At 63.2% G+C, this 113839-nt stretch carries 101 protein-coding genes, 2 tRNA genes and 2 pseudogenes (2 of these 105 running past the window's edge); 37 read left to right on the top strand and 68 right to left on the bottom strand.

The features are described from left to right. Both QTJ18_RS25195 and QTJ18_RS25190 read right to left on the bottom strand, forming a co-directional pair. On the bottom strand, window positions 1-76 hold the beginning of the coding sequence (locus QTJ18_RS25195) for an RlmE family RNA methyltransferase (RefSeq protein ID WP_252753895.1). 710 nt of this gene lie to the left of the window's left edge; 76 of the gene's 786 nt are visible here — the first part of the coding sequence; its start codon is at window positions 74-76; its stop codon lies beyond the left edge, outside the window. Further along, window positions 73-1743, bottom strand: a complete 1671-nt coding sequence (locus tag QTJ18_RS25190; RefSeq protein WP_489667240.1) for a Ppx/GppA phosphatase family protein — start codon at window positions 1741-1743, stop codon at window positions 73-75. Before QTJ18_RS25190 ends, QTJ18_RS25195 begins: the two co-directional genes overlap by 4 nt. Before the next feature lie 923 nt (window positions 1744-2666). Between QTJ18_RS25190 and QTJ18_RS25185 the strand changes: the two genes are divergently transcribed. Together QTJ18_RS25185 and QTJ18_RS25180 are read left to right on the top strand one after the other, a co-directional pair. After that, window positions 2667-2740: transfer RNA gene (locus QTJ18_RS25185), tRNA-Gln, on the top strand. Window positions 2741-2885: 145 nt separating this feature from the next. Beyond that, the gene (locus tag QTJ18_RS25180) at window positions 2886-3119 is read left to right on the top strand and encodes a hypothetical protein (protein ID WP_252753894.1); all 234 of its coding nucleotides are present in this window, start codon (window positions 2886-2888) and stop codon (window positions 3117-3119) included. 116 nt (window positions 3120-3235) lie between these two features. Here the strand turns inward: QTJ18_RS25180 and QTJ18_RS25175 are convergent. Further along, window positions 3236-3634, bottom strand: a pseudogene (locus QTJ18_RS25175) (class II D-tagatose-bisphosphate aldolase non-catalytic subunit); the annotation flags it as partial. A gap of 27 nt (window positions 3635-3661) precedes the next feature. Between QTJ18_RS25175 and QTJ18_RS25170 the strand changes: the two are divergent. Next, window positions 3662-4027, top strand: a pseudogene (locus QTJ18_RS25170) (SDR family oxidoreductase); the annotation flags it as partial. Between the two features lie 124 nt (window positions 4028-4151). Here QTJ18_RS25170 and QTJ18_RS25165 read toward each other — a convergent pair. Beyond that, a complete protein-coding gene (locus QTJ18_RS25165) occupies window positions 4152-4883 on the bottom strand; it encodes an SDR family NAD(P)-dependent oxidoreductase (protein WP_252753893.1) in 732 nt (243 codons plus the stop codon). Between the two features lie 81 nt (window positions 4884-4964). Here QTJ18_RS25165 and QTJ18_RS25160 point away from each other — a divergent pair, with 81 nt between their 5' ends. The 5 genes from QTJ18_RS25160 to dmeF all read left to right on the top strand — a co-directional run bounded on the left by QTJ18_RS25160 (window position 4965) and on the right by dmeF (window position 11448). After that, entirely contained in the window at window positions 4965-5357 is a 393-nt protein-coding gene (locus tag QTJ18_RS25160) for a winged helix-turn-helix transcriptional regulator (RefSeq protein WP_252753892.1), read from the top strand. Window positions 5358-5626: 269 nt separating this feature from the next. Next, on the top strand, window positions 5627-6496 hold the full coding sequence (locus QTJ18_RS25155; RefSeq protein ID WP_252753891.1) for a DMT family transporter: 870 nt from the start codon (window positions 5627-5629) through the stop codon (window positions 6494-6496). Between the two features lie 140 nt (window positions 6497-6636). Continuing rightward, on the top strand, window positions 6637-10023 hold the full coding sequence (locus QTJ18_RS25150; RefSeq protein ID WP_252753890.1) for a DEAD/DEAH box helicase: 3387 nt from the start codon (window positions 6637-6639) through the stop codon (window positions 10021-10023). Between the two features lie 97 nt (window positions 10024-10120). Beyond that, complete coding sequence (locus QTJ18_RS25145) at window positions 10121-10396, top strand: metal/formaldehyde-sensitive transcriptional repressor (RefSeq protein ID WP_252753889.1); 276 nt, start codon at window positions 10121-10123, stop codon at window positions 10394-10396. Next, window positions 10393-11448, top strand: a complete 1056-nt coding sequence (gene dmeF, locus QTJ18_RS25140; RefSeq protein WP_252753888.1) for a CDF family Co(II)/Ni(II) efflux transporter DmeF — start codon at window positions 10393-10395, stop codon at window positions 11446-11448. The genes QTJ18_RS25145 and dmeF overlap by 4 nt, the downstream gene beginning before the upstream one ends. Window positions 11449-11484: 36 nt before the next feature. On the opposite strand, the gene QTJ18_RS25135 is transcribed toward dmeF, so the two are convergent. Further along, window positions 11485-11955: an Rrf2 family transcriptional regulator gene (locus QTJ18_RS25135; RefSeq protein ID WP_252753887.1), complete on the bottom strand. Its 471-nt coding sequence runs from the start codon at window positions 11953-11955 to the stop codon at window positions 11485-11487. A 253-nt stretch (window positions 11956-12208) separates the two neighbouring features. Here QTJ18_RS25135 and QTJ18_RS25130 point away from each other — a divergent pair, with 253 nt between their 5' ends. Continuing rightward, window positions 12209-13141: an NAD(P)/FAD-dependent oxidoreductase gene (locus QTJ18_RS25130; RefSeq protein ID WP_252753886.1), complete on the top strand. Its 933-nt coding sequence runs from the start codon at window positions 12209-12211 to the stop codon at window positions 13139-13141. Between the two features lie 34 nt (window positions 13142-13175). On the opposite strand, the gene QTJ18_RS25125 is transcribed toward QTJ18_RS25130, so the two are convergent. Continuing rightward, complete coding sequence (locus QTJ18_RS25125) at window positions 13176-14069, bottom strand: LysR family transcriptional regulator (protein ID WP_252753885.1); 894 nt, start codon at window positions 14067-14069, stop codon at window positions 13176-13178. A gap of 113 nt (window positions 14070-14182) precedes the next feature. Here QTJ18_RS25125 and QTJ18_RS25120 point away from each other — a divergent pair, with 113 nt between their 5' ends. Next, window positions 14183-15052, top strand: coding sequence for an SDR family oxidoreductase (locus QTJ18_RS25120; protein ID WP_252753884.1), 870 nt, complete (start codon window positions 14183-14185; stop codon window positions 15050-15052). Window positions 15053-15143: 91 nt separating this feature from the next. Here QTJ18_RS25120 and QTJ18_RS25115 read toward each other — a convergent pair whose 3' ends face one another. Further along, window positions 15144-16043, bottom strand: a complete 900-nt coding sequence (locus tag QTJ18_RS25115; protein WP_252753883.1) for a LysR family transcriptional regulator — start codon at window positions 16041-16043, stop codon at window positions 15144-15146. A gap of 110 nt (window positions 16044-16153) precedes the next feature. Here QTJ18_RS25115 and QTJ18_RS25110 point away from each other — a divergent pair, with 110 nt between their 5' ends. Together QTJ18_RS25110 and QTJ18_RS25105 are read left to right on the top strand one after the other, a co-directional pair. Then, complete coding sequence (locus QTJ18_RS25110; RefSeq protein ID WP_252753882.1) at window positions 16154-16876, top strand: SDR family oxidoreductase; 723 nt, start codon at window positions 16154-16156, stop codon at window positions 16874-16876. A 31-nt stretch (window positions 16877-16907) separates the two neighbouring features. Next, window positions 16908-17330, top strand: a complete 423-nt coding sequence (locus QTJ18_RS25105; protein WP_252753881.1) for an Atu4866 domain-containing protein — start codon at window positions 16908-16910, stop codon at window positions 17328-17330. A 39-nt stretch (window positions 17331-17369) separates the two neighbouring features. On the opposite strand, the gene QTJ18_RS25100 is transcribed toward QTJ18_RS25105, so the two are convergent. From QTJ18_RS25100 to QTJ18_RS25025, 16 genes are all read right to left on the bottom strand, one after another. Then, window positions 17370-18191: an iron ABC transporter ATP-binding protein gene (locus QTJ18_RS25100; protein ID WP_252753880.1), complete on the bottom strand. Its 822-nt coding sequence runs from the start codon at window positions 18189-18191 to the stop codon at window positions 17370-17372. Beyond that, window positions 18188-19132 carry an iron chelate uptake ABC transporter family permease subunit gene (locus QTJ18_RS25095; protein ID WP_252753879.1) on the bottom strand — a complete coding sequence of 315 codons (945 nt, stop codon included), beginning with the start codon at window positions 19130-19132 and terminating at the stop codon, window positions 18188-18190. The genes QTJ18_RS25100 and QTJ18_RS25095 overlap by 4 nt, the downstream gene beginning before the upstream one ends. Continuing rightward, window positions 19125-20069, bottom strand: coding sequence for an ABC transporter permease (locus QTJ18_RS25090; protein ID WP_252753878.1), 945 nt, complete (start codon window positions 20067-20069; stop codon window positions 19125-19127). Before QTJ18_RS25090 ends, QTJ18_RS25095 begins: the two co-directional genes overlap by 8 nt. A gap of 32 nt (window positions 20070-20101) precedes the next feature. Next, on the bottom strand, window positions 20102-21013 hold the full coding sequence (locus QTJ18_RS25085) for a siderophore ABC transporter substrate-binding protein (protein ID WP_252753877.1): 912 nt from the start codon (window positions 21011-21013) through the stop codon (window positions 20102-20104). A 153-nt stretch (window positions 21014-21166) separates the two neighbouring features. Further along, complete coding sequence (locus QTJ18_RS25080) at window positions 21167-23458, bottom strand: TonB-dependent receptor (protein WP_252753876.1); 2292 nt, start codon at window positions 23456-23458, stop codon at window positions 21167-21169. 145 nt (window positions 23459-23603) lie between these two features. Beyond that, window positions 23604-24725 carry a FecR family protein gene (locus tag QTJ18_RS25075; protein ID WP_252753875.1) on the bottom strand — a complete coding sequence of 374 codons (1122 nt, stop codon included), beginning with the start codon at window positions 24723-24725 and terminating at the stop codon, window positions 23604-23606. A 176-nt stretch (window positions 24726-24901) separates the two neighbouring features. After that, window positions 24902-25417, bottom strand: a complete 516-nt coding sequence (locus QTJ18_RS25070) for a sigma-70 family RNA polymerase sigma factor (RefSeq protein ID WP_252753874.1) — start codon at window positions 25415-25417, stop codon at window positions 24902-24904. Between the two features lie 136 nt (window positions 25418-25553). After that, the gene (locus QTJ18_RS25065) at window positions 25554-26678 is read right to left on the bottom strand and encodes an FAD-dependent oxidoreductase (RefSeq protein WP_252753873.1); all 1125 of its coding nucleotides are present in this window, start codon (window positions 26676-26678) and stop codon (window positions 25554-25556) included. Further along, window positions 26671-27342, bottom strand: a complete 672-nt coding sequence (locus QTJ18_RS25060) for an ATP-binding cassette domain-containing protein (protein WP_252753872.1) — start codon at window positions 27340-27342, stop codon at window positions 26671-26673. Before QTJ18_RS25060 ends, QTJ18_RS25065 begins: the two co-directional genes overlap by 8 nt. A gap of 2 nt (window positions 27343-27344) precedes the next feature. Next, window positions 27345-29009, bottom strand: coding sequence for an ABC transporter permease (locus tag QTJ18_RS25055; protein ID WP_252753956.1), 1665 nt, complete (start codon window positions 29007-29009; stop codon window positions 27345-27347). 63 nt (window positions 29010-29072) lie between these two features. Next, window positions 29073-30293: an ABC transporter substrate-binding protein gene (locus QTJ18_RS25050; RefSeq protein ID WP_252753955.1), complete on the bottom strand. Its 1221-nt coding sequence runs from the start codon at window positions 30291-30293 to the stop codon at window positions 29073-29075. A gap of 116 nt (window positions 30294-30409) precedes the next feature. After that, on the bottom strand, window positions 30410-31129 hold the full coding sequence (locus tag QTJ18_RS25045) for a TVP38/TMEM64 family protein (protein ID WP_252753871.1): 720 nt from the start codon (window positions 31127-31129) through the stop codon (window positions 30410-30412). Then, window positions 31126-31743 carry a CDP-alcohol phosphatidyltransferase family protein gene (locus tag QTJ18_RS25040; RefSeq protein WP_252753870.1) on the bottom strand — a complete coding sequence of 206 codons (618 nt, stop codon included), beginning with the start codon at window positions 31741-31743 and terminating at the stop codon, window positions 31126-31128. The genes QTJ18_RS25045 and QTJ18_RS25040 overlap by 4 nt, the downstream gene beginning before the upstream one ends. After that, window positions 31740-33251 carry a dihydrolipoyl dehydrogenase family protein gene (locus QTJ18_RS25035; RefSeq protein ID WP_252753869.1) on the bottom strand — a complete coding sequence of 504 codons (1512 nt, stop codon included), beginning with the start codon at window positions 33249-33251 and terminating at the stop codon, window positions 31740-31742. The genes QTJ18_RS25040 and QTJ18_RS25035 overlap by 4 nt, the downstream gene beginning before the upstream one ends. Before the next feature lie 213 nt (window positions 33252-33464). Continuing rightward, window positions 33465-34574, bottom strand: a complete 1110-nt coding sequence (locus QTJ18_RS25030; RefSeq protein WP_252753868.1) for a PAS domain-containing sensor histidine kinase — start codon at window positions 34572-34574, stop codon at window positions 33465-33467. Between the two features lie 112 nt (window positions 34575-34686). Further along, window positions 34687-35490 carry an alpha/beta fold hydrolase gene (locus QTJ18_RS25025; protein ID WP_252753867.1) on the bottom strand — a complete coding sequence of 268 codons (804 nt, stop codon included), beginning with the start codon at window positions 35488-35490 and terminating at the stop codon, window positions 34687-34689. Window positions 35491-35918: 428 nt separating this feature from the next. Between QTJ18_RS25025 and QTJ18_RS25020 the strand changes: the two genes are divergently transcribed. From QTJ18_RS25020 to QTJ18_RS25000, 5 genes are all read left to right on the top strand, one after another. Then, the gene (locus tag QTJ18_RS25020; protein ID WP_252753866.1) at window positions 35919-36128 is read left to right on the top strand and encodes a cold-shock protein; all 210 of its coding nucleotides are present in this window, start codon (window positions 35919-35921) and stop codon (window positions 36126-36128) included. A gap of 210 nt (window positions 36129-36338) precedes the next feature. After that, window positions 36339-36719, top strand: coding sequence for a DUF6481 family protein (locus QTJ18_RS25015; protein WP_252753865.1), 381 nt, complete (start codon window positions 36339-36341; stop codon window positions 36717-36719). Between the two features lie 398 nt (window positions 36720-37117). Further along, window positions 37118-38095 carry a fatty acid desaturase gene (locus QTJ18_RS25010; protein WP_252753954.1) on the top strand — a complete coding sequence of 326 codons (978 nt, stop codon included), beginning with the start codon at window positions 37118-37120 and terminating at the stop codon, window positions 38093-38095. 240 nt (window positions 38096-38335) lie between these two features. Beyond that, entirely contained in the window at window positions 38336-38506 is a 171-nt protein-coding gene (locus QTJ18_RS25005; RefSeq protein WP_252753864.1) for a hypothetical protein, read from the top strand. A gap of 107 nt (window positions 38507-38613) precedes the next feature. Next, entirely contained in the window at window positions 38614-38754 is a 141-nt protein-coding gene (locus QTJ18_RS25000; protein WP_252753863.1) for a hypothetical protein, read from the top strand. A 213-nt stretch (window positions 38755-38967) separates the two neighbouring features. Here the strand turns inward: QTJ18_RS25000 and QTJ18_RS24995 are convergent, their stop codons facing one another. The 5 genes from QTJ18_RS24995 to QTJ18_RS24975 form a co-directional block, all read right to left on the bottom strand. Then, complete coding sequence (locus QTJ18_RS24995) at window positions 38968-39207, bottom strand: hypothetical protein (RefSeq protein WP_252753862.1); 240 nt, start codon at window positions 39205-39207, stop codon at window positions 38968-38970. A gap of 16 nt (window positions 39208-39223) precedes the next feature. Next, complete coding sequence (locus tag QTJ18_RS24990) at window positions 39224-39505, bottom strand: hypothetical protein (RefSeq protein ID WP_252753953.1); 282 nt, start codon at window positions 39503-39505, stop codon at window positions 39224-39226. 201 nt (window positions 39506-39706) lie between these two features. Continuing rightward, on the bottom strand, window positions 39707-39952 hold the full coding sequence (locus tag QTJ18_RS24985) for a hypothetical protein (protein ID WP_252753861.1): 246 nt from the start codon (window positions 39950-39952) through the stop codon (window positions 39707-39709). An 82-nt stretch (window positions 39953-40034) separates the two neighbouring features. Then, complete coding sequence (locus tag QTJ18_RS24980) at window positions 40035-40235, bottom strand: hypothetical protein (protein WP_252753860.1); 201 nt, start codon at window positions 40233-40235, stop codon at window positions 40035-40037. Window positions 40236-40601: 366 nt separating this feature from the next. Next, window positions 40602-40961 carry a response regulator gene (locus QTJ18_RS24975; RefSeq protein WP_252753859.1) on the bottom strand — a complete coding sequence of 120 codons (360 nt, stop codon included), beginning with the start codon at window positions 40959-40961 and terminating at the stop codon, window positions 40602-40604. Window positions 40962-41233: 272 nt separating this feature from the next. Between QTJ18_RS24975 and QTJ18_RS24970 the strand changes: the two genes are divergently transcribed. After that, window positions 41234-42055, top strand: coding sequence for a bifunctional allantoicase/(S)-ureidoglycine aminohydrolase (locus QTJ18_RS24970; protein ID WP_252753858.1), 822 nt, complete (start codon window positions 41234-41236; stop codon window positions 42053-42055). A 101-nt stretch (window positions 42056-42156) separates the two neighbouring features. Here the strand turns inward: QTJ18_RS24970 and QTJ18_RS24965 are convergent, their stop codons facing one another. The 6 genes from QTJ18_RS24965 to QTJ18_RS24940 all read right to left on the bottom strand — a co-directional run bounded on the left by QTJ18_RS24965 (window position 42157) and on the right by QTJ18_RS24940 (window position 50237). Then, complete coding sequence (locus tag QTJ18_RS24965; protein WP_252753857.1) at window positions 42157-43809, bottom strand: 3'-5' exonuclease; 1653 nt, start codon at window positions 43807-43809, stop codon at window positions 42157-42159. A gap of 39 nt (window positions 43810-43848) precedes the next feature. Then, window positions 43849-44379 (bottom strand): hypothetical protein, encoded by a 531-nt coding sequence (locus tag QTJ18_RS24960; protein WP_252753856.1) that lies wholly within the window; start codon window positions 44377-44379, stop codon window positions 43849-43851. Between the two features lie 17 nt (window positions 44380-44396). Further along, a complete protein-coding gene (locus QTJ18_RS24955) occupies window positions 44397-46220 on the bottom strand; it encodes a putative nucleotidyltransferase substrate binding domain-containing protein (protein WP_252753855.1) in 1824 nt (607 codons plus the stop codon). 118 nt (window positions 46221-46338) lie between these two features. Further along, window positions 46339-48105 carry a sodium:solute symporter family protein gene (locus tag QTJ18_RS24950; RefSeq protein WP_252753854.1) on the bottom strand — a complete coding sequence of 589 codons (1767 nt, stop codon included), beginning with the start codon at window positions 48103-48105 and terminating at the stop codon, window positions 46339-46341. 10 nt (window positions 48106-48115) lie between these two features. Beyond that, window positions 48116-48376, bottom strand: a complete 261-nt coding sequence (locus tag QTJ18_RS24945) for a DUF4212 domain-containing protein (protein WP_252753853.1) — start codon at window positions 48374-48376, stop codon at window positions 48116-48118. Between the two features lie 427 nt (window positions 48377-48803). Beyond that, window positions 48804-50237 carry an aldehyde dehydrogenase family protein gene (locus QTJ18_RS24940; RefSeq protein ID WP_252753852.1) on the bottom strand — a complete coding sequence of 478 codons (1434 nt, stop codon included), beginning with the start codon at window positions 50235-50237 and terminating at the stop codon, window positions 48804-48806. Between the two features lie 582 nt (window positions 50238-50819). On the opposite strand from QTJ18_RS24940, the gene QTJ18_RS24935 reads away from it, so the two are divergent. From QTJ18_RS24935 to rpsU, 3 genes are all read left to right on the top strand, one after another. After that, the gene (locus QTJ18_RS24935) at window positions 50820-51029 is read left to right on the top strand and encodes a cold-shock protein (RefSeq protein WP_252753851.1); all 210 of its coding nucleotides are present in this window, start codon (window positions 50820-50822) and stop codon (window positions 51027-51029) included. 116 nt (window positions 51030-51145) lie between these two features. Further along, complete coding sequence (locus tag QTJ18_RS24930; RefSeq protein ID WP_252753850.1) at window positions 51146-51430, top strand: cold-shock protein; 285 nt, start codon at window positions 51146-51148, stop codon at window positions 51428-51430. A 51-nt stretch (window positions 51431-51481) separates the two neighbouring features. Beyond that, a complete protein-coding gene (gene rpsU / locus QTJ18_RS24925; protein WP_252753952.1) occupies window positions 51482-51733 on the top strand; it encodes a 30S ribosomal protein S21 in 252 nt (83 codons plus the stop codon). Window positions 51734-51973: 240 nt separating this feature from the next. Here rpsU and QTJ18_RS24920 read toward each other — a convergent pair whose 3' ends face one another. Continuing rightward, a complete protein-coding gene (locus QTJ18_RS24920; RefSeq protein WP_252753849.1) occupies window positions 51974-52369 on the bottom strand; it encodes a hypothetical protein in 396 nt (131 codons plus the stop codon). Between the two features lie 69 nt (window positions 52370-52438). Then, window positions 52439-53563, bottom strand: a complete 1125-nt coding sequence (locus QTJ18_RS24915; RefSeq protein ID WP_252753848.1) for a LacI family DNA-binding transcriptional regulator — start codon at window positions 53561-53563, stop codon at window positions 52439-52441. Window positions 53564-54185: 622 nt separating this feature from the next. On the opposite strand from QTJ18_RS24915, the gene QTJ18_RS24910 reads away from it, so the two are divergent. Further along, window positions 54186-54677 carry a sigma-70 family RNA polymerase sigma factor gene (locus tag QTJ18_RS24910; protein WP_252753847.1) on the top strand — a complete coding sequence of 164 codons (492 nt, stop codon included), beginning with the start codon at window positions 54186-54188 and terminating at the stop codon, window positions 54675-54677. Between the two features lie 114 nt (window positions 54678-54791). Here QTJ18_RS24910 and QTJ18_RS24905 read toward each other — a convergent pair whose 3' ends face one another. The 4 genes from QTJ18_RS24905 to glf all read right to left on the bottom strand — a co-directional run bounded on the left by QTJ18_RS24905 (window position 54792) and on the right by glf (window position 57769). After that, a complete protein-coding gene (locus tag QTJ18_RS24905; RefSeq protein ID WP_252753846.1) occupies window positions 54792-55208 on the bottom strand; it encodes a hypothetical protein in 417 nt (138 codons plus the stop codon). A gap of 179 nt (window positions 55209-55387) precedes the next feature. Continuing rightward, window positions 55388-55516: a hypothetical protein gene (locus QTJ18_RS24900; protein WP_289852127.1), complete on the bottom strand. Its 129-nt coding sequence runs from the start codon at window positions 55514-55516 to the stop codon at window positions 55388-55390. A 90-nt stretch (window positions 55517-55606) separates the two neighbouring features. After that, window positions 55607-56431, bottom strand: a complete 825-nt coding sequence (locus QTJ18_RS24895; RefSeq protein WP_252753845.1) for a manganese catalase family protein — start codon at window positions 56429-56431, stop codon at window positions 55607-55609. A 189-nt stretch (window positions 56432-56620) separates the two neighbouring features. After that, complete coding sequence (gene glf / locus QTJ18_RS24890) at window positions 56621-57769, bottom strand: UDP-galactopyranose mutase (RefSeq protein ID WP_252753844.1); 1149 nt, start codon at window positions 57767-57769, stop codon at window positions 56621-56623. 212 nt (window positions 57770-57981) lie between these two features. Between glf and QTJ18_RS24885 the strand changes: the two genes are divergently transcribed. Continuing rightward, on the top strand, window positions 57982-59229 hold the full coding sequence (locus QTJ18_RS24885) for an NAD(P)/FAD-dependent oxidoreductase (RefSeq protein WP_252753843.1): 1248 nt from the start codon (window positions 57982-57984) through the stop codon (window positions 59227-59229). A gap of 90 nt (window positions 59230-59319) precedes the next feature. Here QTJ18_RS24885 and QTJ18_RS24880 read toward each other — a convergent pair whose 3' ends face one another. The 3 genes from QTJ18_RS24880 to rirA form a co-directional block, all read right to left on the bottom strand. Then, complete coding sequence (locus tag QTJ18_RS24880; protein ID WP_252753842.1) at window positions 59320-60012, bottom strand: TetR/AcrR family transcriptional regulator; 693 nt, start codon at window positions 60010-60012, stop codon at window positions 59320-59322. Window positions 60013-60486: 474 nt separating this feature from the next. Further along, entirely contained in the window at window positions 60487-61536 is a 1050-nt protein-coding gene (locus QTJ18_RS24875; protein ID WP_301557800.1) for an AbrB family transcriptional regulator, read from the bottom strand. Between the two features lie 178 nt (window positions 61537-61714). Continuing rightward, window positions 61715-62182, bottom strand: coding sequence for an iron-responsive transcriptional regulator RirA (gene rirA, locus QTJ18_RS24870; RefSeq protein WP_252753840.1), 468 nt, complete (start codon window positions 62180-62182; stop codon window positions 61715-61717). A gap of 187 nt (window positions 62183-62369) precedes the next feature. Between rirA and QTJ18_RS24865 the strand changes: the two genes are divergently transcribed. Then, on the top strand, window positions 62370-63398 hold the full coding sequence (locus tag QTJ18_RS24865) for a Fe(3+) ABC transporter substrate-binding protein (RefSeq protein WP_252753839.1): 1029 nt from the start codon (window positions 62370-62372) through the stop codon (window positions 63396-63398). Window positions 63399-63476: 78 nt separating this feature from the next. Here QTJ18_RS24865 and QTJ18_RS24860 read toward each other — a convergent pair whose 3' ends face one another. Next, on the bottom strand, window positions 63477-64973 hold the full coding sequence (locus tag QTJ18_RS24860) for a CoA-acylating methylmalonate-semialdehyde dehydrogenase (protein WP_252753838.1): 1497 nt from the start codon (window positions 64971-64973) through the stop codon (window positions 63477-63479). 162 nt (window positions 64974-65135) lie between these two features. On the opposite strand from QTJ18_RS24860, the gene QTJ18_RS24855 reads away from it, so the two are divergent. Further along, a complete protein-coding gene (locus QTJ18_RS24855) occupies window positions 65136-66017 on the top strand; it encodes a LysR family transcriptional regulator (RefSeq protein ID WP_252753837.1) in 882 nt (293 codons plus the stop codon). A gap of 12 nt (window positions 66018-66029) precedes the next feature. Here QTJ18_RS24855 and QTJ18_RS24850 read toward each other — a convergent pair whose 3' ends face one another. The 3 genes from QTJ18_RS24850 to QTJ18_RS24840 all read right to left on the bottom strand — a co-directional run bounded on the left by QTJ18_RS24850 (window position 66030) and on the right by QTJ18_RS24840 (window position 68442). Then, complete coding sequence (locus tag QTJ18_RS24850) at window positions 66030-67583, bottom strand: bifunctional aminoglycoside phosphotransferase/ATP-binding protein (RefSeq protein ID WP_252753836.1); 1554 nt, start codon at window positions 67581-67583, stop codon at window positions 66030-66032. Between the two features lie 191 nt (window positions 67584-67774). After that, window positions 67775-67851 (bottom strand) — tRNA-His (locus QTJ18_RS24845). 144 nt (window positions 67852-67995) lie between these two features. Further along, complete coding sequence (locus QTJ18_RS24840; RefSeq protein ID WP_252753835.1) at window positions 67996-68442, bottom strand: phasin; 447 nt, start codon at window positions 68440-68442, stop codon at window positions 67996-67998. 287 nt (window positions 68443-68729) lie between these two features. Between QTJ18_RS24840 and QTJ18_RS24835 the strand changes: the two genes are divergently transcribed. The 3 genes from QTJ18_RS24835 to QTJ18_RS24825 all read left to right on the top strand — a co-directional run bounded on the left by QTJ18_RS24835 (window position 68730) and on the right by QTJ18_RS24825 (window position 77123). After that, the gene (locus QTJ18_RS24835) at window positions 68730-72998 is read left to right on the top strand and encodes an ATP-binding protein (RefSeq protein WP_252753834.1); all 4269 of its coding nucleotides are present in this window, start codon (window positions 68730-68732) and stop codon (window positions 72996-72998) included. A gap of 110 nt (window positions 72999-73108) precedes the next feature. Further along, window positions 73109-74713 (top strand): ABC transporter permease, encoded by a 1605-nt coding sequence (locus QTJ18_RS24830; RefSeq protein ID WP_252753833.1) that lies wholly within the window; start codon window positions 73109-73111, stop codon window positions 74711-74713. A 514-nt stretch (window positions 74714-75227) separates the two neighbouring features. Then, on the top strand, window positions 75228-77123 hold the full coding sequence (locus tag QTJ18_RS24825) for an AsmA family protein (protein ID WP_252753832.1): 1896 nt from the start codon (window positions 75228-75230) through the stop codon (window positions 77121-77123). Between the two features lie 122 nt (window positions 77124-77245). On the opposite strand, the gene QTJ18_RS24820 is transcribed toward QTJ18_RS24825, so the two are convergent. From QTJ18_RS24820 to QTJ18_RS24800, 5 genes are all read right to left on the bottom strand, one after another. Beyond that, entirely contained in the window at window positions 77246-78064 is an 819-nt protein-coding gene (locus QTJ18_RS24820; protein WP_252753831.1) for an ABC transporter permease, read from the bottom strand. Between the two features lie 6 nt (window positions 78065-78070). Continuing rightward, entirely contained in the window at window positions 78071-78982 is a 912-nt protein-coding gene (locus QTJ18_RS24815) for an ABC transporter permease subunit (protein WP_252753830.1), read from the bottom strand. Window positions 78983-78994: 12 nt separating this feature from the next. Beyond that, window positions 78995-80221 carry an ABC transporter ATP-binding protein gene (locus QTJ18_RS24810; RefSeq protein WP_252753829.1) on the bottom strand — a complete coding sequence of 409 codons (1227 nt, stop codon included), beginning with the start codon at window positions 80219-80221 and terminating at the stop codon, window positions 78995-78997. A 94-nt stretch (window positions 80222-80315) separates the two neighbouring features. Next, entirely contained in the window at window positions 80316-81410 is a 1095-nt protein-coding gene (locus tag QTJ18_RS24805) for a polyamine ABC transporter substrate-binding protein (RefSeq protein ID WP_252753828.1), read from the bottom strand. Window positions 81411-81640: 230 nt separating this feature from the next. Further along, complete coding sequence (locus QTJ18_RS24800; RefSeq protein WP_252753827.1) at window positions 81641-83059, bottom strand: helix-turn-helix domain-containing protein; 1419 nt, start codon at window positions 83057-83059, stop codon at window positions 81641-81643. 228 nt (window positions 83060-83287) lie between these two features. On the opposite strand from QTJ18_RS24800, the gene aceA reads away from it, so the two are divergent. Continuing rightward, window positions 83288-84577 (top strand): isocitrate lyase, encoded by a 1290-nt coding sequence (gene aceA / locus QTJ18_RS24795; RefSeq protein ID WP_252753826.1) that lies wholly within the window; start codon window positions 83288-83290, stop codon window positions 84575-84577. Window positions 84578-84674: 97 nt separating this feature from the next. After that, the gene (locus tag QTJ18_RS24790) at window positions 84675-84911 is read left to right on the top strand and encodes an SMc00767 family acetate metabolism repressor (protein WP_252753825.1); all 237 of its coding nucleotides are present in this window, start codon (window positions 84675-84677) and stop codon (window positions 84909-84911) included. Window positions 84912-84918: 7 nt separating this feature from the next. On the opposite strand, the gene QTJ18_RS24785 is transcribed toward QTJ18_RS24790, so the two are convergent. The 4 genes from QTJ18_RS24785 to QTJ18_RS24770 all read right to left on the bottom strand — a co-directional run bounded on the left by QTJ18_RS24785 (window position 84919) and on the right by QTJ18_RS24770 (window position 90620). Beyond that, entirely contained in the window at window positions 84919-85827 is a 909-nt protein-coding gene (locus QTJ18_RS24785; RefSeq protein ID WP_252753824.1) for a LysR family transcriptional regulator, read from the bottom strand. 486 nt (window positions 85828-86313) lie between these two features. Further along, on the bottom strand, window positions 86314-86442 hold the full coding sequence (locus QTJ18_RS24780; protein WP_289852126.1) for a hypothetical protein: 129 nt from the start codon (window positions 86440-86442) through the stop codon (window positions 86314-86316). Window positions 86443-86713: 271 nt separating this feature from the next. Further along, the gene (locus QTJ18_RS24775; protein WP_489667236.1) at window positions 86714-89254 is read right to left on the bottom strand and encodes a methyl-accepting chemotaxis protein; all 2541 of its coding nucleotides are present in this window, start codon (window positions 89252-89254) and stop codon (window positions 86714-86716) included. Window positions 89255-89438: 184 nt separating this feature from the next. After that, entirely contained in the window at window positions 89439-90620 is a 1182-nt protein-coding gene (locus QTJ18_RS24770) for a BaiN/RdsA family NAD(P)/FAD-dependent oxidoreductase (RefSeq protein WP_354669082.1), read from the bottom strand. 219 nt (window positions 90621-90839) lie between these two features. Here QTJ18_RS24770 and QTJ18_RS24765 point away from each other — a divergent pair, with 219 nt between their 5' ends. The 6 genes from QTJ18_RS24765 to QTJ18_RS24740 all read left to right on the top strand — a co-directional run bounded on the left by QTJ18_RS24765 (window position 90840) and on the right by QTJ18_RS24740 (window position 99313). After that, window positions 90840-92279: a glutamine synthetase family protein gene (locus QTJ18_RS24765; RefSeq protein WP_252753822.1), complete on the top strand. Its 1440-nt coding sequence runs from the start codon at window positions 90840-90842 to the stop codon at window positions 92277-92279. Between the two features lie 10 nt (window positions 92280-92289). Continuing rightward, entirely contained in the window at window positions 92290-93576 is a 1287-nt protein-coding gene (locus QTJ18_RS24760) for an NAD(P)/FAD-dependent oxidoreductase (RefSeq protein ID WP_252753821.1), read from the top strand. Window positions 93577-93670: 94 nt separating this feature from the next. Next, on the top strand, window positions 93671-95143 hold the full coding sequence (zwf, locus tag QTJ18_RS24755; protein WP_252753820.1) for a glucose-6-phosphate dehydrogenase: 1473 nt from the start codon (window positions 93671-93673) through the stop codon (window positions 95141-95143). A 5-nt stretch (window positions 95144-95148) separates the two neighbouring features. Further along, a complete protein-coding gene (gene pgl, locus QTJ18_RS24750) occupies window positions 95149-95847 on the top strand; it encodes a 6-phosphogluconolactonase (RefSeq protein ID WP_252753819.1) in 699 nt (232 codons plus the stop codon). A gap of 117 nt (window positions 95848-95964) precedes the next feature. Then, on the top strand, window positions 95965-97785 hold the full coding sequence (gene edd / locus QTJ18_RS24745) for a phosphogluconate dehydratase (protein WP_252753818.1): 1821 nt from the start codon (window positions 95965-95967) through the stop codon (window positions 97783-97785). Window positions 97786-97954: 169 nt separating this feature from the next. Continuing rightward, the gene (locus QTJ18_RS24740) at window positions 97955-99313 is read left to right on the top strand and encodes a metallophosphoesterase (protein ID WP_252753817.1); all 1359 of its coding nucleotides are present in this window, start codon (window positions 97955-97957) and stop codon (window positions 99311-99313) included. Window positions 99314-99341: 28 nt separating this feature from the next. Here QTJ18_RS24740 and QTJ18_RS24735 read toward each other — a convergent pair whose 3' ends face one another. The 8 genes from QTJ18_RS24735 to QTJ18_RS24700 all read right to left on the bottom strand — a co-directional run bounded on the left by QTJ18_RS24735 (window position 99342) and on the right by QTJ18_RS24700 (window position 108232). Then, complete coding sequence (locus QTJ18_RS24735) at window positions 99342-100142, bottom strand: LysE family translocator (RefSeq protein ID WP_252753816.1); 801 nt, start codon at window positions 100140-100142, stop codon at window positions 99342-99344. 140 nt (window positions 100143-100282) lie between these two features. Then, complete coding sequence (locus QTJ18_RS24730; protein WP_252753815.1) at window positions 100283-101083, bottom strand: AraC family transcriptional regulator; 801 nt, start codon at window positions 101081-101083, stop codon at window positions 100283-100285. A gap of 65 nt (window positions 101084-101148) precedes the next feature. Then, entirely contained in the window at window positions 101149-101505 is a 357-nt protein-coding gene (locus tag QTJ18_RS24725; RefSeq protein ID WP_252753814.1) for a hypothetical protein, read from the bottom strand. A 123-nt stretch (window positions 101506-101628) separates the two neighbouring features. Continuing rightward, window positions 101629-102717 carry an ABC transporter ATP-binding protein gene (locus tag QTJ18_RS24720; protein ID WP_252753813.1) on the bottom strand — a complete coding sequence of 363 codons (1089 nt, stop codon included), beginning with the start codon at window positions 102715-102717 and terminating at the stop codon, window positions 101629-101631. 97 nt (window positions 102718-102814) lie between these two features. Further along, a complete protein-coding gene (gene bglA, locus QTJ18_RS24715) occupies window positions 102815-104443 on the bottom strand; it encodes a beta-galactosidase BglA (RefSeq protein WP_489667235.1) in 1629 nt (542 codons plus the stop codon). A gap of 55 nt (window positions 104444-104498) precedes the next feature. Then, complete coding sequence (locus QTJ18_RS24710) at window positions 104499-105662, bottom strand: carbohydrate ABC transporter permease (protein WP_252753811.1); 1164 nt, start codon at window positions 105660-105662, stop codon at window positions 104499-104501. A gap of 1 nt (window position 105663) precedes the next feature. Beyond that, window positions 105664-106677, bottom strand: coding sequence for a carbohydrate ABC transporter permease (locus tag QTJ18_RS24705; RefSeq protein WP_252753810.1), 1014 nt, complete (start codon window positions 106675-106677; stop codon window positions 105664-105666). Between the two features lie 193 nt (window positions 106678-106870). Next, complete coding sequence (locus tag QTJ18_RS24700; protein ID WP_252753809.1) at window positions 106871-108232, bottom strand: ABC transporter substrate-binding protein; 1362 nt, start codon at window positions 108230-108232, stop codon at window positions 106871-106873. 283 nt (window positions 108233-108515) lie between these two features. Here QTJ18_RS24700 and QTJ18_RS24695 point away from each other — a divergent pair, with 283 nt between their 5' ends. Continuing rightward, window positions 108516-109541 carry a LacI family DNA-binding transcriptional regulator gene (locus tag QTJ18_RS24695; protein ID WP_252753808.1) on the top strand — a complete coding sequence of 342 codons (1026 nt, stop codon included), beginning with the start codon at window positions 108516-108518 and terminating at the stop codon, window positions 109539-109541. Between the two features lie 49 nt (window positions 109542-109590). On the opposite strand, the gene folD is transcribed toward QTJ18_RS24695, so the two are convergent. From folD to QTJ18_RS24675, 4 genes are all read right to left on the bottom strand, one after another. Continuing rightward, the gene (folD, locus tag QTJ18_RS24690; RefSeq protein WP_252753807.1) at window positions 109591-110490 is read right to left on the bottom strand and encodes a bifunctional methylenetetrahydrofolate dehydrogenase/methenyltetrahydrofolate cyclohydrolase FolD; all 900 of its coding nucleotides are present in this window, start codon (window positions 110488-110490) and stop codon (window positions 109591-109593) included. Between the two features lie 225 nt (window positions 110491-110715). After that, on the bottom strand, window positions 110716-112854 hold the full coding sequence (locus tag QTJ18_RS24685; protein WP_252753806.1) for a GumC domain-containing protein: 2139 nt from the start codon (window positions 112852-112854) through the stop codon (window positions 110716-110718). Window positions 112855-113109: 255 nt separating this feature from the next. Continuing rightward, on the bottom strand, window positions 113110-113649 hold the full coding sequence (locus tag QTJ18_RS24680) for a hypothetical protein (protein WP_252753805.1): 540 nt from the start codon (window positions 113647-113649) through the stop codon (window positions 113110-113112). Next, window positions 113649-113839 carry the 3' portion of a hypothetical protein gene (locus QTJ18_RS24675; RefSeq protein ID WP_252753804.1) on the bottom strand. Its footprint extends 175 nt past the window's final position, so the window shows 191 of its 366 coding nt (coding positions 176-366); the start codon falls outside the window, past its right edge; it ends in the stop codon at window positions 113649-113651. Before QTJ18_RS24675 ends, QTJ18_RS24680 begins: the two co-directional genes overlap by 1 nt.

Raw genomic sequence — 113839 nt, 5'->3', positions numbered from 1 at the left:
AGCGTCTTGAGGAGGCCTTCAGCTTGCCCTTCTTGACCTTCTGGCCGAGCTTGCGGCCGATCGGCGTTTTCGTCATCGGCTTTTCTCCGCGAGATCCTGTTGAAGCCCGGCCGTTTCCCCCGGGGCCGTGCCGGTCTGGCTGGCGCTCTCCATGGAGCGGCGGCGCAGCCTGCGCCAGACGCCGTCATCGGCCATCATATCGGTGAGCAGCCCCTCCCGCAGGCCCCGATCGGCCACCCGCATGCGCCGGCTCGGCCAGCGCCTTCGGATCGCTTCCAGAATGGCGCAGCCGGCAAGGACCAGATCCGCCCGATCCGGGCCGATGCAGGGATTGGCGGCCCGGCCATCGAAATCCCAGGACAGGAGCCTTGCCTGCATGGCGGAGACTTCGTGATCCGACAGCCAGAGACCATCCACCTTGCGCCGGTCATAGCGCTGCAGATCCAGATGCACGCCGGCAAGCGTCGTGACGGTTCCCGACGTGCCGATCAGGTGGAAATCATCCTCCCGCCCGACAAGCGGCGGGCACTGGAAACCCTCCAGCATGGATTCCACTTCCGCCACCATGGCGGCGAAGACATCCGGCGTCACATTGCGGCCGCCATGCCGTTCCGACAGAGTGACCACGCCGACCGGCAGCGATGTCCAATGGGTGATGTGATTGGCCAGGCGGCTGGAGCGGTTGTCCTTGATGCGGATCACCGCGATCTCCGAGGATCCGCCGCCGATATCGAAGAGCACCACCGAGCGCGCCTCCCGGCCGACCAGCGACGAGCAGCCGGAGACGGCCAGCCGTGCCTCGGTCTCGCGATCGATGATTTCCAGGGCAAGTCCCGTCTCCTCGGTGACCCGCTGCAGGAATTCCTCACCGTTTTCGGCGGCGCGGCAGGCTTCCGTTGCGATCAGCCGCATCCGGCGGATCTGCCGGGTTGCCAGCTTGGCGGCGCAGATGCGCAGGGCTTCCACGGCGCGATCCATGGCATCGTCCGAGAGGCGTCCCGTCCTGGCGAGACCTTCGCCGAGCCGCACGATGCGCGAAAAGGCATCCACGACGCGGAACTGGCCGGGCCGCGTCGGCTGAGCGATCAAAAGCCGGCAATTATTCGTGCCGAGATCGAGGGCGGCATAGAGATCCTCCGCGCCGCTGCGACGGCGGGCCGGATCGCCGGCCTCCATCTCGTCGCGCCCGCGTGCCCGATGATCCCTGTGATCCCTATTGTCGCGATGCTCCCTGTGATCCCGCGCCTCATGCGAGGCACGCGGGCCATGCGGGCGATCATGTGGAAGGGCACCGGGATGCGACTTGGTCTGCGCATGCCTTGAATGGGCCTCCCGCGCGCCGGACGCCCGTGCCCCGCCCGCAGCGGCGGAGTGCGAATGGCCGTGGGGATGAGCCTGGCCCTGAGCCGGCGCATGCCCAGGACCGTGGCCGGCATTCTGACCTGAACCGTGGCCGGGATTATGCCCTTGGCGGAAGGCAGGGCCGCGCTCTGCGGCGGATCTCTCTCCCGGCGCCTTTGGCTGCGGCACGAGCGGCCGCCCCTGGGGGCCTCGCGCTTCGCCTTTCTTACGGCCGCGACCGCGACGGCGGCCATTGCGGGCCCGCCCATCGGTGTCTTCCGGCCGGGCAGGACCATGGGCCTTGAGCGCCTGATGATCTGAAACGTGGGGATCTGAAGCCTGCGCATGCGCCGGATGGGCGCGGGCGGGATCGCTTCCCCGCGCAGCGCCGTGGTGCGACACAATGTGAGGCGGATCGGCCTGGGCGGGCTCCCCGTGAGCGGCGGTCTCCCTGTGAGGATGGCCGTGCCGCTGGCCATCGGCACGCTGGCTATCCGCACGCTGGTGATCTGGACGCGGGCGGTCCGAGCGGTGGGAATCCTGGCGCTGGGCCTCCGGGCGCTGCACATCCGGGCGCTGGGCATCCGGGCGAGAGGCGTCGGCCCCGCGTCCGGCCGCGGCGGACGCCTCGGCAGTCTTCGGGCGCTGACGCTCGGCCGCACGCGCCCGGCGACGCTTGCGCTTGCGCGGTGCTTTGTTGTCCTCGGTATCGGGACGTCGGACAGCGCGGCTTTCCGCCGTTTCGCTGCCATGCGCAACAGGAGCCGCCGCAGACGCGGTTGCGTCTCGCCTGCCCTTTCGACGGCGGGATTTCTTGCCCGACCGTCCTGTCGTCGACGCCCCGCCTTCGGGCGGCTTGCCGCCGCTGTCGGGGTTCATCACGGATCTGTCCATCTGGCCGCGCAAGAGCTCTGCAAAGCTCGCTGCGGCACTCATCTGTTTCGTTGCCCTTAAGATAACAGTGTGAAGGAGTTTCGCCAATGGCTTTATCGCGGTGCAGGCAAGGCCCGGCATGGCGGCGGCAAGACAAGGGCCGGCCGAGCCGCCTGCCCAGCCTGTGACGCGGCACGCGATTATGCCTGTTCAAAGCCCCATATTCCTTGGAAATCGCAGGCGCCGGACGCATGGAGACGGGCCAGGACGAAGCCGCCGGACCCGCAAGCGCGGCAGGCGTCAGGCGGCCCTGTCGAAAAAGTGTTGCACGGCACTTGATCGACCGGCAGAATCTGTTAGAAAGCGCCCTCGAAGCGGTCGGGGCCACCAAAAGCGGCCCGTTGCCCGGCAACCGGCACAACCGCTCTGATCGACAGGCAAAGCCTGACGATTGGGGAATAGTTCAATGGTAGAACGACGGACTCTGACTCCGTTAATCTTGGTTCGAATCCAGGTTCCCCAGCCAATTCTCCCTAGAAGCCCTTAGTTCCTTGATTTTCCAGTCGTGCCGGATAGTGTTTTGGCATCATTGGCGACCTGATGCCCAAAACTGATGCCCACGCCGTTCAAGCGCGAGGGACAAAGCTCCGGGCAAAGACAGGGCATTCGTCATGGCAGTCCGCCACGAGGTCGAAAATCTGATCCGCCGGGGAAACATCTTCTATTGGCGGCCACGCGTCCCGGCTGCTTTGACTCGCTGCCAGCCCGGCAACTACCTCCTCAACAATCGTGTTCCGATACCGCACATCGATGCCATCCGGGCGAACTATCGCGTCGAGCTGACGGTGGCGCGCAGCCCCGGTCTTGAAGCAGCTCGAGGGGACGACTTGATCTCGTCGTTCTGAAACCACTGGGCGTCAGCCAGAACTTCAGGCATTCACCTCCATGTTCGAGTGAAGGCGTAAAAATGGCCGTTGTAAAAACCGTGCCCTCTATGCGACCAACTTGTTTTGAAGATAACCGGCACCTCCGTACCGAGGATGTAGACAGGTGGCGCAAAACCGGACCTCAGTGCCGCGGCTTCCGCGGTCCTGCATATGTCGGCCGCCCGATTGGCGATTGTCCTGTCGTCCAGTGCGGCGGGCTCACCTGCGCAGCCCATGGACGTGTCTATGTGGATCTTCGTAAAACCCGCAGCGACATAGGCCTCAACCATGGTATGAGCCTTCCGAAGCGCTTCTTCGGCGGGCTCTTTCTTCCAAGGATTAGGGCCGAGATGGTCACCCCCGAAGATGATCAGATTTTGATCGAGCCCCTCTTCCTTGGCGATCCCCAACACCAAGCCGACGAAATCGGAGGGAGTAAGTCCTGTATAGCCGCCGAGGTGGTTCACCTGATTGCAAGTCGCCTCGATCAACACGTGCCGCCCTGTCGTCTGGTACAGGACATGCCCGTCTTCGCGCGCCAGGGCAGCGGGCATGTCGTCAATGTCGTATCGACGGCCGGCCTGAAGATCGTGCCGACAATGGGTGTCTATGCCGCGACCAAGAATGCATTGCGGACAGCCACCGAGGCCCTGCGGCAGGAATCCGGCCGGAACCTGCGGGTCACGGAGATATCGCCGGGCTTCATCGATACGGGCTTCGCCGATGCCGCTATCGCCGATCCTCAGATCCGGGCGGCGATCCTGAAGCGCAAGGAAGAGCTTGCCATTTCGCCGGACGCGATCGCACGCGCCATAGGCTTTGCGATCGAACAACCCGGCGATGTGGAAATCGGCAGCATCGTGGTCCGGCCGACAGCGCAGGATTGATGCCGCCTTCGCCGGGGCTCTGCCGCCACTCTCATGACCCCTCTCCGGCCCCCTCTCCGGATCTCCCGTCCGGCCAGGCTCCGCCCCCGGCCGCCTTCGCCGGGGGCGGTTTCTTCAAAAGAGGTCAGACCTGTCGCAAACCGCCATCGACGCAGAGTTCGGCACCGGCAATGTAACTGGCGTCCTCGCTCAACAGGAAAAGAGCGGCCGCAGCCACTTCCGAAGGCCGCGCCATCCGCCCCATCGGAATCGGCGCGACCAGTTCGGCGCGCTTGTCGTCCGCAACCGCGGCCATCATTTCGGTATCCGTCGGACCGGGGGCAACGACATTCACGCGGATGCCTTTGGGCGCAAGCTCCGCCGTCCAGGTGCGGGCATAGGAGCGCACCGCTGCTTTGGTGGCGGCATAGGTCCCGTAGGAGGCGTAGCCGGCATTATCGGCAATCGAACCGACCAGAACGACCGATCCGCCTCCCGTCATCGCGGGCAAAGCCGCCTGCAGACCGAACACCATTCCGCGGACATTGACGTCGAAGTGACGGTCGAAGTGCTCGGGCGTTATCTCGGCAATCTCAGCCGGTTCGGAGAGTCCTGCATTCAGCACGAGCGCGTCGATGCGTCCATGTGCCCTGCGCACCGTCTCGACGGCGGTCACCAAATCATCCGGGTCGCCGGCATCGGCGGCAATACCCACTGCGCCATGGCCGATGGCCTGGGCGGCCTTCAACGCATCGTCGGGTCGACGGCTGGTGATAAAGACCCTGGCGCCTTCGGCGGAAAGCCGCTCGGCAATGGCCAGGCCTATGCCCTTGGCACCGCCGACGATCAGGGCAGTCTTGTCATGCATACGAGCCATCACATTTCCTTTCAGTTGATGGTCCGGGCATGATATAGATTCGATATCTGGTATCAATTACGCACCTGAAGTAGCCTAGATATGGATGACTATACCGACCTCGAAGCCCTGTCCCACCGCGCCCTCTGCGACATGCCGCTGGTCCGCCCGGTGCTCGACAAGATCGCCGACAAATGGACGATCATGATCCTGACGGTGATCTGCCCCAAGCCTGCGCGCTTCAACGAAATCAAGCGGAGGCTCGACGGGATCACCCACAAGGCGCTCGCCGACGCGTTGAAGCGGCTCGAGCGGAACGGGCTCGTGACGCGAACCGTCCTGCCGACGCAGCCGATCGGCGTGGAATATGCCATTACGCCGCTTGGCCATTCGCTGCGCCAGCCATTCGAGGCGCTGTGCGCCTGGGCGGCAGACAATGGAGACAAGGTCGAAGCGGCCGCGAAGCGCTATGACGCGACCGCTGATCGCCGGTAGAGGATGAAAAGAAATTCCGGCCTCGACATCGGCATCGGCATCGGCATCGGTGGGGCGCAAAGATCACAGCGCGAGCAATGCGCCAGGGACATAGCTGCACTGCACAAGAACCATTAGGTTTCTGATCAAAAAAAGTGCATACCGCCCATAGCAGATGCACAGCGCGGCTTCCTCCCAGTTCCGCGTATCTGCTGTTCCCCTCTGGAGGTTTATGACCTTCAAACTATATGGGCTCCGGGCAACCGTGAGCCCTTTTTTTTGGCCATTTCATGAGCAACAAGACACTCGGTTACCTGTATGTGCTGATCGCGATCACCATCTTCGCGGGGCAGGATGCATTTTCGAAGCTTCTGGGCGAGAAATATCCGCCGATCATGGTGACCATGATCCGCTTCTGGGCCTTTGCCGTCTTCGTGACGATCCTGGCGGCCAGATCTCCCGGCGGCATCCGTGCCGCCTCGAGGACGCGACGGCCGGTTCTCCAGGCGCTGCGCGGGGTGCTTCTGGTGACCGAAGTGATCGTCGTCGTCATCGCCTTCACCACGGCCGGTCTCGCCATGAGCCAGGCCATCATGCAGGTGACCCCGTTGATGGTGACGATCCTGTCCATTCCGCTTCTGGGCGAGCAGGTCGGCTGGAAGCGCGGGCTTGCCGTGGTTGTCGGCCTCGTCGGCGTCATGGTGATCCTGAACCCGCTGAACGTCGCGTTCGACCTGCGCCTGCTCATCCCGCTGGCTGCAAGCTTCCTCTATGCGCTCTACAATATTGCGACGCGGGCGGTGGGCACGACGGATGCCCCGGTCACCAGCGTCTTCTATGCGGGCATTGCCGGCGCCTTGACCGCCTCCCTCATCGGCCCTTTCTTCTGGACGCCCATCGCCCTGCAGGACTGGCCCGCCATGGCGGCGCTCTGCATCTGCGGCGCGACAAGCCATTACTTCCTGATCAAGGCCTACAGCAAGCTGACCGCGGTGGAGGTGCAGCCGGTCACCTATCTGCAACTTGTCCTCAGCGTGGCCATTGCCACGCTCTTCTTCAACGAGACGCTGACGGCGAACATGATCGTCGGAGCCGTCATCGTCGTCGGCGCCGGATTGTTCACCGTCTGGAGAGAGCACCGCCGGAACCTTGCCCGGTAGGCAGGCTGTCGCTTGCGAGGCCCTGTCCGGCGGATCGGCCTTGCGCTGCGCCGGGACGGCCAGGTTTTGCACGTGCGGGCTGGGGCCCGCGGAACAAGGGGGCGACACGGGTGTTCTTGCAGACCGGCAGAGGGCCGGCGATGAAATGGCAGGTACATGTGAGTGTCGTTGAGTACGAAGCCGAACAGGTGACAAAGCCGCGGGCCGCAGAGGAGCGGCCCACCCCGGAAAAGCCGCCGGCGGGACTGGTCGCCACACGGCTTGCCGCCCTCCTCAAGCTCTCCGGTCGCTCGCAATGCTATGTGGCGCTGAGTGACGGCGCCGCCGATGAGATTGCCGCGGCGCTGCTTGCGCTCTTTCCGCACATTCCCTGTCTCGTGCTGCCGCCCTGGGACTGCCTTCCCTATGACCGCGTCCCGCCTTCGCGCCATTGCATGGGTCGGCGCATGGATGCGCTGCGGATCTGGAACGGTGGCCGCGGCGAACCGAAGCTCCTGATCACCTCGCTGGAAGCGGTGCTGCAGCGTGTTCCGCCGGCCTCGGTCATCCAGCACGCCAAGCTCGATCTGGTGGTCGGGGAAGCCTTTGACAGGGAGGCTTTCGCCGCCTTTGTCCGACAGACAGGCTATATCGAGGAAGGTGTCGCCGACGATCCCGGCGAGGTGGTGGTTCGCGAGGGCGTGATCGATATCTATCCCGCCGGCGCGCCGGGGCCGATGCGGATCGTTCTCTCGAAAGAGGATCGCGTCCAGGAATTGCGCGGTTTCGATCGTGTCTCCCAACGCACCGAAAGCTTTCTGGACCGGGTAACGCTGGGCCCGGCATCGGAGGCCGTTCGCGGCGAGGATCCGGACGAGGCTCTCGATAGCGACAGTGACGGCGACAGTGACAATGTCGGCGACAGCGACCGCATGGCGCGCAAGAGCACGCCCGAGCCGAATGCCTCCTGCACGATGGAGACGGAGCTCTGCCGCCTCTATGACGCGATGCCGGCGGTCTTCGAAGTGCTTGGCGAGGCGCCCGTGCATATTGCGCAAGGCGCGGACGAACGGGTGACGCGATATTTCGACATTATCGAGGATGCGCGCCAGTCCCGGGAAAGCCTGGGCGAGTCCGAGACGTCCGCCGCGCGGTCGCTCTATCTCACCCCTGATGACTTTACCTCCTATGCCAGCCGGTCTCCGGCCGAACCGCTGGATCTCGGAACTGGCGGACGCCTGCCGGTGGAGGCATCACAAATGGGTGGTGCGCGGAAGGCGCTGGCCGCCTTCGTGCAGACCGGCCTGCAACAGAAACGCAAGTTCGTCCTCGCCGGCAGGGGCCGGAGTCTCGAGGCGCTGTGCCGGCGCCTCGCCCAGGCCACGGGACAATCGATTACATCCGCCGACAGCTGGGATGCCGTCCTGGCGGCAGAGGAAGCGAGCCTCGTGAAACTGCCCTGCGATCTCGAGCAGGGCTTCATCGACGCGGAAAACCGGATTGCCGTCCTTGCCGCCGCCGGCGAAGCCAGCGCTCTACCCACCTCCTCCACGCTGCTGGCCGAACCCGAGCTGCGGATCGGCGATGTCGTCGTGCACGAAGATCACGGGGTCGGCGTTCTGAGAGATCTGGAAAGCATCGAGATCGAAGGCGTGGCGCATGATGCGGCGCGCCTGGAATATCGCGATGGCGGATCGATCCTCGTGCCGATGGACGAGTTCGGCCGTCTGTGGCGCTACGGTTCGGAGGCCGAGGCGGTGTCGCTGGATCGGCTTCACACCGAGGCCTGGCAGAAGAAGCGCGAGAAGATCGCGAAGGACATCCAGGCGACGGCGCGCCATCTGGCAGCCATTGCCAGGCAGCGGCAGGCATCGCGCGCAGAGATCTTCGTGCCGCCGCGCGCCGCCTTTTCCGCCTTTGCCCGGCGCTTCCCCTATGCCGAAACGCCCGACCAGGCAGAGGCCATCCGCGCAGTGCTTGCCGATCTGGCCTCCGGTCAGGCGATGAACCGCCTCATCTGCGGCGATGTCGGCTTCGGCAAGACGGAAATTGCCCTGCGCGCGGCCGCCGCGGTGGCGCTTGCCGGGGGCCAGGTGGTGGTCATTGCGCCAACGACCGTGCTGGCGCGGCAGCATCTGGCCACGTTTGAGCATCGCTTCGCGGGAACCGGCATTTCGGTCGGCATGTTGTCGCGGCTGGTCAAGCCGGCCAAGGCGCAGGAGGTCAAGGCGGCGCTGGCCGACGGCGGACTGCGCGTCGTCGTCGCCACCCAGGCCATCCTGGCAAAAAGCATAGAGTTCGAAAGCCTTGGCCTGCTGATCGTGGATGAGGAGCACCGGTTCGGCCTGAAGGAGAAGCAGGCGATGAGCGCCCTGGCGCCGGCGCTGCATATGCTGGCCATGTCGGCGACACCCATTCCGCGCACGATGCAATCGGCGATGATCGGGGTCCAGGAGGTCAGCCTGCTGACGACGCCGCCGACAAAGCGCCGTCCGGTCCGCACCTCGCTTGCGGCCTTCGACAGCGCCTCGCTGCGCACGGGGCTGATGCGCGAATATCGCCGCGGCGGGCAGAGCTTCGTCGTCGTGCCCCGGATCGAGGACATGGACGAGGTGGAGGCGATCCTGCGAAAGGTCGTGCCGGAGCTTTCGGTCAGGCTGGCCCATGGCAAGATGCCGGCCGCGGCCATCGATGAGGCGATCGTCGCCTTTGCGGAGGGTGATGGCGATGTGCTGCTGGCCACCAACATCATCGAAAACGGCCTGGACGTGCCGCGCGCCAATACCATGTTCGTCTGGCGCGCCGAACTGTTTGGCCTGGCGCAGCTTCACCAATTGCGCGGACGCGTGGGGCGCGCCGCAGCGCAAGGCATGGCCGTCTTCCTGACGCCGGAGGGCAACGAGCTTTCCGAAGATACGCGCTTGCGGCTCTCCACCCTGGTCGAGAACGACCGGCTGGGCTCCGGCCTTGCCATCGCCTTGCGCGATCTCGACCTTCGCGGCGGCGGCGACCTGGCGGGCGAGAACCAGGCCGGCCATATCAGGGCGATCGGCATCGGCCTTTACCAGAAGCTCCTGGCGAGTGCCGTCGCGAAACTGCGCCGGCAAGCCGGCCCCACCGCCTCGCGCGCCGTTCTCAACCTCGGCGTGGCCGGCAGCATTCCGGCGGATTACATCTCGGATCCGGCGGTCAGGCTCAATCTCTACGCCCGGCTCCTGCGCGCCGCGGCCCTAAGCGAAATGGATGACCTGGAAGACGAGTTCGAGGATCGTTTCGGCGAGCCGCCGCAAGAGGTGCTGCTGCTTCTGCGGACGACGAGGCTGCAGCTTGCCGCAGCCCGTCTGGGTTTTGCAAAGCTCGAGGCCGGTCCGAAGGCGCTGGCGATCACGCTGTCGAAAGCGGCTCCGGCAAAGATCATTGCCGCGCTGACGAAAACGGAAGGCGCGAACCGCCGCGAGGACCGGCTTGTCTTTGCAACGGAGAGGCTTGCCGGCGAAACGCCGCTCGATTTTTTCGAACGGATCGTAACGCCCTCGAAACCCGGCTGACGCCGCATAACCACCCTGCTCTGCCCGGTTTTGTCAGCTGTGTCGCAAGGGCGGGGGACCTTGCCTGATCCGCCAGGATAGGGTACCCCCCTATGCTATGAGTCATTTGATTGCGAATAAGGCCAAGCTTCTGGCGCGGGTGCGGCGGCTGAAGGGCCAGATGGAAGCGATAGAGCGTTCCCTGGAAGAGGACGCGCCTTGCGCGGAGACCCTCAACCTCGTCGCTTCGGTGCGGGGCGCCGTGACCGGCCTGACGACCGAACTGATCGAAGAGCATATCCGCGAGCATGTCGCGGGTGCCCATCAGGATGCCGCGGCCCGCCGGCAGGGCGCGGAGGAGCTGATCGACGTCATCAGGAGGTACCTGAAGTGAACCTCGCCACCACCCGCTTTCAAAGCCCGCACGATCATGCCTTTCTCGGCGACGGTCATGAGCGCAACGAGCGCCGCACATGGCTGGTGATTGCCATCACCATGACCATGATGGTGGTGGAAATTTCCGCCGGGAGCATTTTCGGCTCGATGGCGCTCGTTGCCGATGGCTGGCATATGTCCACCCATGCTGCCGCCATGCTGATTGCCGCCCTGGCCTATCGCTATGCGCGCAGGAACATCCACAATCCGCGCTTTACATTCGGAACCGGCAAGCTCGGCGATCTTGCCGGCTTTGCGAGCGCTGTCGTGCTTGGGCTGATCGCGCTGCTGATCGGCTGGGAAAGCCTGCTGCGCTTCTACAGGCCCGTGGCGATCGATTTCGGCCAGGCCATTGTCGTGGCCGCTCTCGGACTGGCGGTCAACCTCATCTGCGCCTGGCTGCTGCGCGAAGACGGCGCGCATCATCACCACCATGGACATCACCACGCTGGACATCACCACCAGGGACACCATCATCACGGGCACAAGCACGACCATTCTCATGAACACGCCCATCACCATTCCCACGACCATTCCCATCACCATTCCCATCACCATTCCCATGATCGGGGCGATGGGCCGGCAAAGGCCACCGACAACAATCTGCGCGCGGCCTATCTCCATGTCCTGGCCGATGCCCTGACATCGGTGCTCGCCATCATAGCCCTTTTGTTCGGCAGTCTTTACGGCCTGAACTGGATGGACCCGGCCATGGGCGTCGTCGGCGGCATCGTCATTGCCCGCTGGTCATGGGGACTGATGACCCATGCCGGTGGCGTGCTGCTCGATTACGTGCCCGACGGCGAAGACCTGCCGGATGAAATCCGCGCGGCGCTTGAAACGGAGGGCGACCGGATCACCGACCTGCATGTCTGGCAGCTCGGTCCCGGCCATCATGGCGCCATCGTTTCGCTGTCCTCCGCGGCGCCGCAATCCACGGCCATCTACCGCGCCAAACTGGCCCATATCCACGACCTCTCCCATCTCACCATAGAGGTGGACCAGGCCTGACCGCCCCGTTTTGACGGATGAGGAGCAGGATAAGGATCAGGCCTTCGCCGGAGCAGATCGGGATGCGCAGTGCGCCTGCCCCGACGGGCCGCCCATGGCCGGGAAATCCTTCGCCACATCGGCCAGCGTGACGCCGGCAAATCTTTCCCGTAGAAGCGTCTCCGCCTCGTCGAAGACATCTTTCAAAGTTGCGTTGACCGCCTGTTCGATCACGCAGCCCGGCATGTCGTAAGCGGGGCCGACGGCGAAAATGGAGGGTTCGCCCACGGCACGGTAGATATCGAGAAGCGTCAGCTCCTTCAGGGGACGTGCGAGCGTCCAGCCGCCGCCATGCCCCTTGACGGAGACGACATAGCCCTGGTCGCGGAGCCCGGCCATGGTGCGCCGGATCACCACGGGATTGGCGTCTAGCATCTTGGCGATCATCTCGGACGTCATCGCGCCCTCATGACGGCCCATATGGATCAGAACATGCAGCATGCGCGAGAGCCGGCTGTCGTGCCTCATGGATGATTTCCCTGTTTTGCGATGCTGGAGCATCCCCGGCGCCGACAGTCAGCCGCCCGATGATCTTGCCCTTCCGTCAGGCGCGCCCACCCTGCGGACGACGGGCTGACCAACCCTAGACCACTTCCCTGCCTGGTGCGAGACATAGCAGAAATCCGGTCACGACACAAATGGAGTATCTTGAGTGTTGACGTTACGCACTCATGTCACTTATGCTGTTGCGAGAAATCAAGATTGAAGACAAGGAGCCGGCATGAGCGAGACTATGTTCGACGTCATCATTATCGGAGGCAGCTATGCGGGTCTGTCCGCCGCCCTGCAGCTGGGCCGTGCCCGGCGGCGGGTGCTTGTTATCGACGAAGGGCTGCGGCGCAACCGCTTCGCTGCCCGGTCGCATGGCTTCCTCACGCAGGACGGGATCGATCCGGCCGAAATTGCGGCGAAAGCCCGCGCGCAGGTCCTGCAGTATCCGACCGTCAGCTGGCTTTCAGGCCGGGCGAAGAGCGCAAGGCCAGCCGAGAACGCCGTGTCGCCCCCCGGCGGTTTCGATGTCATTGCCAATGGCGTGACCCATCATGGCCGCCGACTGATCCTGGCTTTCGGCGTTACGGACAGGCTTCCCGAGATCGAAGGGCTGGGCGAGAGATGGGGCAAAAGCGTGTTTCACTGCCCCTATTGCCATGGCTACGAACTTGATCAGGGCAGGATCGGAGTGCTTGCCGGTTCCGAGCTTTCCATGCACCACGCGCTGATGCTGCCGGATTGGGGCGAGACCACGCTCCTTCTCAATCAGGCCTTCGAGCCGGATGCCGATCAGCTTGCAGCGCTTGCCGCGCGCGGCGTCGCCATTGAAAGAGAGCGGGTGGATGCGATTACCGGCCATGCCGATATCCGGCTCGCCGACGGGCGCAGCCTGTCCTTTTCGGGCCTGTTCGCGCTTGCCCGGATCGACATCGCAAACGGCCTTCCGCAGCAGCTCGGCCTTGACATGGAGAGCGGGCCGCTCGGCGCCATCATCAAGACCGATCCGATGAAGGAGACGAGTCGGCAGGGTATCTTCGCCTGCGGCGACGCGGCAAGACCCATGGCCTCGCTGGCGCTTGCGGTGGGGGATGGCAATCTCGCAGGCGCTGCGGCCCACCGTTCCCTGCTGCTGGATGCGCCTCTTGCCGCCTCCGCCCGCTAAGGGCGGCGGGAATGCCGAGGCTCGATGCTCCCGCTTATGGGCCGATAAAGGCGGCAAGCTCGTCGGGCGTCCCGTTTGGAAAGACCTGCTTGAGATACTCCAGAAAGGCCTTGACGCGGGCACTCAGCAGCCGGCGCGAGGGATAGAGCGCCCAGAGGGCAATATCCGATCCCTCGACATCGCCCCAATGCTGCAGACTGCCCTGCGCGAGATCGTGGCTGACCAGCGATATCGGCAGGCGGGCGACGCCGGTTCCGGCGCGCACGGCATCCCGCACCATGATGAGCGAGGACAGCGCAAGCACCGGCTCCACGGTGATCTCGACAGGACCGTCAGTGCCGCGCATCTGCCAGGTTTCGAAAGGGCTTCTCGCCTCCCGGACGACAGCGGCGACCGGGCGATCCGCCACTGGCCGGGCAAGATCCGGACTTGCCACCACAACCAGCCGGTCACGCAGGAAGGGGCGCCCGACAAGCGTGTCGTCCGGATGCGGGTTCACCCGGATGACCAGATCATACCCCTCCTCGATCATGTCGACCGGGCGATCCTCGGTGGTGATCTGGAGCCGGATCTCCGGATAGATGTGCACGAAGCCAGCCGCGATGCGGCCCATGGCAGTCTGCGAGACCAGCAGCGGCGCGCTGATGCGCAGGCGGCCGCGCGGTCTTTCGCCGCCGGAGGCGATGGAGGCGGCCGTTTCATCGAGTTCCGTCAGCAGAGCGGCCGTCCGCTCATGCAAGGCGCGCCCCTCCTGCGTCAGCTTCAGATCCCGCCCACCGCGTTCGAAGAGCCGGAGATTGAGCGCCGCCTCGAGGTCCGCAACCCGACGGGACAGGGTTGCCTTGGGGCGGCCAGAGGCCCGTGCGGCCTTACCGAACCCGCCATGGCGCGCCACCAGGTTGAAGTCCGCCAAAGCGAGGAGATCCATGCTGCTGTTCCACCTGTGAGACGCCACGTCCAGATTTGCGGGCTATTGGATCGAGATTGGACCGGGCATGATCCGGGTGTCAAGCAAGCTCAACCTCACCCGGAGACAATCTCATGACCATTCTCGTTACCGGCGCCACCGGCAATATCGGCAGCCAGGTCGTTCAGCATCTCGTCGCCCATGGGGCCGATGTGCGCGCCCTTGTCCGCGATCCCTCCAAAGCCCGCTTTCCGGCAGGCGTCAGCCTTGCCGAAGGAGACTTTCTCGATATCGAATCGCTCCGTCGCGCCCTGGATGGCGTTTCCACCCTGTTTCTGCTGAACGCCGTGGTGCCTGACGAATTCACCCAGGCTCTCGTTGCCCTGAACCTCGCGCGGGCCGCCGGCATCGAGCGGATCGTCTATCTCTCGGTGATCCACGCCGATGTCTATGTCAACGTTCCCCATTTTGCCGGCAAGTTCGCCGTGGAGCGGATGATCGAGCAGATGGGAATGAAGGCGACCATTCTGCGCCCGGCCTATTTCATTCAGAACGACCTGATGATCAAGGACACCATCACCGCCTATGGCGTCTACCCCATGCCGGTCGGCAATAAGGGACTGGCGATGATCGACGTGCGCGACATTGCCGAGATCGCGGCGCTGGAACTGCTGCGCCGCGAGCAATCGCCGGAGCCGCTGCCCATCGACCGCATCAATCTCGTCGGTCCGGACAGCCTGACGGGCGCGCAGATTGCCGGGATCTGGACGGATGGCCTTGGCCGCCAGATCCAGTATGCCGGCGACGACACGCAGGCTTTCGAGACCAACCTCAAGCAGTTCATGCCGCCATGGATGGCCTATGACATGCGCATGATGGGGGAGCGTTTCCTCACCGACGGCATGCTGCCGGAGGCTGGCGATGCAGACCGCCTGACAAGGCTCCTCGGCCGTCCGCTGCGCAGCTATCGCGGTTTCGTCGAAGAGACTCTCGCTTCGGCCTGAGGGCGGGGCCTGAGGGCGGGGCCGAGAACGGAACCTGGGCGTGGGGCATGCGCATCGACAAGGCCGCAGGTTCGGACGGGTCCCGATCCGTTCACGCCTTCGGCGCATGCCGGCGCACATGCTCGACGAGCGCCTTCAGTTTCGGCGCCATATTGCGTCGGCTCGGATAGTAGAGATAGAAGCCGGGAAAAGGCGGACAGAAGGCTTCCAGGACGGGAACGAGTTCGCCGCGGGCGATTGCCGGCCGGAAACTGTCCTCCATGCCGAAACTGATACCAGCGCCCGCAGCCGCCAGCTTGATCATCAGGGCCATATCGGTCGTGGTGATCGTATCGTCCACCGCCACGGCGAATTCCCGCCCCTCCTCCTCGAATTCCCAGCGATAGGGCGCCACACCGGCCGTTCGCCGCCATCCGATGCAGCGGCGGCCGGCAAGCTCGCTGGGATGGGCGGGCATGCCGAGCCGCTCAAGATAGGCCGGAGACGCCACGGCCAGCTGGCGTTGCGGCCCGGACACCGGCACCGCAATCATATCCTGTGCAATGACCTCTCCCAGCCGCACCCCCGCATCATAGCCTTCCGCGACGATATCGAATTCCTCGTCGGTCACGGTCACATGCAGCTTGACCTCCGGATTGTCGTCGAGGAAGGAGGCCAGCAACGGCCCCGACAGGAAGCTTTCGGCGATCGACGACACGGCCAGGGTGAGCCTGCCCCGCGGACGGTCGCGAAGACTGGCCGCGGCATCCATCGCCGCCTGCATGTCCCGCAGGCACGGCGCCGCTTCCGCATAAAGCCGCTCGCCCGCTTCCGTCAGCGCCACGCTGCGGGTGGTGCGGCTGACAAGGGCGATGCCGAGCGTTTCTTCGAGCCTGCGCATGGTCTGGCTGACGGCGGAGCGGGTCACGCCCAGACGATCGGCGGCGGCGCGGAAACTCTTTTCCTCGGCGACCAAGGCGAAAACGGCAAGCGCATTATAGTCCGGCGACATTGGTTAGATTTCCTAAACATCGAGTGAATCAATGGATGGCTTATCGCAACAATGCCTTTTGCCTATCTTCCGTTCAACCGCAATGAAGCGGGAACAAGAGGAGACGCAAAATGAACAAGGTCATTCTCATCACCGGCGCATCGAGCGGGATCGGCGTCGGCATCGCGCACGAACTGGCCAAGACCGGCGCCACTCTGGTGCTGGGCGCCAGGCGCCTGGACCGGCTGAACGCCGTGGCCGAGGAAATCCGCGCAGCCGGCGGCACCGTCATGGTCCGCAAGCTGGACGTCACCGACCGCGCCGACATGGCACGCTTTGCGGATGCTGCGCGGGAGGCCTATGGCCGGATCGATGTCCTGATCAACAATGCCGGCGTCATGCCGCTGTCGCCGATGGCCTCGCTGAAGGTCGAGGAATGGGACAGGATGGTCGATGTCAACATCAAGGGCGTGCTCTATGGTATTGCGGCCGTATTGCAGGACATGACCGAGCGCGGCTCGGGTCAGATCATCAACATTGCCTCGGTCGGCGCGCTGACTGTCTCTCCGACTGCGGCCGTGTACTGCGCCACCAAATATGCGGTCCGGGCGATTTCTGATGGCCTTCGCCAGGAAAACGACCGCCTGCGCGTCACCTGCATCCATCCAGGTGTCGTGGAGAGCGAGCTTGCGGAGACGATCACCGACAAGACCGCCATCGAAGCGATGAAATCCTACCGCGCCATCGCCTTGACGCCCGATGCCATCGGACGGGCCGTGCGCTTTGCAATCGAGCAGCCGGAGGATGTCGATGTCAACGAGATCGTGGTGCGCCCGACGCGCGCCGCCTTCTGAACCGCCAAATCTTTCAGAAAGGGAGCCAGCCATGACCAGACCGGTGAGCTCGCATATTGCCGCCGTCATCGCCACTGCTGCCGCATCGCTCGGCACGGTGGCCCCCACCAGTGTCAAAGCGGAGGACGCCATGCCGCAGCAGAAAACCACGCAGGTCGACCTGCAGAAGAAGTCCGGTGCGCCACCCCAGGATGGGCGCAGTGATGGCCGTGATATTGGCCGTTATGTGGGAATGTGGGTCACCGGCGATGGCCGGATCCGCCAGGAGCTCCTGCCCAACGGGCGCTATGACGAGGCGCGGGGCACGCGGCAGAGCGCCTATCAGGGCCGATATGAAGTGAGCGGCGAGCATATCGACTACTGGGACGATACAGGCTTTACCGCCGACGGCACCTTTGTCGATGAAGATACGCTGCATCATGGCGGCATGATCTTCTACAGGCAGAAGCCCTGACGGCGCGAACGCGCCTTCAGGATTATCTCCCAAGCCGCGTCAGGTCGGCGGGGCCTCTTCCGGCTGGCTGTCCGGCTGGCCGTCTGGCTGGCCGTCTCTGGCCGGCGCATAGTGCAGAGCAAGCTGCAGGCCGCCCGCCGAGATGACGGGCACGGCAAAACCATAGATCGCCTGCAGGATCTTTGTACGCATGATCTCCCCGGGCGGCCCATCGGCAAGGATGCGGCCGTCCTTCATCGCGACAATCCTGTCGGCGCTGGCAGAGGCATGGTTGATATCGTGCAGGACGATGATGATGGTGCGCCCCGTCTGGTCGGCAAGGCGCCGCAATTCGATCATCAGGCGCCGGGCATGATACATGTCGAGATTGTTCAGGGGCTCGTCGAGCAGGATGTAATCCGTGCCCTGACAATAGGTCATCGCCACCATCACCCGCTGGCGCTGGCCGCCGGAGAGCCGGTCGAGAGACCGCGCCGCCAGGTCCTGCAGTTCGAAACGGGACAGCGCCTCCTCGACAGCCGCGCGGTCCTCCGCCGTCATCCGGCCGCCGCTGTGCGGGAAGCGCCCGAAGCCGACCATTTCGCGTATGCTGACGCGCGGCGGCGGACCGCTCTCCTGCCGCAGAATGGCGATCTTCTTCGCCAGTAGCCGCCCCGGCGTTGCGGCAATATCGAGACCGTCTATGGTGACCGTGCCGGTCTCGAGCGGCAGAAGCCGGGCCATCAGCGCCAGAAGCGTCGATTTGCCGGCGCCGTTCGGCCCCACCAGCGCGGTGATGCCGCCTCTCGGCAGCGTCAGATCGATCTTGTCCAGCACGCGCTGTCCCTGGCGCTCCAGACTTAAGGATTTGACCTCGATCATCGGCGGTGCCTTCCAAACAGAAGCAGGATGAAGACCAGGCCGCCGATGAAATCGACGACGACGGACAGCGTGGAGGCCTGGCCCAGACCATGCTGCAGCAAGGTCTGTCCGCCGACCAGCACGATGACGCCGCACAGGAAGGCAACCAGGAATATCCGCGCATGCCGGCGCGACGGCGTCAGCCGCTCGGCCAGCGCCGCGATCAGCAGGCCGAAGAAGGTGACCGGACCGACGAGTGCTGTGGAGACCGCGACCAGCAGGGACACGCAGAGGAGGTGGATCATCACCACACGGTTCCAGTCGATGCCGAGCGCGATCGCCGAATCCTGGCCCAGCGCCACGACATCGAGCTGGTGGCGCCGGACAAACAGGAAGCCGCCGACGACAAGTGTCACCGCCGCAGCGATGAGGAGGAGATCGGTATGGGGCGCTGCGAAATTGGCCACCATGGCGCGCTGCGCCACGGCAAATTCCTGCGGATCGATGAGCCGGGCGAGCAGGTTGGTGAGGCTGCGGAACAGGCCGCCGATGACGATACCGGCGAGCAGCATCAGGGAGAGATCCATCCGCCTCTTCAGCGCCGGCCAGAGAATGAGGATGGCCAGCAGCATCAGGGCGGCCGCGCCGACGGTAAATTTCAGCTGCGGCGAGAGCGACACATAGCCGAGCCCGCCCAGCGTGAAGACGAGGCCCGTCTGACCGAACTGGTAGAGCGCGTCGAGACCCATGATCGACGGGGTCAGGATGCGGTTGCCGGTGATCGTCTGGAACACGACGGTGGAGAGCCCGATCGCCAGAGCGACCGTCATCAGGGCGGCCAGCCGGACACCTCGCAATTCGAGCGCGAAGGCGAGGTGACCGCGCAGGTTCACCGTCAGGAAAGCGAGGATGGCGGCCGCCGCGAGCGCGATCAGCCCGGCCAGTATCAGCCGGTCACGCATTGCGCCGCTCCTGCAGGATCAGCCAGAGGAAGACGAAAGGACCGACGACCCCGAGCACGGTTCCAACCGGGATCTCGTAGGGAAAGCGGATAAGGCGCCCCACAATATCCGCGCTCAGGACAAGGATCGCGCCACACAGGGCCACCAGAGGCAGCGTGCCGCGCAGATTGTCGCCGAAGATGCGCGAGACCAGGTTCGGCACCACCAGCCCGACAAAGGGCACGAGGCCAACCACCACGACCGAAAGCGCCGACATGACCGATACCAGCACAAGGCCGATCTGCGTCATCCGCCGATAATCGATGCCAAGGCTCGTTGCCTGGCCCTCGCCCAGCGCCATGATGGTCAGCCGGTCGGCGGCAAGCAGGGCGGCTGCGATCAGGAGGACGCAGAAGAACAGCAATTCATAGCGTCCCCGCAGCACGCCGGAGAATTCGCCGTTCATCCAGATGTCCAGATATTGCAGGAGATCGTTCTGCCAGGCGACATAGGTGACCGCTGCGCCGACCACGCCGCCATAGACGAGCCCGAACAGGGGCACCAGATGCGGCTGTTCCGGCGGCAGACGGTGGGCCGTCGATAGGAAGAGCGCCGTGCCGGCCAGAGCGCAGCCGCTGGCGACCAGCGCCTTCAGGCCGATCCCCGCCGAAGGCAGGAAAAGCGTCACGATGAGGATGCCGAGCGCGGCGCTCTGCGCCGTGCCGGCGGTCGAAGGTTCGACGAAGCGGTTGCGCGTCAGCGTCTGCATGATCTGCCCGGCAACCGCGAGGCCGGCGCCTGTCAGCACCGCTGCCAGCGTGCGCGGCATCCGGCTGATCGACAGAAGGTCGAGCAGCGGCAGCCGGTCTCCGGCGCCGGAAAGCGACAGGTCTTCCACACCGATGGCCAGACTGGCGATGACGAGAAGCGCCAGGCATAGCCCGGCGCCTTTCATCATGCGGGACTGTGCGTGCGCGGCGGTTCCGGTCATCACGGATGGGCGGAAAAGGCGGACTCGATGGCGGAAAGCACCCGTTGGGTGGCCTGCAGGCCGCCGGCGGCAATATAGAAATCGGCCGCGGGAAGATAGATGACCCTGCCGCTTTTCCAGGCTTTCGTCTCGGCGACCAGCGCATTATCGAGCGTCGCCCGGGCATTCTGGTCGCTGGCACCGATGGCCGCCGCGCGGTCCAGCACCAGCAGCCAGTCGGGATCGGCCTTGCGGATGAATTCAAACGAGACCGGCTCGCCATGCGTGGCGGCCTGCATCTGCTCGACGGCCGGCGGAAGACCAAGGGCCTTGTGCACCCAGCCGAAGCGCGATTCGCTGCCATAGGCCGAAACCTTGGGGCCGTTGGTCATGACGATCAGCCCCCTGCCCTTGCCCTGAACGGACTTTCGGGCACGATCGAGGGAAGAATCGAACCGTTCCACCGCCTGTCTTGCCGCGTCCTGGCGCCCGAAGAGCTCGCCATAGGTGATGGCACGCCGTCTCGCCTGGTCGATCACATCGACGCCGTCCATCGTCATGTCCAGCGAGGGGGCGATCCGGCTGGTCTGCTTCTCCTTGCCCGAGGAGCGGCCGCCGACGATGATGAGATCGGGCGAAAGCGCGCTCAGCGCCTCCAGATCGGGCTCGAAGATATCGCCGACGATCTCCGCCTTCTCCGCCACGCCGGCGAGTTCCGGAAGATAGAGGGTCTTCGGCACACCGGCCGGCGTCACACCGATGGCAAGCAGCGTGTCGAGCGCGGCAATGTCGAAAACGGCGACCTTCTTCGGCGGCGTGTCGATTTCGACCTTTCCTGCATAGGTCTCGACGTCCATCGCCAGGGCATGGCTTGCGGCAAGAAGAAGACCGGCAACACACAGGGCGCGTCGCGTGATGTGGCGGATGGGCATGGCGTGACTTTCTTGCAAATCGGGCCTCAAAAGCTGGCCTCAAAAGTTGAATTTCAAAAGCGGCATCTCGAAAACTGGACGTCAAAAGCGGCTGAGAGACCAACGGGGGCCGGCCTGCCCAGCCTTTCCAGGCGAAGCAGGCCGGCTCCGCCGTCAGAAAGTTGCCCGAACCGAAAGCAGGAAGGTGCGGCCCTGCTCGTAAAGCGGGGTGACATTGCCGAATTCCTGACCATAGGTCGCGCGGCTGGCATAGGTTTCGTCGAACAGGTTCTGAACCTCGGCCCGGAAGGTCATGTGCTGCAGCGTTTCCGGCTTCCATTCGGTGTAGAGGTTGACGACCTCATAGGCCGAATAGGTGACGGCGCCATCCTCGTATTCGGGGGCGATCTCCATGTCGCCGCCGATGGTGAGGCCCCAATTCGTGAAGGTATGGGCGGCAGAGACCGTGATGATGTCACCGACCGGCGTCGTCAGATAATTGCCCGTATCGGAATCGGCGGGCTTGCCGTCGATTTCGGTATCCACATGGGCGTATTTCACCTTGACGAAGCCATCCACCCAATCATACCCGGCACCCAGTTCGAAGCCCCGCGTTTCCACGTCATATTTCTGATTGGCGAGATTGAAACGATATTTGGCGACGCGGGCGTCGTCGATATCGCTGCGGAAGAGGCTGGCCTCCGCCGTGAAACCGTCCTGATGGAATTCAAGGCCCGCCATGATATTGTTCGCTGTCGTCACGTCCGGCCCGCCGGTGCCGTAATCCCAGGCCGGGTTCATGATGAAGGCTTCGGCCAGCGGAATGCCGGCAAAGACATGCGAGGCCCCGGCCTTGGCCGTCAGAAAGCTCGTCAGATCATATTCCACCGAAAGATTGCCGCTCAGACCGGCATTGTCCCAGGTCTGGCCGGTCGTTCCCTCGAACCACTGGCGGTCGGCACGCCCGCCGAAGGAGAGCCGCATGGCATCGAAGGGTTCCAGGCGCGCCTGCGCATAAATGCCGACATTGCGCGCCTTTTCCCGGGCATCATCGGTATTGATCGCCGTATCGAGGTCGATCTTGTCGCTATAGAAATCGATACCGGCGACAATGCTGCCATTGTCGAGCGCGAAGCGGTTCTCGATCTTGCCGTTCAGGCTGCCGCTTTCTCCCTGCCCGTCATAGGACGCGCCGATGCCGCGGCCGGCATTGTAGAAGATCGGCGTTTCGACTGAACTGTGGCTATAGGCCAGGCGGATGGTCGGATCGAGCCAGCCTTCCGGTGTCGTGTCCGAATAGGTGAAGACGGTATTGTCGCGCTCCAGCCGGTAATTGCGATATTTCGGCTCCCAGGTGCGGCCGGTGTCGATGACGCTTGCATTCGCCCGGTAGGGGCGCTCGGCATCGTCAAGCACCCGCTCATGGCTGATCTCGAAACGGTCGCCCGTCTGCGCCTCATAGGCGAGCTTGCCGAGCCCGCTCAGGAGATCGGTCTCGGTTCCCCGCACCTCCTGGCCATTGCCCGCTTCGTAATTATCGCCCTTGCCGAAATTGAGGAAGCCGAGAAATTCGAAACCGTCCTGCATGCCCCATCCGCCGAGGCCGGTGGTGAAGGTGCGGCTGTTGGAGTTGAAGGTTTCCGAGACCATGCCGCCATAGCCATCCTGGCTCAGCAGGTCCTTCACATCCTTCGTCTCATAGGAGATCGAACCGGCCAGCGCACCCGGACCGGCATCGGCCGGCGCTATCCCCGCATCCACATCGACTGCCTTCAGCAGCGAGGGATCGATCAGATTGGTCGCATTATGATGGAAGACGCGATTGTTCTGGCGGCTGCCGTCGATGCTGACGGCGAGCGTCGTTTCTTCAAGCCCGTTGACATAGACCTTCTGCGAGGTCGGGATCGAGCTGCCGACGCTGACGCCCGCTTCGCTGCGAAACACATCGGCAATGCTCGTCGGATTGCGCGCCGCAAGCTCTTCTTCGCCGATATTGACCGAGCTGACGCTCGTCGCCTGCCGATCGCCGCTCACCTGGACCTTGTCGAGCGTCAGCGAACCATCGGCTGACGGCGCCCCGCCGGCGGCAGAGGATTGCTCGTTGATCACCACGACACCGCCGCTGATGCGGTAGGAGACGCCGGTGCCGGCCAAAAGGCGCGCAAGTCCGGCCTCGGCGGTGAAGCGACCGCTGACAGCCGCCGAGGTGACGCCGCGCACGGCATTCGAGGCCAGCGAGACCTGAAGGCCCGATTGGCGGCCGAAGAGCTTCAGCGCATTGGCCAGCGGCTGCGCCGGAATGTTGAATTCGCGGATCTGGGCCGTCTCGGCCGCGGTCTGCGCCAGCGCCGGCAGGCTCAATGGTCCCGCCAGAAGCGCCAGTCCGCAGGCTGTCGTTGCCAACAGGCGGCGCGACGCAGCCCCGATCAAGGCGTCGCGAGCCGCAAAAACTCTCTGAAATGTCATACTCGTCCCCATACAGAAACCGGCCCCAGCCGTGTCCAGGGGTAAATACGAGTATCGCAGACCAGTTTTTCACGCGGCCGGCCGGGTTTTTCCGCCTTTTGCCGGAGGATCTGGCTAAACGATTGTTAAATCTATTGGTTTTTCTTCATTGATAGGAGGAGATAATCCGCAGATAGGGAGAGACGGCGCGCACTTTCAGGCCGAAGGGAGCCACCAGGGCGTCAAGCGCCTTGTCGGGATCGCGCAGATCGTAAAGGCCCGTCACCCGATGCGACAGAAGCTCATCCTGCGCCACCACTATATAGGCGCCATGCTGGCGCTGGATCTGGCTGACGACATCGCCGAAAGGTTGGTCGGTCACAGACAGCCTGCCTTCGCGCCACAAGGCTATGTCGGCGGGATCGACATGCGAGCGCTGCACCCTGCGGCTGGAGCGCTCGACAGTGACGACATCGCCCGGCAGCAGCGACAGGGCGTCGCTTGCGCCCGGCTCCTCCAGATGAAGGGCAACCTGACCCTGTGCAAGCTCGACCCGGGTGCCGTCCTGCGTATTGCGCACGCTGAAGGCGGTTCCGAGCACCCGCACCGCCGCATCCTGCGTTTCGACCACGAAGGGGCGCGCGGTGTCGTGCTCCACCTCGAAATAGGCCTCGCCGGCCAGCAATCGCACATGCCGCCGGCCATCGTCGAAATCCTTCGCCAGCGCGGTCTGCGGCGCCAGCGTGACACGCGACCCATCCGGCAGCGCAACCACCTCCGTCTCGCCGGCCGCCGTGCGCAGATCGGCATTCCACCTGAGAAGGAGATCAGGGCCGAGGATAACGGCCGAGAGGCCCGCCGCCAGCATGGCAAGGCCGGGAAGGCCCAGCCGGCGCCGCGACAAGCCCGATCCGGATCTTGTCTCTTTGCGCCTTCCCCTTTGACGCGTTCCCCGTTTGCGCATTCCTGCTTGGCGCATTCCCCTTTCGAGCCCCGGCTCGATCGGCTGCCCCTTGAGGGGCAAGGCTCCCGGCAGCCCACGCGGCAGGTTCGCAGCGCCGGCCCTTTCGCTTTCCACCGCCTCCGGCACCGGACGCGGCTCTTCGCCAAGCGCCGACCAGGTCTGACAGATGCGCGCCCAGGCCGCCGCATGAGCCGGCGAAGAGGCAAGCCAAAGCTCCCACTGGCCAAGCAGGTCCGGATCAGCGGGTTCGTCCCGCAGACGCATGAACCACTCCATCGCCTCTTCGAGACGCAGGACCTGCAGCTGTTCATCCGAGAGTGTCACCGGTCGGCCATTCCTTGTTCGCTGCGTCGCCCTGCTGCCGGCTGAGATTGTCTCCGCACATCCGGGAAGGCGGCGAGCGCGTGCCGGTCATTTCCATGACCGAAAGCAGATGCTTTCCCGCCTTTCCGATATACGATCTCTGCCCTGGTTTTTTTCATGACCTGATCGACTTTTTTTCAGGAGTCCGCCGCCTGCAGCGACAGGGCGATCTTTACCATGCCGGTCCGGATCATCCGGTGTGCCGTTGCCACGGAAATCGAAAGCTCCGCGGCGATCGCTTCCAGCGTCCATCCTTCGATGCGATAGAGTTCGACGGCCTTGCGCATGTCGGCCGGCAGCTCTTCCAGCGTCTGCGCGGCCAGCCGGGCCTGGTCGGCAAGCAGGACATAATCCTCCGGGGTCGCGGCATCCTGCGGCAGGATCCAGAAAGGCGGATCGATGTCGCGGCCGCGCCTTTCGACATGACGCCGCTTCAGCTGATCGAAAGCGAGATTGCGCACGATGCTGTAGAGATAGGACAAGACCTGGCGGGGCGCATGCTCGTCGACATCCAGAGGCTTCAGACGCAGAAAAGCATCCTGGACCAGATCCTCGGCCTGATCACGCGAGCCCAGCAACCGGGCAGCATAATCCACCAGGGCAGGCCTGTGTTCTAGGAAAACCGCGACCTGGCGCGAGGTCTGTGCACTCATGCTCGATAGGCATCTGGGTAAAGTTGATTGCTTTGCTCTTCTTTCCTAGCCTGCTCACCCCGCCATGGCAACCAAAGAGCATCGCATCACCTGCTTTCCTCGGTCGTCTCACGCCTGTCCTGTTTCTGGAAATCCCTCACATCGTGCGGTAGCGTTGCAGGAACCGGCTGTCGATCCGCTCTTTCCAGCGGGTGACCCAGCGCCCGAGAAGGGCCAGTTGCCACTTATCGGCGATGGCGCGCCCGTCGGAGAGCGAAATCAGCGCCAGCCAGGCGCGCTGCGGCCGAAAGGCCTTCAGCCGGCCTCTCGTCATGCTGCGGTGAATATTGTCGGCAAGCACAGGCCCTTCGCGCACCGCAAAGACACCGGCCTTGGGACGCGGCTCGACGAGCGCTGCGACATCGCCGGCCGCAAAGACATTGCTGTGCGACAAGGATCGGAGTTTCTCATCCACGCGGATGAAGCCGTCCGGATCGAGCAGCAGTCCGGTCTCCCGCAACCAGGCCGGCGCGCCGCTGGACGTGGTCCAGACAAACTCGTCGGCCTTCAGCCGCCGCCCGTCTTTCGCCAGAACCTCGCCATCCTCGACCGCCACGACATCGAAATCGCGGTGATGGGCGATGCCGGCTTTCGCCAGTTCCCGCTCCACCAGCCGGCCCGCCCGGAGGCTGCGTTCGGGAACCGGCCGCGGCGCCCGCCCTGCAAGGGCGATCTCGATCGGCCGCCCGCGGTAACGGCGCTTCAGCGCGAAGGCCACTTCGACGCCTGCAACGCCTTGGCCGATCACCGTCAAAGCGAGCGGGCGGCCCTGATCGGCCAGGGCGTCGAGCCGCAACAGGCGCTCCGCGAAGCTTGCGATGGGTTTTACCGGAATGCCCGCGGTGACGGCCGGCGGGAGCACCGGCGTCGAGCCGATATCGATCGACAGCAGCCGGTAATCGAGCCGGCTTCCATCCTGCAGGAAGACCCGTCGGCGCTCGGGATCGATGCCGGTCGCGGCGGTCTCCAGAAACCGGATGCCATGGCCCCGGCACAGCGCCAGAAGATCGACATGAAACTCCGCAAACCCGTACGCGCCGGCAATATGGCCCGGCAGCATTCCGGAATAGGGTGCGTGGCGGGAGGGCGAGACAAGCGTGACCCCTCCGGCAAGGTCCCGCCCGAGGCCAAGTTGCCCCAGGTGACGCACGACCTCCAGATGCGCATGGCCGCCGCCGAGCAGCACGATCGGACCGGCTTGCCGAAGGTCGCGCTCATCCATCGGCCACCCCCTTGCCGCCGATGCGATGCACAGGGCCGCCGGCGGCCTCCGCATCGGCCTCGTCATGGGTGACCAGGATGACCGGCAGACCGGCGGCGCGCGCGTGGTTGAAGACCAGGCTGCGCATCTGTGCCCGCAGGTCCAGATCCAGCTTGGAAAAGGGTTCGTCCAGCAGCAGCAGCCTTGGACGGGAGACGAGAACTCGCGCAAGCGCCACGCGCGCCTTCTGGCCGCCCGATAGCGTGTCCGGATCCCGATCGTCGAAACCCTGAAGCTCCATATCCGTCAGCATCTGCCCGGCCAGGCGCCGCCGCTCCCTTCGGCTGCCGACGGAGGCCGGAACGGCGAAGGCGATATTGGCGCCAACCGACATATGCGGAAACAGCAGCGGATCCTGGAAAAGAATGCCGGCGCGGCGCGCCTCCGGGGCAAGCGACAGCAGATCCACACCGTCGACGGCAACGGCACCGCTCGCCTGGAAGGCTGGATCGAGAAAGCCGCCGATGAAGGAGAGAAGCGTCGATTTGCCGGAGCCGGAGGGGCCCATGACCGTCAGCACCTCTCCCGGCGCGATCGCGGCCGACAGATCGATCAGCCGGACAGGGCCGAGCCGGATGACAATGGCGGCAAGCGACAGGCCTTGTCCAACAGTGTCCACCGGCATGATCACACCCTCATGCCTTTGCGGTTGCGGTGCAGGAGGGCCGGCAGCAGGGCCGCCAGCGCAAAGGCCAGGAAAGGCAGCATGGTCTGCAGCAGGGCATAGACTCCGATGACCCGGCGGTTATTGCCGGAGGCGAGCGCCACGGCCTCCGTCGTGATGGTTTGCAGCCGGCCCTCGCCGATGAGGACCGTGGGCAGATATTGCCCCACCGAAACGGCAAAGCCAACGGCCGCCGAGGTCAGGATCGGACGGATCAGCATGGGAAGGCGGATGGCGACGAGAACCGCCAGCCGGCGCTTGCCGAGCGCTGCCGCCATGATCTCGTAGCGCCGGTCGAGCGCTCGCCAGGGATCGGCGAGCGACAGGAAGACATAAGGCAGGACGAAGACCAGATGCACGAGAACGAGGCTTGCCAGCCGATAAGGATTGCCGCTGCCGACAAAGAGGAGCTGCAGGCCGAAGACGAAGGTGATCTGCGGCACGATGAGAGGCAGATAAAGGATCAGCAAGGCCTTCTGCCCGCCGGGTCGACCGGTCTCGATCTCCCGTTCCAGGCAGCCGATCGTCAGCAGCACCGCGAGCGCGGTCGAGGCAAGACCGGCCACGAGGGTGGTCGCGAGCGGGTCCAGAATGGCCGGAAGCGCTCTTTCCCAGCTTCGCAAATCAAGGCTTTGCGGCAGAAGATCCGGAAACTGCCACAGCCCGGCGAAGGACCAGAGGGCAAGCATTGCAAGGCCTGCAAAGACCGCCGCGCCGATCATCGCGACCGTGAGGGCGGAGACGGCGCGTAGCAGCCGGTCGCGGCCAAAGCGGCATCCTTTTTCGCATAAGGCGCGCCGCAGCGAGGCTCCGAGCCGCTCCAGGCCAAGCCAGAGGGCGAGCGCGGCAAGCGTCACCCCGAGCTGCAGCAGGGCGCCGGCGCAGGCGAGGAAGCGGGTGGAGAGATCGGCATCGTTCATCCATCGCACCAGCTGCGTGGCCAGCGGTCCGGGCAGGTCGGGACCAAGGATCAGCGCCACATCCACCACCGAGGACGAATAGGCGATGACGGCATAGACGGCGAAGCGGATCTGCCGGTAAAGCGCCGGCCAGAGCAGATAGACGAAGCCTGCAATGCGTCCATAGCCGAAGGCGGCAGACAGCCTGCGGGCCGAGGCAAGATCGACCTGCGGCAGGGCGGCCAGCATGACCAGGAAGAGGAAGGGCGTTTCCTTCACGACAAGGCCTGCCATCATGGTGACGCCGAGCGGATCCTGCGGGATCAGCCAGTCCGGCGGGCGATCCAGACCGAGGACAGGAGCGATGAGGCGGACGAGAAAGCCGGACGGTGCGATCAGGAAGGCCAGGCCGAAGGCGGCAGCCGCATGGGGCACGGCGAGAAGCGGCGAGATGAGATGCTGAAGGCGCGACAGGACCGGCGTTCCGGCATAGGCCGCGGTAAAGGTCAGGGTGATGGCAAGGGACAGGAAAGTGGTGACGAGACCGCTTGTCAGGCTCAGCAGAACGGCCGCGCCAAGCCCTGGCGTGGCCAGAAGCGCGCGCATCGGTGCAAGCTCGAGACTGTGCCCGCCCAGCGCGGGAAGATAGCCGAAGCCCGGCAGCAGCGTGCCGACAAGTCCGAAGGCGATCGGCAGCAGCAGGAGGCCGATCGTGAGCGCGACGGCGATGGCGGCAAGCCGCGGGCCGTCACGATCGGCAGGAGCGCGTGGCGTCGGTCGGCGCAGCACGGATCAATTGCCGCTGGCGTAGCGACGCCGCCACTCCGTCTCGATGCGCTCCATCCAGCTTGCATGCGGCTCGGCGATCACCGGCCCGAGCTTGTCCGGAGCAAGGGTTGCAGGGCCGAGATCGAGGCCTTCGAAACGCTGGCGATCCGCCTCGGAGAGCTTGGCCATGGCAAGCACCGTCGGATCGCCCCAGAAGGCCGGATCCTGCTTGCGCAACTGCGCCTCCGGCGAGAGAAGGAAATTGGCCGTCAGCAGGGCGCCTTCCTTCGCATTGGCATTGAAGGGAATGGCAACGAAATGGGTATTGCCGAGCGTCCCGCCGAAAAAGGTGAAGGAGCGCACCGTATCCGGCAATTCGCCCGCCGCGATGCCGGCCGAGGCTTCTGCCGGATTGAAGGCGAAGATGATGTCCAGTTCGCCATCGGCGAGCTTCTGCTTCATGTCCGGATAGTTTTGCGGGAAGGCCTTGCCGGCGCGCCAGGCGAACTTGTGCAACTGGTCGAGATAGGCAAAGAGCGGCTCGACGTCCTTGGCGAACCGCTTCTCGTCGACCGGCTGCATCAGCTTTGCCTTGTCGTCGATCACCTCGCTCAAGACCTGCTTCAAGAAGGAGGAGCCGATGAAATCCGGCGGAGCGGGATAGGAGAAGCGGCCGGGATTGGCTTTCGCCCAATCGAGAAGCTCACCGGCGCTTTGCGGCAGCAGGGCGGCGTCGGTGCGGGCGCTGTCATAGAAGAAGACCATTTTGGCGCCGCCCCACGGGCTTTCCAGCCCCTCCGTCGGCTCGGTGAAATCCGTCACTATGGTCGGCTGGTTCTCGACGTCCACATAGGTCCAGTTCGGCAGCGCCGTCGCCCAGCCCGGCGTCATCAGCAGGCCCTGCTCCTTCATGGAGACGAAGTTCTCGCCATTGATCCAGATGAGATCGACGGCACCGCCACTGGCCTTGCCCGCCGCCTTTTCGGCGATCACCTTGGCGACGGCGCTGGCCGTGTCGTCGAGCTTGACCTGCACGAGTTCGACGCCGTAGCGCTTGCGCATTTCCGCGCCCACCCATTCCAGATAGGCATTGATGTTTTCCGACCCGCCCCAGGCATTGAAATAGACGGTCTGACCCGAGGCGGCCTGTTCGATGGCGCTCCAGTTGGACGGGTCGGGGCTGGCCGCACTGGCGTCAAGCCTGCCAGCACCAAAGACCAGGCCGGCGGCAAGAAGATAAGTCATCCATCGCATGCTGTGCCGTTCTCCTCTTGAAGCGGGTGCCGATGCCTGAAACATCGCATTGTCTCTGTCGCTACGCGAACAGGCTCTGCCGGATCTTAATTTTGTGATGAAGAGCTTCATCCTTTGCCACCCCGCTGTCGCAGCTGGCGGATGATGGTGGGGATCAGCGCGACCAGCGCCAGAGCGAAGAAGGCCAGCGTGATGTCCCGCGTCACGAGATCGGAAATCCGCGCCTCCCGGCCGGACTGCTGCGCGGCGAGCAGTACGCTGTCGACGCCCTGGCCCAGATAGGCATAGGCGAAGGTTCCGGGCAGAATACCGATGAAGGTTGCCAGGACGAAGCGCCCGAGGCTGATCTCGAACAGGGCTGCCGCGATATTGACGACGAAGAAGGGAAAGACGGGCGCAAGCCGGATCGCCAGGAGATAGCTGAAGGCATTGTCGCGGAAACCCTCCGCCAGGGACCGCATCACCCCGTCGACCCGGTGGCGCAGAAATCCGCCAAAGGCGGAGCGGGTGGCCAGAAAAAGAAGCGAAGCTCCGATCGTGGCGGCAATCGCGACCAGCGCGCCGCCGAGCAGCCAGCCGAACAGGAAGCCCCCGAATATGGTCAGGACGGAGGCTGCGGGAAAGGAAAAGGCGGTGGCAAGACAGTAGACGACGAGGAAGAGCAGCGCCGAGCCCAGATAATGGCCATCCACGTAAGCGCGCAGGGCCTGCCGCTGCTCGGCCAGAAAGCCGAGGCTGAGATAATCCTGCAGGCCGAAGGCATAGCCGAGCGCCAGGCCGGCAACGACCAGAAGCATGGGCGCAAGGCGAAGCAATCGGCGGCTCATGGCGCAGGTCCCGAAAAGGCCAGCCAGGCCTGTCGCCAGCGGATGACGGTGGTCAGGCCGCAGATTGCCGCAAAGACATAGGCGATCTCGGCGAAATGGTTGGAAAAGAGGCAGAAGGCGATGAAGACGACGATCGTCTCGAAACCCTCCGCCAGCCCGCCGGCATAGTAGATGCCCTTTGTGGGAAATTCGGGCGCCTTGCGTCCCAGCCTGGCGGCCACCGCGGAAAAGGCGAGAAAGGAGGAGCCGGTGCCGACAAAGGAGACGATCAGGACCGCGGCCGGCAGCGCGTGATCGGTCGGAGCCTGAATGGCAAAGCCCAGTGGAATGAGCGCGTAGAAGACCATGTCCAGCGCGATGTCGAGAAAGGCGCCGCGATCCGTCGGTCCCTTTATGCGGGCCACCGCGCCGTCCAGCCCGTCCAGCAGCCGGTTGGCGAGGATCAGCATGAGGCCGGCGGCAAAGGCGCCAAGGCAGAGGGCGAGGAAGGCGGCAAGCCCGGCGAAAAAACCGGTGAGGCTGATGGCATCGGCCCCTATGCCGCGGCTGGCGAGAAAGCGTGCCAGGGGCTGAAGTGCCGCCTTCTGCGCCGGCAGGATGCGCGCGTCGATCATCCGCGCCTCCAGGTCTGGAAGCGTTCCAGCAGGGATAGCAGGAAAGCGCTGATATGGTTGCGTCGCCATTGTCCGGCGGCCATCTTGTTGGCTTCCGCAAGCGTCGGATAGATGTGGATGGTGCCGAGGATCTTTCCAAGCCCCTGGCGGTGCTTCATGGCAAACACGAATTCGGCGAGAAGATCGCCGGCATGTTCGCCGACGATCGTGGCGCCGAGGATCCTGTCCCGGCCCGGCACCGTCAGGACCTTGACGAATCCCTCGGCCGCGCCGTCCGTCACGGCGCGATCGAGCTCGCCAATCGAAAAGCGCGTCACCTCGTGCGGAATGTCCCTCGCTTTCGCCTCGCTCTCCGACAGGCCGACACGCGCCACTTCCGGATCGGTGAAGGTCGCCCAGGGAATGATGCTGTAATCCGCCTTGAAGCGCTTCAGATCGCCAAACAGCGCATTGACCGCGGCAAACCAGGCCTGATGGCTCGCCACATGCGTGAATTGATAGGGTCCCGCCACGTCGCCCGCGGCGAGGATATTGGGATACAGCGTCTGCAGATATTCGTTGGTCGCAACCACCCGGTCAATGGGAATGCCCAGTTCCTCCAGCCCGAAACCCTTAAGGCGCGGCGCTCGCCCGACGGCGACGATGATATCGTCGAAGTCAATGCGGCGACGCACGCCGTCATGGTCCACCTCGATCCAGGTCTCATCCGCCTCGCGCCCACAGGCGACAGCCTTGTGGGCCGTCAGCACATCGACGCCATCCGCCCTCAGAGATGCTTCGACGCAGGCGGCCGCATCCTCGTCCTCGCGCATCATCAGGCGCGGCGCCATCTCGATCTGCGTCACCTTGGAGCCCAGCCGCGCAAAGCTCTGCGCCAGCTCGCAGCCGATCGGCCCGCCGCCCAGCACAACCAGCCGCTGCGGCGCCCGGCTTCGGCCCCGCAGCCTGTCCCACAGCGTGTCGGAGGTGAGATAATCGATTTCGGCAAGACCGGGGATTTCCGGCACGAAGGGCCGGGCGCCGGTCGCGATGATGATGGCGCGCGCCGTCAGCCGCTCCACCCTGCCGGATGCCAAATCGATTTCCACTGTCCAGGGATCAACCAGCCGCGCATAGCCGCGGCGCACATCGACGCCGAGCTTTTCATAGCGTTCGACGCTGTCATTCGGCTCGATCGTTGCAATGACCCTGTGCACGCGCTCGATGACAGCGGCGAAGGGAATCTCGGGCTCGACGGCAGCAAGCCCGTAATGATCCGCATGGCGCATCTGATGGGCAAGCTTGGCGCTCCTGATCAGCGCCTTCGACGGCACGCAGCCGAAGTTCAGACAGTCGCCTCCCATGCGGTTGGCTTCGACCAGCGTGACCTTTGCCTTGGCCGCCGCGGCGATATAGGCCGAGACCAGGCCTGCGGAACCGGCCCCGATGACGATCAGGTTGCGATCGAACCGTCTTGGCCGCGTAAAGCCTGCGGCAGAATTGCGCGTCGCTTCGTCTGCCTCTCTCATGCGAGCCTTTCTCCGGTGGAGGACAAGATCCGACCTGCAGCCGGGCAAAAAACAAGGATCACGGGACCGATTGCTGCACAGGGATCGTCCAGCCGCCTATTTTTGTAAAGTCGTTCGAACAAGCCGCAATGTTACCCCCTGGGTTGGCAGGATTGCGCTTTTTTTCCCGACCCCTCCTCCGCATGGCGGGACCAGGAAAGGCCAAGGCACAATCTAATGGCGCAGCGGCATTTCGAAGGTGAAGCACGTCTCCAGGGGTGTGGAGGAAACGGTGAGCGTGCCGGAATGGGCCCTGGCAATCTCATGGGCAATGAAAAGACCGAGGCCGAGCCCCTCGCGATAGCCTTGCGACTGGCCCCGCACGAACGGATCAAACAGCCTTGCAAGCGCCGCATCGGGAATGGGATCGCCGCCATTGGAGACGGAGAGGCGCAGCATATGGTCGGTCGTCTCGGCAACCAGGCGCACAGGCTGCTGCCTGTCGCCATGGGTAAGGGCATTGCCGAGCAGATTGGAGACGAGCTGGCCGATCTTGGAGGGGTCGCATTGGACGCTTCGGGTGATGGCATAGGTGGTTGCAACCTCCTGATCGGGTCGCGACGCGCGCAGTTCCTGCACCACCTGGTCGATCAGCGGCTCCAGCGTGTCCTCGATGGTCAGATCGAGCCCGATGCCGCCGCCAAGCCGGGCGCGGGCGAAATCCATGACATTGTCGATCAGGCCCGACATTCTAAGCACGCTGCCCTGCATGAGCCCGATGACCTGGCGGCCGCGATCGCTCACCGCTTCCTTCGCCAGGAGCCGCGTCGCGGCAGATATGGATGCAAGCGGATTGCGGAGATCATGCCCGAGCACGGCGATGAACTGCTCGCGCAATTCGCCATCCGCCTGCTGCTCGCGCAGACCCTGCTCGGCGGTCTTTCGCGCATCCAGGAGTTCGCGCTCGTACTGACGCCGCTCCCCGGCCTGCACGAAGACGATCCGGACGACATCCGCCGCCTTCGAGGATCCCGGCACCAGGGAGGCCGCCATGATCACCGGAACGGCCATGCCATCCCGTCGCTTGAGGTCCAGCGTGACTTCGCTCACGGTGTTCTGGATCTGCAAGAGCGGCGCGAGATTGGTCTCGTAGAGGATGCGGCCCGCCATCGTGAAGATCTCGCGCAGGCGCTTGCCGTCAAGCTCTCCGGCTGCATAGCCGAGCAGGCTGGTAATCCAGTCATTGGCGACGAGGACGCGGCCATCGTCACCGACGACGACATAGCCACAGGGCGCCAGGTCGAACAAATTCTTGTAATCCAGTGCGATGGCCTTTCCTACCATGCCCAATCGGTCCGGTTTCGACAGTTGATCATCAAAATCTCCGCAAGCTGGCCTGGAATGTCAATCTCGCTTCCTCAGGATGGCGCCCGGGCACAGCCCGGCCAAGGCGGACTTATACCGGATTCGGGCTTAGAAAATGACGCATGGCCGTCGTCACCTCATGTGGTGCGCTGAGATTGGGGCAGTGACCGGTTGCATCCAGCAGCGTGAGCGTGCTGCCGGGGATATGGGCGCGCACATAGTCGCCGACGATTTCGGCGGCAATGATATCCTCCCGACATTGCAGGATCAGCGTCTGCGCGGTGACCCGCGCCAGATCGTGCCGATTATCCGCGGTGAAGGTGGCGCGTGCAAACTCATGCGCGATCTTCGGATCGGTCCGGCAGAAGCTGCGGGTCAGTTCGTCGCCGAGTTCGGGACGATCGGGATTGCCCATGATGGCCGGCGCCATGGAGGCCGACCAGGCAAGGGGATTGTCGGCGAAGGAGGCCAGAAGTTCCTCGATATCGGAGGCGGAAAACCCGCCGACATAATCACCATCATCGATATAGCGCGGCGACGGGCCGACCAGGATGAGCGTATCGAACATGTCCGGTGCTGCGATGGAGGCAAGGACACCGATCATGGCGCTGACGGAATGGCCGACGAAGATCCCGTTGCGGATCTCGAGCTCGCGGCCGATCTCGACGATATCGCTGGCATAGCCGTCCAGCGTTGCGTATTTGCGGGCATCATAGGCGCTGAGATCGGAGCCGCCGGCGCCGACATGATCCATGGCCACGACCCGGTAGCTGTCCTCGAAATGCGGAGCGACGAAGCGCCACATCGCCTGATCGCAGCCGAAACCATGCGCGAAGAGCATGCAGCGCGTGCCGGAGCCGGTGATCTTGATATTGTTTCTGAAGACGGCTGACACTGCACTTTCCAACGGGAGCGGTCTCGCCATCTGGGGATGGAAAGCGCCCGAACCTAACCCAGGCCACTGCCGCCGTCCACCGCCAATGCTCAGCCCACCGCCAATGCGCAGCCCACCGCCAATGCGCTGACGCCGTGCTGCAGGCGGACCTCCTGCGCAGGCGCGTTGTGACGCGTCATCTATATCCCAAGCAAAGCGACATGCTTAAGACACACTTCAACCTATCACAGGTTGTATTATCGAATATCATGAAAACAAAAGTTGACACGGGCCGGCCCAGGCTGTACACAGGGCCATCGATGCTTGTTGGCCGATATTTTGTTTTTGCTGCGCACGGCGCTTCTTGACGAACTTTCCCTCTCAAAAATCGAAACAGCTGCCGTGCGTCGCGCGGCGGAGAGATCACTATTGCTATGAAAGGGTTAGTCATGACCACTGGCACCGTAAAATGGTTCAACGCCACCAAGGGCTTCGGCTTCATTCAGCCTGACGACGGCAGCGCCGACGTCTTCGTTCACATCTCGGCCGTAGAGCGGGCGGGCATGCGTTCGATCGCTGAAGGCCAGAAGCTCGGCTTCGAGCTGGAACGCGATCACAAGTCGGGCAAGATGTCCGCCGGTCAGCTGCAGGCTGCCTGATACAAACGACAGTCGACTGACGGGAGGTTCCCGCAGGAGGCCTGATGTTTCGCCCTGGTGACCGCGGATGTACCGGCACGATGGCAAAGCTGACGAGAGGCCGGACGTAAAGTCTGGCCTTTTTTATTTGCGCCGCGACCCTCTTGTCGCGCCGCTCACCGGCCTGGACCGCAGGGACAGGCGACGGAACTTTCGATAAGGACACGACACTTGAGACATGCAAGCGATAACGGTTTCGCAGAGCGCCGCAAAAGCTCTGCCGAGGCGAGACAGGCTCTTCTGGCGAAATTCGCCTCCGCCCCCAAGGCCGATGATCCGGCGCTTCAGGAACGTCGCGCCGCCCGCGCCGCCGTTGCCGCCGCCCGGGAAGCCCGCCGCAATGAGCGCGAGGCGATGAAGGCGGCTGAGAACGAGCGCATTCTTGCGGAAGCCGCCGCATTGACCGCTGCCGCCGAGGCGGATGAGAAGGCTGCCGCCGAAGCGCGCCAGCAGGAAATCAACGACCGCGTCTCACGCGTCGTGGCCGATGAAGCAGCGCGCAAGGCCGAACGTGACCGCCGTTATGCGGCCCGCAAGGCACGCCAGGGCTGAGACCCGCCTCCTCGACCAAAGGCCCGCACGACAGCGGACACAGCACAGCGCCCGACATTTGCGCGGGCGTCGATCCTGGCGAAAATCCGCCTGCCGTCAAAGCCATGGGAGGAGCCGGCGACCGGCCTGCTCCGCCCGCCATAGATCGGCTTCGGGCCTTTCTTCGCCTTCTCTTTCTTCGCCCACCCTTCTTCGCCCACCCTTCTTCGCCCACAAGTCATTCTTCGCTCTGAAGTCATTCGCCTTCAGCCGGATCAGATGGAACGCCCTTGAACGCCATAGCTTCGCTCAAAGCCCCGACCCCGCTAGACGCCAATGCTTCACCAGACGCAAAAGCCTCGCTTGACGCTGCAGCCTCGCTCAAGACCAAAGCTCCGGCGGACGATGCCGGAGCCTGGTTGAAGATCCTGGCAGCCTACCGCCAACCGAATCTTCGGCGCAGCCTCTTCGAACTGGCGGTCACCGCCCTTCCCTTCGCGATTTTCTGGATCGGCGCGATCCTTGCGGTCTCGCAGGAATACTGGCTCGGCCTGATCCTCGTCCTGCCGGCCTCGGCCTTTCTCCTGCGTCTTTTCATGATCCAGCACGATTGCGGCCACGGCTCTTTCTTCGCCCGCCGCCGGCTGGACACATGGGCGGGGCGCATTATCGGCGTGCTGACGCTGACCCCTTACGATTACTGGCGTCAGGCGCATGCCACCCATCACGCTTCGACCGGGAACCTGGACGAGCGGGGCATTGGCGACATCACCACCCTGACGATTGCCGAATATCAGGCGCTGTCGCCCGCCCGGCGCCTCGGCTACCGGCTCTACCGGCATCCGCTGGTGATGTTCGGCATCGGCCCGGCCTGGCTCTTTCTCTTCAAGCAGCGCCTGCCCTTCGGCATGATGCGCAGCGGCATGATGCCCTGGATGTCCACCATGGCGACCAATCTGGGGATTGCCGTCCTGACCGCCCTGCTGATCTGGGCCTTCGGCGTCCTGCCCTTCCTGCTGGTCCATCTGCCGGTCATCCTGCTCACCGGCGCCGCCGGCGTCTGGCTGTTCTACGTCCAGCACCAGTTCGAGGAAACGCATTGGTCGACATCGCAGGACTGGCAGTTTCCCAAGGCTGCGCTGCATGGCGCCTCGCATTACGACCTTCCGCCCGTTCTGCGCTGGATCACCGGCAATATCGGGGTCCATCATGTCCATCACCTGGCAAGCCGCATTCCCTATTACAGGCTGCCGGAAGTCTTGGAAGACCATCCCGAACTGGCAGATATCGGCCGCATAACCCTGCGGCAGAGCCTGGCCTGCACGCGGCTTGTGCTGTGGGATGAACGGCGCGGCGCCCTGGTTTCCTTTCGGGACGCCAAGCTCGCAGCGGCGTAATCCTGGGGCGATCGCCCATCACGCAATAATTGCGCGTGCCGAGACAAGCTAACCGGAAATCATGTCCGGTTAGCCCTTGTTATAGTGGCCGTGAATGACTAGATTTCATCATCGACTTTGCCTGTTGAGCTAAGTTTTTTACACTCCGGTGTTCTGACTGATCTTTCTCTCAATCTCGATTTCGAACGCCGCCGGCTTCCGGCCGGCCGCGAAACCATGCGACGAAAAGGAACAGCAGACATGAAAAAGACCGATGTACAACAGCAGACCAAGCGTGCCGAGCGGCAGGTTGCCAATACCAGCGCCGGCGGGCATCTCGGTGGCACCAATTTCGGCCAGGGCTACGATGCCAAGACCTCTTCCGCCAAGGGGAAAATGGACAAGAGCCGCAGGAGCGGCGGCAGGGGCTGACCGGCCTTCCGCAGACTGATCTCGCCGAAGCCCGCCGTCACGGCGGGCTTTTGTCGACAAGGACCAGGGGGCATAACGTCCGCTCGGCCGTGGCGCAAGAGGATGACATGACAGCCAATCGTTACACGCTACGGACCACCGAACGGAGCGCCGTTCTGTGCCTTTACGACATCGTCATGCCGAGGGCCGCGGCCACGTCCAGCGTGGCGCTTGTTCTGTTCATGATGGTGGCGGGCTGGCTCTGGTAATGCGCGCAGGCGCTGGCCGCTAAGGGACCCCCCGCAAGGCGATAATGCGCAAGGCCACATTCCGACCTCGAGGCTTTGGCCTCGGGGCTCTGGAATGAGGGTTCCGGCATGGGGGCTCCGGCATGGGGGCTCCGGCATGGGGCCGAAACCTGGCACCGGGAAAGAGCGGGCAGCAAGGCCGGCATCAGGGCCGATATTCGGCCAATCCGCCCGTCATTGCTGATCCTGGAGAAGCGCCTCATCCAGGACGGCCTCGGTCACCGACAGCGCCTCGACCCGGCTGCCATAGGTCAGCATCAGGGTCAGCCGCCGGTGATAGGCTTCCCACATGACGTCGAGCGGCTCCTCATCGACCTGAAGGTCGAAAATGCCGGGCGCATGGGGTTTTTCCATCCCGGGCAACAGGAAGGCGTTGCGGAAGGTGATCTTCTTGAAGCTCGTCCTGCTGTCCATGAAATCCTCGCCGAGGCTATTTGTTTTTCAGAAGCCACATCTTGCCGGCCATGGTGATGCCATGCGGCGCCTCCGGCGACTGAGTATCGGCATCAAGGCTTTTCAAGAGCCCATGATCACGCAGAGCCTGCAGCGTCGCCGTCGTCACGAATTTGATCTTTTGCGGCCGCTCCTTAAAGCGGTCATTCCTGGCATAGGTGACGGTGGCGTTCTGATGCGTCCATTTATTGCCCTCCTGCGGATACAGGTCGCCATCCTTGGCGAGTTTAAGGCCCCGGATCTGGACGGGGGTCAGCATGATCGTATTCACTTGTTAGTCCTTGCGTCGGTTATCTAAGGTCGTCGTTCATGTGTGCCTTCGGGCAGGGAACGCTGTCCCCTGTCGCGCCGCGCACGCTGCGGCTATCGCGGTCCGATCTTCGGGCCGATCTGCGGTCCGATCTGCGAGCCAATAAGTCTGCCCCAATCGCCCCGCCCCCGATCAGTCCCGGCACGCCCGTCAGGCGGGACGGCGCGCCAACGGATAGGCATCGGCATCGTAAAGCTTGCGGATCTGCAGACCATCGAAGCGCGCTTCATCGATTTCCAGAACTGCGCCGCGCAGCAGCGAGGCCGGCATTTCCTCAATGGCGAAGCGAAGCGCCTCGGCGGCGGAATCAAAGCGCTTGTAGCGCGGTCGGCTCCACCTCTTGCTCGTCTTGCACGGGTAAAGCCCCGCGCCGGCATTGTAATCGAAAGCCGCCATGGACTTTAATCCTTATGCTTCTTGAATGTGTCAGGAGCCGCCGCGAAAACCGTGCTCCGGGCAGGCGCAGCGCCGGTCAGGCTCAGCGGAAAAGGGCCGCCAGTCCGCCGGGATCGCCCTTGCGGCGCTCCAGGCGCTCCTGCATTTCGCTTCGGCTGGCCTCGCGTTTGCGCAGCGCCTGCCGATGGCGGATATCCTGCAGCTTGGCCGCATCCGTGCCCTGCTCGGGTTCAGGCCGCTTGAACAGGCCTTCGGCGGCGTGGCGGTGGGTGGTGATCATCATGGTGTCCTCAATTGGGCCGCAAGACGCGCAATGCGTTCGGTAAAGCCCGCTCGGCCAAAAGGGCCAAGTTCGCAACGTTCGCAAAATCAGGGTTTGCCAAGCAACCGGCGCGGCCGGGAGGATCAGTTAGCCGTAAGGCTGAAAACGTATCCCTTTAGGTAGTACTTTATGGCCAAGGTTTCAAGGCTGACGATTCGATGGGGAACAGCCATGCCCGCAGGGGCGCTGCGCGGATCCCGCCGTGACACGGTACGGGCGCACGCAGACGCTGCGGCAGGAGACCCGCTTCGGGAGGCGCACCTCGGCAAGGCCCGCTTCGGCAAGCGCGGGCAGCCTTCAGCCTTCAGGTGCAGCGGCATGCTGCGCTCAGGCGGCCAGGCTTTGCATCGCCGCCACCACGTCCTGTTCCTGGTAGGGCTTGGGGAAGAAGATCATGCCGCGCGGCAGGCTGCCTTGAGGCGGCGTGGTGTGTCCGGAGGTGACGATCACATGCACCGGCGGCCAGCGATCGCGGATCAGGCTGGCCAGCGCCAGCCCGTCCAGGCCCGGCGGCATGTCGATATCGGTGAAGACGAGGTGGATATCGATCCGGCGCTCGAGGATGTCGAGCGCTTGCGCGGCATTGGCGGCCTCCAGCGTATCAAAGCCGGCCGCCTCCACCATGTCGACCGCGGCCATGCGCAAAATGGGTTCGTCTTCCACGACGAGAATCACAGGAAGGGACATGATGCTTTCTCCGTCGCTCCAGGACATTGCACCTGAGCGAGCGGTGCGCATAACCGAGCCTTTAAAGGTTCAATCGAACCAAACGTCATCCTGCTCAAGCTGTTCCAGCCTGGACCGTCTTTCTTTGACAGGCGGTCTTTGCGGCCGCCACGGGCAAAGGATCGAACGGGTCCGCGCCGGCCTGTTATTTCGGTTCTCAACCCATGCGGTTGGCGATATGAGAAAGCCTGCCGGCAGACGATGACAAAGCGGCATGGACAGGAAAAGAAGCGATGGACAACAGACGATATTACGCAGATATGGGCGGCCTTCCCGGCCAGACGGAGTTGCTTTCCAGCAAGGCAGTCTTCACCACGGCCTATGCGGTCATTCCCCGCACCGTCATGTCCGACATCGTGACCAGCCTCCTGCCGCACTGGTCCAGAACCCGCGCCTGGATCATTGCGCGGCCGATGACCGGATTTTCCGAGACCTTCGCCCAATATATCATGGAAGTCGAGCCGGGCGGTGGCAGCGACAGGCCGGAGCCGGATGCCCGCGTGCAGAGCGCAATCTTCGTCGTGTCCGGCGAGATGACGATCACCTATGATGGTCGGCCGCATCATCTCACTCCCGGTTCCTTTGCCTATCTGCCGGCCGGCACGCGCTGGAGCCTCGGCAATGAGGGTTCGGCGCTGGCGAAATTCCACTGGGTGCGCAAGAAGTTCCAGGCGGTAGAGGGGCTGGAGCCGCCGCCGGCGATCTTCACCCACGAGAACGAGCATCCGATCGCGCCCATGCCCGACACGGACGGCGCCTGGGGCACGACCCGCTTCATCGACCCGAGCGACATGCGCTACGACATGCATCTCACCATCGTGACCTTCGAGCCGGGCGGAACTATTCCCTTCATGGAGACGCATGTCATGGAGCACGGCCTCTATGTGCTGGAAGGCAAGGCCGTCTACCGCCTGAACTCGGACTGGGTGGAGGTGGAAGCCGGCGACTTCATGTGGCTGCGCGCCTTTTGCCCGCAGGCCTGCTATGCCGGCGGCCCGGGCCGATTCCGCTATCTGCTCTACAAGGATGTGAACCGTCACGCCGATCTCTGGTAGAGGCGCCGATGACAGCGCCTGCCGCCCGCTGCGGTAGTTCGCACCGCGGCCGGCAGGCAAAGGTCGTCATTATCTCTCTGCAGGGCTTTTACCTGGATCTTTCAGTTCAGATCCCGGAGCAGCCGTTTGTGCTTGCGCGTCTCGCGCAGCACGGCGCCGAAGCGCTCCACGCCCCTGGCCACCAGCATATCCTTCAGGCGCAGGAAGATTTCCGCCGTGGCAGTGGCATCGCCGATCGCGGTGTGGCGCTCGCCCTGGCTGATCGAAATGCCCAGCCGCTCGGCAAGCGCATCCAGCGTGTGGGTTTCCGCCTGACCGAAAACGGCGGCCGAGAGCAGCACAGTGTCGAGGATCGGATTGTCGAAGCGGCCATGCAGCTCACGCTCGCGCCGGCGCAGGAATTCCATGTCGAAGGGGGCATTATGAGCGACCAGCACAGCCCCTTGGGCGAATTGGCGGAACCGCTCCAGCACGTCGACGACGCCCGGAGCGTGCTCAACCATCGCGTTTGAAATGCCATGGACGGCGGTGGAGGAAGCAGGGATCGAGCGACCCGGATGGACGAGGCTGTCGAAAACCTCGCCGCGCACGCGCTTTCCGTTGACGATTCGCACGGCTGCAATCTGCACGATTTCGTCGCCCTGGTCGGGCAGCAGGCCGGTGGTCTCGGTATCGAAGACGACATAGGTCAAACTGTCGAGCGGCGCATCGCTGATCTTCTCCGTGGACGGACGCGACAGCAGCTCGAAATCATAGACGGCATAGCGGTTGGAAACGCTTTGCAGCACCGGCAGCGGGCTTGACCCCTCCTGCCGCAGCGTCTCGAAGGTGTGAGCCAGTTCGCGCAACCTTTCCTGGCTCTCCTGCTTCCCCGGCCCCTCCTGACCCGCCGATTTGCGATCGCCCTTTGCTGCCGCCAGCTCCGATGAAGCGCCGATTACGGGCTGGAGGAGGTCGAACACCTCCGCCAGCATCAGATCCCGGCGGGCATCGGCCGAAATTTCCGCGGTGACATCGCGAAGCGTCATCACATAGGCCGCCGGATCGGCTGTGTCTTCTCCAACCAGGCGCATCCGGGCGGCCAGGCGGCGCGTATGGGAATGGGTGGTGCAGATCAGTTCCACGGCCGCCGCTTCGGTCCCCGCCTCCAGAAGCCGCTGATGCGCGTGGCGTACCGGCCCATCATTCAGGTAGTCGAACAGGTTCTTGTCCAGACAGAGCGGAAGGACGGGATTATCCAGCAATTGCTGCGCGGCGCCGTTATAGAAGACCAGATGGTGCCGGCCGGTGCAAAGCAGGACGCCCGGCGGCACATCCGAGAGAAGCCGTTCCAGTTGGCTCTTGTCGGTGGAAAGCCGGGCAGTCTCCCGCGCGACGGTTTCGGCCAGGGCGCTGCGCGCCTGGGTCAGCCGGAGGGCCGCATCCGCTACGGCCTCAGCAATGCTTCCGAGATAGGCAAAGCCGCTCGGTTCGATGGCTTGCGCCACGCCGGCATCGACCCTGGCCCGGATGGCGCCGGCCAGCCGCTCGAGCGCCTTGGCAAGATGAAGATCAAAGAGGTAACCAATGCCGGCGGCGAGGCTGACAATGAGGAAGCCGGCCACCACCGCGACCCGGATCGCTGCCGTTGTCGCCTCTTCGTCCGCGCCGCGATGCAGGGCGAACCAGAGGCCGGCAGCAAGCGCGGCAAGGCTGCCGACGCCAAGCGCCAGGAAGAACAAGCAAAGTCGGACTCTCAGTCCCCATCGTGTCACCAAGCTCTCCTCCCGCAACGAGCGCTCAAGGCGCCGGCCTCACGCCTTCGCCGGCCGGCAGGCCGTCCGCAAGACAGGATCATCCGGCCCAAGCGAAATCCAGTCTGCGCCGATGATTTCGCCGTTTGGCGAGATCGAGACATTGCGCCCGACCAGATCCGCACGGCGGTTTGCGGCACAGTCAAACACCACCTTGACCCGGGCGGATTGCTGCCAGCGCGCTGCCAGGATGACGTCGATCATGACTTGATCGGGAAAGGCATCGTTGCGCTGTGTGGTTCTCTGGTCCACGGCGGTAAAACGCGTCGTTACGGGAACGATATAGGACCAGGGACGCCAGAAAGCCGCGTCTTCATTGTGCCAGGCCACCGGAACCTCCGCCGGCAGCGCCGTAGAGACGCGGGAAAACCAGCTATACTCGCTCCACACCGTGTAGGCGATCATGCCAAGGCCTGCGAAGACGGGCACGACCCAGCGCGGCACTGTCTGCCGGCTGACGAAGCGCAGCGTCATGGCAATCCCGGCCATGGCGACGCCCACCACGATGACGGCTATCAACTCGAACAGCATGCAGAAACTTCCTCAACTCAACTGGGCGCACGACTGTGACCGAGCGCCGATTGCATAGTGCGCACCACCACGAAGGCGTCGCGCAGGTGGGAACGCTCGAAATCACCGAATTCATAAGGCCCGAGGAAATTATCCGGCGGCAGGCCCGCCTTGATTTCCTGCGCCTGGTTGCGCAGCCGCATCTCCGCGATGAGATCGTAAGCCGCCAGAAGATCCCTGGCCCCGGCGCCGGAAATCACGCCCGCCTCCTCGGCTGCGATAAGGCGCGCCCTCGTATTGACCGGTGTCAGGCGGGCCTGCAAGGCGTAGACACGGCCGAGATCGACCACCGGCACCACACCATTGTGCTTCATGTCGATCTGGTTGCGGTGTTCGCCGCTGCGGATCGTGGCAAAGCCGCGCAGCAGGCCAAGAGGCGGTGCATGCTTGAGAGAATTCGCAATCATATGGGCGACGAAGATGGAGTTGCGGCTCGCTTGGTGAAGCGTTTCCGCCTGGAGATCCTGAAACAAAGCGGCGTTGCCGCCAATCGGACGCAGATCGAACATGACGCTCGACAGCATCTGCGCCATGGGATCCGGCTGCTCGATCCAGGCCTTGAAATAGCGCCGCCAGACGCTGACCGGCTGGCACCAGCGCGGATTGGTCGCCATCATGTCGCCGGGGCAGAAGATATAGCCGGAGGCATTCAAGCCGTCACTGACGAAGCGCGCAAGCTTTTCGAAATAGGGCATGTCGGGCGGCCTGACGCTGTCATCGAGAAACAGGCAATTATCCTGATCCGAAACACCTGTCTGCTCCTGGCGGCCCTGGCTGCCGCAGGCCAGCCAGAGATAGGGTACCGGAGGCGGTCCGAGATGCCGCTCGGCCAGCAGCAGAAGCCGGCGCGTGATCGTATCGGCAATATCGGTGATCAGCCGCGTCACCACCTCATGCGCATTGTTGCCGCCGACCAGCTGAACGAGCAATTGCGGAATCCGCGCCGTATTCTCCTTCATCTCCTCGACTGTCTCGGCATTGGCGATATCGCGCACCAGCAGCGCTGAGGATACGGCCTGAAACCGGGTGAGATCGGTCTGCGTCACCATGCCGACCAGACGCGCGCCACTGACGATCGGCAGATAGCCGACCTTCTGCTCCAGCATGACCTGCAGCACATCAGAACCGAGCGCCGTTTCCGGCAGCCCCATCGGATCGCGCGTCATGATCGCCTCGACGGAAGTTTGCCGGGGATCGCGGCCTTCCGCGATCAGTCGCGTGGTCAGGTCGCGGGCGGTGACAAGGCCGACAAAACGGTCGTTTTCCACCACGCCCAGGCTGGAGACGGAGCGATCGCGCATGATCCGCGCCGCCGCAAACACGCTGTCTGTGGGCGCGCAGGTCACCGGCGGCTTGGACATGAGGTCGAAGACCTTGGAGAGCGTCATGTCCGCCCGGCGAACCGCGTTGACGCGGCCCCTGGTGAAGAAGCGGGCAAAGACCGGCTGGTCCTGCATCAGGCGGTGAAATTCCAGAGCCGGAAGGATCAGCACCATGGCCGGCGCCCGCGCGGTCGCCGTGGTGACGGCCCGGCCGTCACGCATCAGGCCTCGCTCGCCGAGCGAGTTGCGGGGCGACAGCTGCGATATCAGTTCCCCGGCCGCATCGTGAACATCGATGCGTCCCTCCATGATCAGGAAGAGACCGGGCAGGGCGTCGCCGCGGGCATAGAGGATCTCGTCAGCATCAAGGCGACGCAGACTAAACCGCTCCGCTACACGGGCAATCTCTGCCTGGGGCAGGCTGTCATAGGGATGAACCGTCTCCAGAAAGCGGGCAATATCTGCCGTTCCGATGTCCATGGCACCCCCATCAGGTTGACGATCCCCAGGTCTGGACGTTGCTCCGACCCCTCATTTTGCCGTCAAAAATGGATATGGGCGGATCACGCCGCCCATATCAGTCATCGTCGATGAGCCTTTAGTGGCCCGTCGCAGCGCCGGCACCGCGCGGCACGCGGATCGACTCCACCAGATCCTGGACGGACTGCGGCGGGGCCGCCGTTGCCATGGACACGAAGTAAGCCACCACGAAGTTCAGCAATGCACCGATCGGACCAAAGGCTGTCGGCGGAATGCCGAACAGGAAGTTGGCCGGAACATTCTCCAGCATGTTCGTCCCGGGGATGAAGAACCAGCCGAGATAGGTGAACAGGTAGAGGCAGGTTGCCACCAGGCCGACGATCATGCCGAGCGTCGCCCCAAGCGAATTGATGCGCTTGGAGAAGATGCCCATCATCAACGCAGGGAAGATGGTGGCGGCGGCGAGGCCGAAAGCCAGCGCCACGGTCTGCGCCGCAAAGCCCGGCGGGTTGAGACCCAGCAAGGTTGCGACGAGGATGGCGCCGCCCATGGAAACGCGTGCGGCCATGAGTTCGCCTTTTTCGGAGATGTCGGGCTTCAGCCAATCCTTGATGAGGTCATGGCTGATAGCCGAGGAGATCGCCAGCAGAAGGCCCGCTGCGGTCGACAGGGCTGCCGCAAGACCACCGGCGGCGATCAGCGCGATCACCCAGCCCGGAAGCTGCGCAATTTCCGGATTGGCCAGGACGAGGATATCATTGTTGATATCCAGCTCATTGCCGTTCCATCCGCGGGTCTGTGCTTCGGAAGCAAAGCCCGTGGATTTATCATTATAGTACTGGATGCGGCCATCACCGTTCTTGTCGTCGAACTTCAAGAGACCCGTAACTTCCCAGTTCTTCATCCAGTCGGGACGCTGTTCATACAGTACAGCCTCCGATTTCGGACCATTCGGGAAGATGGTGTCGATGATGTTCAGCCGGGCCATGGCGCCGACGGCGGGAGCCGTCAAGTAAAGCAGCGCGATGAAGACCAGTGCCCAGCCGGCGGACCAGCGCGCATCGGCAACCCGTGGCACCGTGAAGAAACGGATGATGACGTGTGGCAGGCCAGCCGTGCCGATCATCAGGGACAGCGTGAACAGGGTCATGTTCAGCATGGAGCCCTGGCCAGTATAGGCGCTGAAGCCCAGATCGGTGACCACCTGGTCAAGCTTCTGGAGCAGAGGCTGGCCGGAGGCGGTGTGATCGGAAAACAGGCCGAGGCCGGGGATCGGGTTGCCGGTGAGCTGCAGCGAAATGAACACGGCCGGGATCGTGTAGGCGATGATCAGAACCACATACTGGGCGACCTGGGTATAGGTGATGCCCTTCATGCCGCCGAGAACAGCATAGACGAAGACCACCGCCGCCGCGATCCACAGGCCGGTCGAGACCGACACTTCCAGGAATCGCGAGAAGGCAACGCCGGCGCCCGTCATCTGACCGATAACATAGGTCACCGAAATGATGATCAGGCAGATGACCGCGACCAGGCGGGCACTCTGACTATAGAACCGGTCACCGATGAACTGCGGAACAGTGAACTTTCCGAACTTGCGCAGATAAGGTGCCAGCAGGAGAGCCAGCAGAACATAGCCGCCGGTCCAGCCCATCAGATAAGTGGAGTTGACGTAGCCGCCGCCGGCAATGATGCCGGCCATGGAAATGAAGGATGCCGCCGACATCCAGTCAGCGGCCGTGGCCATGCCGTTCATGACCGGGTTCACGCCGCGGTTGGCGGCGTAGAATTCCGCCGTGGTGCCGGCGCGGCTCCAGATGGCGATGCCGATGTAGAGCGCGAAGGACGCGCCCACCACCAGCAGGTTGAGCGTATACTGATCCATTATTCCCCCCTTATTCCTCGTCGACGCCGTGTTCGCGGTCGATCTTGTTCATGTAGTTGGCATAGAAAAAGATCAGCGCGATGAAGACGAGGATCGATCCCTGCTGGGCGAACCAGAAGCCAAGATCCGTGCCGCCCACCGGTATGCCCGACAACATGGGACGCAGGATGATGCCGAAGCCGTAAGACACCACGGCCCAGATCACGAGTGAAATATAGATTATCCGCTTGTTGGCTGCCCAATACGCATTGGACGACGAATTGTCCGACACGAGTACTCCTCCTCTTTTCCTCGACGGGCCGGCAAATGCTCGGCCACCCAACAACCGGATCTGATACAGACTCCCCACAGCCGGTTGCGAGACCAAACACTAGCGCAAAGGTGGCGGCTTGGCACACTCTCCCTTAGTCGTAGGAGGAGGGCCTAAAATGCCACTTTCCACGGATTTTTCGACGAAATGGGCGTGTGCGCAGCGCAATAATCGCGCTGCAGTGCACAGGTTAAGGGCTTATGCGAAGAGTGCGCCCGGCCCGGGGTCAGGTTCTGTGGAACTCTTTTGCGGGGCACGGCGCCCCCAGGGGTCGCGCGGGATCTCATTCCGGCGCTTCGCGTCTTTTCGCAGTATCTCCGACACAAAAAACGCCGGCGGTTGCTTGCCGCCGGCGCGTTTCTTTGTACGGACTGGCAATTTGCGCCGGTCAGGCGAGCGTATAGGCCGTCTTTACCACCGTGAAGAATTCCGCTGCATATTTGCCCTGCTCGCGCGGGCCGAAGGACGATGCCTTGCGACCGCCGAAGGGAACGTGGAAATCCACACCGGCCGTCGGGAGATTGACCATGACCATTCCGGCTTCGGAATTGCGCTTGAAATGCGTCGCATGCTTCAGGCTTGTGGTGGCAATGCCGGCCGACAGGCCGAACGGCGTATCATTGGCGACCGCCAGTGCCTCATCATAATCCTTGACCCGGATCACGGCTGCGACCGGGCCGAAGATCTCCTCGCGGCTGATGCGCATCTGGTTGGTGGCTTCGGTGAACAATGTCGGCTGCAGATAGAAGCCGGGCGTGTCGCGCTCGATGCGTTCGCCGCCGAAGGCCAGTCTGGCCCCCTCCTGCTTGCCGATCTCGATATAATCGCAATCCTGCTTGAGCTGCTTCTCATCGACGACCGGGCCGATATGCGTGCCTTCCTTCAGCGCGTGATCCACCGTCAGCTTGCTGAGGCGCTCGGTCAGCGCGGCAACGAAGCGGTCATGAATGCCTTCCGTCACGATCAGTCGCGAGGAGGCCGTGCAGCGCTGGCCGGTGGAGAAGAAGCCGGAATTGGCGGCCGCCTCGACGGCGACGGACAGATCGGCATCGTCAAGCACCACCATCGGATTCTTGCCGCCCATTTCCAGCTGGAACTTGCGGTTGTGCTCAATGGAGGCCATGGCGACGCGCTTGCCGGTGCCGGTGGAGCCGGTGAAGGTGATACCGGCCAGATGCGGGCTGTCGAGCATGGCCTGGCCGACGACGGAACCGCGGCCCATGACCAGATTGAGCACGCCCTTCGGCAGGCCTGCCCGGTGCAGGATATCGACGATGGCCCAGGAGCAGCCCGGTACCAGGTCCGCCGGCTTGAAGACGACCGTATTGCCATAGGCCAGCGCCGGAGCGATTTTCCAGGCGGGAATGGCGATGGGGAAATTCCAGGGCGTGATGATGCCGATCGGGCCGAGCGGCTCGCGGGTGATCTCGACGCCGATATTGGGCCGCGCGGAGGGAACCACTTCACCCGTCAGGCGCAGGGTTTCGCCGGCAAAGAAATCGAAGATCTGGGCAGCGCGAATGGTTTCGCCGATGCCTTCCGGCAGCGTCTTTCCCTCTTCCTGCGACAGGAGACGGCCAAGCTCTTCCTTGCGCGCCAGGATTTCATCGGCGGCCTTCTTCAGAATGGCGTGGCGCTCGAGAATGCCGGAGCGCGACCAGGCGGGAAAGGCAGCCTTGGCGGCAGCGATGGCGGCTTGCGCATCCTCTGCGGATGCCTGGGCATAAAGGCCGACGACATCCTTCGTATCGGAGGGATTGAAATTCTCCGAGGCCTGGCTGCCGACCCATTCGCCAGCGATCAGGTTTTGATGAATAGACATAAAGCCTCCCTTGGGCGGGATTCCGCCGTTGCGTGGCGGAGCGCGTCTCAGCCTCCGCGTGAATGATAGTTCGGGCGGGCATGATCTCCGCCAGCCCGCATGAATGGACCGGAACACCCGGGTCTGGCAAGCCGAACACGGCCGTCGTGATCTGCAAAACTGCCAAGCCGGGTCGCGCAGACCGTGCCGGCAGAGGCGCCGCGCCACCATACTTATAAGATAGATTTCCGCAAGATATATGACAGGCTAAAGATAAGTTGAACTCCGCCCTCTGGCAGGTGAACGCACGGCTTACGCCGGATTTTTCCCGGCTCTCGCCCGTTATTTTGATGCCAGAAAATTTTCGCCCGCATCGCGGATTTGGCGGGGTCCGGAGCAAAACATCCGCCTGCGCTCACAAAGGCTGGGAAATTTTATTTCACACTGCGGGTTGTAATCCCTGAGAAAGGGCGTACATTCATCGCATCGAACTTGGTCGTGACTTCGTCCGAGAGCTAAGGCGCTCTGTCAGATTTCCTTCAAACATCGATCCAACTGGCACGGTGTGCCAGATCAACCCACGATTTTGAAAAGGAAATCGTTATGAATACAGGTACCGTCAAGTGGTTCAACAGCACCAAGGGTTTTGGTTTCATTCAGCCTGACCAGGGTGGCCAGGACGTATTCGTCCACATCTCCGCCGTTGAGCGCGCTGGCCTTTCCGGCCTCAACGATGGCCAGAAGATCAGCTACGACATCGTCCAGGACAAGCGTTCTGGCAAGAGCTCGGCTGACAACCTTCGGGCTGCCTAATTTACCATTCGTCACAACCGACCACGGATGTACTGGCGGTTGATCGACAGAATGATTGGGAGAGGTCGGGACATCCCGGCCTTTTTTCGTTTCAGGCGAGATCCAAGGGGACGAATATGGCAGTTGCGCGTTACGCCATCGGCGATCGTGTGGTTCTGAAGACAGGATTGGGCATGCGCGGCGGTGCGCCGGCATCATGCCGCATATCGGCTGTCCTGCCCTCGGCCCATGGCCAGGCTCAATACCGAATTCGGTACGAGAACGAAACGTTCGAGCGCCGGATCGTTGCCACGGATATCGACCCGGAGCGGTCGAGGCCGACGGCACAGCTAGAAGAGGCCGTCTCGCCCGAGAAGGGCACGTCGTGGCTGAACCCCGCGGCGGTGAAGATCGGCAAGTGATCAATAGGCAGAATGCACAATGGCCACTTGTGCCGTGCAGAAGGAGAGATTTTGCAGGTTCTAGTCCGAGACAATAACGTTGACCAAGCCCTCCGTGCGCTCAAGAAGAAGATGCAGCGCGAGGGTATTTTCCGTGAAATGAAGGCGCGCAGCTCCTACGAAAAGCCGTCCGAACGCCGCGCCCGTGAAAAGGCGGAAGCGATCCGGCGCCAGCGCAAGCTTGCCCGCAAGAAGATGCAGCGCGAGGGTCTTCTGCCCGCGCCGAAGAAGTCCGCGACCGCCCGCGGCGGTGCCCGTCGCTGATCGGCGCCGACCGGCGAAAACCGACCCGTTCGGAACAGTCTTGTCCCTTGCAGTGAAGCGGCCCATCTGGCCGCTTCTTGCGTTTCATCGTTTCGCTAGATCGTCAGGAGCCGCCCGCGCGCGCCTGCAAGGTGTCCCGCTGAGACGGTGACCGCCCAACTCCATCATCCCGCGATCGGATGTCAAGGCGCCTTGCGTCGCTCCTGCACCGTTCCAGACCCCAATCAGGGCTTGGTCAAATCAGGGCTTGGTATTGCCGGATGAGCTATCCGGCGGCAACTGGCTGGGCTTGATCACCGGCGTCTCGCCCACGGCGGGTGCCGGTGTCACCATTTCCGGATCGCCCACGGCTGGCGGGGTGAGAACGCTGTCGCAATTATCCAGCTTTTGCGTGGTCGACATACCGGAGCCGGGCGTGACGCTTTGGCTATTGCCGGTTTGAGACTCCGGCTGGGCGACGCAGTTCTCAGCCTGCTGCTGCATGCGCGGACCTTTGTCCTGGGCCTGAACCTGGGCTTGAGCCTGGGCGGGGATTGGCGCGGCGAGACCGGCGCCCATCAAGGCAGCCAGTGCGAGGGCAAGCGGCGAGGCCGTGGCACGGCCCTGCGACCTGGTGGTCGAAAAGATCGTTTGCATAATGACACCTCCTGATCGGTCAACCCGCCGGAAGCGCTGGTGTTCCCTTTGCCGGGCCGCTCGTCCGAACTATCCCTTCACGTCTTTGTCAGTGTCCCCTCGGCCCGGCCCCTGACTCCGGCACCTGACTCCGGCACCTGACTGCGGCCCCTGACTTCGGCCCCTGACTTCGGCCCCTGACTTCGGATCGAAACTCTGGCGGATGACGAGGTCCGGAACCACGCGCTCGTGGCCGGGCGAGGCCTCGGGTTCGGCGAGCCTGCGGTCGAGGAAATCCACCGCCTTCTGCGCCATGACCAGAGGATCCTGCCGGAAGGTGGTGAGGCCGTAGTTCAACCAGGCGGCCTCGGGAATATCGTCGAAACCGATCACGGCGACATCGTCGGGCACGCGCAACCCTCCCTCGCGTCGCAGCACATCCATGACCCCGAAGGCAATGAGATCATTGCCGCAGAAGACGGCATCCGGCGGTTCGACCTCGGCCAGCATGGCGCGGCCGGCCGAGAGCCCGCATTGATAATCCGCCTCGCCGCCGAAGAATGGCAAAAGAGGCCGACCGTGATGCTCAAGCTCGGAGAGGAAGGCGATCTGCCGCTCCTGGATGGCCGGCGTCGCGGCCAAGGGTCCGGCAAAGGCAAGCTTTTCCCGGCCGGCGCGGAGGAAAAGCCGCGCCGCTTCGATCGATGCTTCGGAATTGCCGGCATCGAGATGATCCGCATCCGGCTCCGACCGCCCGATCAGGACGACCGGCTGCCCATTGCGCTTGGCGAGATCGAAAAAGCTGGCCGGCGGAGAGCCGGAGAGAATGATGGTCGCCTCGGCGCGGTGACCGATCAGCATTTTCTGCGCCGCAAGCAGCTCATCCTCCCTCTGTCCGGTATTGATGAGAACCGGAACGCTGCCGCGCCGGATCAGCGCCTTGGACAAAGCGGCCGTCAAATGGGCCCGAAAGCCGACCTCCGGCCGGGTCGCCACGATACCGACGAGGCGGCTTTGATTGTTGAGCACGCCCCGGGCAAGATCATTGACGTGGTAGCCGAGCTCTTCCGCCGCACGCAGCACCTTTTCGCGTGTCTCCTGGGAGACGCTGGCACCCGGCGTGAAGGTCCGCGATACTGCCGAGCGCGACACACCGGCACTGAGCGCCACCTGTTCGGCGCTGACGAACCGCATGCGGTATTTGCCGTTTTTCATTCCACCTCACCCTCTATCGCCGACCATCCGCAGCCTTACCGCGCCGACCGTCTGTCACGACCCCTTGTCCCGGTTAGAAATTGACCCCCGCATCCGGCGGCGCCTCGACGGTCCAAGGCTCTTGCGACGGCCGATCCTGTCCTCGCTTCCCCGCCACCATCTTGTCGCGGGCAAGGGAGGATGGAAAGTACAGGAAGGGGCAAAGCAGACGCCTGCCCGGCCTGCCGGCCGCTTTTTTTCCACGCGCGAGCGCCATGTGCTGAGCTTCGAAGGAAACGACCTGAGGTAATCGCGGCTGCGCAAGGGTCCAAGGGTGCCATCTTGCCCAGGCCGCGGCCCCCTTCGTCACGTTTTCGTCCAAGCCCCACCATTCCTTCGGCATGCCCTTTCTCTGCAGCGCCCGTGATCACGACGAGCGGCCTCTTGCTCCTAGGCATGCTTCTTGACAGGCGCGTGACGGCCACCTCGGCGGGCTGCCAAGCGCAACTCAGAATTGCCCTATTTCGCGCGCCGATTGACATAAACAGGATATAGAGTCAGATTCTCGTCGAGGCCCGGGAACCGATCGGAACAATCCGGCATTCTGCCGGTTGGGTACGAGAAGGAAGACGAGGGAGACGTCATGACCGACACATCAGCAAGTGACCGAATTCGCGCCGACATGATCGCGCTCATCCCAGCTTTGAGATCTTTTGCGCGGCGGCTCGACCGCAGCCCAAGCAATGTCGATGACCTGGTTCAGGAAACGCTGCTGCGGGCGCTTGCCAATCTCGACAAGTTCCAGGAAGGCACGAGCCTGAAATCCTGGATGTTCACCATTCTGCGCAATACGTTCTGCACGAAATTCGGTCTGGCCAAGCGCGAAGTCGTGGGTCTCGAAGATTGCGCCTCGGCACGGCCTTCGGTCAACGCACCGCAGGAATGGTCGGTGCGCGCCCAGGAATTCCACCGCGCCATGCTGGATCTTCCCGAGCATTATCGCGACGCCGTCGACATCATCCTTCTGCAAGGTCAGTCCTATGAGGCGGCGGCGGAACGCTGCGGCTGCCCCGTCGGCACCATCAAGAGCCGCGTCAACCGCGCCCGGGCGCAGCTTGCACATCAGCTGAACTGACGCTCCGGCGATTTCCGGGCGCTTCATGCCGGCTCGCGCCACATCCCATGGCGCTGGCCCGCATCGTTTGCTTTCGCTGCGCGGCAGCCTGAGTGACCCGTTTCCTCTCTTTCTTTATCTCAGCCAGTAGCCCAGCGCGAGCGCCAGGATGACGGCCAAGGCGACGAGTGCCGGAACCAGCGCCGGCAGGCTCGGACGTTTGGTGCGCGTCCCCTTGGCCGGCTGCATGGCCGTGTCGAAATTCCGCGATGTCAGCTGTTCGTTTCCGGGCGTTCTCGGCTGGCTGGCGCGGGCCATGGCAATCTCCTCCGGCGTCGGAGGCGCGCCACCCGCTTCGGCATCGGTTTCCATGGGAGCGGCAGCCGGATCGATGCCGGGGCGCTTATCACCCGTCAGACCCTGCTGGATATCGCCCCGCACTTGTGACGCGGTCGGATGCGAAGCAGTCGGGTGTGGGCCGGAAGCCGGTGAAGGTGCCGGAGAAGTGGCCGGCGATGTGGCGGGGATTGCGTTCGGATCCGTGCTGCTCATGATCGCCTTGTCCTCTGATTCTCTTGACAACCGGCGGCCGCAGCAAAGGTTCCCGTGCCTTGGCAGGCCCCTTTCCGCCTTTTTGACATAGGAGAACGTGCGCTCGCCGATCCGCTTCCGCAGAGCCTTTCCGCAGGCTGTGGTGCAACCGTCGGATCCGCCCGTTCGCTGCAAGACCGTCAGTTGGTGATCGCATGTGGCGAAGGCTGTCCGGCCTCCTGATCGGATTGCGTGAAAGGCCGCGATCCGAAGATGACGACTGCCACCACCAGGGCCAGAACGGCCGCCAAAATCCATGTCTTCTTCATTATTGTTACTCCGTTGCGCCGGTCGCAGAAGCAGGCGCCGATCGCGGTGCGGGCGGGAAAGCCGGAAACCGGCCTCCCCGCCCGCAAAGCTCACATCTGTTCGGACTGCGCGCCGCTATTGGGCTTGGCAGGACCGAGATTGGGCTTTTCGCCTAGAGGCTTCATCGGCGCCGAAGAGAACTTGCCCTTGCCGTCGATGGACTGGCCTTCGGACCAGCGACCGGCGATCGGATCGGTGCCATCCTCCTGGAAGCCGAGGAAGGCATAGGAGAAGTCGGTATTTTCCTGCTCCTGCGGGAAGCTGTTGGGAATGGGGAAGACCCCCGTCTGGCCGCCGAGCTCTTCCAGCGCTGCCAGCCACTGGTTCTGGTGCATGGTGTCGCGGGCGATCAGGTACGACAGCATTTCCTTCATGCCCGGATCATTGGTGAGGTTGTAGAGGCGGACGGCAAGCGTACGTCCCGTGGATTCGGCCGCCACATTGGCGGTCATGTCGGCGGCGATATTACCGCTGGCATAGATATGCGACATGTCGAAGGGAACACCATCGCTATCGACCGGCATGGCCGACAGACCGGCGGACAGGATATTCTTCATGTTGATGCCGCCCAGCACCATGCTGGAGACGGGATCCTTGGAAACGGCTTCCTTTTCCGAAAGCGGCGCGCCTTCGAGGTTGAGCGCCACGGCCGTGGCCAGCATCTCGATGTGGCCGAGTTCCTCCGCCGCGGTGTTCATCAGAAGATCGCGGAACTTGGTATTGCCCCGTGCGCCGCAGGCCTGGAAGAAATACTGCATGGCGACACGGATCTCGCCCTCGACACCGCCGATCGCCTGCTGAAGCGCACGCGCAAACAGCGGATCGGGCTTTTCCACCCGGACCGGAAATTGGAGCTTGCCATCGGTGTAAAACATTACTCTCTCCTTCATGTTGGACCGGGCACCCAACAAGAGCATTGGAGAGAAGTTCCGCTACTGTACGCAAGCCGACGCGAAACACGCCGGCGCTCTGGCGCTTTCAACGCAAAGGCCGGATCAATCCGGATCCGGCTATCGTCCGATGCCGGACCGACGGCCGCCGGGCCGCTCACGATGAAGGGTGGATCAATCCTTCAGACGCGGCGACACCTCGGTCTCGAAACTCTTCAAGGCGGCGCCAATCGCCTGGTGCATGTCGAGATAGCGATAGGTGCCGAGGCGCCCGCCGAAGATGATATCCGTCTCCTGTTCCGCCAGCGCGCGATAAGCAAGATAGGTGCGTTTGTCTTCGGCCGTATCGATCGGATAATAGGGCTCGTCGGCACGGGTGGCAAAGCGCGAGAATTCCCGTACGATCACGGTCTTTTCCTTCTGGTAGTCGCGCTCCGGATTGAAATGCCGGAATTCGAGGATGCGCGTATAGGGCACGCTCTCGTCGGCGTAGTTCATCACGGCCGTGCCCTGGAAATCGCCGACATTCACGACCTCCTCCTCGAAATCGATCGTGCGCCATTTCAACTCACCGGCGCGATAATCGAAATAGCGGTCGATCGGGCCGGTATAGACGACCGGCTTGCCGGCCGGGATCTCTCCGCGAACGGTGAAATAATCCGTGTTGAGGCGCACATCGATCAAGGGATTGTCCAGCATACGTTCGAAGATCGCCGTATAGCCATCGACCGGCAGGCCCTCATAGGGGTCGTTGAAATAGCGATTGTCGAAGTTGTAGCGCACAGGCAGGCGGGTAATGATGGATTCCGGCAGCTCGCGCGGATCCGTCTGCCATTGCTTGGCGGTATAACCGCGGATGAAGGCCTCATAGAGCGGCCGGCCGATCAGCGAGATCGCCTTCTCCTCGAGATTTTGCGGCAGGCGATCGCCCAGTTCGCTCGCCTGTTGCGCCACCAGCGCACGCGCTTCGTCCGGGCTCATCCGCTTGCCGAAGAACTGGCAGATCGTGCCGAGATTGATCGGCATCGAATAGACCTGGTCGCGATAGCTGGTGAAGACGCGGTGGCGGTAATCGGTAAAGGCGGTGAAGCGGTTCAGATACTCCCAGACCACCCTGTTGGGCGTATGGAAGAGATGGGCGCCGTATTTATGGACCTCGATGCCGGTTGCCGGGTCGTTTTCGCTATAGGCATTGCCGCCGATATGGCGTCGCCGATCCAGGATGAGCACGCGCTTGCCGCGCTCATTGGCCACGCGCTCGGCAATGGTGGCGCCGAAAAAACCGGCGCCGACGATAATCAGGTCGTAATCTGCAAAGCTCACCGCGCGTATTCCCCCTGGACGGCTGCATCTTCGATGAAAGGGCCGCAGCCCCCTATCATCCATATCTGGTATATGGCCGCTAACTGACGCAAAGCTTGTGATCGCACTCGAGCGCCCAAGATTTTTCGTTTGCAGCAGAACCGCCCCCGGCGCATGGTCCCTGAAAGAGTCGATGTTCAAACGTTCCTGTTCGGAAGGGTCAAAGGCAAGACATGTCAGCGGATGCAATCGTTCTGGGAGCCGGCATTATCGGTGTATCGACGGCCGTTCATCTGGCGCAGAGGGGCAAATCGGTGGTGCTGGTGGACCGCCGCGGGCCGGGCGAGGAGACCTCCTTCGGCAATGCCGGCCTCATCCAGCGCGAAGGCGTCGTTCCTTACGCCTTTCCCCAGCAGATCGGCATGATCCTGCGCTACGCGCTCAACAACCGGATCGATGCGCATTATCACCTGGCCGCCCTGCCCGCCGTGGCGAAATTCCTCAGCCGCTATTGGTGGAATTCCAATATCCGCCGCCATCAGGTCATCGCGCGGTCCTATGCGCCGCTGATCGAACAGTCGATCGCCGAGCATGACAAACTGATCACCGCTGCCGATGCCGGCCATCTGATCCGCAAGGACGGCTGGACGCAGGCCTTCCGCACGCAGGCCAAGCTTGACGCCGAAGTTCGCGAGGCGGAGCGGCTGAAGCGGGAATACAAGCTGGATTTCAACGTGCTGGACCGTAAGGGCCTCGCGCAACAGGAGCCGCATCTCTCCTCCGATTTCGTCGGCGCCCTGACCTGGACGGATCCCTGGTCGGTAACCGATCCGCATGGCTTGACGCTCGCCTATGTGGCGCTTTTCGAGAAGCTTGGCGGCCGCTTCATCCGCGGCGACGCCACGACCCTCAGACAGACGGCAAGCGGCTGGTCCGTCTCGACCGATGAGGGCGTAGTGGAAGGCAAGGACGCAGTGGTGGCCCTCGGTCCCTGGTCCGATACGGTGACAAAGCCGCTCGGCTACCAGTTCCTCGTCGGCGTCAAGCGTGGCTACCACATGCATTATGCCAGCCGCGACAATGCGGTGCTGAACGGCTGGACGATGGATGCCGAACGCGGCTATTTCCTCGCCCCGATGCGCCAGGGCATTCGCCTGACGACGGGCGCCGAATTTGCCCTGCGGGATGCGCCGATGACGCCGGTCCAGCTTGGCCGCGCGGAAGCCGTGGCACGCACCATGTTCCCGCTCGGCGAGCGGCTCGACAGGCAAGCCTGGATGGGTGCGCGCCCCTGCACGCCGGACATGATGCCGGTGATCGGCAAGGCGCCCCGGCACAATGGCCTCTGGTTCGCCTTCGGCCACGCCCATCACGGCCTGACGCTCGGCCCCGTGACGGGACGCGCCATCGCCGAAATGATCGATGGCGAAACGCCCTTCCTCGACATGTCGCCCTACCGGCCGGAGCGGTTCCGGATCTAGGGTCCAGCAAACGCGCGAGGGCAGGTTATCCGAGCCAGATGCCTTGCCTTCGCATCGGCAACGGGCCGGTTGCAAGCGGCTTCAGCGGCCTCAACCCACTTTGCGCCTGCCCGGCTGGTGATCCACGTCCGGGATGTAATAGCTCAGCTGCAAGCCGATGAAGGATTTGAAATCCTTCAGCAGGGCCTTCCCTTCCTCCGGCGAGACCTTGAGAATCAGACGCACCAGGCTGATGGTGAGATGACACATCATGAAGACCGTGCGGCCATATTGCGGCCGAAGGCTTTCCGCGATGAACCCCTCCGTGGCGCTGCTGAATTCTTCGGCCACCTCCCGCGCGGCCGTGACATCCATGTCGGAAAGCATCTTGTCGGCCTGCGCGGCATTGATGAGATCCTGCACCGCCGGATTGTTGCTGACGAAGAACATGTAGAGATCGACCAGCCCCCCGGCGGCCGGCGCAATGTCTTCCGTCGAGCGGATGTTCTGCAGCGCCTGGGACAAAAGCTGCTTCACCTGTTTGACATAGCTGTCGTGAAGTGTCGCAACGATGGCGGACTTATTGGGAAAATACTGGTAGACAGAAGCGATCGGCCCGCCGGACAGGCTGGCGATTTCCTTCATCGTCACCGCATCGATCCCTTTCTTGCCGATGAGATCCATGGCCACCTTCAGGATCTCGTCGATGCGTTCGCGGCTACGGTCCTGCTTCGGAATTCTCCGAAGAGAAAACCGAGACGCCCCCGTCTTGGCTTCCGTCGTCTTGTTGATCAAACCATCCATGCCCATTCCCCTAAACTACCCCATGACATGACGGCGGGAAGACCCGATCGGATCACTCCCATCGTCATCCTGCATCTCATTTTTCAGACAAGACCTCTGCCGACGGCGTGATCGGCCATCGCGATGCGTCCCATCATTCTTCAGCAAGCAGACCCCCGCCTGACATTGGCCGCACGCAAACCGCCACCCTGATGACCATCCACAGGACACCAAACCGCCACTGAAACGTTTCAGTCGACGGCGTCCGCCACAAACATCGCAAGTGGAGAATTCGACACCTGTTTTAGTAAAACCGACATTGAACAAGCAGATCGTCGTATGGAAGCCATTTCATAACTATGGATTCGTTCGATTTATCTCATTCCTGACGGCACTGTGAATCAGACATGGAATTCAATACAATGCCTTCTTTCAATACTTCATGTTCTACGTGCGTTCAACTACTTGTCGTCAAACAGTCCAAAGAATTGAATATTACTTTTTGCTGATGAAAAGTGAGGGAAATCGGTCGGACAGCAGCATAGGCATGACAAATGACAAGAATACCAGGCGCAGGATGTGATGCGTGCCGACATAGGCAGGATCTGCCGGGAGAATCACTGCCATGGCCGACATGGTCTCCAGTCCGCCGGGCGCAAAGGCGATGAAGGCGGCGGCCAGGGGAATATCGAGACCGATCGAGACGATTGCGGCCACCGCGCCCGATATGGCGCAGACCACGGCGGTCGCCGAAAGGCCCGCCAGCGTGGAACGCCGCAGATCCCGGCCCGTGACGCCGGAAAAGCGCGTGCCGATCAGGCATCCGAGGATGACATAGACCGGCACCTGCAGCCAGAAGGGGATCACGCCTTCCACCAGACCGGTGAGATGGGCAAGGCTCGAGACGAGCATGCCGCCCACCAAGAGCGCGGCCGGCACCCGCAGGCGCTGCAGGGCAAGACCGAGCGCCAGGGCGGGCAGCGCCATGGCCAGGAGAGCGAGGGGGCCGGCAGAGAGCGGAGCGGCCAGAGTTGAGGGCGGGGTTAGCCCGTAGAGTTCGACGACGATCGGAACGAGGAGGGTCAGCGCCAGCAGGCGCACGCTCTGAATGACGCTGACGGCGGCCAGATCGCTCCGCGTCCCGGCGGCAAGGCTCAAGACATAGCTCAGATGACCGGGGCAGGCCGCCAGCAGAGCGGTCAACCGGTCATAGCCGAAGACCCGCCGCAGGAAACCTGAGGCGGTGAGAAGCAGGATCGCCGACATGGCGAACAAAGCGACAAAGCTCAGGGGCCATTGCGCGGTCGCCGCAAGCACATCCGGCGTGATGGTCGAGCCCATGGACAGGCCGACGGCGAGGAAGGCGGCATTGCGAAGCGACGGCGGAACCGCGATCCGGATGCCGCACAGGCAGGCCAGTGTGGCGAGCGCTGCCGGCCCGACCAGATAGGGCGCCGGCATTTGCAGGGCTGCGGCGAGCGCCGCGCCGATGGCGCCAAGGACAAGAGTGACGAGAACAGGCAGAACGGGGGACAAGAACGGCATTGCACCAGACGGCAGAAGCGGCGGCGGCCGGATATCCCGCGGGGGATGACGTCAAAAAGCCGGCCTTGCGCGCCGCAATCGCTCGGTCGGGCTTCCTCGGGCCGGAGAGCGCCGCAGCGGCTCCGGGCCGGCTTCCCTGCCCTGCCTTACTGAGGAAGGGCGTACGGGCGCGGTGCCCTCAGGCGGTGGCGGCGATTTTGCGCGGCGGCAGATCGTCGAGACCAAGCAGGAAGTTGATCTGGGGGCGTGCCTTGACCAGGTCGTCGATGGAATATTCCGTCAGCACCTGGAAGAAGGCGTTGAGCGCGCGGCGGAGGGCGGCATTGAGTCCGCAGCTGTCGACCAGAGGACACTCGACCGCGCCATCCTCGAAACATTCCGCCATGGCAAAACTGTCTTCGGTGACCTTCACGACGTCGAAGAGGCTGATCTTCTCGGCGCTGCGTCCCAGGCGCACGCCGCCATTGCGGCCGCGTACGGTTTCCACCAGACCAGCCTTGGTCAGGGGCTGCAGGATCTTGAACAGAAACAGCTCCGACACCCCGTAGGCTCTCGCGATTTCCGGGATCCGGCTCAGATTGCCGTCATTGGCGGCGCAATACATCAACATGCGCACGGCATAGTTGGTCTGTTTCGTTAGACGCATAATGGTCTCCCCGCGATTTCCTACCAACCATATAAGCCGTTCGCCAGTTTTGAACAATTCCAAAATATGAAAATATGCTTGAGACTATCCACTTTTCACGGCGCTGTGAATTGACGTGGTGGGGCTTTGATGACTTTTTCCATCCAGATAAGTTCACGTTTGGGGGGGCCCTTTGATGATTGATCGCATGAAGACGTTTCTGGCAGCCGGTGTGGCGCTTGGTTTGAGCAGTGGCTGGGCCATGGCCGATGGCGAAGTGAACATCTATTCCTACCGGCAGCCGGAGCTCATCCAGCCCCTGCTGGATGCCTTCACCACCAAGACCGGGATCGAAACCAACGTTCTCTTCCTGGACAAGGGTCTGGTGGAGCGCATCAAGGCGGAAGGCGTGAACTCGCCCGCCGATGTCATCCTGACCGTCGATATCCAGCGCCTCACCGAGGCGAAGGACGGCGATGTGGTGCAGGCCGTGACGAATAACGAGACGATCAACAAGGACATTCCTGCCGCCTTCCGCGATCCGGAGGGCGAGTGGTTCGGCCTGACGACGCGCGGACGCGTGGTCTATGCGTCCAAGGATCGCGTGCAGCAGAACGAGATCACCTATGAGGACCTGTCCGACCCGAAGTGGAAGGGAAAGATCTGCATTCGGGACGGCCAGCACTCTTACAATATTGCTCTGTTCGCCTCGATGGTGGCGCATCACGGCGCCGAATACACCGAAAAATGGCTGACGGGCCTGAAGAACAATCTGGCGCGCAAGCCTGACGGCAATGACCGCAGCCAGGCCAAATCGATCATGGCCGGCGAATGCGACATCGCGCTCGGCAATACCTATTATGTCGGCCTGATGATGACCAATGAGAAGGAGCCGGAGCAGAAGGACTGGGCGAAGGCGATCAAGATCCTCTTCCCCAATGCGGCCGACCGCGGCACGCATGTCAATATTTCCGGCATGGCGCTCGCCAAGAACGCGCCGAACAAGGACAATGCCCTGAAGCTGATGGAGTTTCTGGCCTCGGGCGAAGCGCAGAAGATCTATGCCGAGCAGGTGTTCGAATATCCGGTCATGCCGGGCGCCGAACCTTCCGACATCGTCAAGTCCTTCGGGGCGATCAAGCCGGACGCGCTGCCGCTGATCGACATCGCAAAGAACCGCAAGACCGCCTCCGAACTGGTCGACAAGGTCGGCTTCAACGAAGGCCCAACCCAGTAAGCGACCAGTAAGGGACCCGGATCGGGTGAGGAAAAGGGCGCCGCATCGGGCGCCCTTTTTTATGGTCGAAGCTCCGGCTTATTTCATCACCGGCATCACGAATTCCGCACCGTCTTTGATGCCGGACGGCCAGCGGCTGGTGACCGTCTTGGTGCGCGTCCAGAAGCGGATGGAATCGGTCCCGTGCTGGTTGAGATCGCCGAAGGAGGAGGATTTCCAGCCGCCGAACGAGTGGTAGGCCAGCGGCACCGGAATCGGCACATTGACACCAACCATGCCGATATTGATGCGGCTTGCAAAATCGCGCGCCGCATCGCCGTCGCGGGTGAAGATGGCAACGCCATTGCCGTATTCATGCTTCATTGGCAGGTCGAGGGCTTCCTCGTAATTCTTCGCCCGCACGACCGAGAGAACCGGACCGAAGATTTCGGTCTTGTAGATATCCATCTCCGGCGTCACATGATCGAAGAGGCAGCCGCCGATGAAATGGCCGTTCTCATAGCCCTGCAGCTTGAAATCGCGCCCATCCACCACCAGTTCGGCGCCCTGCTCGACACCGCTGTTGATGAGGCCGAGGATCTTCTCGCGGGCTTCCTTGGTGACCACCGGGCCCATATCGGCCTTGTCGTCCGTATAGGGGCCGATGCGCAGGCTTTCGACCATGGGCGTCAGCTTTTCGACCAGGCGATTGGCGGTCTCCTCTCCCACCGGAACGGCTACCGAAATGGCCATGCAGCGCTCGCCGGCGGATCCGTAACCGGCGCCCATCAGGGCATTGGCGGCCTGATCGAGATCGGCATCCGGCATGATGATCATGTGGTTCTTCGCGCCGCCGAAGCACTGGGCGCGCTTGCCGTTCATGGCGGCGGTGCCATAGACATAGCGGGCGATCGGCGTCGAGCCGACGAAAGAGACGGCGGAAATGTCCGGGTGGGTGAGAATGCCGTCGACGGCGGCCTTGTCGCCATTGACAACGTTGAGCACGCCGGCCGGCAGGCCCGCTTCGATCATCAGTTCGGCCAGCCGGATCGGCACCGAGGGGTCACGCTCTGAGGGCTTCAGGATGAAGGCATTGCCACAGGCAATGGCCGGCGCGAACATCCACATCGGGATCATGGCCGGGAAATTGAAGGGCGTGATGCCCGCACCAATGCCCACCGGCTGGCGCATGGAATACATGTCGATATTGGGACCGGCGCCTTCGGTGAATTCGCTCTTCGACAGATGCGGGATGCCAATGACGAATTCGCAGACTTCCAGGCCCCGCACGATATCGCCCTTGGCGTCCTCGATCGTTTTGCCGTGCTCGCGCGACAGGGTTTCGGCCAGGCTGTCCATATTGTCGTTCAGAAGCTGGACGAATTTCATGAAGACCCGGGCGCGGCGCTGCGGATTGGTTCCCGCCCATTTGACCTGCGCTGCCTTGGCGCTTTCCACCGCGGCATTCAGCTCTTCGGCGCTCGCCAGGGCGACCTCTCCCTGCACGTCCCCGGTTGCCGGATTGTAGATGCCCTGCTTGCGGCCGGACGTTCCGGGCACGTGCTTGCCGTCAATATAATGGCCGATTTGATACATGGGTTTCCTCCTGGATGATTGTGGCGGCAGTATGCGCTTTCATTTGCACAAGACAACAGGATGATTTACGCATCCGTTGTGCAAAAATCGACCTACCCCTGGCTGGCCGCGGCTGTTCGCGACCGCCGAACCGCCCCTGCCGCCCTTGCGAGGATTGAACGGATGGACTGGGACAATGTCCGCATTTTTCTCGCCGTCGCCCGCGAGGGGCAGTTGCTTTCGGCCTCGCGGCGGCTCGGATTGAACCATGCGACACTCGGCCGCCGCATCAATGCGCTGGAGGATTCGCTGCGCACGCGGCTGTTGATCCGCAAGCCGAGCGGCTGCGAACTGACCGCCGAGGGCCATGCCTTTCTGGAGACGGCGGAGCGGATGGAGGCGGAAATGCTGCTGGCCCAGGCGCGAACGGGCCAGCTGAACGCGCCGATCGATGGAACCGTGCGCATTGGCGCGCCGGATGGTTTCGGCGTGGCCTTTTTGGCAAGCCGGCTTGGCCAGCTGACGCAACGCCATCCGCATCTGCGCATCCAGCTCGTGCCCGTCCCGCGTTCCTTTTCGCTCTCGCAGCGTGAGGCCGACATGGCGATCACGGTGGAGCGGCCGAGCCAGGGGCGGCTCGTCTCGGCCAAGCTGACCGATTACACGCTGGGGCTCTACGCATCGCAAGCCTATCTCGATCGACACGGGGAACCGGAGACTGTGGAGGAGCTGCGCCAGCATCCGCGCATCGGCTATGTCGATGACCTGATCTTTTCCCCGCAACTGAATTTTACCGGCGAAGTCATGCGTGACTGGGATGCGGGCTTCGAGATTTCCAGCGCCATAGGCCAGACAGAGGCGGTGCGCTCCGCTGCGGGGATCGGCATTCTGCACGATTATATCGCCCGGCAGGTGCCGGAGCTCGTGCGCATCCTGCCCGAGATCAGCATTCGCCGCGCCTATTGGACGAGCTATCACGAAAGCCTTCGAGACCTCGCCCGCATCAGGACCGTGGCGGGCTTTCTGCAGGAAATCGTGGCCGCGGCCAAACCCATCTTCGTGTGAGCGGCTCGTGGCTCAGGCGCGCAATGCGGCCGAGACGAGCGCCTCGAGCGGCTGGTCGGCAGATATCGTTTGCCAGTCAGTGACATCCGGCCGGCGCTCCAGCTGCCTGGCCAGCACATCGAGCGTGGCATCGGAGACCCCCGGCGCTCGCTTGTCGACCCGGCTGCGCAGGAGCGCCGCATCCGCATCCAGCCAGATCCCGGTAAACTGCGCCCCGGCAGTGGTAGTGGCAGTGGCAGTGGCAGTGTCGGCGGCGGCGCGCATGCGGCTGCGATCCTCCGGTCTGTCGAACACCGCATCGGCCACTACCGAGACGCCCTGCGACAGAAGCGTTGCGGCGCGCTCGGCCATGCCCTCATAGACCTTTGCGGAAATCTCGGCGCGATAGGCGGCCTGCGGCAGGCGCGTTTCCGCCGGCACACCGAAAAGAGCCTTGCGCAGCCGGTCGCTTTCCAGAAGCCGGGCACCGGGCGGCAGACCGATTTCCGGCGCCAGATGATCCGCCAGCGTGCTCTTGCCCGAACCGCTGAGACCGCCGATCGCCACCAGCCGCGCGGGCCGTGGCTGGAACAGGCTTTCCGCCAGGCGGAAATAGGAGCGCGCTTCCGCCACCAGATCCGGCGAGCGCTGCGCAGCCTCGCTCACCTGCGTGGCCACGACATGAGCGCGCACCGAGGCACGCAATGCCAGGAAGAAGGGAAGCAGACGGAGTCCACTGTCTTTCAGGTCGCTCTCGCCCCCGGCATCGTCGAAATAGCGGTTCATCACCAGATTGGCGAGGAAGGGAAACCCGCGATGCCAGAGATCCATGAGCAGGAAGGCCAGATCGTACAGCACATCGGTGGTCGCGAGACTGGCATTGAACTCGATGCAATCGAAGAGCCGCGGCTCGCCTCCCAGAAGGCAGATATTGCGCAGATGCAGGTCGCCGTGACATCGCCGGACGCGTCCGAGGGCGGCGCGCCGGTCGAGAAGACTGGCAAGCCGCTCCAGCTCGGTCTCGAAGCCGGCCGTCAGCCGATCCGCCTCGTCGGCGGTGAAGACGTCGCTTGTGGCAAAGCCGGCGCGGTTGATCGCCAGAACCGCCCTCACCCGGTTTGCGCCATCCTGATCGGCGATGACGGGTGCCTGATGATGGGCGCGGGCAATCATTCTGGCCGTCTGCGTCATCAGCGCCGGGGTCAGTTTCCCCGCACCGGCCATGCGGTCGAACAGAAGATCCTGATCGAACCGCACCATTTCCACCAGCGCATCGACAAGCTCTCCCTCGCCATCCAGGCAGAGCTGGCCGTCGGTCGCGCGGACGATCCGGCGCACCCGGAGATAGAGGCCGGGCGCCGTCGCCGAATTCATCAAAAGCTCCGCCTCGCAGGCCGCAAGGCGAAGATCAGGCGTGGAGAAATCGACATAAGGCAGCTTCACCGCCCGCTTCATCTTGAAGGCCCGCGAACCGGCCAGAGCGATGAGCGAGATATGCGTCTCGATAAGGGTGACGGGGCCAGACTGACCGAGATTGGCCGACCGGGCAAGAAAATCGCGTGTGTCTCGTTGATCATCCACGATCATGCCATGCCCTCCGCCTGTCTCTGCTATCCATGCGAAGAGAATCTAGGGACTATCCGACGGACCAGCTTTGATTTTGCGCAAGTCGGGATAAGCGAGCGCCATATCCAGGCCAATGGCGCGGGGGGCAATCTCAAAGAAAGGATTGCGGCTGCCTCGGCTGTCAGAACATGCAAAATGAAGGAAAGGAAAAATGGTACGGTTGGGGGGTCTCGAACCTCCGACCTCAGGTGCCACAAACCTGCGCTCTAACCAACTGAGCTACAACCGCATACCATCGGGTCGACCTGTGCCGACCGCGTCTGGGGCGTGACATAGAAGCATTGCATGCGTTTTGCAAGCCCCGAGTTTGGCGAGAATACAGAAAAGGCCGGGAAAAAATCCCCGGCCTCGACCGTTCATCGCTTGCGCGAAATCAGGCAGGTTTGAAGGTGGTCATTGCCTTTTCGGCAGCTTCGCGGCCCGGCTTGGAGACGTCTTCTGCAACCTTGCGCGCAGCTTCCTGCATAGCCTTGGCCTGCTCGACCGTGGTCTCGGCCTGCTTGCGCACGAAGCCCGTCTGCAGTTCGATCAGTTCCGCCACCGACTTCACGCCGAGCAGGGCTTCCATGTGCGACAGCGACAGATCGGCATTGATGCGCATGGCGTCGATGGCCTTGAGGCCGAGCTCGACGGTGCCGGCCTGGGCCGTCTGCATCGTGGCTTCCATGGTCTTGGAGGCTTCTTCAGCCGCCGTCTTCATCTTGGCGAAAGCATCGCGCGACTGGGCAGCGCCCTTTTCGGCAAATTCACGCAGGCCGTCGGACATCCGCGCCGGATCGAAAGCGGAGAACGAGAATACGTCGTCAGTTCTGTATGCCATTGTCATCACCCTTTATAGGTCGGAGTGGGTTTGCGATCCCGCCCGCTGGGAGGACCGATATGCATGCAGGCCGTGAGCGATCAGCGACCGTATGAGGATCTATATAGCGCATTTTATTGTGCGTTGCAATATCATTGTGCAGTGCAGCATAAAAATTTTGGCGGTTAACCCTGTTGCTCAAAACCAATGGCCGGGCTGTGGACCGGAAGGGGGCTTCGAAGTTACTAACAATGTGTTAATCTGCTGTCAGCGCCCGGTTAGAAGACGGCATCCATGCAAGGCCCGCCATGTCCTCTGTGCAGTATCCATTTATCGACCTCGCCGTTCACGAGCGGATCCGCAGCCATTTCGCTGCGGGCAAGGCGCTCGTGCTGTTTTCGGCCGACATGGCAGAGATTCTCTGGGCCAATGGCCGCGGTGCCCGGCTGTTCGGCCGCGCCTCGATCTATGATCTGATCGAGCATGGCGCCGATCGCGGCAATCTGACATTCCGACAGGCTTTGTCGACGGCGCGCGGCCTTACCGCAGTGGGCGATAGCCGCAGCTTCATCATGCGCATGACCGAGGGTTTTGAGCGCGTTGCCGTAACAGCAGTCTGCGAGCGGATCGGCCTGCCGGATGGCGAGGCGATCCTGCTTGCCGCCCCGGCACAGGCTTCCGAGACGGATATCGCTGCCTGCTCCCGCCAGATGCTGGAAGGGTTCGACGACCCGCAGACCCATATTGCCGTTTTGGATGGCGAGGGCGCGGTCATTTCCGCCTCGCAAGGCTTTGCCGCCCTTCAATTGACGCCGCAGACCTTGCGCATGCTGGTGAACCTTGCCGGCGGCGAGCGCGACCGGCTCGTCAAGCGACCTGTGCCGACGGCATCGGGCTATCTTCCCGGCGCCATCGCCCGATTGTCGGACCAGCCGGCGCTCAACCTCGTCTTTCTCGTGCAGCCGGAGCCGGGAACCGCAGCCGCTCCGCCCTCTGCCAATCAGGGCCCCGAAGTGCCGGCTGTCGCGGCAGGGGCACCCGTCCCGGACGCAGAGGCCGTTTTGCCCGATGCCGGTCCGGATGATGGCTTTACCGAGGCGCTGCAGGCAATCTCCGCCATAGATGAAATGGATGACGGGCTTTTCGAGGAAGCGGCCCTTCCCGAGCCGCCGCTGGACGCCGCGGATGCGGCTCTGCCAAGTCATACCGATGCGGGTGGGTCGACCGGCCCGACCGCGCAAAGCACCGAGATATCGACGCCTGACGCCCCTGTTGCGGCGACCGGCCAGGATCCGGCGACCAAGGACGCGGTCTCCTCTGCCGAACTTGCCCCCATCTTTGCCGAGCCAGAGGTTTCGGGGCCAGAGGATTCCGGGCCAGAGATTTCCGAGCCGGAGCTTTCCGGGCCGGAGCTTTCCGAACGCGAGCATGGCGACCGGGATGGCGAGCAGAATTCCGTCGAACCGGATGTCGCGCAACCGGCTATGGAGGCGCAGCCGCGTGCCGCCGCGCCTTCCTTCCGTCCGGACATGCGGGCGACACGCTTTGTCTGGAAGATCGATGCCGAAGGCCGTTTCCGCGAGATTTCGCCGGAACTTGCGGCCGCTGTCGGGCCACATGCCGCGGAAGTGGTGGGCCTGGCCTTTACCGATGTGGCGGCGCTGTTCAATCTCGATCCGGAAGGCAAGCTGTCCGAGCTTCTCGGCCGGCGCGATACCTGGTCCGGCAAGACGATCCGCTGGCCCATCGAGGGCACATCGCTGGTGGTGCCGATCGATCTGGCCGCCTTGCCAACCTATACGCGCAATCGTGATTTCGACGGCTTTCGCGGTTTCGGCATTATCCGCATGGCGGATCTGCAGGAGGATCCCCACGCCGTCGGGCTGACACTGGTTGCCGGCGAGGTGGTGGAGGATGTCTTCAATGACGAGGATCTGCCAGCCGCAGAGCCTGAGGCGCCGCAGGCAGAACCCGCCGTGCCGGAGACAGAGGATGAGGAGACGGCCGCTGCGTCTTCCGCCCCCGACGAGGCCACGGCTCTTGCCTTCCCAGGGCAGAGCGAAGACAGAGAGCCGAGCGAAACTGGCTTTGCGGCGCAGACGGCCGAAGCCCTGCCGCCTTCTTCGTTGACCGAAGAGGAAGCGCCCGGCCCTGCCGAGGAAGCGCCTGGTTCCGGCGAAATCGACGCCGTCACCGCCGAGGAGGACGTTGCAGCCGAGGAGGACTTTACTGCCGAGGAGGACGTCGAGGCCGAAACGGACGTCGAAGCTCCGGCAGCCTATCCGCCCTTCCATCTGCCGGAAGATGCCGAAGCCGATCTTCCGGATGAGACTGCGCTCTCGGACGTCTCCGATGCCAGCCCTTCCCCGTCGGAGGAAGACGACCTGCCCGACGACCTGACGCAAGGTGCCGTCGAAACCGCAGAGGAAGACGAAGAACAGGACGCGGACGAAGAGACGGATCCGACCGCGCCCGCTGATGCGCCGCGCCATGCAGAGCCTTTGGTGGAAAAGCCTGCCCTGCGCATCGTCACATCGCCGGGGCGTCGCCATTCCGACAAGGTGGTGCGCCTCGAGGAACGCCGCAACCAGCAGATCGATCAGCTTTCGCCGTCGGAACAGGCCAATTTCCGCGAGATCGCCCGCCGGCTCGATGCGTTCCGGCAGGGCCTCGACGCCACGCCCGCCGATAAGGTTGCCGATAAGGCCGCCGCCGAGGCCGCCGCAGACCAGGACACCGGCCGCCCGGCAAATGCCGATCGCGATGATGCCGTGCCCGCTGATGGGACGGCAGAGGAAATGACGAGGGCGGCTGGCGCGGCAGACGAGCCGGACAGCGCCGGCGAAGCCGTGACGCCCGCCGTGGTCGACGAGGCCGATGCAACCCCCGCACACGCCGCGGAGGCAGGCGGCGAGATGGGCGGCGAGACAGGCGAGGAAGCGGCCGGCGAGACCGGCGAGGAAGCGGGCAAGGAGGACACGGGCAAGGAGGACACGGGCGGTGAGGCGGACGAGCCTTTCTCGATCGAGCAAGCCTATGCCGAAGCCATCCCGCTTCGGCCGCGGCCGCAGCTCTCGCCCCATAACATCGACCAGATGCCCGTGGCGCTTCTGGTGCATGCCGGCGATCGGCTGATGCACGCCAATCCGGAATTCCTGCGGCTGACCGGTTATGACACGCTCGACGCCCTGGTGGCGGTCGGCGGGCTCGATGCCCTGCTGCAGCGGCAGGATCTGGAAGACAAAACGGCCAATGCCGGCGGCATGGTGCTGGTGCGAGCCGACGATGCCGTCATTCCCGTGACGGCGCGGCTGCAATCGGTTCGCTGGGACGGCGCGACCGCCCTGATCCTGGCACTGATGCCGGCCGGAGACCCGCCTTCGGAGGACAGCGAGCCGCCCTTCGATGTCGAGGCGGCCGAGAAGCACAAGGCACAGCAGGCCGACGAGGTTTCGCGGCTGATGGTCGAGGTGGATGAGCTGAGGGCCATTCTGGACACGGCGACCGATGGCGTTGTCATTCTCGGTTCGGATGGCGATATCCGCTCGATGAACCGTGCCGCGAGCGCCCTGTTCAACTATGATAGCGACGAGACGACCGGAAAACCCTTCGTCATGCTGTTTGCGCATGAGAGCCAGAAGCTGGTGATGGACTATCTGGCAAGCCTGACCGGCCATGGCGTCGCCAGCCTGTTGAACGATGGGCGCGACGTGATCGGCCGCGAGGCCTCGGGTGGTTTCGTGCCGCTGTTCATGACGATCGGCCATCTCACCTCGTCGAGCGGCTATTGCGCGGTGATCCGCGACATCACCCAGTGGAAGCGGACCGAAGAGGAGCTGCGCAGTGCCAAGCGCGCCGCCGAGACGGCGAGCGCCCACAAGACGGAATTCCTGGCGCATGTGAGCCACGAGATCCGCACCCCGCTCAACGCCATCATCGGCTTTGCCGATATGATGGCGACCGAACGGCTTGGCCCTGTCGGCCATCCCCGTTACGTCGAATATGCCAATGATATCGGCCGCTCGGGGCGGCATGTTCTGGATATCGTCAACGACCTGCTCGATATTTCGAAGATCGAAGCCGGCGAGATGGATCTCGATTTTGCCTCTGTCGGGCTGAACGAAACCGTGGCGGAGGCCGTGTCTCTGGTGCAGCCGCAGGCCAATGGCCAGCGCGTCATCATCCGCACGGCCCTGTCGCAATCCGTGCCCCCGGTCGTGGCCGATCTCCGGTCGATCAAGCAGATCGTCCTCAATATCCTTTCCAATGCCATCCGTTTCACGCCGTCGGGCGGCCAGATCGTCGTCTCCACCGCCTATGAAGCCAATGGCAGCGTGGTACTGCGGGTCCGCGATACGGGCATTGGGATGACGCGGGCGGAGCTGGATATGGCGATGAAGCCCTTCCGGCAGGTGGCGGGCGCCGGGCGCAAACGCGGTGACGGCACCGGCCTCGGCCTGCCGCTGACCAAGGCCATGGTGGATGCCAATCGGGCGACGTTCTCCATCCACTCGGCCCCGAACGAGGGAACGCTGGTGGAGATCACCTTTCCCTCGCCCCGCGTGCTTGCAAACTGAGGCCAGTGCGATAAAGCGGCTGTGATGTCTCGGCAAACGAGAGGATTCCGGCATTGCCGCTTGCCCGTCCGCACCCTGGGCGCCCCGTGCGCCAGGAGATCCGCCCCCTGATGATCGCCTCGGTCATGGTCGCCGCCATTGCCGCAATGCCGGTCTGCGCTGTCTTCGTCATCGCACTGACCGGCGGCACCGGCGATCTGCAGCACATCGTCGCCACTGTCCTGCCGCGCGCCAGCCTCCGAACCCTGCTGCTGGTCATCATGACGGGGCTTTGCACCTGCCTGTTCGGCATCGTCACCGCCTGGCTGGTCACCTCCTTCCGCTTTCCCCTGCGCCGGCTGCTCTCGGTGGCCCTGGTTCTGCCGCTTGCCATTCCCTCCTATATCGGCGCCTATACATTCGTGGAGTTTCTGGATTTCACCGGCCCGGTGCAGAGCCTGTATCGCAGCCTGCTCGGCTTCCAATCCGCGCGCGATTACTGGTTTTTCGATGTCCGCTCGCTCGGCGGAGCGGTGCTGATCATGGCCTCGGTCCTTTACCCATATGTCTATCTCGCCTGCCGCTCGAGCTTTCTGATGCAGGGGCGAACGGCCGGCGACGTGGCCCGCACGCTGGGCTCCGGGCCGCTGCGCACCATGCTGCGCGTGCAATTGCCCATGGCGCGGCCGGCCATTGTCATCGGCCTGACGCTGGTGACGATGGAAACGCTGAATGACATCGGCGCGGTCGAATATCTCGGCGTCAACACGCTGACCTTCTCGATCTACGATACCTGGCTCAATCGCGGCAGCCTGCCGGGTGCCGCACAGCTCGCTCTGGTTCTTCTGGGCTTTGTTGCGGTGCTGATGGCGATCGAGCGTCTGGCCCGAAGGCGGCAACGCTTTTCCGCCAGCCGGACGACAGGCCTGGTGCATGACCAGTTGCGCCCGAGGCTGAAAGGCCCCGCCGCCTGGCTTGCCCTCCTGGCCTGCGCGCTGCCCGTGGCGCTCGGCTTCCTGCTGCCTTTCCTGATGCTGGTCAGCTATGCGCTCCGACGGCTGGACCTGATTTACGATCCACGCCTGATCAAGGCTCTGGTGAACAGCGTGACCGTCTCCGGCGCCGCAGCGCTGGCCACTGTCGTCATCGGCTTCTTGCTTGCCTATGCGGCGCGGACCGAGACTCAGCGGCTGGCGGGAGCCGCGGGACGCCTGGCCTCGCTCGGCTATGGCATGCCGGGCACGGTTCTCGCCATCGGCGTCCTGATCCCGCTGGCGCATTTCGACAATGCCCTGGATGGCGTGATGCGCAGCCATTTCGGCCTCTCGACCGGCCTTCTTTTGTCCGGCACCGGCTTTGCCATTTTCTACGCCTGCACGGTGCGGTTCCTGACCATGGCGGAGGGCACGGTGGAGGCTGGCTTCCAGAAGCTATCGCCGCATCTCGACATGGCGGCCAGAACGCTTGGCCGCAACCGGCTGCAGACCCTGATCGGCGTGCTGCTGCCGAACATGCGCCCGGCCCTCTTGACCGCCGGCCTCTTCGTCTTCGTCGAAAGCATGAAGGAACTCTCCGCAACCATTCTGCTGCGCCCCTTCAACTTCAACACCTTGGCCACGCTGATCTATGAGGATGCCTCGCGGGCGCAAATCGAAAACGCCTCCATAGCCTCGCTGATCGTCGTTCTGGTCGGCCTCGTGCCAGTCATCCTGGTCTCCCGCTCGCTGGAGCGCTGATCCGAACCATTAGGTCTCTGCGCCTTCGACCGGCGCTGACGCGGCCCGCCTTGACGCGATGCGGCGCGCAAAAAAGAAGGCAGCCGAAGCTGCCTTTACAAGTCATGCTGATAGTTGTCCGGATGGGGGTCCGTGAAACTCGGGCAGCGTGTGCCCTTTCGCTTCGGTCCTATCCTCTCGTCCAACATTTAAGAATGCGTTAAAATGTGACACCTACTCACGTGAACTTGCACCTGTCGCGCGAAAAAAGCTGAAAATCTTCAATTCGTTATCGGCAAGGATCGGATGATGTTGCTGATGAAGACCTGCCGGGCGTTCCCGGCAGTCAGGGCGGCGACCTGTCCCATTTCGCGACAGGAGGGGCGTGGCCCGCTTGCGCCATGGTCCGGCTTCAGAATCGGCACGCGGCGTGCGGCCGGCCGCCGGTTATTTGCATGCGCGGAACAATTCCTTTAACGAGATCGCGCAGCAGGTGCCGGCCGGCACATGGCGAGACATCACGGCGCAACCACACATGACGACATTTCGACTTGGCAGAAACGTCATTCGCCCTGCGCTTGTGGGCGCAGCCGTTCTTCTCGTGCTGATCCTGTCCTTCCGCGTGATCGCCCCGGTCCTCATCTCCTCCGCCCTCGTGCGCGATCAGATGGAATCGGCGGTCGAGGCCTGGCTGGGGCATGACGTGGTGATCGACGGAACACCGCAATTGCAGTTCTGGCCGCGGCCGCTCATCACCATGCCGGATCTCACCATCCGCCAGGAAGATCGCGATGGCGCCGAAGTCCTGGGACAGGTGGCGTCGCTCTCCGCCCGGTTCAGCCTTCTCGACGCTTTATGGGGCGCGCCGACCTTCCGCGATTTCACGCTCACCGGCCCGGACATCACCATCAGGCTGAATGCCGAGGGCCGCTTCAACTGGAGCAGCAACGGCCTGCTGGGCCTGGCGGTGCATCGTGCTGCGGCCGACGAACCGCTGACGCCGGACGAAACCGCCACCGTGATCGGCGACGTCACCATCCTCGATGGGCGGCTTCATCTCTACGACCAGAGCGACCACGCGCTTCTCCTGGAAGCGGTGAATGGCAGCCTGATCTGGCCGACGCTCGGATCGGCCGCGCAGGTGAAGATCAGTGCGCAGGTGAAGGGGCAGACGGTCAATCTCGACCTGTCGTCGCCACAGCCGATGCAGCTCCTCGGCGGGCGCACCGCCTCGCTGACCGCCGGGGTAAGCTCCGCCCTGCTCTCCGGCAGCTTCGACGGCACGGCCGATCTCGCCACCTACGCCTTCTTCTCCGGTGCGCTCAGCCTGACAATCCCCAAATTCGATGCCCTGACCCGCTGGACATCTATACCCGTTCATACCGCGGATCGCTTGACCGACCTGTCGCTGACCGCACAGCTGGCGACCATGGGCAATGTCCTGCGGTTCGACACGCTGAAGGTGAAGGCGAACGGCACGCAGGGCCATGGCGTCATGGACCTGGTCATGGCCAGCGGCGATGCCCCGCCCCGGGTGACCGGAACGCTCGCCTTCGACAGGCTCGACCTGTGGACGCTGGTCACGGCGCTCTGCGAGGATCTGCGCGAGCCCGAGGGCCAGGCCAGCGAAGCCATGGCCGCGGCCGCACGGCACGATCGGCAGCTGGGCCTTGATGTCCGCTTTTCCGCCAGCGAGGCGCGGCTCGGCAGTCTTTCGCTCAGCAATGCCGCCGTGAGCGTGCTGTCCGGGCCGGAGCGGACACAGATCGAGATCCTCGACAGCGATCTTCTCACCGGATCGCTGACGGCGCAGTTGCAGATGCAGTCGCCGCCGCAGAAGACCCTATCCTCCCCCGCCGGCCAGCCGAGATCGGATGCGGAGACGGTGCGCGGCTTGTCGAGCAAGGTCCGGCTATCGGTACGCGGCGTCAATCTTGCAAGCCTTGCCGGCCCGCTCGGCCTCACCGGGCCGACGATCGATGCCCCCGCCTCTCTCGACCTTGCTTTGTCCACGCAAGGCCTGATCATCGATCCTTTGGGCCAGGACATCGCCGGCACCGTAAAGCTGACGGCGAGTGGCGGGGAGATCCGCAACCTCGATCTGGCGCAGATTCGATCGCTTTCCGCGAACGGCACCTATTTCTCCCTCGATGAGGCGAGTGGCGACAATACGGTCTTCGATACGCTCACGCTCGAGGCGAAGATCGCGGCCGGCAGCGCCGAATTGCAGACGGCCGATCTGGAAAGCGCGGATCAGAGGCTGAGCCTCTCCGGTGTCATCGCCTATCTCTCGCGCAGCCTGGCTTTGTCCGCCCGGCTATCCGACCCGAGCAATGCGCAACCGCCGCTCGACCTCTTTATCGGCGGCGCCTGGCCCAATCCCGTCATATGGCCGGTGACGCCCGAGAGCCCGTCATCCGGCAGACCGTGATGATGGCGATCATTGGGCGAGACCCGGCACGCCGGGCCGCCGGCGCTTGATCTGCTTGAGGCCGGCTCTGCTTGAGGCCGGCACAGTCTCGCGTCGCAGCGATTGCCGATCCGAAGAGATTTTCAGCCGCCGGCCCGGGCGGCTTCGTGCTCATCCGCAATCCGCCGTATCTCGGCCCGCTTGGTCCCGATCGAGGCAATGATCACGCCAAGGGTGACGACGCCGATCAGGATGGTGCAGATGGCATTGATCTCCGGCGTCACACCGAGCCGCACCTGCGAATAGATCTTGATCGGCAGCGTGGTGGCGCCCGGCCCTGTCGTGAAGCTGGCGATCACCAGATCATCCAGCGACAAAGTGAAGGCCAGCATCCAGCCCGAGACGATCGCCGGCAGGATGAGCGGCAGGGTGATCCTGAAGAAGGTCTTGACGGGCGGGCAGCCGAGATCCAGCGCCGCCTCTTCCAGGCTCCTGTCGAATGTCATCAGCCGGGACTGCACGATGATGGCGACATAGCACATTGTAAAGGTGGTATGGGCAATGGTCACCGTCCAGAAGCCGCGATCGATGTTCATCGCCACGAACAGCAGCAGCAGAGACAGACCAGTGATGACTTCCGGCATCACCAGCGGCGCATAGATCATGCCGGTAAAGGCCAGACGGCCGGGAAACCGCGGATAGCGGGTCAGCGCCAGAGCCGCCAGGGTGCCGAGGATCGTGCCCATCGATGCGCTGAGAAAGCCGACCCGCGCCGTGACCCAGGCGGCATCCATCAGCCCTTCGTTCGACCACATGACGCGATACCATTCCAGCGAGAAGCCGCCCCAGACCGTGACAAGGCGGGAGGCGTTGAAGGAATAGACGATCAGGATCACGATCGGCAGGTAGAGAAAGGCAAAGCAGAGCGTCAGGATTGTGCTGTCGAAGCGGGAGGATTTCATGCTTTGTCACCCCGCCTTCTGCTGCTGGTTCTGGAAGATGACGATGGGGATGACCAGCGCCAGCAGGAGCAGAACGGCAACGGCAGAGGCCAGCGGCCAATCCCGGTTGCCGAAGAATTCGGTCCACAGCGTCTTGCCGATCATCAGGGTCTCGGCGCCGCCCAGAAGATCCGGAATGACGAACTCGCCGGTGATCGGAATGAAGCAGATCATCGAGCCGGCAATCACGCCCGGCAGCGAGAGCGGAAAGGTGATCTTCCAGAAGGCCTTCCAGGGCGGGCAGCCAAGATCGCTCGCCGCTTCGAGGAGCGTATTGTCCATTTTCTCCAGGGCAGCATAGAGCGGCAGAACCATGAAGGGCAGGTAGGAATAGACGATGCCGATGAAGACGGCATAATCGGTCCGGAAGATCTGCACCTGCTGGTCCGGCCCCATCAAGCCGACCGCCTGCAGCAACACCGTCAACAGGCCTTCGGGCTTCAGGATGCCGATCCAGGCATAGACGCGGATCAGGAAGGAGGTCCAGAAGGGCAGGATGACCATCATCAGCAGGGTCGGCCGCAGGGTGCCGGGCGCCCGTGCCATGGCCAGCGCCATGGGATAGCCGATCAGCAAGAGCAGCAGGGTCGAGATGAAGGCAATGCGCAAGGACGACAGATAGGCATTGATGTAGAGCGGATCCTCGGTGAGGAAGCTGTAATTCTCGACATCGAGCTGCGAGAGAAAATCGCCGATCGATCCCACGCCGTCAAAGGTCGGCACATAAGGCGGCATGGCAATGGCCGTGTCCGACAGCGAGATCTTCAGGATGATGAAAAACGGGGCGGCAAAGAAGAGCAGCAGCCACAGATAAGGGATTGCCACCACCAGCCAGCGCCAGGGTCCTGCCTGCGGGATCGTCGCTCCGGTTTCGGCCATGCCCGCCCCTCCTCAGTGCGTCAAGACAAGGCCCGCATCGCGGGCCCAGCTCAACCAGACCATATCGCCGAAGGTGATCGGCCGATCGACCAGCCGGGAAATATTGGCTTGCGCGGCGCGCAGGATGCGGCCATCGGCCAGCTTTACCAGAAACACCGAAAAATCGCCGAGATAGCCGATATCCCAGACCTCGCCATAGGCGCAGTTGACCTTCGTCTCGGCTGGCGCATCGAGCGAGATGCGGACCTTTTCCGGCCGGATGGCAAAGGCGACCCTGTCACCCTTGCCGGCGGCGCAATCCTGCTCGACGGCAATGGCAAGGCCGTCGCTTTCCAGCCGCAGCACCGGTGGCGCACCGGCCCTGGCAGAGGAAACGTCCGTCTGGGCTAATGGGGTATCCGCAGGCGTGGCACGAGAGGGCCCGGCATTTGCGGGGGTGACATCGGTCAGCGCGCATTCCATGATGTTGATGTCGCCGATGAACTCCGCCACATAGCGGCTATTCGGCGCCTCGTAGATTTCGGCCGGCGTTGCCACCTGCTGGACGACGCCCTTGTCCATAACCGCAATCCGGTCCGACACCGTCATCGCCTCCTCCTGGTCGTGAGTCACGATCAGGAAGGTCAGGCCAAGCGTATGCTGGATATCCATCAGCTCGAACTGCGTCTCCTCCCGCAGCTTGCGGTCCAGCGCGCCGAGCGGTTCGTCCAGCAACAGCACTTTCGGGCGCTTGGCCAGGGACCGCGCCAGGGCGACACGCTGCCGCTGGCCGCCGGACAGCTGGGCGGGCTTGCGCCGGGCAAAGCTCTCCAGCTTCACGAGACGCAGCATTTCCTCCACCCGCGTCCGGATCTCCTGCTTTGCGAGCCCGTCCTGCTCCAGACCGAAAGCGATGTTCTTCTCCACCGTCATATGCGGAAACAGGGCATAGCTCTGGAACATCATATTGGTCGGCCGCTTATAGGGCGGCGTGCCGGACAGGTCCTGCCCCTGCAGGAGAATGCGGCCTTCGCTCGGTTGCTCGAAGCCGGCGAGCATGCGCATCAGCGTGGTCTTGCCGCAGCCGGAGGGGCCGAGCAGCGAGAAGAATTCGCGCTCGTAAATATCGAGGTTGAGATTGTTGACGGCAACGAAATCACCATAGCGTTTGGTGATGTTCTCGAAACGGATGAACGGCGTTGCGGAGGGATCCGTCCAGGGTGAAAACCTGCGTTTTACCGGCCCGAGAGATTTTGCCATGCACGCCCCCGCTTGTCGTTGCAGCGATCACTGATAGTCCGGTCCGGTCCCCGCCCCGATCCTGTCGACCGGGGCCCATGTGGCAGAGGCCGGCTCACTGGCCGGTCTTGATCGCCGTCCATTCGCGATTGATGATGCGCTGCGCCCGCGGATCGTAGGGAGAGATGGTGAAGAGCTTCGACAGCGTTGCCTCGCCCGGATAGACCGAGGGGTTTTTCAGCACGGCTTCGTCGACAAATTTCTGGGCCGCAAGATTGCCATTGGCATATTGCACATAATTGGATGCCTTGGCGATCACCTCCGGCTTCATCAGATAGTTGATGAAGGCATGGGCCTCCTCGACATTCTTGGCATCGGCGGGGATGGCTAGGTTGTCGAACCACATATAGGTGCCTTCCTTGGGGATCACGTAATCCACCTTCACACCGTTGCCGGCTTCCTCGGCGCGCGTCCTGGCCTGCAGGACATCGCCCGACCAGCCGATGGAAATGCAGGTATCGCCATTGGCCAGTTCATCGATATAGGCCGAGGAATTGAAGGTCTTCACGCTTGCCCGGATCTTCTTGTAGACCTCGCCGCCAGCCTCCAGATCGGCCGCCACCTTGCTGTCGGGATCCTTGCCAATATAATTCATGGCGATCGCGAAGGTCTCATCGGAGGCATCCAGGATATTGATGCCGCAGGACTTCAGCTTCTCGGCGTTTTCCGGCTTGAACAGCACGTCCCAGCTGTCGACGGGAATATCGCCCAGCGCCGCTTTGACCTTGTCGACATTGTAGCCGATGCCGGTGGTGCCCCACATATAATTGACGGCATAATCATTGCCCGGATCGTATTTCGCCAGACGCTCGGACACGACCGGCCAGAGGTTCGTCAGATTGGGCAATTTGGACTTGTCGAGCTTCTGGAAGACGCCGGCCTTGATCTGGCGCGCCAGGAAGGGTCCGGTCGGCACGACGACATCATAGCCGGAACCGCCGGCGAGAAGCTTGGTCTCCACCAGGTCATTGCTGTCGAAGACGTCATAGACGACCTTGATGCCCGTTTCCTTGGTGAAATCCTCGAGAATGACGGGATCGATATAATCGGACCAGTTGTAGACGTGGACGACGCGATCCTGCGCAAGTGCGGCTGTGGAGACCAGTGCGGTGGCGGCGAGCGCCAGCGTGCGAAGCAAGGTGCGTGTCATGATCTTCTCCTGTTCCCGGTCTCGGCTCGGTCGACATTCTTGTGTTCGGCATTCCAGTGGTCGGCATTTTTCCGTCAGGTATTCAACCGTCAGGCATCGTCCGGCCATCGTCGTAATGGACGTCTCGACGGGAAGAGTAGGAAGGTTTGCCGCGGCCCACAAGCGAAAATGTGCGGTGCCGCACGCCCGCCAGGGCCGATTTTCACCGCGTCCTGCGGACCGCCCGCACCCTACTGGAAATCGAAGGCGCTGAGGCCCGTGACCATTTCGTCCAACCCCAGAGGGCGCGTCAGCGGCGGTTCCGCGCGCGACAGGCATCCCTGCCGTTCGCACAGCTTGCAGGCGGTTCCGGCGGCTACCAAGGATGCCGGCAACTGCGCCGCAGTGAAATACACCGTCTCCTGGGCAGCCGCGTAATCGCAGCCGAGAAGCATGGCTGTGCGGCGCAGGCGTTCGCCAAAGCCTGCCTTGGGGCCTTCCAGCGTACGCGACAGCGTCAGGAAAGCCGCGCCATCGGGCATTTCCACCCGCTCCGCCAGCAATTGCCCCGGCTGGGCAAAGGCGCTGTGGAGGCCGAGCTTGGGACAGTGACCGCCAAAGCGCGCCTGCGGGAAGCCTTGCGCCCCCGCCCGCCGGATGATGTTGCCGGCATGGTCGACCTCCATCAGGAAGAAGGGCGGCGCCGCAGCGCCCGGTCGGCAGAGCGAGACAAGCCGGTGGGACGCCTGTTCGAAGGAGACGTCGAAGCGCGAGACGAGAAGATCGACATCCCACCGGGCGCGCTGGCCAGCCGCGTGGAAGCTGCCATAGGGCATCATTAGCGCATGGGCGGCATAACGGGCGAGTTCGAACCGGCCGATCCGCAGCGCCTCGCCCGTCGAGAGCGACAGGCCCTCCAGTTCGGCGGCGATATCCGCACCCAGCGCCAGCAGCGCTGCCTCCTGGGCGATCTCGCGGACCCGATCGACAAGCGACAGCCGTTCGGACAGAAACAGGCGCATGGAATGGCGGTCATAGCGGCGGCGCAGCGTCGGCATGGCATGCACCGGCAGCATGCGCACGACAATGCCGTGCGTGTTGCGCAGCCAGGCCTTCAGGGCCGCCGGCAGATCGTCGCCCGGTGCCAACGTGGCATGGAAGGCTTCCGCCGCCGCCTCGATCCGCTCGAAATAATAGGGTCGCCGCTCCAGGGTCTCGCGCACTTCGTCCATCGGCAGGCGAGCGCCGGACAGCGAGGTTTCATGCCCCTCCCGCGCCAGAAGATCGGCCAGGTCGGAAAGCCGCTCCGCCTGCTCGCGATAGGCGCGGTAGAGCTTGATGATGCCGACAGCCGCGTTGGGAGCGCCCTCCGCCACCTCGATCAGTTCCTGGTCGCCGGGAATTTCGCCGGACAGCAGCGGATCGGCGAAAACCTCGCGCAATTGCGCGGCCGCACCGCCGCCCTCTCCCTGCAGCTTGTCGAGATCGACCTTGTAGACGGAGGACAGCCGCAGCAGCAGTTGCACCGTCAGCGGCCGCTGGTTGCGCTCGATGAGGTTGAGATAGGAGGGCGAGATGCCGAGACCCTCGGCCATGGCCGTCTGGGTGAGATTGAGGCTGAGGCGCAGGCGGCGGACCCTCGGCCCGGCAAAGATTTTGTTCTCGGCCATGTCACATCCTTTTACAACGCTGCCGACAGAGTCTTCTTTACAATTTTTACAGATTTACAGAAGCCGAAGTCAAAGACAAGACAAGCTAACCTTATTTTGGATGGCAGATCTTCTTATTTTCTAGAGCTTCGCTGCAATGCACTGTAAATCTTGTCGCAGAGATCGAGTGCAGAATGCGGTCCGCAAGTGGCGGATCGGAGGCCTCGGTCGATCTGGGAGAGACAGGCTATGACAGACTTTTACAATCTTGTTCCGAACGCACCGCAAGGCCGTTTCGACGGCATTGAGCGTCCCTATTCGCAAGCGGATGTTCAGCGGCTGCGCGGTTCTGTGGAGATCAAGTATACGCTGGCTGAAATGGGCGCGAACCGCCTCTGGTCGCTGATCAATGAAGAGGGTTTCGTCAATGCGCTCGGCGCTTTGTCCGGCAACCAGGCCATGCAGATGGTGCGCGCCGGCCTGAAGGCCATCTATCTTTCGGGATGGCAGGTGGCTGCGGATGCCAATACGGCATCGGCCATGTATCCGGACCAGTCGCTCTATCCGGCGAATGCCGCTCCCGAACTGGCCAAGCGCATCAACCGCACCCTGCAGCGCGCCGACCAGATCGAAACGCAGGAGGGCAAGGGCCTGTCGGTCGAGACCTGGTTCGCACCGATCGTCGCCGATGCCGAAGCCGGCTTCGGTGGACCGCTGAATGCCTTCGAGATCATGAAGGCCTTCATTGAAGCCGGTGCCGCCGGCGTGCATTTCGAGGACCAGCTGGCTTCGGAAAAGAAATGCGGGCATCTGGGCGGCAAGGTGCTGATCCCGACCGCGGCGCATATCCGCAATCTGAATGCAGCACGTCTGGCTGCCGATGTCATGGGCGTGCCGACGCTGATCATTGCCCGCACGGATGCCGAGGCAGCCAAGCTTCTGACGTCGGATATCGACGAGCGCGACCAGCCTTTCGTCGATTACGACAAGGGGCGGACCGCCGAAGGCTTCTACCAGGTGAAGAACGGAATCGAACCCTGCATCGCGCGGGCCATTGCCTATGCGCCGCATTGCGATCTGATCTGGATGGAGACCGGCAAGCCGGATCTGGAACAGGCCCGCCGCTTTGCCGAGGCCGTGCACAAGGCGCATCCCGGCAAGAAGCTCGCTTACAATTGCTCGCCTTCCTTCAACTGGAAGAAGAACCTGGATGACGCCACCATCGCCAAGTTCCAGCGCGAACTGGGGGCCATGGGCTACAAGTTCCAGTTCATCACGCTGGCTGGCTTCCACCAGTTGAACTTCGGCATGTTCGAACTGGCGCGCGGCTACAAGGACCGTCAGATGGCGGCCTATTCGGAACTGCAGGAGGCGGAATTCGCAGCCGAGGTCAACGGCTACACGGCGACCAAGCACCAGCGCGAAGTCGGCACCGGCTATTTCGATGCCGTCTCTCTCGCCATCACCGGCGGCCAGTCCTCGACGACTGCGATGAAGGAATCCACCGAGCACGAGCAGTTCCGCCCTGCGGCCGAGTAATTACCACCACGTCCTCTCCAACCCCTCCGCTCATGCCGAGGGGTTGGGGACCAGGTTTTCCCATCAACAACCCCGACACAACAAGAGGAGAAATGCCATGAATGTCCAGACCCGCGTCAAGGAACGTGCCGAAGAGCAGTCCACCGCCATGACGGCCGAGCAGCAATCGGCCATCCGCACCCTCGCCAATGAGCTGCACCGGCTGAACCATGCCGTCATGCGTGCCGTCGATGCCGGCGTTTCCGTCGAACTCGTTCGCTCCGCGCGCCATCACGGCGGAGACGGCCACTGGGGCGATCTGCTGATCCCGGTCGTTGTGGCCAATCCACGCTGAGGCGATGTCATAGGGATCCGGCATCCACCGCTTCGCCCATGCCGGAGCCGGGCAGGTGTTCCCGCTGCCCGGCAAAGAGATCCGCGTTCTGTCTGATCAGCGCGCTAACCCGGTCTACAAGATCGCGGATCTCCCTGCGATGCCGGTCCTCGGCATTCATCACGATCCACTGGCGATGCCGCAGCGCCGGAATTTCCCCGCCATCGCGCTGCAAGTCCTCGTCGCAATCCCCGACAAAGCAGGGAAGCACCGCAAGGCCCGCTCCGGCCCTTGCGGCATCCAGAAGGAAGGAAGGTCGGCTGACAATCAGGCCGATCCTGTCTTGATGATGCCGGTGCGGATATTGCAGATAGGCCGAGGGAGCCTCTTCCTCCGTCACGGCAATATAGGGCAGCGGCTTGCCGTCCTTGTCGGACCGCGCACGGTAGGCCGCATAGGCGACCTGTCCCAGCATGGCCGAGGCCAGATTGGCCTCCTGCGGCTCGAAGGCCCTGATGCCGACATCGCTCTGGCGATGGGCGAGATTGGCCCGGCGCTCGCCGATCACCACCTCCAGCCGGCAACGCTCGCGCAGCGATTTCGGCAGATCGCTGCCAAGCAGGAAGCGGGCCATCCATGTGCCGCAGGACAAGCGGACAAGGGGTGGCCGCTGCGTTTCGCTTGCCCAGCCCGACAGGCTGCGCACCACGCCTTCCATCTCCAGGCAATAGGCCATCAGCGTTTCGCCATCCGCCGTCAGACGATAGCCGGTGCGGCTGCGGAGAAAGAGCGGGCGACCGAGAGCGGCCTCCAGGTCCAGCATCTTGCGGCCGAGCGTTGCGGGGCTGAGCCCGGTCGATGCGCCGGCGCCGGACAGGCCGCCATGCCGGGCCACTTCCAGAAATTGCGCGTAGAGATCCCAGCCAATGTTTTTCATGGATGAAAAACCTAGTCGATTTTCGCCTGTTCGGGAATGGAGGTCTTGCGTCTAATAGAGGGGATCACGTCACACCAGGAGTGATCCATGCAAGATCTGATTGTCGCCATGGTGGCCGCCCGATGGGTCCGTCCGCCGGTCTCTGAAGAGGATTTCTATCGCAGTCTCGCAGAACCCGTGCCGCGGCCTCTCGCCCGGCTTCTACCTTGGATCCTGGCTTGGCTCCGGGCTTGGCTCCCGAAACCAGGCCGGCAATGGCCCTCGCCCGAAGCCTGCCCGGCTCGCGCCGCGGAGGATTTGAGGAAGGAGGAGGAACCGGCCGCCTCTGCGTCATGCGCGGGTCACGTGTCGCCTGGCTGCGGACGCTGAGGCGCCGCCGCAAGGCCCGGTCAGCCGCTGTTTGGGGTCTTGCTGTCGCGCATGCCGCTTCGGCAAGTCCGCCGCCCGGCTTCTCGCGACACGCTCCCTAATTTTTCGCGGCAGGCTTCAGAGAAGCAGCAGGCCCGGCACCGCCAGAAGCGCGGCTGTGGCAAACAGCGTTACCAGGAAAAGCTGGCGCTTGCTGTCGGTTTTCGCTTGAGCAATGGCAATGGCACGTGCACGCGACTTCTGCATGACTGTTCCTCAACCTTTGTTAGTCCTGACAGAACGCCAGGATCAGGCGACTGTTCCGCAGGGACAGGCGGACAGCCGCATCCCTTCAGAGTGAGCCAGGTCTGTTAAGAAGTGCTGAAGAAGCACCTCTCACTGCAGATGTGGCGGCGCGCCGGCAATTCAATCGCCAGGCATGGTAAATAGCCAAGAAAAAACCGCCCGGCCTGACGCCGGACGGTTCATAAGCTTGACGCGGAAGACAGCTTCCGGCCGCAAGAGGTTTCGGGCGAGCCTAGGCTGCGCGGAACATTCTGCTTGTCCGGCTGCTGTCCATACCGCCTTGCGCGATGCGGAACTGGCCAAGAAGGGCCACCAGCTGGTCGGCCTCGTCGGCGAGCTGCCGGCTGGCGGCGCTGGTCTCTTCCACCATGGCGGCATTCTGCTGCGTCAGCTGGTCCATCTGGCCGACGGCACCATTGACTTCCTGCAGCGCAGAGGCCTGATCGCGCGCCGAGCTGGCAATGCTTTCCACTTGCGAGGACATGCGGGAGACCTGTTCGCCGATCGTGGCCAGCGCATCGCCGGTCTGCTGAACCAGCCTTGCGCCCCCTGCCACCTCGTCCGTCGAGGCACCGATCAGGCCCTTGATCTCCCGGGCCGCCGCTGCGGAACGCTGCGCCAGCTCCCGCACCTCCTGCGCCACGACGGCAAAGCCCTTGCCCGCCTCACCGGCACGCGCCGCCTCGACACCGGCATTCAGCGCAAGCAGATTGGTCTGGAAGGCGATCCCGTCGATAACTTCGGTGATCTGGCCGATCTTCTGCGAAGCGGCCTCGATCCGGCTCATCGCCGTTACCGCCTGTCCGACGATCACGATCGATCCCTCCGTCTGGTGACGGGTCTCTTCGACGATGCGATTGGCCTCCCGCGCACGTTCGGCGGCGGAGCGCACATTGGCGGTGACCTCGTTGACGGCAGCCGCCGTCTGCTCCAGGGATGCTGCCTGGGTTTCGGTGCGCCGCGACAGGTCGTCGGTGGATTGCGACATCTGGCGGACATTGCCCTGAATGGCCACCACATTCGTCTGGATCTGGCCGATCGTGTCCTGGAGACGGTTCAGCGAGCGGTTGAAGTCGGCTCGCAGCTGTTCCAGCCGGCCGACAAAGGGCGTATCGATGGTGGCGGATACATCGCCCGCCGCAAGCCGCTCCAGACCTCCGGCCAGGGCGGACACCGCAAACTGGATCTGCCGGTCGATCTCCTGCTTTTCCGCCTCGCCGCGCAGGCGCTCGGCCTCGGCGGCCGCACGCTCCTCCTCGCTCTCGGCCTCGAGGCGAACCTTCTCCCGTGCATTTTCCTTGAAGATGCCCAGCGCGCGGGCCATGTCGCCAAGCTCGTCCCGGCGCCCCTCGCCTTCGATCGAGGTATTGAGGTCGCCCGATGCCAGACGCCGCATGGTGGCGGCGATCTGCAGGATGGGCCCCTTGAAGGTGAAGATCAGACCGAGGCCGGCGAAGATGGCGACGAGAATGCCGATGATCATGGCGGTCACGGAGATCTGGTTCGCCTTGTCGCGTTCCAGGCCTGCGGCATCGCGCTGATGCCCGGCAAAGCTCGTCAGATTGCCCCAGATCTGCGAAATCTCCGCCGCGGCGGCATCGAAGGCCTTCTGGCGCTTGCCCGACAGGTCGAGCAGTGCGAGCGTGTTTTCGTCAAGGGTGGTGATGAGCGGAACCATGGCATTGGCTCTCGCTTGCGCCTCCTTGGGAACGCCTGGATCCGTCTGCAGCGCGCCGGCGGCAATGTCGACGGTCATGAGAGCGCCCTGCAGATCGTTCAGGAGCGCCTCGGTGGGGGCAGCGATGTACCGCACCGTCCGCAATTCGAGCGTCTTGACCGCGTCCATCAGCTGGCGGGCAGCACTGGAAAACTTGGTGGCCGTGGCGATCGGCGCATCCAGCCTGCCGAACACTTCGGTGGCCTCCCGCGCCTTCATCGAAGCGGCGCCCTGAAGACGGATGGCCGCCGGGCGCATCAGGTTGATCGTTCTTTCGCTCGCACCGATGGTCGCATCATTGGCGATGCCGAGATCCAGCTGCTGTTTCAGTTGCTGAACGCTTTCCGTCAGCTGATCGGCAAGAACCTTCTGATCGACCGGCAGGGCGGCCGCAATCTCGCCGACGGCTTCCGCCAGCGCGGCGAATTTCCCGCGCAGGATATCCATGCGCTCCTGTGCCGCCGTCTTGCCGTTGAACTCCGCCACGAGGCCGGCAATGACGGCCGATCCGCGCGTCAGCCGCTCGGCATCCCGCAGCAGGTTCTTCGCCTTCGCCTCGTCGGCGGAGAGGTTCTCGCGGCTGACCGTGGCGTAATTGGTGATATCGGCTTCGAGCTTCACAATTGCGCCGAGAGCGGCCTCGATCTGCGCCTGCGCCTGAACCTCATCCTGGTAGCGGGCCCACAACTGATCGATCTGACCGGTGATGGCGCTGGTGCCGGCCATTGCGGCATCGATCTCGGAGGCGCCCTCGCTGCTCGTGGCGGCGGAACGCACGGTATCCAGAACCTTGCTCTGCGCGGCAACCTGCTGCGTCAACGCCGCCCGCGTGTCTTCACTCGGATTTTTCAGAAATTCCGTCATGCCGGCATAGACCGACTTGAATCCACTTAAGGATTGCAGAACCGAATTGGAGATGTCCATCCGCGCCTGAAGCAGGTTCGACGCATAAAGACCGGAAAAACCTACAGCGGATATACTGACGACAAAAGGAATAATGAAGGCAATGACCTTCGTTTGTATTTTGAAACGTGCGAGAAGTCGATCGATGACCATGCTCAATTCCTGAAAAACGACTACCGGATGGCTATCAGTTCTTCCCCATCAGAAACGGGAATGGTCTTTTCTGACATGTACACGTGAATGAATACTAAATGGCGGGGGAGCTTGCCGAGCAGGCCTCACTTTTCCTGGGCGCGATCAGCCACATCGCTGCCTGCACCTCCTGGGCCGGGAGCAGTCAGACGGCTTCGCCGCAGACATGGCCGGACGCCCATGCCCACTGAAAATTATAGCCGCCGAGCCAGCCGGTGACATCGACGCATTCACCGATGAAATAGAGGCCCGGCACCGCCTTGGCCTCCATGCTGCGGGAATCGATGGCATTGACGTCGACGCCTCCGAGCGTGACTTCCGCCGTGCGATACCCTTCCGAGCCCGCCGGTCTCAACTGCCAGTTCTGGATGGCTTCGGCCGCCGCCTGGAGCTTGCGGTCGCTCTGATCGGCCAGGGGACCCGCGAGGTTCAGCACGTCGCCGAAATGCTGCGCCAGCCGCCGCGGCAGCATTTCGGCAAGGACCGTCTGCAGGGCCTGCCGGCCGTTTTCCTTGCGGGCCTGCTTCAGCCGGGCCAGAAGATCGATCTCGGGCAGGAGCGTCAGTGCAACCTCCTCACCCTCCCGCCAGTAGGACGAGATCTGCAGGATGGACGGGCCGCTCAGTCCGCGATGGGTGAAGAGGAGCGCCTCGCGGAACCTTGTCTTGCCGCTGCGGGCCTCGGCATCCACCGCGATCCCCGAAAGTGGCGAGAGCTTTTCCAGCAAGGAGGGTTCGAGCGTGAGAGGCACCAGCCCGGGCCGCGTTTCCGTCACCGCCAGCCCGAACTGCTCGGCCAGGCGATAGGCGAGGCCCGTCGCCCCCATTTTCGGGATCGACTTTCCGCCGGTCGCCACCACCAGGGACTGCGCCTCCACCACGTCCTGACCGAGATCGACCCGGAAACGACCATCGCTCTTCTCGACGGACGAGATCGCCGTCTGCAGACGCAGTTCCACGCCACCCATCTGCATTTCCGCGATGAGCATGCGGATGATGTCCTTGGCGCTGTCGTCGCAAAAGAGCTGTCCCAAGGTCTTTTCGTGCCAGCCGATGCGGTGCTTGCCGACAAGCGCCAGGAAATCCGCAGGCGTATAGCGGGCGAGTGCCGACTTGGCGAAATGACGATTGCCGGAAATGTAATTGGACGGCCCGGCATGCAGATTGGTAAAGTTGCAGCGCCCGCCGCCGGAGATGCGGATCTTTTCCCCCGGAGCCCGCGCATGGTCCACGACCAGCACGCTGCGGCCGCGCTGGCCGGCGCGCAGCGCGCACATCATTCCCGCGGCGCCGGCGCCCAGAACCACCACATCATACTTATGCGTCACGCTGCCGTTTCCCGCTGTGCCAATCCGTTTCCCGTGCCAGAGACTGGACGGTCGATGCCTGCCGCGCTGATCGCTCCGCAGCCCGTCAAGGAGCGTCGAGCATCAAGGCCTTTCTGCGTCTTCCTGTTTTCGATCGGGGCCACAAAGTCAATGCGCCCGTCTGGCCAATCGCCATGTTCCGACTATGATGGCGGCAACGTCAACAGCCTCCGGTGAACTATGCCGCCCAAGAAGAAGCCCATCGCGCCTGCCACTGGCAGCGTCCTGAAAGCCGCAACCGCCCAGCCGACCCTCACCTCGCTTCGCGGCGTCGACAATTGGCGCGAGGCGGCATCCTGGCTGAAGGCGCGGGGCATCGAGGATGTGGAGTGCATCACCCCGGACCTTGCCGGCGTGCCGCGCGGCAAGATGATGCCGACATCCAAATTCACCTCCAATACCTCGCTGGCGCTGCCTTCAGCGCTCTATCGGCATACGATCTCCGGTGAATATCCCGATGAGACGGAAAACTTCCGCTACGAACCGCGCGACAGCGACCTGAAGCTCGTTCCCGATCTGTCGACCCTCTCGGTCGTGCCCTGGGAAAGCGATCCGACGGCGCAGGTGATCTGCGATGTCGTCAGCTCTACCGGCGAACAGGTTCCCTATACGCCGCGCAACGTGTTGAAAAACGTCATGCGCCTTTACGAGGAGCGCGGCTGGAAGCCGGTCGTGGCGCCGGAAATCGAATTCTATCTGGTGGCGATGAACGACGATCCGGATTATCCGCTGCGTCCGCCGAAGGGGCGCTCGGGCCGTTCCATCCTGGGTGGCCAGGGCTATTCGATCGCCGGCATCAACGAATTCGACGAGCTGATTGACGATATCTATCATTTCTCCGAGAAACAGGGCCTGGAAATCGACACGCTCATCCATGAGGAGGGGCCGGCGCAATTGGAGATCAACCTGCGCCACGGCGATCCGATCCAGCTTGCCGACCAGGTCTTCCTGTTCAAGCGCACCATCCGGGAAGCCGCGCTGAAACACGGGATCTTCGCCACCTTCATGGCCAAGCCCATGCAGGGCCAGCCGGGCTCGGCCATGCATATCCACCAGTCGGTGATCGACACTAAGACCGGCCGGAATATCTTCTCTGCCGAGGACGGATCGCCTTCGCGCACCTTCTTCCACTTCATCGGCGGCATGCAGAAATATGTGCCGAGCTCGCTCGCCATGCTCGCCCCTTACGTCAATTCCTACCGTCGCCTGACGCCGGACATGGCCTGCCCGGTCAATAATGCCTGGGGCTACGACAATCGCACCACCGCCTTTCGCGTGCCGATCTCGGAACCGGGGGCGCGGCGCGTGGAAAATCGCCTGCCGAGTTCCGATGCCAATCCCTATCTCGCCCTGGCCGCTTCGCTGGCCTGCGGCTGGCTTGGCATTGCCCGCGAGATCGAACCGACGGAGCCGACCTATGACACGGCCAATGAAGGCTCGATCGACCTGCCGCGCGGCCTGCTGGAGGCGGTGGCCCTCCTGGAAGGCGAACCGGCCTTCGAGGAGGTCTTCAGCAAGGAATTCATCGGAATCTATGCCGGAGTGAAACGCGGCGAGTTCGAGACCTTCATGCAGGTGATCAGTCCCTGGGAGCGCGAATTCCTGCTCCTCAACGTGTAAGGTGGCCGCGATGAACTGGCAGAGCCCGATCGCGCCCGGCCTGTCCTGGTACCAGGACAGCGTCGCCGAACGCCCAAGCTATGACGCCCTCGACGGATCGATCGCGGTGGACGTGGCGATTATCGGCGGCGGCTTTACCGGCCTGCAGGCCGCCTACAATCTGGCCGCCCGCGGCGTCCAGACGGTGCTGATCGAGGCCAGCCGCCTGGGCGACGGCGCGTCGGGCCGCAATGGCGGGCAGCTGGGCACGGGCCAGCGCGCCTGGCCGGACGAACTGGAGCCGGAGCTTGGCTATGAGCGGTCACGCGCTCTGTTCGATCTCGCCGAAAATGCCAAGCACTATCTGCTCGACTTTGCCGAAACCCATGGCATCGACATGGACTACACGCCGGGCCAGATGAATGTGGCGCACAAGCCGGGGCATGACGACGACTACCGGAAGATTGCGGCGCTGATGGCGGAACGCTACCATTACCCGCATATCGCCTATATGGATCGCGCAGAAACCGCCGCCCGCCTGGGCTCGTCCCGCTATCACTGCGGCGTGCGCGACACGGGCACCGGGCATATCCATCCGTTGAAGCTGCTGATCGGCCTGGCGCGCGTGGCCGCACAGGCCGGCGCGACGATTTTCGAGATGACGCCGGCCAAGGGCCTGTCGCAGACAGGCGGAAAGACGCGGATCGACACGCCGAGAGGCAGCATCACCGCCGATCGCGTTCTGCTGGCGACCAATGCCTATATCGGCACGCTGGAACAGGAAACCGCCGCGCATGTGATGCCGATCCGGTCCTTTATCGGCGCAACCGTGCCGCTCGATGCCCATCCCGACGTGCTGCCGGGCGGCGAAGCGGTTGCCGATTCGCGCTTCGTCGTGCGCTATTTCCGCAAAAGTCCGGACGGACGCCTGCTGTTCGGTGGACGCGAGGCCTATACCGCCGACAGCCCGCGCGACATGTCGAAACATATCCGCCGGCAGATCGCCGAGATCTACCCTGCCCTCCGCGATATCGAGATCAGCCATGCCTGGGGCGGCTCGGTCGCCATCACGCTGACCCGAAAGCCCTTTGTCCGCGACGTCATGCCGGGCGTGACCTCGATTGCCGGTTTTTCCGGCCATGGCGTCATGCTGTCAAATTACTCCGGCAAGATGTATGCGGACCTCGTGGCCGGCAATGCCAGCGAGCTGGAGCTTCTCCGGAGCCTGAAGATCCCGCCTTTCCCCGGCGGGGCCCGGTTCAGGAGCCCGCTCCTGTTTCTGGCGCTGACCTGGTTTGCCCTGCGGGACCGGTTCTGACGCCGACAAAATTCCGGCCCCCGCGCGGGGGCTGGCTTTTTTAAATCGATTAGATTATGTAGAACGCAACTCCGAGACTTCGAAAGAGCAAGGCATGAGCAGCCAGATCATCCCCGTGGAACCCTTCGATTACGTCGTTTTCGGCGGCACCGGCGACCTTGCGGAGCGCAAGCTTCTTCCGGCGCTGTATCACCGGCAGATCGAGGGCCAGTTTACCGAACCGACCCGCATCATCGGCGCTTCGCGCAGCGCGCTTAGCCATGAGGATTTCCGCAAATTCGCCGACGAAGCTCTGAAGACGCATCTGAAGAAAGGCGAGTATGACGAAGTCGAAGTCGGCAAGTTCCTGGCGCGGCTTTTCTACGTGCCGGTCGATGCCAAGACCGATACGGGCTGGGATAGTCTGAAAAAGCTGCTGGACGAAAGCAAGGAGCGCGTGCGCGCTTTCTATCTCGCCGTATCTCCCGCCATTTTCGGCGCGATCTCGGACAAGATCCGCGATCACAAGCTGATCACCAAATCGACCCGGATCGTGGTGGAGAAGCCGATCGGCCGCGACCTCTCGTCGGCGCTCGATCTCAACGACACGATCGGCAAGGTCTTCCGGGAAGAGCAGATCTTCCGCATCGATCACTATCTCGGCAAGGAAACGGTGCAGAACCTGATGGCGCTGCGCTTTGCCAATGCGCTTTATGAGCCTCTGTGGAACGCGCAGTATATCGACCACGTACAGATTTCGGTGGCGGAATCGGTCGGGCTCGAAGGCCGTGCCGGCTATTACGATACCGCCGGCGCGCTGCGCGACATGGTGCAGAACCACATTCTGCAGCTGCTCTGCCTGGTGGCGATGGAAGTGCCATCCTCGATGGATTCCGAAGCCGTGCGCGACGAGAAGCTGAAGGTGCTGCGGGCGCTGAAGCCGATCACCGAGGCCAATGTCGAACAGATGACGGTGCGCGGCCAGTACCGGGCCGGCGCCTCTGCCGGCGGTCCGGTGAAGGGCTATCTCGAGGAGCTGGAAGGCGGCATCTCGAATACGGAAACCTTCGTCGCCATCAAGGCCGAGATCAACAACTGGCGCTGGGCCGGCGTTCCCTTCTACATCCGGACCGGCAAGCGGTTGACGAGCCGCATGTCGGAGATCGTCATCACCTTCAAGCCGATCCCGCACAATATCTTCGAGCCGGCAGCGGGCCGCATCTCCGCCAACCAGCTGATCATCCGCCTGCAGCCGGACGAAGGCGTCAAGCAGTCGCTGATGATCAAGGATCCCGGCCCCGGCGGCATGCGGCTGCGCAATGTCTCGCTCGACATGAGCTTTGCCGCGGCTTTCAACGTGCGCAATCCGGACGCCTATGAGCGGCTGCTGATGGATGTGATCCGGTCCAACCAGACGCTGTTCATGCGCCGCGACGAAGTGGAGGCCGCCTGGAAATGGGTGGATCCGATCCTGAAGGGCTGGGAACTCACCGGGCAGCTGGCCCAGGGTTACACCGCCGGAACCTGGGGGCCGAGCCAGGCCATTGCACTGATCGAGCGCGACGGCCGCACATGGCACGAAGGATGAGAGACATGGCATTTACCCTGCATGATTTCGGCAGCGCGCAATCTCTCGCGACGCAGTTGGCACGCGATGTGGCCTCACGCCTGGCCCAGGGGCTCGCCGAGCGCGGTTCCGCCTCGCTGGCCGTTTCGGGTGGATCGACGCCGCGGCAGTTCTTCGAAATGCTCTCCACCGAGGAGATCGACTGGAGCAAGGTGACGATCACCCTGGTCGACGAACGCTTCGTGCCGCCGCAGCACCCGCGCTCCAACCACCAGCTGGTCCAGGCCCATCTCCTGAAGAACCGCGCCGCCGAGGCAATCTTCCTGCCGCTCTATCACGATGTTGCCTCGGCGCTGCAGGCTGCCGCGATTGCAACAGAGAAGACGCAGGATATCGGCAATCCCTTCGATGTCGTCATTCTCGGCATGGGAACAGACGGGCATACCGCCTCGTTCTTTCCCCATGGCAATCACCTCGCCCGCGCGATTGCCGATGACGCCCCGCGCGGCGTGATGACGATGATGGCGGAGGGCGCCGGCGAAGAGCGCCTGACCTTTACCTTTCCGAGCCTGTGCGATGCGCGTTTCCTCGTGCTGCATATCGAAGGCGAGGCAAAGAAGGCGGTTCTCGACGCCGCCGTGAACGGCACCGACGAAATGGACATGCCGATCCGTGCCGTCCTTCGGCGTGCATCGACGCCTGTCGACATTTACTGGGCGCCCTGAAGCGGGCGTTGACGCAAAGGGCCGTGCCAGATGCGGCACCGAAACAATCGTTGAACGCAGACAATGCCGGATTGCGGCGGCTCCCAACGGCCGCGATTCCGGCTGACGGAGGATGATATGGCTGCTCATTCAAGCATAGAAGCGATCACACGACGCATCGTGGAACGATCGAAACCGCATCGCGAGGCCTATCTGGAGCGCGTGCGGCGAGCGGCATCGACGGGCGTGCACCGATCCACCCTCTCCTGCGGCAACCTGGCGCATGGCTTTGCCGTCTGTTCCCCCGCCGAGAAGGCAGCGCTTGCCGGCGACGTCGTGCCCAATCTCGGCATCATCACCGCCTATAACGACATGCTCTCGGCCCATCAGCCCTATGAGACCTTTCCGCCGATCATTCGTGATGCGGCGCGCGAGGCCGGCGGCGTTGCCCAGGTGGCCGGTGGCGTGCCGGCCATGTGCGACGGGGTTACCCAGGGGCAGCCGGGCATGGAGCTCTCGCTCTTTTCGCGCGACGCGATCGCCATGGCCGCCGGGATCGGCCTCTCGCACAATATGTTCGATGCCGCCGTCTATCTCGGCATCTGCGACAAGATCGTCCCGGGCCTCGTCATCGCGGCGCTGACATTCGGCCATCTGCCGGCAGTCTTCATTCCCGCCGGACCGATGACCTCCGGCCTGCCCAATGACGAGAAGTCGCGCATCCGTCAGCTCTATGCGGAGGGCAAGGTCGGGCGCGCCGAGCTTCTGGAAGCGGAATCGAAATCCTATCATGGTCCCGGCACCTGCACCTTTTACGGCACGGCCAATTCCAACCAGATGCTGATGGAGATCATGGGCTTCCACATGCCCGGCGCCTCATTCGTCAATCCCGGCACGCCGCTGCGCGAGGCGCTGACCCGAGAGGCGGCGAAACGGGCTCTGGCGATCACGGCACTCGGCAACGAGTTCACCCCCGCCGGGGAAATGATCGACGAGCGCTCCATCGTCAACGGCGTTGTCGGGCTGCATGCCACCGGCGGCTCGACCAATCACACGCTGCACCTTCTCGCCATGGCGCGCGCCGCCGGCATCCACCTTACCTGGTCCGATATTTCCGAGCTTTCGGACGTGGTGCCGCTGCTTGCGCGCGTCTATCCGAACGGGCTTTCGGATGTGAACCATTTCCATGCGGCCGGCGGCATGGGCTTCCTCATCAAGCAATTGCTGAAGACCGGCCTTCTGCATGATGATGTGCGCACCGTCTTCGGCCAGGGCCTGGCGGCCTATACGGTCGAGGCGCGCCTGGACGACAAGGGCATGGTGGTGCGCGAGGCCAGCCCGGAGGATAGCGGCGATCCGAAAGTGCTTGCAAAGATCGACACGCCCTTCCAGTCCAATGGCGGGTTGAAGATGCTGACCGGCTCGCTGGGCAAGGGCGTCATCAAGATTTCCGCCGTCAAGCCGGAACGTCATGTCATCGAGGCTCCGGCGATCGTCTTCCATGACCAGCAGGAGCTGCAGGATGCCTTCAAGCGTGGCGAGCTGAACAAGGATTTCGTCGCTGTCGTGCGCTTTCAGGGTCCGAAGGCCAACGGCATGCCGGAACTGCACCGGCTGACCCCGCCGCTTGGCGTGCTGCAGGATCGCGGATTCAAGGTGGCGCTGGTCACCGATGGCCGCATGTCGGGTGCCTCCGGCAAGGTGCCGGCGGCCATCCATGTCACACCGGAAGCCTCGGATGGCGGGCCGATCGCCAAGATCCGCAATGGCGACATGATCCGGCTCGATGCCGTCAACGGCACGCTGGAAGTGCTCGTCGACACGGCCGAATTTTCCAGCCGTCCGCTGGCGGAGGCCGATCTGGACGAGAATGAATTCGGCATGGGCCGCGAACTCTTTGCCCCCTTCCGCCGCAGCGTCGGCCGGGCGGATCAGGGTGCGAGCGTGTTCTTCAGCTGATCCGGAGAGCCGGGCCTCCTGCCCGGCCGGCGGCACGTCACAGGCGTGTCGCACGGCATGGGCAGACTTGAACCGGAAGAGAGCAAGCGGTCATTGCGTCGCACTAAACCGGGCACCGCTTCGGATCGCTTCTCGCTATCGAGACCAATGGATTGAAGGGGAAATCGTGATGTTGCTCAGCCGCCGCCATCTACTCGGCCTCATCTCCGCAACGGCCATGCTACCGCTTGCCGGGCGCGTTTCGCATGCGGCCGCACCGGGGGGCGTCGACCTCATCATCCTTTCCGACCTTCATTCGGCCTATGAGCGGATGGCGCAATTGCTGCAGGCGGTGCAGAGCCGCATCGCCACGGCCGACCGACCGCAGGTCATCCTGTTCAATGGCGATCTCTTCGAAATCGGCAATGTGGCGGCAGCCCGCTCCGGCGGCGAGGCGGACTGGGCTTTCCTTTCGGCCCTGGCCAGGCTTGCTCCGACCGTCTTCAATATCGGCAATCACGAGCCCGATTTCGACAATGACCTGTCGCATTTCGTCGAAAAAGCCCGCAGTCTCGGCATTACCGTGCTCAGCAACATCAAAGACAAGCGCAGCGGCCAGGCTTTCACCGATTCCAGCGCCACAGTGTCGCTCGGATCGATGACGCTGAAGATCGCCGCGCTAGCCACCAATGCCATCGGCACCTATCCCAAGGCCACGCGCGAGATGATCGACATCCCCTCGCCGGTCGACTGGGCGAGAGACAATCTTCCGAAGATCCTGGCGCCCGACACCGTCAATATCGTCCTCAGCCATGCCGGCGTCGTGGCGGATCGGGACATTCTGCCGATGCTGCCGGATGGGACGCTGCTGGTCGGCGGCCATGACCATCTGACGCTGGTCCATGAAGAGGGCAAGACCCGCTATGTCCATACCGGTTCCTGGGCATCGCTGATGACGGTTGCGACCATCGCCGCACCGAGCGAGGCGGCCAGCCTTCAACGGATCGCGATCGACCGCGACGGGCCGGCGGCGCCGGACCTTCAAGGCGCCATCGCCAAAGTCCTGGAGACACATCTGACGGCGGAAGACCGCAGCGTCGTCGCCCGGATCGGCGCGCCGCTGACGCTCGGCGAGACCGCCCGTTTCGCCGCGGCCGCGATCGCCGCGACGGCCGGTGCCGATATCGGCTTCATCGGTCATACCTCGTTCGGCACCGGATTGCCGAAGGGCGAGGTGAGCCGCTTCGAGTACAATGCGGCCCTCCGCTTCGAGGGCAAGATCATGAAGGCCGAGGTGGATGCGGCAACGCTTGCCGCCATCCTTGCCCGCTGCAATCAGGACGGCGATGTGCCGCTTGCGGCCCGCACCGGCGACTTCCTCTACGCGGCGCCGGCACTGCCGGACGGCAAGTCCCGCTATGTCATTGCCTGCAATGACTGGTCGGCAACGAACCGGAAGGCCTATTTCGGCCGGGAGGATCTGGCCTTTGCCGAGGTGCCGGATATCCGGTTGAAGGCGCTGGTGATCGAGGCGCTCAACAAAGCCTGACCCCATCGATCGTGACGGCGGCGGCCTGTCATCGATCCGTCGACGCCAGTTTGATGGCAAGTCCTATGAAGGCGGCGGCAAAACCGCGCCTGATGCCTGTCATCACGGAGGGGCGCGACAGGATATGGTCGCGCGCGGCGGCGGCGCAGAAGCCGTAGGCGACAAAGATCACGAAGGTCATGCCCATGAAAACGAGCGAGAGCTCGATCATTTGCCAAAGGCTGTCGCCCGTGCCCGCAGGAATGAATTGCGGCAGAAAGGCAAAAAAGAAGATCGAGAGCTTGGGATTGAGCAAATTGACCAGGATCGCCGAGAGGATTAGCTGACGATCCGAACGCTGCGCCTGCCCGGTGCCGATCGACAGGGTTCCGTGGTCGCGCAGAACCATCACGGCCATATGAACGAGATAGGCAACGCCGGCATAGCGAATGATCTCATAGGCCAATGCGCTGGCATGCAGGACGGCGGCAAGCCCGGTGATGGCGGCAAGCATGTGCGGGATGATGCCGAGCGTGCAGCCAAAGGCGGCAATGACAGCGGCCCGGCGGCCATGGGTGATACCAAATATCGATGACAGGAACCGATAGCGCCGGAGCGATTCTGCTTTCCGGCGAGGAGAAAACCACAGTCGGCTTTCTTTGTCCGGCGCGGATTTTTGCGGACCTCCGGAGGCCAAAAGCGCCCGGTCCTCCGCATGGGCCGGATCGCCTTCACCCAATTGGTTCCTATCATCGGTATTTGGTATGAGTGCCGCCGCGAGGGTGACGATGACACCGGTGCCGGGAGTTGCGACAACAATCAGCGATGTGAGGAGAAATTCCCAGCTCATGCGCGGTCTCCCGAAGCGAGAGGCCGGAAGGACCGGCAGTGCAATGATCTTTCATTCATTGTCATGATGAAGCTCCCTTGGATGAGCTTCCTATGCCGGAAATTCCTGCCCCTGGTCTTGAACGCAATTGCAGGGGCCGCTCAGCGTGCAGCCATTGCATAGGCACCGGGCGTCATGCCGTAGCTTCTGACAAACAGCCTGTGCATGTGGCTCTGATCTGCGAAGCCGGCCTGCAAGGCGGCTTGCGTCAGGGGCGTTCGCGCCCGGATCAGACGCCGGGCCAGGTGCAGGCGGCATTGCCGCTGATAGGCATGTGGCGGAAGCCCGGTCTGCTTGACGAAGGCGCGCAGGACCTGGAAACGGCTGAGGCCGGCAAGATCGGCCAGCTCCTGAAGCGAGACCGCACGCGCCGGATCCTCCTCAAGACGCTGCAAAGCGGCCCGCAGCCGCCCATCGGGCGATGTCCGGGGTAGCCTCTCTTCCGTCAGAGACATCAGGATTGAGAACAGGCGCTCTTCCGTGATCAAACGGACATCCTGGCTGAAAGCGGCAGTGACGGATGAAAACAGGCTTCCCACCTCGTCTGCAAGCCGAATATCTCTGGCAACCGGCCTGGCAAGCTCTATCTGCCGGCGGCGCCCCTCCGTCAGATCAAGGCCCGCAGCCCAGACGATTTCAGGATCGATATAGATCATGCGCCAGGCCCGGCCGCCCTGCCCCAGCGGCTTGCCGTCATGCACCTCGCCCGGATTGACGGTGATGACATCGCCTGCCTCGGCCTCCACAGGACCGCGCCCGCTCGCCGATTGCTGTGCACCGTGCAGGATGAGGCCAATCCCGAACTGGTCATGCGTATGGCGGCAGAAGGTCATGGCGGAATCGGCCGCGACCGCATCGATTCCGGCGATCTGCGTGGGAAGGGACGAAAAGCCGCCCGTCATCGGGATCTCCCGGTTGCAACATCATGGATGGCTGGCGCAAACCCGGAAGGATCAGATCCTTCGCATCACCAGCTTCGGACGTCCAGCTTCCTATCCTTGTGGGCCGGATGCGTCGAGAAGATGAAGATGCGGTTGAGTTCCTTCTCCGACAGCATGCGCAGGAACCGCACATCGATCGTGTTATTAGCATTCATGCGCATCAAGACACAGCCGATTTTCATGATCCGCGCATCCGGAATATCCAGCACGAACTCATTCGGCAAATTGGTCTGCGACAAGACCGCCAGCACGGCGCCGCTCAGCGAGATGGCAATCACGTCGCAGCGGCGTTGCGCCATGTGCATCACATGCTTTTCGGTGAATTCGATCCGGCCCGCATTCATCGTCTCTTCGAGCTTGTACCGCGTTTCGCGGTCATACATGAAGGACTCTTCCTTTTTCAGGTAGTGCGGACGAGAATTCATCTTACCCTCGGCATTAACGGCAGGTCTCACAGAGCCCGATCCTAGGGGCTGAACCTTAACAGAGGGTGTGACCGCCAGGCTTCACCGCCGATAGGTCTGGCCCTCCGCGTCGAAGAGATGCATTTTCGCCGGATCGGCGGCAAAGCGCAGTCGATCGCCCTTTTCCACCCGAAAAATTCCCGGCAGCTTGGCGATGATCGGCTCCTCATCTGTCAGCCCTTCAATGTAGAGAAGCGTGACCTCGCCCAGCGCCTCGACGATCGCGACCTTGCCTTCGAACAGGTACTCCTCGCCGGTGGTGACCGCCAGATCCTCCGGCCGGATACCGAAACTGGCCGCCTTTCCCTGTTGCTCCGCGCCGGTGGCGATCGGCACCAAAACCCTCTTGCCGTCCTTGAGGTCGATCCGGGTCGTGTCGCCGGTTTCGGTGACCACGGCGGGGATGATATTCATGGCGGGCGAACCGATGAAGCGCGCCACGAACAGGTTTTGCGGCCGTTCATAAAGCTCGAGAGGCGCGCCGACCTGCTCGATCCGTCCGGCCGAGAGAACGACGATCCTGTCGGCCAGCGTCATCGCCTCCACCTGATCATGCGTCACATAGATCATCGTGGTGTCCGGCATGCTCTCGTTGAGCTTGGCAATCTCGATGCGCGTCGCGACGCGCAGTGCCGCGTCGAGATTGGAAAGGGGCTCATCGAAGAGGAAGACCTTCGGATCGCGGCAGATGGCCCGGCCGATCGCCACACGCTGGCGCTGCCCGCCGGACAAGGCCTTCGGCAGCCGCTCCAGATATTGCGTCAGCTGCAGAATATCGGCGGCCGCGCGGACGCGGCGGTCGATCTCTTGCCTGCTTTCACCGGCAATGCGCATGCCGAAAGCCATGTTGTCGTAGACCGTCATGTGCGGGTAGAGCGCGTAGGACTGGAAGACCATGGCGATGCCGCGTTTCGACGGCGGCACTTCGTTCACGAGGTTGCCATCGATGAACATGTCGCCGCTGGTAATCTCCTCCAGCCCGGCGATCATGCGCAGCAGCGTGGACTTGCCGCAGCCCGAGGGACCGACGAAGACGACGAATTCGCCCTGCCGGATGGTCAGATCGATGCCGTGCAGCACCTTCACCTGGCCATAGGCCTTGCGGATATCCTTCAGAACCAATCCGGCCATGTCTGTCTCCCCTTCCCGATTTGCGTCCCGACACCATGTCAGGAGAGTGGTCTTTGCCTTGCGCCGGCCGGGAGGAACGACCTCCCGGCCGGCAATCTCATGCCAGGCGCGCGAAGAAGGCGCCCCAGGGCGGCAGCGTTACCTGGCGCCCGTCCAATTCGGTCTCGAAACCGTGGCCGGCGAGGCTTTCCCATGTGCCCGGAGGCAGTTCGCTGACAGTCTCTACGGCACTCATGTTGAAGATGCAGAGCAGCGTCTGGTTGCCGTAGGTTCGGGTATAGGCCAAAACCGCCTCGCCCGGCGGCAGGAAGACGATATCGCCCTTGGCAAAGGCCGCATATTCGCGCCGGAAGGCGAGGAAACGCCGGTAGTGCTCCAGCACCGAGGCGTCATCGCCCGACTGCACATTGACGGCCCGCAGCTGGTGCTCGACCGGAATGGGGAGCCAGCTCCGCTCCGCCGTCGAAAAGCCCGCCTGAACGGCGTGATCATCCCAGACCATGGGCGTGCGGCAGCCGTCGCGACCCTTGAATTCCGGCCAGAACTGGATGCCGTAGGGATCCTGGAGATCGGCATAGGCGATATCGGCTTCGGTCAGTCCCAGTTCTTCGCCCTGATAGATACAGACGGAGCCGCGCTGCGACAGGAGAATGGCCGCCAGGAGTTTGGCAAAGGCATCACGGTCGAGCACCTCGCTTCCCCAGCGGGAAACATGGCGCACCACGTCATGGTTGGAAAAGGCCCAGCAGGCCCAGCCCTCCGGCGCTGCGGCGGCGAAATCCCGCTGCACATCGGCAACCCGCTGCGGCGTCAGCGGATCGGGCGCCAGAAATTCGAAGGCATAGCACATCTGCATCTTATCACCGCCGGAGGTGTATTCGCCGACAATTTCCAGACCGCGCTGGCTGTCTCCCACCTCGCCGACGGCGGCAATGGCCGGGAATTCATCGAGGACGGCGCGGAAGCGCTTGAGAAAATCCAGGTTTTCCGGCCGGTTCTTGTCGTAGATATGCTCCTGGAAATTGTAGGGATTGACCGCAGGCGCCGTCGAGGCATTGCGCCGCTCGGGCGCCAGAGACGGGTTGTCGCGCAATTGCCGGTCATGAAAATAGAAGTTGATCGTATCGAGGCGGAAACCATCGACGCCACGGCGCAGCCAGAAGCGGACGACCTCCAGAAGCGCATCCTGGACCTCCGCATTGTGCAGATTGAGGTCGGGCTGCGATGTCAGGAAGTTGTGCAGGTAATACTGCATGCGCGTCGGATCCCAGGCCCAGGCGGAGCCCCCGAAGATCGACAGCCAATTGTTCGGCGGCGTGCCATCCGGCTTCGGATCGGACCAGACATACCAGTCTGCCTTGGGATTGACGCGGCTCGAGCGGCTTTCGATGAACCAGGCATGCTGATCCGAACTGTGGGAGATGACGAGGTCGATCATCACCTTGATTTTCAGGCGATGTGCCTCGGCAATCAGCCCGTCAAAATCCGAGAGGGTTCCGAACATCGGATCCACATCGGCATAATTCGACACGTCGTAACCGAAATCCTTCATCGGCGACGGAAAGAAGGGCGAGATCCAGATGGCGTCCGCACCGAGCGCCGCGATATGCGGCAGCCGCGCGGTAATGCCTTTCAGATCGCCGATGCCGTCGCCGTTGGAATCCTGGTAGGAGCGCGGATAGATCTGATAGATGACCGCGCCGCGCCACCAATCGGCATCTGGCACGTCAGAGGTCTGAGGTGAAGCAATCATAGCGATGAAACCTTGAAAGACAAAAAGCTCAGCCGCCCTTGACCGAACCGGCAAGGAGGCCGCGCACCAAATAACGTTGAAGTCCAAAAAACACCAGCAGCGGCACCAGGATGGTAATGAAGGCGGAGGCCGTCAATATTTCCCAGTTGCCGCCGCGCGAACCGAGAAGCGCATTGAGCGCGCCGGTCAGGACAAGCTCGTTGCGGCCCGTGCCAAGGAAGACGATCGCCACCAGAAGGTCGTTCCACACCCAGAGGAACTGGAAGATCGCGAAAGAGGCCAGTGCCGGGAAGGACAGCGGCAGGACGATCTTGAGGAAGATCTCGAAATCAGAGGCGCCGTCGACGCGGGCGCTTTCGATGATCTCCTTGGGAAGACCGGAAATATAGTTGCGCAGCAGGTAGATGGCGAGCGGCATGCCAAAGGCGGTATGGGCAAGCCAGATCCCGGCATAGGTCTTTGACGAGGTGCCGAGGAACTGCCCGAACTCGTTATAGAGCCGCAGAAGCGGGATCAGCGACATCTGCAAAGGCACGACGATGAGGCCGACGACCACGGCGATGATGATCGCCCGGCCGGGAAAGTGCATCCAGGAGAGCGCATAGGCGGCGAAGGCGGCAATCAGGATCGGAATGATGGTTGCCGGAATGGTGACCGTCAGGGAGTTGATGAAGGCCTGCCCGATCCCCTCACCGGCCAGAACGGTCTCGTAATTCTGCAGGGTGAATTCGGGCGGCGAGGCGACCGACAGATAGATCCGCTTGCCGCGGGAGCCTTCGAAGGGTGCGTTCTTGGTATAGACGTAGGATCCGTCGCTTTCGACCGACAGCGTCTCGCCATCGCCCAGATCGGCCGGCTCCCCTGCCTTGAACGCTGCGGGATCCTGAATGCGCACGCCGAAGGCGCTGACGGTTCCGCCCTGCCCTTCCTCGAAGACCGAGCCGGTGATGACGTAATTGCCGCCCTCCTGGCGGGCGCTCGACGGGTCGCCGAGCCGTCCGGCGCTGGTCTGCGTGGAACTGCCGAATGCGGTCCACCAGCCGGATGTGGTGATCTGATCCTTGTCGCGCACCGAGGTGACGAGAATGCCCAGTGTCGGGATCAGCCACAGGATGGCGATCGCCAGCACGCAGACATGGACGATCAGCCGCGGCAGGCCGACACGCTTGAGGCGGGTGGTGAGGCTCGGCATGTCAATGTCCCCCTGCGTCGCGATTGGCCTGCCGGATATTCCACACCATGATCGGCGTGACGGCCGCCATGATGATGAGCGCGATGACGGCGCTTCGACCGCTGTCGCCGCCGCCGCGGAACATCCAGTCGAACATCAGATTGGCAAGCACCATCGTGTCCCACTGGCCGTTGGTCATGGTCAGAACGATGTCGAAGACCTTGAGGACAAGGATCGTGATCGTGGTCCAGACGACGGCGATCGTCCCCCAGATCTGCGGCACCATGATCTTCCAGAAGATCTGCCAGCCATTGGCGCCGTCGATCACGGCGGCCTCGATGGTTTCCTCGGGTATGCCGCGCAGGGCCGCCGACAGGATCACCATGGCAAAGCCGGTCTGGATCCAGATCAGGATAACCATCAGGAAGAAGTTATTCCAGAAGGGCATGGCGATCCAGACCTCGGGATCGCCGCCCAATGCGGTGACGATGGCGTTCAGAAGACCGATCTGGGTATCGCCCGCCCCGCGATATTCATAGATGAACTTCCAGATGACCGAGGCGCCGACGAAGGAGATCGCCATCGGCATGAAGACGATGCTCTTGGCGATATTGCCCCACCAGATGCGGTCGGTCAGCACGGCAATGACAAGGCCGAAGAAGGTGCAGGCGGCCGGCACCACCGCCAGCCAGAGGATGTTGTTGAAGATCGACTGGCGGAAGCCCGCATCGAACAGTGCCCAGCGATAATTGGAAAGCCCGACGAATTGCTGGCCGCCGCGATCGTAGAAGGACAGGATGAAGGTGGCGATGACCGGATAGACGAGGTAGATGCCGAGGAGGGCCAGAGCGGGGCCGAGGAACAGCCAGGGCCGCACCACGGCACGGCGGTTGAGGTTGCGCGATGCCTGGATCACATCCCCGTCACGCACCGGAAGCGCCAGGTTGAGAAGCCTGTCGGACAGCCAGTAATAAAGCGCGCAGGCAAACACGCCAACCACCATCACGCCGACGGCTCCGACGATCTGCGAGACCATATCCCCTCCTCACGGGTCCCCTCAGGACCGGTTCATTCCGGCTTTTGCCGCCGGTACTATGCTCTCTGCTGGGCCTGCTTCCATGTCTGCTGTTATGCTGCCGCCTTGTCTGCCGCAAACTCAGCTGACGTTTCTGCCAGGGCGCCTCGCGCCGCCGCAAGAGCCGGCGGCGCGAGGCATCATTGTCCCTCGATTATTTTAGGCCGTCCCAGGCCCGCTGGATGTCATCGCCGACCGCCTGGGCGGATTTGCCGCCGACGAAATCGACCATGCCGGTCCAGAAGGCGCCCGCGCCGATCTTGCCGGGCATAAGGTCGGAGCCGTCGAAGCGGAACGTGGTTGCGGTGGTCAGGATCTCGCCCTGCTTCTTCAAGGCGTCGTTTGCATAGGCCTCGGTCTTGACGCCCTTGAACGGCGTCAGGAAGCCGGACTGCGCCATCCACACTTCATGCGCGATCGGTGTCTTCAGGAACTCGATGAAGGCGCGGGCCGCCGGCGAATCCTTGGTAATCGTCACCAGCGTGCCGGCGCCCAGAACCGGCGTTCCAAGCTCCGGCTTGGAGGCGTAGGTTGGCATGTAGAAGAAATCCGCATCCGTCCCCAGCTCGGTGCCTTCGGGGAAGAAGGTCGGGATGAAGGAGGCCTGGTGATGCAGGTAGCATTTGGGCGGGATGCCGAAGAGGCCCTTCGGGCTGTCGCGGAAATCGGTGGAGGCAACGGCTGCAACGCCACCGGAGACGTATTTCTCGTTCTTGGCAAACTTGCCGAATTCCTCGATCACGCTGACGATCTTCTGGTCGTTGAACTTCGCTTCGTTCGTCACCCACTGGTCATAAGTTTCCGGCGTGTTCATCCGCAGCATCAGATCCTCCACCCAGTCGGTTGCCGGCCAGCCAGTCGCGCCGCCGGAGCCGAGGCCGATGCACCAGGGTGTGCCGCCGTCCTGAACGATCTGGTCGGAGAGCTGGAACAGCTCCTCCATCGTCTTCGGCACCTTGTAGCCGGCTTCCTCGAAATTTTCCGGCACGTACCAGACGAGCGATTTCAGATCCGCTTTGTAGGGAAAGGCGAAGAAGGCATCCTGGCCGTCCTTGCCCTTGTAGGTGCCGAGCTTGACCCAGGAATCGCCGGCGCCGTAATTCGTCTTCACCCAATTTGCCGTATCCTCCTTCAACGGCACGAGGAAGCCCTTGGAGGCGAGATCCTGCAGGAGGCCCGGCTGCGGCAGAATGGCGATATCGGGCGGCGAGCCGGCCTGCGTATCGATAACGATCTGCTGCTCGTAATTCTCGGAGGACGAATATTGGACATTGGCGCCCGTTGCCTCGTTGAAATAGGCCAGTACCGTACGGAACAGGGTTTCGTCGTCACCGCGCCAGGGTCCAAACACCGTCAGCGGCTGGCCCTTGATGTCGCCATGGGCGGCCTTGAAGTCCTCATAGCTCTTCCAGTTGAACTTGGCATCCTCGCCCGGGGCGAACTTAAGATCTGCAGCATAAACGGATGTTACGCCGAGAGTCATGGCAGCAACTCCGGCAAGCAATAGATGTTTCATGGTAATACCTCCCGTTTCCCAGATATGAATTCTGTAATTCCGGCTCTTTTTGGCCTCAAAGCGCTTTGAGTGGAAGAAGCCACGTCGTTCCGCTCCTGTCAAGACCTGCCGGTCCTGCCGCCTTTGGCCAAACTGTGGCATGATTTAGGGCGGGTGTCATGCACGTCCAATTTTTTGATGTCGCTTGTTCGACCGCCTGCTAGGTTCTGGACGCGCATTGACGAGCGGCGGCGGCCGGCACGGCAAAGAGCAAGGGCAAAGGCGCGCCGGGAGAGGTCTGATCGTGAATTTGAAGCAGTTGTCTGAGCTTCTGGGACTGTCGCAGACGACGATCAGCCGGGCGCTCAACGGCTATCCGGAGGTGAACGCCGAGACGCGGCAAAAGGTGATGCAGGTGGCCGCGGAAACCGGCTATCGCCCGAACCGGGCGGCACGGCGGCTGGCCACCGGAAAGGCCGGCTCTCTCGGCCTGGTCATGCCCATTTCGGATGAGCAGCCGGCCGATATGCATTTCGCCGAATTCCAGAGCGGCCTGGCGGACGAGTGCCTGAAGCACGACTTCCATTTCGTCATCATGCCGGCGCATCCGCAGCGGGAGGAGCAGGCCATTCGCGACCTCGTCAACAGCGGCAGCGTGGATGCCTATTATCTTGCCTATATGCGCGCCCGCGATCCGCGCATAGACATGGCGAAATCCCTGGCGCTCCCCTTCATCGTGCATGGCCGGTCGCTCGGAATCGCCGAAGACTATCCCTTTCTCGATGTCGATAATGAGGATGCCTTCGATGCGGCAGCACGCCATCTTCTGGCACTGGGTCACCGCCGCTTCGGCCTGATCAACGGGCCGGGCGATCTCGATTTCGCCTGCCGCCGGCAGATCGGCGTCGAGAGGGCGCTCGCCGACCGCGGACTGCGGCTCGAACCGGAGGCCTGCAGCAATACGGTGATGAGCGACGCGAATGGCTATGTGCAGATGACGCGGCTTCTGCGCCTGGACCCGCGCCCGACCGCCATTCTGTGCGCGAGCACCGTCCTGGCGCTTGGCGCCGTGCGGGCGGTTCGGGAAGCGGGATTGCAGATGGGCCGCGACATCTCGCTGATCGCCCATGACGACGACCTGATGCTGCTGAAACCGGAGCATTTTTCCACACCGCTGACGACGACGCGCTCATCGTTGCGCGAAGCGGGCCGGAGGATCGCGGCGCGGCTCATCGCCGCCGTGACGGAGCCGGAGACAGTGATGCCGCAGCAGGAATTGTGGAAGGCGGAGCTGGATATCCGCGCCTCCACCGGCCCCGCACCGCCCTGACCGGTTGCGAGGGCTTAGCCCCGGCAGGCTCAGCGGCTTTTCCTGCGCATCAGAAGGTCGGGATCGGGCGTCCAAGAGACCTGTAGGCGGCGACCACCGTATTGGCCATCAGCATGGCGATGGTCATGGGGCCGACACCGCCCGGCACAGGCGTGATCGCGCCGGCACGTTCCGCGCATTCCTCGTAAGCCACATCGCCGACCAGCCGCGTCTTGCCTTCACCGAGTTCGGGCGCATCGATGCGATTGATGCCGACATCGATGATCGTGGCGCCCGGCTTGACCCAGTCCTTCTTGACCATGAAGGGCCGGCCGACGGCCGCCACCAGAATATCGGCCTGGCGGCAGACGGACGGCAGGTCCTTGGTGCGCGAATGGGCCATGGTGACGGTGGCATTGGCAGCCAGCAGCAAAAGCCCCATCGGCTTGCCGAAGAGGTTGGAACGGCCGATGACGACGGCATTCAGACCGGATAGATCCGCGCCATGGAGATCGCGCAGCAGGATCATGGCGCCGGCCGGGGTGCAGGATACCAGCCCGCTGGCCAGATCGCCGCTTGCCACCTTGCCGGCATTCACCACCGTCAGGCCGTCAACATCCTTTTCCGGACGCACCAGCTGCGTCACCGGTTCCGCATCGAGATGGCCGGGGAGCGGCAGCTGAACGAGAATGCCGTGCACGGCGGGGTCCGCATTCAGTTTGGCGACCAGCGATTCCAGCTCGTCCTGCGTCGTCTCCTCCGGCAGGCTGTATTGCATGGAGTTGAAGCCGCATTGCTTGGCCATACGGCTCTTGGCATTGACATAGGCGTGGCTCGCCGGATTGTTGCCGACGATCACCACGGCAAGACCGGGCCGGATCCCGGCCTCGCTCTCCAGCACGGCGGCGGCATTTGCCACCACGCCCGTCAGATTGGCTGCTCTCTGCTTTCCGTCGATAATGGTGGCCATGCGCTGCTCCTTGCCGGATCCGGACGCCGATGCCCGCCTGCTGCGGCAAGCGGACCTCTCCCCGATGTCGATGCCGGAGCCCGTCCTATCGGACAGAGGCGGCAAAGACCATCCGGGCGCGCGGGCTCCTGTTCTGGCAGAAGCCTATAATACCAAATCTCCGGGATAGGAACCCGGTCTCCCAGGTCTTTGACCGCCGTGACCGACACACCCTTTGGCTCGCGCTCAGCCGCGCGAGGCAGTGCGCCGTGGCATGGCCGCAAGCAGCGCGTGCCCGTGATCTTCGCCGCTTCGATCCTCGGTGATCCGCTCTTCCATCTGGCGACGGAGAATGGCGATCCCCTGTTTCAGCCGCATGAGCTCCTCGTGATCGGACAGCGGCGCCGTTTCGGCCTGTTCGGTCGTCCCGATCGGATGCCGATCCAGGATCTCGGCCAAAAGAGCCGGCAGCGGCCGATCGCCGGAGGGCGCGGCGCGGTGTGCCAGAAGCATTGTCTCCAGCCGGTGCTGCTGCACGGCCTGCCGCTGACCATCATCATTGGCCGCCAGCCGCTTGAACAGGAGACCGGCGCCCTGCGGAGCCGATCCGCTGCGCTGCGCCGCACCCTCCCGGCCAGCCTCATGGGGGATCTCATGGAAAGTCTTGTGGGAAATCTCTTTGGCGACCTTTTCGGCGACCTCTTGGGCAACCTCTTTGGCGACCTCCTGGGCGATCCGGTAATAGTCGTCGAAGGAGGGCATTGTCATGGGCACAATCGGCGCAACCGGCGCAACCGGCACGCGTTCCGCAGCGTGGTGAGCCGGAGCCCGGGGCACCCCGTGTTCCAGGGCCTTGATCGGCGCAGAAGGTGCAGGACCTTCAGCGGGCAGAGAGCCGGCCGGCCTTTGCGCTGCCGAAACCATGGGCGGCCCGCCAGCCGGTGGGCGGGCGGGGGCGATCGCCGCCATCAAGGCCTCCGTGCCGGGCTCCGTCCGGCGCGCCCAAACCTTCTCGTGCTGCGCGGCTGGCTGTCTTCCACGCGAGGGCAGAACTGCGCCCGCCAGACAAGACAAAGCCAGCGCGCCCATGAGCGACGACAGCCAGGCCGGCAAGCCGCTCGACTCCACATCGGCAAGCCTTGCCGGCGGCAAGCGTGTCACGGATTGCGCGGCGCTGTCGGCATTGGCGCGCGACCGGTCCAGGGCCTGCAGATAGGCCCGCCGCGCCGCATCAACCTCGGCCTCTCGCGCCATCTTCAATCCGGCAGTCTCGGCCTGCGGCAAAGCCTGCAAACCGGCAAGCCGCGTCTCGATCTCGCCTTGCTGCTGCTTCAGCCCCTCGACATTCTGTTTCAGGCCGGCTGCCAGGCCCGCGACCACTTTGGCGATGGCTGCGCGGGCATCCTCCTCGGCAGCCTTTGCCGCCACGAGTTTCGGATGACGCGGCCCGAGCGCCTCGGAGAGCTGCTGGACCTTGAGCAAAGCATCCTGATGGCGGCGGCGCGCATCTTCGAGGCCGGAATCCATCCCCGCCTCCGCCAGGGTCTTAGGCAGGATCTCCGGCAGGTTCTGCGCCAGGATGTCGTCCACGTTCAGGCCCGCGACCTGGGTCAGCCGCGCCTTTGCATCCGACAAGCGGGATTCGACTGCGGCTTTTTCGGCAAGCAGAGCCTGTCGATCCGCGGTCCAGATCCTGTAGGCCTCCATGTCGGCCGGTGAAATCTCGATCGCCTCATAGGCCCCCTGGGCCTCTTCCAGTTGTTTGCGGGCCGTATGCACGCCGGCGCGAAGCGCTTCGCCGCCGCGGCCGCCGGATACTGCCAGAAGGTCGGCGACGGCATTGGCTGCCAGAACCGCGCGCTGCGGGTCCTTCGTCTCCGCGACAATGGCCATGCGGACGAGCCGACCCACCGGATCGCCCTCGTCATGCGCCGCGTCGCCCGCTGCGGCATCGTCGCGCCGCAGCGATATCGCCCCGGCAAGAGCCCGTCTTTCGTCATCCTCCATCGCCGACAGACGCATGTCGCGTCTGGTCACGAGGTCTGACAGGAAGCCGAAGACCGACTGGGTCTGCGCCTCTGCGAGACCTGGCGCCTCTGTTTTCATATGCCGGATCGCGGCATCGAGGAAGGTCGATGTCTGCAGGCTCCTCTTGGCATCCGCCAGGAAAGCATCGGCCTGCCTGCCGTCCGCGTCGCGCAGCAGCAGGTCCGTCTCGACCCTGTAGCTGCGGGCCATCTGGGACGGCATGAAAAGCGGCGCAGAGGCACCGCCCAGGGCAGCCGCAAGAAGCACGAGGGTCTTCCACAGGCTGCCTGCCGGTCTTTGCCGTTCCGTCGGACGCTCTTCAGTGCTGCGTCCGTCTCGCCGTTCAGAGGAAACCATGTGCCCACCACTGCTGCGGTCGCGGCGCAGGGCCGCCAATTGTTAAGCCATTGTGAATGGACAAGGCAAACAAAAGGTTAATGCCGTTTGGGGATCAACGGTTTGGAAGGCGAAGCAGACGGAAAAACGCCCGGAAATTCAGAACACGGAAAGACCAATCTGAGAAAAGTCCAGCCGTGAAGGGTTTGAGACGCCGGAGCGGCGGCTCAAGGCGGAAAGCTGTGGTCCGAGGGGCGTCGATGCGGTCGGTTCGCCTCAATGGCCGGTGCTGGCCGGCGCCTCGACCTTGGCGCCTTCAACGATCTTGATCGGCGCCACTTGTTTGCTCGGGCTGCGATCGCCATTGGCACGGATGTCGTCCTTCGACATGTAATCCAGTTGCTCGACCAGCACTTCGAGAACGTAGTCATCCCCAAGGTCCTTGTTCAGCGTCTGTTTCAGCATGTCGCGGAAGCCGTTCAGATCGAAGGCTTTGGTATCGGAGAGATTGACCATCCTGTTGCCGACGAGCAGGGTGAACAGCTCGTCGGTCATCAGTTCGGTAACGGGCAGATGCACGCCCTTGATCTTCTGCTTGTCCATCATGAAGGAAATGCGGGTGAGGAAATAGCCCTGCACCGCGCCATCCGACAGCATCGGGATATTGATGGTCTCACCCTTCACGAGTTCGGATTTCTCCTTCATCAGCGTCGCCTCATCCACCGGAGGCTCCGGCAGCGACATCTGGACGGAAAAATAGACTGCGCCCAGCGTCACGACGCAGACCCAGAGACCGGTGAGGATGAGCTTGACCATCAGACTTCGCTGTAGATGAACTGTTCTTGCGTGTAGGTGCCGTCGCCATCGGCGTCACGGGCGGCATTCTTCAACAGGTCTGCCACGGTGCGCACCGCATGCAGATGAGCCTCGACCCGGCGGGCATTCAGCGTCAGCTTTGCCTTCAGCGCATGCATCTGCTCGATATGATTGACCGCGAATTCCGTGG

Origin of the sequence: Rhizobium sp. SSA_523, from assembly GCF_030435705.1 — a bacterium.
Lineage (GTDB): Bacteria > Pseudomonadota > Alphaproteobacteria > Rhizobiales > Rhizobiaceae > Neorhizobium.
The sequence above is the reverse complement of the archived record's forward strand: the minus strand, read 5'-3'. Positions and strand labels throughout refer to the sequence as shown.

Bases quoted from the DNA above. Each gene is read 5' to 3' on its own strand.
- QTJ18_RS25180 (WP_252753894.1), top strand. From the start codon at position 2,886: ATGGCAGTCCGCCACGAGGTCGAAAATCTGATCCGCCGGGGAAACATC.
- QTJ18_RS25165 (WP_252753893.1), bottom strand. From the start codon at position 4,883: ATGGCTCGTATGCATGACAAGACTGCCCTGATCGTCGGCGGTGCCAAG.
- QTJ18_RS25160 (WP_252753892.1), top strand. From the start codon at position 4,965: ATGGATGACTATACCGACCTCGAAGCCCTGTCCCACCGCGCCCTCTGC.
- QTJ18_RS25155 (WP_252753891.1), top strand. From the start codon at position 5,627: ATGAGCAACAAGACACTCGGTTACCTGTATGTGCTGATCGCGATCACC.
- QTJ18_RS25150 (WP_252753890.1), top strand. From the start codon at position 6,637: ATGAAATGGCAGGTACATGTGAGTGTCGTTGAGTACGAAGCCGAACAG.
- QTJ18_RS25145 (WP_252753889.1), top strand. From the start codon at position 10,121: ATGAGTCATTTGATTGCGAATAAGGCCAAGCTTCTGGCGCGGGTGCGG.
- QTJ18_RS25135 (WP_252753887.1), bottom strand. From the start codon at position 11,955: ATGAGGCACGACAGCCGGCTCTCGCGCATGCTGCATGTTCTGATCCAT.
- QTJ18_RS25130 (WP_252753886.1), top strand. From the start codon at position 12,209: ATGAGCGAGACTATGTTCGACGTCATCATTATCGGAGGCAGCTATGCG.
- QTJ18_RS25125 (WP_252753885.1), bottom strand. From the start codon at position 14,069: ATGGATCTCCTCGCTTTGGCGGACTTCAACCTGGTGGCGCGCCATGGC.
- QTJ18_RS25120 (WP_252753884.1), top strand. From the start codon at position 14,183: ATGACCATTCTCGTTACCGGCGCCACCGGCAATATCGGCAGCCAGGTC.
- QTJ18_RS25115 (WP_252753883.1), bottom strand. From the start codon at position 16,043: ATGTCGCCGGACTATAATGCGCTTGCCGTTTTCGCCTTGGTCGCCGAG.
- QTJ18_RS25110 (WP_252753882.1), top strand. From the start codon at position 16,154: ATGAACAAGGTCATTCTCATCACCGGCGCATCGAGCGGGATCGGCGTC.
- QTJ18_RS25105 (WP_252753881.1), top strand. From the start codon at position 16,908: ATGACCAGACCGGTGAGCTCGCATATTGCCGCCGTCATCGCCACTGCT.
- QTJ18_RS25100 (WP_252753880.1), bottom strand. From the start codon at position 18,191: ATGATCGAGGTCAAATCCTTAAGTCTGGAGCGCCAGGGACAGCGCGTG.
- QTJ18_RS25095 (WP_252753879.1), bottom strand. From the start codon at position 19,132: ATGCGTGACCGGCTGATACTGGCCGGGCTGATCGCGCTCGCGGCGGCC.
- QTJ18_RS25090 (WP_252753878.1), bottom strand. From the start codon at position 20,069: ATGATGAAAGGCGCCGGGCTATGCCTGGCGCTTCTCGTCATCGCCAGT.
- QTJ18_RS25085 (WP_252753877.1), bottom strand. From the start codon at position 21,013: ATGCCCATCCGCCACATCACGCGACGCGCCCTGTGTGTTGCCGGTCTT.
- QTJ18_RS25080 (WP_252753876.1), bottom strand. From the start codon at position 23,458: ATGACATTTCAGAGAGTTTTTGCGGCTCGCGACGCCTTGATCGGGGCT.
- QTJ18_RS25070 (WP_252753874.1), bottom strand. From the start codon at position 25,417: ATGAGTGCACAGACCTCGCGCCAGGTCGCGGTTTTCCTAGAACACAGG.
- QTJ18_RS25065 (WP_252753873.1), bottom strand. From the start codon at position 26,678: ATGGATGAGCGCGACCTTCGGCAAGCCGGTCCGATCGTGCTGCTCGGC.
- QTJ18_RS25060 (WP_252753872.1), bottom strand. From the start codon at position 27,342: ATGCCGGTGGACACTGTTGGACAAGGCCTGTCGCTTGCCGCCATTGTC.
- QTJ18_RS25050 (WP_252753955.1), bottom strand. From the start codon at position 30,293: ATGACTTATCTTCTTGCCGCCGGCCTGGTCTTTGGTGCTGGCAGGCTT.
- QTJ18_RS25045 (WP_252753871.1), bottom strand. From the start codon at position 31,129: ATGAGCCGCCGATTGCTTCGCCTTGCGCCCATGCTTCTGGTCGTTGCC.
- QTJ18_RS25040 (WP_252753870.1), bottom strand. From the start codon at position 31,743: ATGATCGACGCGCGCATCCTGCCGGCGCAGAAGGCGGCACTTCAGCCC.
- QTJ18_RS25035 (WP_252753869.1), bottom strand. From the start codon at position 33,251: ATGAGAGAGGCAGACGAAGCGACGCGCAATTCTGCCGCAGGCTTTACG.
- QTJ18_RS25030 (WP_252753868.1), bottom strand. From the start codon at position 34,574: ATGGTAGGAAAGGCCATCGCACTGGATTACAAGAATTTGTTCGACCTG.
- QTJ18_RS25020 (WP_252753866.1), top strand. From the start codon at position 35,919: ATGACCACTGGCACCGTAAAATGGTTCAACGCCACCAAGGGCTTCGGC.
- QTJ18_RS25005 (WP_252753864.1), top strand. From the start codon at position 38,336: ATGAAAAAGACCGATGTACAACAGCAGACCAAGCGTGCCGAGCGGCAG.
- QTJ18_RS25000 (WP_252753863.1), top strand. From the start codon at position 38,614: ATGACAGCCAATCGTTACACGCTACGGACCACCGAACGGAGCGCCGTT.
- QTJ18_RS24995 (WP_252753862.1), bottom strand. From the start codon at position 39,207: ATGGACAGCAGGACGAGCTTCAAGAAGATCACCTTCCGCAACGCCTTC.
- QTJ18_RS24990 (WP_252753953.1), bottom strand. From the start codon at position 39,505: ATGCTGACCCCCGTCCAGATCCGGGGCCTTAAACTCGCCAAGGATGGC.
- QTJ18_RS24985 (WP_252753861.1), bottom strand. From the start codon at position 39,952: ATGGCGGCTTTCGATTACAATGCCGGCGCGGGGCTTTACCCGTGCAAG.
- QTJ18_RS24980 (WP_252753860.1), bottom strand. From the start codon at position 40,235: ATGATGATCACCACCCACCGCCACGCCGCCGAAGGCCTGTTCAAGCGG.
- QTJ18_RS24975 (WP_252753859.1), bottom strand. From the start codon at position 40,961: ATGTCCCTTCCTGTGATTCTCGTCGTGGAAGACGAACCCATTTTGCGC.
- QTJ18_RS24970 (WP_252753858.1), top strand. From the start codon at position 41,234: ATGGACAACAGACGATATTACGCAGATATGGGCGGCCTTCCCGGCCAG.
- QTJ18_RS24960 (WP_252753856.1), bottom strand. From the start codon at position 44,379: ATGCTGTTCGAGTTGATAGCCGTCATCGTGGTGGGCGTCGCCATGGCC.
- QTJ18_RS24955 (WP_252753855.1), bottom strand. From the start codon at position 46,220: ATGGACATCGGAACGGCAGATATTGCCCGCTTTCTGGAGACGGTTCAT.
- QTJ18_RS24950 (WP_252753854.1), bottom strand. From the start codon at position 48,105: ATGGATCAGTATACGCTCAACCTGCTGGTGGTGGGCGCGTCCTTCGCG.
- QTJ18_RS24940 (WP_252753852.1), bottom strand. From the start codon at position 50,237: ATGTCTATTCATCAAAACCTGATCGCTGGCGAATGGGTCGGCAGCCAG.
- QTJ18_RS24935 (WP_252753851.1), top strand. From the start codon at position 50,820: ATGAATACAGGTACCGTCAAGTGGTTCAACAGCACCAAGGGTTTTGGT.
- QTJ18_RS24930 (WP_252753850.1), top strand. From the start codon at position 51,146: ATGGCAGTTGCGCGTTACGCCATCGGCGATCGTGTGGTTCTGAAGACA.
- QTJ18_RS24920 (WP_252753849.1), bottom strand. From the start codon at position 52,369: ATGCAAACGATCTTTTCGACCACCAGGTCGCAGGGCCGTGCCACGGCC.
- QTJ18_RS24915 (WP_252753848.1), bottom strand. From the start codon at position 53,563: ATGAAAAACGGCAAATACCGCATGCGGTTCGTCAGCGCCGAACAGGTG.
- QTJ18_RS24910 (WP_252753847.1), top strand. From the start codon at position 54,186: ATGACCGACACATCAGCAAGTGACCGAATTCGCGCCGACATGATCGCG.
- QTJ18_RS24905 (WP_252753846.1), bottom strand. From the start codon at position 55,208: ATGAGCAGCACGGATCCGAACGCAATCCCCGCCACATCGCCGGCCACT.
- QTJ18_RS24900 (WP_289852127.1), bottom strand. From the start codon at position 55,516: ATGAAGAAGACATGGATTTTGGCGGCCGTTCTGGCCCTGGTGGTGGCA.
- QTJ18_RS24895 (WP_252753845.1), bottom strand. From the start codon at position 56,431: ATGTTTTACACCGATGGCAAGCTCCAATTTCCGGTCCGGGTGGAAAAG.
- QTJ18_RS24885 (WP_252753843.1), top strand. From the start codon at position 57,982: ATGTCAGCGGATGCAATCGTTCTGGGAGCCGGCATTATCGGTGTATCG.
- QTJ18_RS24880 (WP_252753842.1), bottom strand. From the start codon at position 60,012: ATGGATGGTTTGATCAACAAGACGACGGAAGCCAAGACGGGGGCGTCT.
- QTJ18_RS24875 (WP_301557800.1), bottom strand. From the start codon at position 61,536: ATGCCGTTCTTGTCCCCCGTTCTGCCTGTTCTCGTCACTCTTGTCCTT.
- rirA (WP_252753840.1), bottom strand. From the start codon at position 62,182: ATGCGTCTAACGAAACAGACCAACTATGCCGTGCGCATGTTGATGTAT.
- QTJ18_RS24865 (WP_252753839.1), top strand. From the start codon at position 62,370: ATGAAGACGTTTCTGGCAGCCGGTGTGGCGCTTGGTTTGAGCAGTGGC.
- QTJ18_RS24860 (WP_252753838.1), bottom strand. From the start codon at position 64,973: ATGTATCAAATCGGCCATTATATTGACGGCAAGCACGTGCCCGGAACG.
- QTJ18_RS24855 (WP_252753837.1), top strand. From the start codon at position 65,136: ATGGACTGGGACAATGTCCGCATTTTTCTCGCCGTCGCCCGCGAGGGG.
- QTJ18_RS24850 (WP_252753836.1), bottom strand. From the start codon at position 67,583: ATGATCGTGGATGATCAACGAGACACACGCGATTTTCTTGCCCGGTCG.
- QTJ18_RS24840 (WP_252753835.1), bottom strand. From the start codon at position 68,442: ATGGCATACAGAACTGACGACGTATTCTCGTTCTCCGCTTTCGATCCG.
- QTJ18_RS24835 (WP_252753834.1), top strand. From the start codon at position 68,730: ATGTCCTCTGTGCAGTATCCATTTATCGACCTCGCCGTTCACGAGCGG.
- QTJ18_RS24830 (WP_252753833.1), top strand. From the start codon at position 73,109: ATGATCGCCTCGGTCATGGTCGCCGCCATTGCCGCAATGCCGGTCTGC.
- QTJ18_RS24825 (WP_252753832.1), top strand. From the start codon at position 75,228: ATGACGACATTTCGACTTGGCAGAAACGTCATTCGCCCTGCGCTTGTG.
- QTJ18_RS24820 (WP_252753831.1), bottom strand. From the start codon at position 78,064: ATGAAATCCTCCCGCTTCGACAGCACAATCCTGACGCTCTGCTTTGCC.
- QTJ18_RS24815 (WP_252753830.1), bottom strand. From the start codon at position 78,982: ATGGCCGAAACCGGAGCGACGATCCCGCAGGCAGGACCCTGGCGCTGG.
- QTJ18_RS24810 (WP_252753829.1), bottom strand. From the start codon at position 80,221: ATGGCAAAATCTCTCGGGCCGGTAAAACGCAGGTTTTCACCCTGGACG.
- QTJ18_RS24805 (WP_252753828.1), bottom strand. From the start codon at position 81,410: ATGACACGCACCTTGCTTCGCACGCTGGCGCTCGCCGCCACCGCACTG.
- QTJ18_RS24800 (WP_252753827.1), bottom strand. From the start codon at position 83,059: ATGGCCGAGAACAAAATCTTTGCCGGGCCGAGGGTCCGCCGCCTGCGC.
- aceA (WP_252753826.1), top strand. From the start codon at position 83,288: ATGACAGACTTTTACAATCTTGTTCCGAACGCACCGCAAGGCCGTTTC.
- QTJ18_RS24790 (WP_252753825.1), top strand. From the start codon at position 84,675: ATGAATGTCCAGACCCGCGTCAAGGAACGTGCCGAAGAGCAGTCCACC.
- QTJ18_RS24785 (WP_252753824.1), bottom strand. From the start codon at position 85,827: ATGAAAAACATTGGCTGGGATCTCTACGCGCAATTTCTGGAAGTGGCC.
- QTJ18_RS24780 (WP_289852126.1), bottom strand. From the start codon at position 86,442: ATGCAGAAGTCGCGTGCACGTGCCATTGCCATTGCTCAAGCGAAAACC.
- QTJ18_RS24775 (WP_489667236.1), bottom strand. From the start codon at position 89,254: ATGGTCATCGATCGACTTCTCGCACGTTTCAAAATACAAACGAAGGTC.
- QTJ18_RS24765 (WP_252753822.1), top strand. From the start codon at position 90,840: ATGCCGCCCAAGAAGAAGCCCATCGCGCCTGCCACTGGCAGCGTCCTG.
- QTJ18_RS24760 (WP_252753821.1), top strand. From the start codon at position 92,290: ATGAACTGGCAGAGCCCGATCGCGCCCGGCCTGTCCTGGTACCAGGAC.
- zwf (WP_252753820.1), top strand. From the start codon at position 93,671: ATGAGCAGCCAGATCATCCCCGTGGAACCCTTCGATTACGTCGTTTTC.
- pgl (WP_252753819.1), top strand. From the start codon at position 95,149: ATGGCATTTACCCTGCATGATTTCGGCAGCGCGCAATCTCTCGCGACG.
- edd (WP_252753818.1), top strand. From the start codon at position 95,965: ATGGCTGCTCATTCAAGCATAGAAGCGATCACACGACGCATCGTGGAA.
- QTJ18_RS24740 (WP_252753817.1), top strand. From the start codon at position 97,955: ATGTTGCTCAGCCGCCGCCATCTACTCGGCCTCATCTCCGCAACGGCC.
- QTJ18_RS24735 (WP_252753816.1), bottom strand. From the start codon at position 100,142: ATGAGCTGGGAATTTCTCCTCACATCGCTGATTGTTGTCGCAACTCCC.
- QTJ18_RS24730 (WP_252753815.1), bottom strand. From the start codon at position 101,083: ATGACGGGCGGCTTTTCGTCCCTTCCCACGCAGATCGCCGGAATCGAT.
- QTJ18_RS24725 (WP_252753814.1), bottom strand. From the start codon at position 101,505: ATGTATGACCGCGAAACGCGGTACAAGCTCGAAGAGACGATGAATGCG.
- QTJ18_RS24720 (WP_252753813.1), bottom strand. From the start codon at position 102,717: ATGGCCGGATTGGTTCTGAAGGATATCCGCAAGGCCTATGGCCAGGTG.
- QTJ18_RS24710 (WP_252753811.1), bottom strand. From the start codon at position 105,662: ATGCCGAGCCTCACCACCCGCCTCAAGCGTGTCGGCCTGCCGCGGCTG.
- QTJ18_RS24705 (WP_252753810.1), bottom strand. From the start codon at position 106,677: ATGGTCTCGCAGATCGTCGGAGCCGTCGGCGTGATGGTGGTTGGCGTG.
- QTJ18_RS24700 (WP_252753809.1), bottom strand. From the start codon at position 108,232: ATGAAACATCTATTGCTTGCCGGAGTTGCTGCCATGACTCTCGGCGTA.
- folD (WP_252753807.1), bottom strand. From the start codon at position 110,490: ATGGCCACCATTATCGACGGAAAGCAGAGAGCAGCCAATCTGACGGGC.
- QTJ18_RS24685 (WP_252753806.1), bottom strand. From the start codon at position 112,854: ATGGTTTCCTCTGAACGGCGAGACGGACGCAGCACTGAAGAGCGTCCG.
- QTJ18_RS24680 (WP_252753805.1), bottom strand. From the start codon at position 113,649: ATGGTCAAGCTCATCCTCACCGGTCTCTGGGTCTGCGTCGTGACGCTG.